Origin of the sequence: Mesorhizobium sp. WSM3864 (assembly GCF_002294955.1) — a bacterium.
Taxonomy (GTDB): domain Bacteria; phylum Pseudomonadota; class Alphaproteobacteria; order Rhizobiales; family Rhizobiaceae; genus Mesorhizobium.
The window spans coordinates 1-115343 of the sequence record NZ_NSGD01000001.1 but is presented as its reverse complement, the minus strand read 5'-3'; the positions used below and the strand labels follow the sequence as shown (position 1 = coordinate 115343).

Annotated in this window: 105 protein-coding genes, 2 tRNA genes, 1 pseudogene and 2 riboswitches; of the genes and pseudogenes, 48 read left to right on the top strand and 60 right to left on the bottom strand. The window is 64.4% G+C overall.

Annotated features, from left to right (window positions below; genetic code table 11):
- The first annotated feature begins 86 nt into the window (after window positions 1–86).
- On the top strand, window positions 87–1025 hold the full coding sequence (locus CK215_RS00540; protein ID WP_348628584.1) for a GlxA family transcriptional regulator: 939 nt from the start codon (window positions 87–89) through the stop codon (window positions 1023–1025).
- A gap of 143 nt (window positions 1026–1168) precedes the next feature.
- Here the strand turns inward: CK215_RS00540 and CK215_RS00535 are convergent, their stop codons facing one another.
- The 5 genes from CK215_RS00535 to CK215_RS00515 all read right to left on the bottom strand — a co-directional run bounded on the left by CK215_RS00535 (window position 1169) and on the right by CK215_RS00515 (window position 8375).
- The gene (locus CK215_RS00535) at window positions 1169–1510 is read right to left on the bottom strand and encodes a peptidase inhibitor family I36 protein (RefSeq protein WP_095830141.1); all 342 of its coding nucleotides are present in this window, start codon (window positions 1508–1510) and stop codon (window positions 1169–1171) included.
- 114 nt (window positions 1511–1624) lie between these two features.
- On the bottom strand, window positions 1625–2473 hold the full coding sequence (locus tag CK215_RS00530; RefSeq protein ID WP_067329284.1) for a DUF1194 domain-containing protein: 849 nt from the start codon (window positions 2471–2473) through the stop codon (window positions 1625–1627).
- 92 nt (window positions 2474–2565) lie between these two features.
- Entirely contained in the window at window positions 2566–5127 is a 2562-nt protein-coding gene (locus tag CK215_RS00525) for an FAD-dependent oxidoreductase (RefSeq protein WP_095778500.1), read from the bottom strand.
- A 352-nt stretch (window positions 5128–5479) separates the two neighbouring features.
- The gene (locus tag CK215_RS00520; protein ID WP_066999629.1) at window positions 5480–5743 is read right to left on the bottom strand and encodes a hypothetical protein; all 264 of its coding nucleotides are present in this window, start codon (window positions 5741–5743) and stop codon (window positions 5480–5482) included.
- 142 nt (window positions 5744–5885) lie between these two features.
- A complete protein-coding gene (locus tag CK215_RS00515) occupies window positions 5886–8375 on the bottom strand; it encodes a mechanosensitive ion channel family protein (protein WP_095829803.1) in 2490 nt (829 codons plus the stop codon).
- 205 nt (window positions 8376–8580) lie between these two features.
- Between CK215_RS00515 and CK215_RS00510 the strand changes: the two genes are divergently transcribed.
- The 5 genes from CK215_RS00510 to CK215_RS00490 all read left to right on the top strand — a co-directional run bounded on the left by CK215_RS00510 (window position 8581) and on the right by CK215_RS00490 (window position 15386).
- Entirely contained in the window at window positions 8581–9840 is a 1260-nt protein-coding gene (locus tag CK215_RS00510) for a sarcosine oxidase subunit beta (RefSeq protein WP_066999623.1), read from the top strand.
- A gap of 12 nt (window positions 9841–9852) precedes the next feature.
- On the top strand, window positions 9853–10146 hold the full coding sequence (locus CK215_RS00505) for a sarcosine oxidase subunit delta (protein ID WP_095829802.1): 294 nt from the start codon (window positions 9853–9855) through the stop codon (window positions 10144–10146).
- Window positions 10143–13136 carry a sarcosine oxidase subunit alpha gene (locus CK215_RS00500; RefSeq protein WP_095829801.1) on the top strand — a complete coding sequence of 998 codons (2994 nt, stop codon included), beginning with the start codon at window positions 10143–10145 and terminating at the stop codon, window positions 13134–13136. The genes CK215_RS00505 and CK215_RS00500 overlap by 4 nt, the downstream gene beginning before the upstream one ends.
- A gap of 22 nt (window positions 13137–13158) precedes the next feature.
- A complete protein-coding gene (locus CK215_RS00495) occupies window positions 13159–13746 on the top strand; it encodes a sarcosine oxidase subunit gamma (protein WP_095830140.1) in 588 nt (195 codons plus the stop codon).
- 197 nt (window positions 13747–13943) lie between these two features.
- Entirely contained in the window at window positions 13944–15386 is a 1443-nt protein-coding gene (locus CK215_RS00490) for an MFS transporter (protein ID WP_095829800.1), read from the top strand.
- Between the two features lie 27 nt (window positions 15387–15413).
- Here CK215_RS00490 and CK215_RS00485 read toward each other — a convergent pair whose 3' ends face one another.
- The gene (locus CK215_RS00485; protein ID WP_067329264.1) at window positions 15414–16118 is read right to left on the bottom strand and encodes a nitroreductase; all 705 of its coding nucleotides are present in this window, start codon (window positions 16116–16118) and stop codon (window positions 15414–15416) included.
- Between the two features lie 235 nt (window positions 16119–16353).
- On the opposite strand from CK215_RS00485, the gene CK215_RS00480 reads away from it, so the two are divergent.
- The 5 genes from CK215_RS00480 (at window position 16354) to CK215_RS00460 (ending at window position 24021) form a co-directional block, all read left to right on the top strand.
- The gene (locus tag CK215_RS00480) at window positions 16354–16941 is read left to right on the top strand and encodes an XRE family transcriptional regulator (RefSeq protein ID WP_170950187.1); all 588 of its coding nucleotides are present in this window, start codon (window positions 16354–16356) and stop codon (window positions 16939–16941) included.
- Between the two features lie 105 nt (window positions 16942–17046).
- Complete coding sequence (locus CK215_RS00475; protein ID WP_095829799.1) at window positions 17047–19500, top strand: FAD-dependent oxidoreductase; 2454 nt, start codon at window positions 17047–17049, stop codon at window positions 19498–19500.
- Entirely contained in the window at window positions 19497–20396 is a 900-nt protein-coding gene (locus tag CK215_RS00470) for a homocysteine S-methyltransferase family protein (RefSeq protein ID WP_095829798.1), read from the top strand. The genes CK215_RS00475 and CK215_RS00470 overlap by 4 nt, the downstream gene beginning before the upstream one ends.
- A complete protein-coding gene (locus tag CK215_RS00465) occupies window positions 20396–21577 on the top strand; it encodes a pyridoxal phosphate-dependent aminotransferase (protein ID WP_066999602.1) in 1182 nt (393 codons plus the stop codon). The genes CK215_RS00470 and CK215_RS00465 overlap by 1 nt, the downstream gene beginning before the upstream one ends.
- On the top strand, window positions 21574–24021 hold the full coding sequence (locus CK215_RS00460; RefSeq protein ID WP_095829797.1) for an FAD-dependent oxidoreductase: 2448 nt from the start codon (window positions 21574–21576) through the stop codon (window positions 24019–24021). The genes CK215_RS00465 and CK215_RS00460 overlap by 4 nt, the downstream gene beginning before the upstream one ends.
- Before the next feature lie 145 nt (window positions 24022–24166).
- On the opposite strand, the gene CK215_RS00455 is transcribed toward CK215_RS00460, so the two are convergent.
- The 7 genes from CK215_RS00455 to CK215_RS00425 all read right to left on the bottom strand — a co-directional run bounded on the left by CK215_RS00455 (window position 24167) and on the right by CK215_RS00425 (window position 30850).
- Window positions 24167–24754: an NAD(P)H-dependent oxidoreductase gene (locus tag CK215_RS00455; RefSeq protein WP_095778509.1), complete on the bottom strand. Its 588-nt coding sequence runs from the start codon at window positions 24752–24754 to the stop codon at window positions 24167–24169.
- The gene (locus CK215_RS00450; RefSeq protein ID WP_095829796.1) at window positions 24754–25335 is read right to left on the bottom strand and encodes an NAD(P)H-dependent oxidoreductase; all 582 of its coding nucleotides are present in this window, start codon (window positions 25333–25335) and stop codon (window positions 24754–24756) included. The genes CK215_RS00455 and CK215_RS00450 overlap by 1 nt, the downstream gene beginning before the upstream one ends.
- 127 nt (window positions 25336–25462) lie before the next feature.
- The gene (locus CK215_RS00445; RefSeq protein WP_095829795.1) at window positions 25463–26860 is read right to left on the bottom strand and encodes an FAD-binding oxidoreductase; all 1398 of its coding nucleotides are present in this window, start codon (window positions 26858–26860) and stop codon (window positions 25463–25465) included.
- 2 nt (window positions 26861–26862) lie between these two features.
- Window positions 26863–28161, bottom strand: coding sequence for a cytosine deaminase (locus CK215_RS00440; RefSeq protein WP_095830139.1), 1299 nt, complete (start codon window positions 28159–28161; stop codon window positions 26863–26865).
- A gap of 12 nt (window positions 28162–28173) precedes the next feature.
- Window positions 28174–29025 carry an ABC transporter permease gene (locus CK215_RS00435; protein ID WP_066999589.1) on the bottom strand — a complete coding sequence of 284 codons (852 nt, stop codon included), beginning with the start codon at window positions 29023–29025 and terminating at the stop codon, window positions 28174–28176.
- On the bottom strand, window positions 29012–29830 hold the full coding sequence (locus tag CK215_RS00430) for an ABC transporter ATP-binding protein (RefSeq protein ID WP_066999585.1): 819 nt from the start codon (window positions 29828–29830) through the stop codon (window positions 29012–29014). Before CK215_RS00430 ends, CK215_RS00435 begins: the two co-directional genes overlap by 14 nt.
- Before the next feature lie 15 nt (window positions 29831–29845).
- Window positions 29846–30850 (bottom strand): ABC transporter substrate-binding protein, encoded by a 1005-nt coding sequence (locus CK215_RS00425; RefSeq protein ID WP_095780826.1) that lies wholly within the window; start codon window positions 30848–30850, stop codon window positions 29846–29848.
- Window positions 30851–31104: 254 nt separating this feature from the next.
- Here CK215_RS00425 and CK215_RS00420 point away from each other — a divergent pair, with 254 nt between their 5' ends.
- Window positions 31105–31488: a RidA family protein gene (locus CK215_RS00420; RefSeq protein WP_067329236.1), complete on the top strand. Its 384-nt coding sequence runs from the start codon at window positions 31105–31107 to the stop codon at window positions 31486–31488.
- A 66-nt stretch (window positions 31489–31554) separates the two neighbouring features.
- Complete coding sequence (locus CK215_RS00415) at window positions 31555–32352, top strand: creatininase family protein (RefSeq protein WP_095829794.1); 798 nt, start codon at window positions 31555–31557, stop codon at window positions 32350–32352.
- 15 nt (window positions 32353–32367) lie between these two features.
- On the opposite strand, the gene CK215_RS00410 is transcribed toward CK215_RS00415, so the two are convergent.
- Window positions 32368–32877, bottom strand: a complete 510-nt coding sequence (locus tag CK215_RS00410) for a tyrosine phosphatase family protein (protein ID WP_095829793.1) — start codon at window positions 32875–32877, stop codon at window positions 32368–32370.
- Window positions 32878–32879: 2 nt separating this feature from the next.
- The gene (gene cobD / locus CK215_RS00405; protein WP_095829792.1) at window positions 32880–33929 is read right to left on the bottom strand and encodes a threonine-phosphate decarboxylase CobD; all 1050 of its coding nucleotides are present in this window, start codon (window positions 33927–33929) and stop codon (window positions 32880–32882) included.
- Here cobD and cbiB point away from each other — a divergent pair.
- Window positions 33928–34917, top strand: coding sequence for an adenosylcobinamide-phosphate synthase CbiB (cbiB, locus tag CK215_RS00400; protein WP_095778517.1), 990 nt, complete (start codon window positions 33928–33930; stop codon window positions 34915–34917). The genes cobD and cbiB overlap by 2 nt on opposite strands.
- 6 nt (window positions 34918–34923) lie before the next feature.
- On the opposite strand, the gene cobO is transcribed toward cbiB, so the two are convergent.
- From cobO to CK215_RS00375, 5 genes are all read right to left on the bottom strand, one after another.
- Entirely contained in the window at window positions 34924–35553 is a 630-nt protein-coding gene (gene cobO / locus CK215_RS00395; RefSeq protein ID WP_095829791.1) for a cob(I)yrinic acid a,c-diamide adenosyltransferase, read from the bottom strand.
- A 1-nt stretch (window position 35554) separates the two neighbouring features.
- Window positions 35555–36076: a bifunctional adenosylcobinamide kinase/adenosylcobinamide-phosphate guanylyltransferase gene (gene cobU, locus CK215_RS00390; protein WP_095829790.1), complete on the bottom strand. Its 522-nt coding sequence runs from the start codon at window positions 36074–36076 to the stop codon at window positions 35555–35557.
- Window positions 36069–36866, bottom strand: coding sequence for a CbtA family protein (locus tag CK215_RS00385; RefSeq protein ID WP_095829789.1), 798 nt, complete (start codon window positions 36864–36866; stop codon window positions 36069–36071). The genes cobU and CK215_RS00385 overlap by 8 nt, the downstream gene beginning before the upstream one ends.
- A 15-nt stretch (window positions 36867–36881) precedes the next feature.
- A complete protein-coding gene (locus CK215_RS00380) occupies window positions 36882–37061 on the bottom strand; it encodes a CbtB domain-containing protein (RefSeq protein ID WP_066999556.1) in 180 nt (59 codons plus the stop codon).
- 36 nt (window positions 37062–37097) lie between these two features.
- Window positions 37098–37297: riboswitch (cobalamin riboswitch) on the bottom strand.
- Between the two features lie 70 nt (window positions 37298–37367).
- Window positions 37368–38054, bottom strand: a complete 687-nt coding sequence (locus tag CK215_RS00375; protein WP_095829788.1) for a gamma-glutamylcyclotransferase — start codon at window positions 38052–38054, stop codon at window positions 37368–37370.
- 276 nt (window positions 38055–38330) lie between these two features.
- Here CK215_RS00375 and CK215_RS00370 point away from each other — a divergent pair, with 276 nt between their 5' ends.
- Window positions 38331–39395, top strand: coding sequence for an aromatic ring-hydroxylating dioxygenase subunit alpha (locus CK215_RS00370; RefSeq protein ID WP_245418574.1), 1065 nt, complete (start codon window positions 38331–38333; stop codon window positions 39393–39395).
- Here the strand turns inward: CK215_RS00370 and CK215_RS00365 are convergent.
- Window positions 39364–40563: an MFS transporter gene (locus tag CK215_RS00365; RefSeq protein ID WP_095778521.1), complete on the bottom strand. Its 1200-nt coding sequence runs from the start codon at window positions 40561–40563 to the stop codon at window positions 39364–39366. The two genes, CK215_RS00370 and CK215_RS00365, sit on opposite strands and share 32 nt — an antisense overlap.
- A gap of 226 nt (window positions 40564–40789) precedes the next feature.
- Between CK215_RS00365 and CK215_RS00360 the strand changes: the two genes are divergently transcribed.
- Entirely contained in the window at window positions 40790–41791 is a 1002-nt protein-coding gene (locus CK215_RS00360; RefSeq protein WP_095778522.1) for a DUF1624 domain-containing protein, read from the top strand.
- Window positions 41788–42267: an isoprenylcysteine carboxylmethyltransferase family protein gene (locus CK215_RS00355; RefSeq protein WP_067329213.1), complete on the top strand. Its 480-nt coding sequence runs from the start codon at window positions 41788–41790 to the stop codon at window positions 42265–42267. The genes CK215_RS00360 and CK215_RS00355 overlap by 4 nt, the downstream gene beginning before the upstream one ends.
- 143 nt (window positions 42268–42410) lie before the next feature.
- Here the strand turns inward: CK215_RS00355 and CK215_RS00350 are convergent, their stop codons facing one another.
- Window positions 42411–42797 (bottom strand): MerR family DNA-binding transcriptional regulator, encoded by a 387-nt coding sequence (locus CK215_RS00350; protein ID WP_040969921.1) that lies wholly within the window; start codon window positions 42795–42797, stop codon window positions 42411–42413.
- Window positions 42798–42941: 144 nt separating this feature from the next.
- Complete coding sequence (gene mgtE / locus CK215_RS00345; RefSeq protein WP_095829787.1) at window positions 42942–44360, bottom strand: magnesium transporter; 1419 nt, start codon at window positions 44358–44360, stop codon at window positions 42942–42944.
- Window positions 44361–44751: 391 nt separating this feature from the next.
- On the opposite strand from mgtE, the gene CK215_RS00340 reads away from it, so the two are divergent.
- From CK215_RS00340 to CK215_RS00310, 7 genes are all read left to right on the top strand, one after another.
- The gene (locus CK215_RS00340) at window positions 44752–45375 is read left to right on the top strand and encodes a response regulator transcription factor (RefSeq protein WP_095830138.1); all 624 of its coding nucleotides are present in this window, start codon (window positions 44752–44754) and stop codon (window positions 45373–45375) included.
- Window positions 45376–45496: 121 nt separating this feature from the next.
- Window positions 45497–46687 carry an aminotransferase class V-fold PLP-dependent enzyme gene (locus tag CK215_RS00335; RefSeq protein ID WP_095829786.1) on the top strand — a complete coding sequence of 397 codons (1191 nt, stop codon included), beginning with the start codon at window positions 45497–45499 and terminating at the stop codon, window positions 46685–46687.
- A 10-nt stretch (window positions 46688–46697) separates the two neighbouring features.
- A complete protein-coding gene (locus CK215_RS00330) occupies window positions 46698–47660 on the top strand; it encodes a CoA ester lyase (RefSeq protein ID WP_067001213.1) in 963 nt (320 codons plus the stop codon).
- 17 nt (window positions 47661–47677) lie between these two features.
- Complete coding sequence (locus tag CK215_RS00325; RefSeq protein ID WP_067001218.1) at window positions 47678–48865, top strand: malate--CoA ligase subunit beta; 1188 nt, start codon at window positions 47678–47680, stop codon at window positions 48863–48865.
- A 13-nt stretch (window positions 48866–48878) separates the two neighbouring features.
- The gene (gene sucD, locus CK215_RS00320) at window positions 48879–49778 is read left to right on the top strand and encodes a succinate--CoA ligase subunit alpha (protein WP_067001220.1); all 900 of its coding nucleotides are present in this window, start codon (window positions 48879–48881) and stop codon (window positions 49776–49778) included.
- Window positions 49779–49864: 86 nt separating this feature from the next.
- Window positions 49865–50833 carry a D-glycerate dehydrogenase gene (locus tag CK215_RS00315; RefSeq protein WP_095829785.1) on the top strand — a complete coding sequence of 323 codons (969 nt, stop codon included), beginning with the start codon at window positions 49865–49867 and terminating at the stop codon, window positions 50831–50833.
- A gap of 66 nt (window positions 50834–50899) precedes the next feature.
- On the top strand, window positions 50900–53584 hold the full coding sequence (locus CK215_RS00310) for a phosphoenolpyruvate carboxylase (protein ID WP_095829784.1): 2685 nt from the start codon (window positions 50900–50902) through the stop codon (window positions 53582–53584).
- A 145-nt stretch (window positions 53585–53729) separates the two neighbouring features.
- Here CK215_RS00310 and CK215_RS00305 read toward each other — a convergent pair.
- A tRNA-Leu gene (locus CK215_RS00305) sits at window positions 53730–53814 on the bottom strand.
- 240 nt (window positions 53815–54054) lie between these two features.
- Between CK215_RS00305 and lipB the strand changes: the two genes are divergently transcribed.
- Window positions 54055–54798 (top strand): lipoyl(octanoyl) transferase LipB, encoded by a 744-nt coding sequence (lipB, locus tag CK215_RS00300; RefSeq protein ID WP_095780840.1) that lies wholly within the window; start codon window positions 54055–54057, stop codon window positions 54796–54798.
- A gap of 10 nt (window positions 54799–54808) precedes the next feature.
- Here the strand turns inward: lipB and CK215_RS00295 are convergent, their stop codons facing one another.
- The 23 genes from CK215_RS00295 to CK215_RS00185 all read right to left on the bottom strand — a co-directional run bounded on the left by CK215_RS00295 (window position 54809) and on the right by CK215_RS00185 (window position 80086).
- Window positions 54809–56059: an SRPBCC family protein gene (locus CK215_RS00295; protein WP_095829783.1), complete on the bottom strand. Its 1251-nt coding sequence runs from the start codon at window positions 56057–56059 to the stop codon at window positions 54809–54811.
- A 498-nt stretch (window positions 56060–56557) separates the two neighbouring features.
- Entirely contained in the window at window positions 56558–57241 is a 684-nt protein-coding gene (locus CK215_RS00290) for an ABC transporter ATP-binding protein (protein WP_170950186.1), read from the bottom strand.
- Window positions 57238–58521 carry a lipoprotein-releasing ABC transporter permease subunit gene (locus tag CK215_RS00285; RefSeq protein WP_067001237.1) on the bottom strand — a complete coding sequence of 428 codons (1284 nt, stop codon included), beginning with the start codon at window positions 58519–58521 and terminating at the stop codon, window positions 57238–57240. The genes CK215_RS00290 and CK215_RS00285 overlap by 4 nt, the downstream gene beginning before the upstream one ends.
- Window positions 58521–59846: a proline--tRNA ligase gene (proS, locus tag CK215_RS00280; RefSeq protein ID WP_095829782.1), complete on the bottom strand. Its 1326-nt coding sequence runs from the start codon at window positions 59844–59846 to the stop codon at window positions 58521–58523. The genes CK215_RS00285 and proS overlap by 1 nt, the downstream gene beginning before the upstream one ends.
- Before the next feature lie 576 nt (window positions 59847–60422).
- Complete coding sequence (locus CK215_RS00275) at window positions 60423–60707, bottom strand: DUF1467 family protein (protein ID WP_095779752.1); 285 nt, start codon at window positions 60705–60707, stop codon at window positions 60423–60425.
- On the bottom strand, window positions 60704–61108 hold the full coding sequence (gene mce / locus CK215_RS00270; protein WP_095829781.1) for a methylmalonyl-CoA epimerase: 405 nt from the start codon (window positions 61106–61108) through the stop codon (window positions 60704–60706). The genes CK215_RS00275 and mce overlap by 4 nt, the downstream gene beginning before the upstream one ends.
- A gap of 92 nt (window positions 61109–61200) precedes the next feature.
- Window positions 61201–62871, bottom strand: a complete 1671-nt coding sequence (locus tag CK215_RS00265; protein ID WP_095829780.1) for a ribonuclease J — start codon at window positions 62869–62871, stop codon at window positions 61201–61203.
- Window positions 62872–62921: 50 nt separating this feature from the next.
- Window positions 62922–63743, bottom strand: a complete 822-nt coding sequence (locus CK215_RS00260) for a biotin--[acetyl-CoA-carboxylase] ligase (RefSeq protein WP_095829779.1) — start codon at window positions 63741–63743, stop codon at window positions 62922–62924.
- A gap of 4 nt (window positions 63744–63747) precedes the next feature.
- The gene (nuoN, locus tag CK215_RS00255) at window positions 63748–65184 is read right to left on the bottom strand and encodes an NADH-quinone oxidoreductase subunit NuoN (protein ID WP_095829778.1); all 1437 of its coding nucleotides are present in this window, start codon (window positions 65182–65184) and stop codon (window positions 63748–63750) included.
- Between the two features lie 13 nt (window positions 65185–65197).
- Window positions 65198–66703 (bottom strand): NADH-quinone oxidoreductase subunit M, encoded by a 1506-nt coding sequence (locus CK215_RS00250; RefSeq protein WP_066998796.1) that lies wholly within the window; start codon window positions 66701–66703, stop codon window positions 65198–65200.
- On the bottom strand, window positions 66703–68676 hold the full coding sequence (gene nuoL / locus CK215_RS00245) for an NADH-quinone oxidoreductase subunit L (protein WP_095780845.1): 1974 nt from the start codon (window positions 68674–68676) through the stop codon (window positions 66703–66705). The genes CK215_RS00250 and nuoL overlap by 1 nt, the downstream gene beginning before the upstream one ends.
- A gap of 11 nt (window positions 68677–68687) precedes the next feature.
- Window positions 68688–68996 carry an NADH-quinone oxidoreductase subunit NuoK gene (gene nuoK, locus CK215_RS00240; RefSeq protein WP_066998791.1) on the bottom strand — a complete coding sequence of 103 codons (309 nt, stop codon included), beginning with the start codon at window positions 68994–68996 and terminating at the stop codon, window positions 68688–68690.
- A gap of 1 nt (window position 68997) precedes the next feature.
- Window positions 68998–69618, bottom strand: a complete 621-nt coding sequence (locus CK215_RS00235) for an NADH-quinone oxidoreductase subunit J (RefSeq protein WP_066998787.1) — start codon at window positions 69616–69618, stop codon at window positions 68998–69000.
- 236 nt (window positions 69619–69854) lie between these two features.
- Window positions 69855–70346 carry an NADH-quinone oxidoreductase subunit NuoI gene (gene nuoI / locus CK215_RS00230; RefSeq protein ID WP_066998784.1) on the bottom strand — a complete coding sequence of 164 codons (492 nt, stop codon included), beginning with the start codon at window positions 70344–70346 and terminating at the stop codon, window positions 69855–69857.
- Complete coding sequence (gene nuoH / locus CK215_RS00225; protein ID WP_066998780.1) at window positions 70346–71389, bottom strand: NADH-quinone oxidoreductase subunit NuoH; 1044 nt, start codon at window positions 71387–71389, stop codon at window positions 70346–70348. The genes nuoI and nuoH overlap by 1 nt, the downstream gene beginning before the upstream one ends.
- Before the next feature lie 2 nt (window positions 71390–71391).
- The gene (gene nuoG, locus CK215_RS00220; RefSeq protein WP_066998777.1) at window positions 71392–73473 is read right to left on the bottom strand and encodes an NADH-quinone oxidoreductase subunit NuoG; all 2082 of its coding nucleotides are present in this window, start codon (window positions 73471–73473) and stop codon (window positions 71392–71394) included.
- Between the two features lie 72 nt (window positions 73474–73545).
- Complete coding sequence (locus CK215_RS00215; RefSeq protein WP_066998774.1) at window positions 73546–74226, bottom strand: NADH-ubiquinone dehydrogenase; 681 nt, start codon at window positions 74224–74226, stop codon at window positions 73546–73548.
- 73 nt (window positions 74227–74299) lie between these two features.
- Window positions 74300–75604, bottom strand: coding sequence for an NADH-quinone oxidoreductase subunit NuoF (nuoF, locus tag CK215_RS00210; RefSeq protein WP_066998771.1), 1305 nt, complete (start codon window positions 75602–75604; stop codon window positions 74300–74302).
- A gap of 10 nt (window positions 75605–75614) precedes the next feature.
- Window positions 75615–76919 (bottom strand): NADH-quinone oxidoreductase subunit E, encoded by a 1305-nt coding sequence (locus tag CK215_RS00205; protein WP_095829777.1) that lies wholly within the window; start codon window positions 76917–76919, stop codon window positions 75615–75617.
- Between the two features lie 419 nt (window positions 76920–77338).
- Window positions 77339–78529, bottom strand: a complete 1191-nt coding sequence (locus CK215_RS00200; protein WP_067329169.1) for an NADH-quinone oxidoreductase subunit D — start codon at window positions 78527–78529, stop codon at window positions 77339–77341.
- A gap of 9 nt (window positions 78530–78538) precedes the next feature.
- Window positions 78539–79144 carry an NADH-quinone oxidoreductase subunit C gene (locus tag CK215_RS00195; protein ID WP_066998762.1) on the bottom strand — a complete coding sequence of 202 codons (606 nt, stop codon included), beginning with the start codon at window positions 79142–79144 and terminating at the stop codon, window positions 78539–78541.
- Between the two features lie 4 nt (window positions 79145–79148).
- Entirely contained in the window at window positions 79149–79730 is a 582-nt protein-coding gene (locus CK215_RS00190; protein WP_013531090.1) for an NADH-quinone oxidoreductase subunit B, read from the bottom strand.
- A complete protein-coding gene (locus CK215_RS00185) occupies window positions 79721–80086 on the bottom strand; it encodes an NADH-quinone oxidoreductase subunit A (protein WP_027169002.1) in 366 nt (121 codons plus the stop codon). The genes CK215_RS00190 and CK215_RS00185 overlap by 10 nt, the downstream gene beginning before the upstream one ends.
- Window positions 80087–80413: 327 nt before the next feature.
- Between CK215_RS00185 and CK215_RS00180 the strand changes: the two genes are divergently transcribed.
- From CK215_RS00180 to CK215_RS00145, 8 genes are all read left to right on the top strand, one after another.
- The gene (locus tag CK215_RS00180) at window positions 80414–81613 is read left to right on the top strand and encodes a winged helix-turn-helix domain-containing protein (RefSeq protein ID WP_095829776.1); all 1200 of its coding nucleotides are present in this window, start codon (window positions 80414–80416) and stop codon (window positions 81611–81613) included.
- A 29-nt stretch (window positions 81614–81642) separates the two neighbouring features.
- A riboswitch (cobalamin riboswitch) is annotated at window positions 81643–81842 on the top strand.
- A 38-nt stretch (window positions 81843–81880) separates the two neighbouring features.
- Window positions 81881–82309 carry a DUF1636 family protein gene (locus tag CK215_RS00175; protein ID WP_095829775.1) on the top strand — a complete coding sequence of 143 codons (429 nt, stop codon included), beginning with the start codon at window positions 81881–81883 and terminating at the stop codon, window positions 82307–82309.
- Window position 82310: 1 nt separating this feature from the next.
- Window positions 82311–83348, top strand: a complete 1038-nt coding sequence (gene cobW / locus CK215_RS00170) for a cobalamin biosynthesis protein CobW (RefSeq protein ID WP_095780850.1) — start codon at window positions 82311–82313, stop codon at window positions 83346–83348.
- A gap of 17 nt (window positions 83349–83365) precedes the next feature.
- Window positions 83366–86962 carry a cobaltochelatase subunit CobN gene (gene cobN / locus CK215_RS00165; RefSeq protein WP_095829774.1) on the top strand — a complete coding sequence of 1199 codons (3597 nt, stop codon included), beginning with the start codon at window positions 83366–83368 and terminating at the stop codon, window positions 86960–86962.
- Window positions 86959–88320 carry a precorrin-3B synthase gene (cobG, locus tag CK215_RS00160; protein WP_095829773.1) on the top strand — a complete coding sequence of 454 codons (1362 nt, stop codon included), beginning with the start codon at window positions 86959–86961 and terminating at the stop codon, window positions 88318–88320. Before cobN ends, cobG begins: the two co-directional genes overlap by 4 nt.
- A 3-nt stretch (window positions 88321–88323) precedes the next feature.
- Window positions 88324–88956, top strand: a complete 633-nt coding sequence (locus CK215_RS00155; RefSeq protein ID WP_095829772.1) for a precorrin-8X methylmutase — start codon at window positions 88324–88326, stop codon at window positions 88954–88956.
- On the top strand, window positions 88953–89711 hold the full coding sequence (locus CK215_RS00150) for a precorrin-2 C(20)-methyltransferase (protein ID WP_095829771.1): 759 nt from the start codon (window positions 88953–88955) through the stop codon (window positions 89709–89711). Before CK215_RS00155 ends, CK215_RS00150 begins: the two co-directional genes overlap by 4 nt.
- Window positions 89708–90472, top strand: a complete 765-nt coding sequence (locus CK215_RS00145) for a precorrin-3B C(17)-methyltransferase (protein ID WP_095829770.1) — start codon at window positions 89708–89710, stop codon at window positions 90470–90472. Before CK215_RS00150 ends, CK215_RS00145 begins: the two co-directional genes overlap by 4 nt.
- Here CK215_RS00145 and CK215_RS00140 read toward each other — a convergent pair.
- Window positions 90436–91203, bottom strand: a complete 768-nt coding sequence (locus CK215_RS00140; protein ID WP_095830137.1) for a cobalt-precorrin-6A reductase — start codon at window positions 91201–91203, stop codon at window positions 90436–90438. The genes CK215_RS00145 and CK215_RS00140 overlap by 37 nt on opposite strands.
- A gap of 1 nt (window position 91204) precedes the next feature.
- On the opposite strand from CK215_RS00140, the gene cbiE reads away from it, so the two are divergent.
- From cbiE to cobT, 7 genes are read left to right on the top strand one after another with little or no spacing between them, the layout of a single operon-like run.
- Window positions 91205–92446: a precorrin-6y C5,15-methyltransferase (decarboxylating) subunit CbiE gene (gene cbiE, locus CK215_RS00135; protein ID WP_095779770.1), complete on the top strand. Its 1242-nt coding sequence runs from the start codon at window positions 91205–91207 to the stop codon at window positions 92444–92446.
- Window positions 92443–92829, top strand: coding sequence for a cobalamin biosynthesis protein (locus tag CK215_RS00130; protein ID WP_095830136.1), 387 nt, complete (start codon window positions 92443–92445; stop codon window positions 92827–92829). The genes cbiE and CK215_RS00130 overlap by 4 nt, the downstream gene beginning before the upstream one ends.
- Window positions 92826–93590, top strand: coding sequence for a precorrin-4 C(11)-methyltransferase (gene cobM / locus CK215_RS00125; protein ID WP_095829769.1), 765 nt, complete (start codon window positions 92826–92828; stop codon window positions 93588–93590). Before CK215_RS00130 ends, cobM begins: the two co-directional genes overlap by 4 nt.
- A complete protein-coding gene (gene cobA / locus CK215_RS00120) occupies window positions 93587–94402 on the top strand; it encodes a uroporphyrinogen-III C-methyltransferase (RefSeq protein ID WP_170950185.1) in 816 nt (271 codons plus the stop codon). The genes cobM and cobA overlap by 4 nt, the downstream gene beginning before the upstream one ends.
- Window positions 94399–95715: a cobyrinate a,c-diamide synthase gene (locus CK215_RS00115; RefSeq protein ID WP_066998722.1), complete on the top strand. Its 1317-nt coding sequence runs from the start codon at window positions 94399–94401 to the stop codon at window positions 95713–95715. Before cobA ends, CK215_RS00115 begins: the two co-directional genes overlap by 4 nt.
- Window positions 95712–96482 (top strand): adenosylcobinamide-GDP ribazoletransferase, encoded by a 771-nt coding sequence (gene cobS / locus CK215_RS00110; RefSeq protein ID WP_066998720.1) that lies wholly within the window; start codon window positions 95712–95714, stop codon window positions 96480–96482. The genes CK215_RS00115 and cobS overlap by 4 nt, the downstream gene beginning before the upstream one ends.
- A gap of 24 nt (window positions 96483–96506) precedes the next feature.
- Entirely contained in the window at window positions 96507–97532 is a 1026-nt protein-coding gene (cobT, locus tag CK215_RS00105) for a nicotinate-nucleotide--dimethylbenzimidazole phosphoribosyltransferase (RefSeq protein ID WP_095829768.1), read from the top strand.
- Between the two features lie 531 nt (window positions 97533–98063).
- Here cobT and CK215_RS00100 read toward each other — a convergent pair.
- Window positions 98064–98139 (bottom strand) — tRNA-Lys (locus CK215_RS00100).
- Window positions 98140–98244: 105 nt separating this feature from the next.
- The gene (locus CK215_RS00095) at window positions 98245–99147 is read right to left on the bottom strand and encodes a PhzF family phenazine biosynthesis protein (protein WP_095779777.1); all 903 of its coding nucleotides are present in this window, start codon (window positions 99145–99147) and stop codon (window positions 98245–98247) included.
- Between the two features lie 132 nt (window positions 99148–99279).
- Here CK215_RS00095 and CK215_RS00090 point away from each other — a divergent pair, with 132 nt between their 5' ends.
- From CK215_RS00090 to CK215_RS00080, 3 genes are read left to right on the top strand one after another with little or no spacing between them, the layout of a single operon-like run.
- Window positions 99280–100566: an efflux RND transporter periplasmic adaptor subunit gene (locus CK215_RS00090; protein WP_095829767.1), complete on the top strand. Its 1287-nt coding sequence runs from the start codon at window positions 99280–99282 to the stop codon at window positions 100564–100566.
- On the top strand, window positions 100563–101273 hold the full coding sequence (locus CK215_RS00085) for an ABC transporter ATP-binding protein (RefSeq protein WP_095829766.1): 711 nt from the start codon (window positions 100563–100565) through the stop codon (window positions 101271–101273). The genes CK215_RS00090 and CK215_RS00085 overlap by 4 nt, the downstream gene beginning before the upstream one ends.
- Complete coding sequence (locus CK215_RS00080) at window positions 101270–102487, top strand: ABC transporter permease (protein WP_095829765.1); 1218 nt, start codon at window positions 101270–101272, stop codon at window positions 102485–102487. Before CK215_RS00085 ends, CK215_RS00080 begins: the two co-directional genes overlap by 4 nt.
- A gap of 27 nt (window positions 102488–102514) precedes the next feature.
- Here CK215_RS00080 and CK215_RS00075 read toward each other — a convergent pair whose 3' ends face one another.
- Both CK215_RS00075 and CK215_RS00070 read right to left on the bottom strand, forming a co-directional pair.
- Entirely contained in the window at window positions 102515–103234 is a 720-nt protein-coding gene (locus CK215_RS00075; protein WP_095829764.1) for a hypothetical protein, read from the bottom strand.
- Between the two features lie 4 nt (window positions 103235–103238).
- Window positions 103239–104351 (bottom strand): endonuclease/exonuclease/phosphatase family protein, encoded by a 1113-nt coding sequence (locus tag CK215_RS00070; protein WP_095829763.1) that lies wholly within the window; start codon window positions 104349–104351, stop codon window positions 103239–103241.
- Window positions 104352–104513: 162 nt separating this feature from the next.
- Here CK215_RS00070 and CK215_RS00065 point away from each other — a divergent pair, with 162 nt between their 5' ends.
- Together CK215_RS00065 and CK215_RS00060 are read left to right on the top strand one after the other, a co-directional pair.
- The gene (locus CK215_RS00065) at window positions 104514–105110 is read left to right on the top strand and encodes a BA14K family protein (protein WP_095829762.1); all 597 of its coding nucleotides are present in this window, start codon (window positions 104514–104516) and stop codon (window positions 105108–105110) included.
- A 164-nt stretch (window positions 105111–105274) separates the two neighbouring features.
- Complete coding sequence (locus CK215_RS00060; RefSeq protein WP_067323293.1) at window positions 105275–105559, top strand: PilZ domain-containing protein; 285 nt, start codon at window positions 105275–105277, stop codon at window positions 105557–105559.
- Between the two features lie 58 nt (window positions 105560–105617).
- On the opposite strand, the gene ilvC is transcribed toward CK215_RS00060, so the two are convergent.
- From ilvC to CK215_RS00045, 3 genes are all read right to left on the bottom strand, one after another.
- The gene (ilvC, locus tag CK215_RS00055; RefSeq protein WP_067323290.1) at window positions 105618–106637 is read right to left on the bottom strand and encodes a ketol-acid reductoisomerase; all 1020 of its coding nucleotides are present in this window, start codon (window positions 106635–106637) and stop codon (window positions 105618–105620) included.
- Window positions 106638–106767: 130 nt separating this feature from the next.
- Complete coding sequence (locus CK215_RS00050; protein ID WP_170950184.1) at window positions 106768–107445, bottom strand: TetR/AcrR family transcriptional regulator; 678 nt, start codon at window positions 107443–107445, stop codon at window positions 106768–106770.
- Window positions 107446–107573: 128 nt separating this feature from the next.
- On the bottom strand, window positions 107574–108029 hold the full coding sequence (locus CK215_RS00045) for a MarR family winged helix-turn-helix transcriptional regulator (protein ID WP_067323285.1): 456 nt from the start codon (window positions 108027–108029) through the stop codon (window positions 107574–107576).
- Between the two features lie 95 nt (window positions 108030–108124).
- Here CK215_RS00045 and CK215_RS00040 point away from each other — a divergent pair, with 95 nt between their 5' ends.
- On the top strand, window positions 108125–108430 hold the full coding sequence (locus tag CK215_RS00040) for a Rieske (2Fe-2S) protein (RefSeq protein WP_067323282.1): 306 nt from the start codon (window positions 108125–108127) through the stop codon (window positions 108428–108430).
- A gap of 1 nt (window position 108431) precedes the next feature.
- A complete protein-coding gene (locus CK215_RS00035; RefSeq protein ID WP_170950183.1) occupies window positions 108432–109151 on the top strand; it encodes a glutathione S-transferase family protein in 720 nt (239 codons plus the stop codon).
- Here the strand turns inward: CK215_RS00035 and CK215_RS00030 are convergent.
- Both CK215_RS00030 and CK215_RS00025 read right to left on the bottom strand, forming a co-directional pair.
- Window positions 109039–110334, bottom strand: a complete 1296-nt coding sequence (locus tag CK215_RS00030) for an NAD(P)/FAD-dependent oxidoreductase (protein WP_095780867.1) — start codon at window positions 110332–110334, stop codon at window positions 109039–109041. The two genes, CK215_RS00035 and CK215_RS00030, sit on opposite strands and share 113 nt — an antisense overlap.
- Window positions 110335–110424: 90 nt before the next feature.
- Window positions 110425–110835, bottom strand: a complete 411-nt coding sequence (locus tag CK215_RS00025) for a helix-turn-helix domain-containing protein (RefSeq protein ID WP_066998811.1) — start codon at window positions 110833–110835, stop codon at window positions 110425–110427.
- Between the two features lie 166 nt (window positions 110836–111001).
- Between CK215_RS00025 and CK215_RS00020 the strand changes: the two genes are divergently transcribed.
- The gene (locus tag CK215_RS00020; RefSeq protein ID WP_095779786.1) at window positions 111002–111895 is read left to right on the top strand and encodes an SDR family oxidoreductase; all 894 of its coding nucleotides are present in this window, start codon (window positions 111002–111004) and stop codon (window positions 111893–111895) included.
- 34 nt (window positions 111896–111929) lie between these two features.
- Here CK215_RS00020 and CK215_RS00015 read toward each other — a convergent pair whose 3' ends face one another.
- The 3 genes and pseudogenes from CK215_RS00015 to trkD form a co-directional block, all read right to left on the bottom strand.
- The gene (locus CK215_RS00015) at window positions 111930–112970 is read right to left on the bottom strand and encodes an aldehyde reductase (RefSeq protein ID WP_095829761.1); all 1041 of its coding nucleotides are present in this window, start codon (window positions 112968–112970) and stop codon (window positions 111930–111932) included.
- Between the two features lie 35 nt (window positions 112971–113005).
- The gene (locus CK215_RS00010; protein ID WP_095829760.1) at window positions 113006–114922 is read right to left on the bottom strand and encodes a potassium transporter Kup; all 1917 of its coding nucleotides are present in this window, start codon (window positions 114920–114922) and stop codon (window positions 113006–113008) included.
- Window positions 114923–115070: 148 nt separating this feature from the next.
- A pseudogene (trkD, locus tag CK215_RS00005) lies at window positions 115071–115343 on the bottom strand (potassium transporter Kup); the annotation flags it as partial.

Here is a 115343-nt window from a genome sequence, read left to right as displayed (position 1 = left end):
GTCATGGCCGCGTGAGGTTTCCCGTGAATGCCGTCAAGCACCCGATCAAGAGATCGTTTGTGTTCTTCCTCATCCCCGACTTCACCATGATCGCCTTCGCAACGGCGCTCGACCCGCTCCGCTCGGCCAACCGGATGCTCGGCTACGAGGCCTATAGCTGGCGCCTGGCCAGTATCGACGGCAGGCCCGTGCGCGCCTCGAACGGCGTCGAATGCGCCGTCAACACCTCGCTCGAGGAAGAGCGCAGGAAGATGGCCGGGCCGGACCGCCCGAACATGGCGATCGTCTGCAGCGGCATGAATGTCGAGCGCTATCATAACAAGTCGGCCTTCGCCTGGCTGCGCGAGGAATACAACCGCGGCGTCGCCGTGGGCGGCCTGTGCACCGGCGCGCACATCCTGGCGGCCGCGGGCCTGCTCTCCAACAAGCGCTGCGCCATCCATTGGGAAAACCTGCCGGGCTTCTCGGAGGCCTTTCCCAAGGCCAACGTCTTCGCCGACCTCTTCGAGATCGACCAGAATGTCTACACCTGCGCAGGCGGCACCGCGGCGCTCGACATGATGCTAAAGCTGATCGGCGACGACTTCGACGAAAGCCTCGTCAACCGCGTCTGCGAGCAGGTGCTGACCGACCGCGTGCGCAGCCCGACGGATCGCCAGCGCCTGCCGCTGCGCGCCCGTCTCGGTGTGCAGAATTCCAAGGTGCTGACCATCATTGAATTGATGGAGGCGAACCTCTCCGAGCCGCTGTCGCTGATCGAGATCGCCGACCATGTCGATCTGTCGCGCCGGCAGATCGAGCGCCTCTTCCGCACCGAGATGGGCCGCTCGCCTGCCCGCTACTATCTCGAGATCCGGCTCGACCGCGCCAGGCATTTGCTCATCCAGTCGTCGCTGCCCGTGGTGGAAGTGGCTGTCGCCTGCGGTTTCGTCTCGGCCTCGCACTTCTCCAAATGCTACCGCGAGCTCTATGCCCGCTCGCCGCAGCAGGAGCGCGTCGACCGCAAGCAGTTGCTGGCCGCCTAAGCGACAAGGCTACGAAAACCTACGGCGGCTGTGCGGTCCGTATCGCCTCAATGCGGATGTCTTCGGTCAACTGCGCCTTCAGCGCCGAGAATTCCGGGCTGTTTTTGAGCGTTGCGTTATGACCGCTGGCAGGTTCGACCAGCTCAATATCGGTCGCAATAGCACTCCGCGGACGAGATGCGGTCGTTCCAGCCGGAACCTCCGAAATCGCGGACCCTGCGGTTGAGCTCGATCGAGCGGCCGCGCCTTCCTGCATTCTCATAGGCGACGAGCGTACAGCCCCGCCGCACCAGCACCGAGGAAACGCGGTCGTTCCAGAAGCCGCCCCGGAAATTGACGGCGTCGTCAGGACCCATTGCAAGCGAGCGTCCGCGGAAGTTCGGATTCTCGAACAGCACGCAGGCGGCCTCGCCGTAAAATTGGGCGCTGGCGCTTCCGGCAGATATTGTCGACGCAAGTGCCGCCAGGATGACCAAACGTTTCATGTAATATTTCCTCATTTCATCGCGTTGCGCGATGGCGCCGGCCCGATCACATTTTGCCATTGTGCCACACGAGGAAGCAAGTCCGAACCCCGCTCCGGCGGAGCTTGCCGACCGTCACCGGCTATCCATCATCCAGCCGCGGTTGCGCCACATCTTCTCACCGGCCAGGCAATCGGCGGCCGGCCTGTCGTCGGCAAGCACGACCGGCGGGTGAGCCGCCTCTTCTGCCGCCCATTGCCGCGAAGCCGGGCCGGCGAGCTCGAGCACCAGCTTGCGGCGGATCGCTTCCGGGAATTGCGTCCAGTCGTTGACCGGGATCATGAAGGCGCCCGGCCCGCCGATCACGCAGTCGCTGTAGTAGCGGTCGAGATTGGCGACGTCGAAGGCGCCGCCGTACCCGCCCCTTGTCATCAGCGGCAGTCCGTTGATGGTGATGCCCTGCCTCACCACCTCGTCGCGCGTGATGTCGACCGGCGCGCCCTGGTTGTTGGGTCCGTCGCCCGAAACGTCGATGACGCGCTTGGTCCCCTGAAAGCCGCTTTCGGCGAAAAGGTCGCTGCCGAAGGCCAGTGCGCCGGAGATCGAAGTACGTCGCGCGCTGTCCGGCGGACGCGCGTTCATCTGCGCAACCACCCGTTCGGCGTCGGCGCGATTGGCAATCGCTGTCCACGGTACGACGACCCGCTGCCATCTGGTGCCGGCCCACTCGACATAGGTGACCGCGATCTTGCCGTGGACGCCGTCGGCGATGGCCTTGAGCACGTTGTCATCCGTCAGTGCCGCCGCATAGCCACGGCGCTGGATCTCGAGTTCGGCCGGCGACATGGAGAGCGAAACATCGACTGCGAGCACCAGCTCGACATCGACCGGCTCTATCGCACTCGATCGCGTGGGCGGGCCGAGGAGCAGCGCCAGCGCGGCGGCGCCGGAAAGCCAATGCCTTGTTCGGCCCAAAGCGGACATGACACAACGGTAAGCGATAATCGCGCATGAACAAAGCAAAAAGGCCCGGCGTCGACCGGGCCTTCCACCAATCCGGACGAACGCGCGCTCGCTTAGCTGCGCGGCTTGAGATTCTCCGGGTCGTAAAGCGGCTTGTAGCCGACGCCGGCCACCTCGACCGGATAGGTCTCGCCGAAATACTCCACCTGCAGCTTGCGACCTTCCTGGCAGTAGGCCCAGGGCAGATAGGCGAGCGCGATGTTCTTGCCGATGGTCGGGCCGTAGGCGACCGACGTGGTGAAGGAGCGCCGGCCGAGCTCGTCGACCAGCGTCTCGCCGGTCGCGGGATCCTGCACCGGCATGATGCCGACCGGATAGCGCGCGACGCCCTTGGAATCGGTGTTCTCGGTCATCACCAGCGTGCAGAGCATAGCCGGCTGATGCTCGCGGGCGCGATATTCCAGGTGCTTGGCCTTGCCGCAGAAGTCGTTCTCCTTGACCTTCGGGCGGGCAAGATCTGCCTCGAGCAGATTGTATTCGGTCAAGAGGTCGGCGTTCTGCAGCCGCAAGCTCTTCTCCATGCGGCGCGTGTTGGCGTAGGTCTCGACGCCGAACGGCATCACACCGGTCGAGCGCAGCGCGTCCCAGACGGCGAGCCCGTCCTCGTAGCGCATATGCAGTTCCCAGCCCTGCTCGCCGACATAGGAGATGCGGAAGGCGGTGACGTCCTTGCCGCCGATCCTGATCGGCTTGATCGCCGCGAACGGGAAATTCTCCGGCGTCAGCCCGTTCGGGTCCTCGACCACCTTCTGCAGCGTCGTGCGCGCATTCGGTCCCCAGATGCCGATGGTGACGTATTTTTCGGTGACATCGGTGACAGTGACATCGAAACCTTTGTCCTGCGCGGTGCGCTGCATATAGCGGAAGTCGCGCGGCCCGGCGTCGGCGCCGTCGATGACGCGGCAGCGATCGGCCATGCGGATCACGGTGAAGTCGGCGCGCACCATGCCCTCCTCATCGAGGAAGTGAGTGTAGATGCCCTTGCCGATATTGTTGTCGCCGCCGATCTTGGCCGCGCACAGCCATTCCAGCAGCGCGACATGGTCAGGGCCTTCGACGTCGTACATCGAGAAATGCGACAGGTTGACGATGCCGCAATCCTCGCTCATCGCCAGATGCTCGGCATTGGAGACGCGCCAGAAATGGCGGTTGTCCCACTCGTTCTCGCGCACCGGCACGCGGTTGGCGTATTTTTCCAGGAGATGCTCGTTGGCGGCATAGCCGTGGGCGCGCTCCCAGCCGCCCAGTTCCATGAAGTAGCCGCCGAGTTCCTTCTCGCGCTCCCAGAACGGCGAGCGGCGGATGTTGCGGCCCTTGGAGAACGGCTCGCGCGGATGCACCGCCGGATTGTAGACCTTCATCGCCGTCTCGGTGCAGCGATCCCAGATGAACTCTTCCTTCGTCTGGTGCGGGTAGAAGCGCGCATAGTCGATGGCATGATGGTCGATCGAGGTGCGGCCGTCGGTCATCCAGTCGGCGATCAGCTTGCCCATGCCCGGGCCGTCCTTGACCCAAATGGCGACGGCGTACCAGAGGCCCCTCACCTTCTGGCTTTCGCCCATGGACGGGCCGCCGTCGGTGGTGACCTGCAGCAGGCCGTTGAAGGAATGGCCTTCATTGTAACCGAGCTCGCCGAGGATCGGCGTCAGTTCCATGGCGCGCTCCAGCGGCGCCATGATCTGCTCCATGTCGAGGTCACGCTGCGAGGGCGAGAGCCGCGCCTGGTCTTTTTCCAGCAGGTCGCGCGGATGGCAAAGGCGCGGATTGGTCTCCTCGTAATAGCCCCATTCGATCTGCCCGCCCTCCGCGGTCTTGGGATCCCCGGTGTCGCGCATATAGGCCGAGTTGCCCTGGTCGCGCAGCAGCGGCCAGCCGATCTCCTTGCCGGTGCCGGCGAACTCGTTATACGGGCCGAAGAAGGTCAGCGGGTGGTCGATCGGCATGACCGGCAGGTCTTCGCCGACCAGTGCCGCGGTCAGCCGGCCCCAAATGCCGGTGCAGACGACCACATAATCGGCTTCGATCGTGCCGCGCTCGGTCGCGACGCCCTTGATGCGGCCGTTCTCGACGATCAGGTCCTTGGCCGAGGTGTTGGCAAAAGCCTGGAGTTTGCCGGAAGCGACACCCTGGTCGACGAGCTTGCCGGCCACCGTCTGCGAGCGCGGGATGACGAGACCGGCGTCGGGGTCCCACAACCCGCCCTGCACAAGATGCTCCTCGATCAGCGGGAACTTCTGCTTGATCTCGGCCGGCTCGATCAGGCGCGCGCGGGTGCCGAATGCCTTGGCGGAAGCAATCTTGCGCTTGATCTCGTCCATGCGGCCGTCGTCGCCGACGCGCGCGACTTCGAGGCCGCCGATGCGCGCGTAATGGCCCATCTTCTCGTAGAAATCGATGGAATAGAGCGTCGTCCAGCAGGAGAGAAAATCGTGGCTGGTCGTGTAGCAGAAGTCCGAGGCATGCGCGGTCGAGCCGATATCGGTTGGGATGCCGGACTTGTCGATGCCCACGATGTCGTCCCAGCCGCGCTCGATTAGGTGATGGGCGACCGACGCGCCGACAATACCGCCAAGACCGACGATGACGACCTTCGCCTTTTTCGGAAACTCTGCCATGCCCGCGACTCCAAAGTGCTAAAGCGGGCGCGCCGGCGCCCGTACGAATTGCGCCACAATATGCAGAGGACGCGGATTGAGCTACCGCCTGTTTGCGACACGTCGCGGATGCCGCGCGACCCGGCGCGCCAGCTCGGCTCGGGATGCGATTTCGCTCGGCGAAAGCCCAGATGTCCTCGGCCTGGAGGCCGACCTGGTAGCCGACGGTCTTAAAGCTTGACCACGAGCTGGCCGATCTCGGCCGCGGGCGAGCGCTCCGACCTCGATCTTGATCATGCCGGGGCGGCAAGCGTCCGGAAACGATAAAAGGCCGGACAAACGCCCGGCCTTGTCGACCATATTCAAGGAGTTCTTACTTGATCCGCGCGACGCCGCCGGAGATCTCGACCGTTTCCGAACCGGTCAGCGCTTCGAGATCACCATTGGGCAGGGTGACGAAGCAGCCATTCGGGCAGAACTCCACCGTCTCGCCGGCGGCCAGCGCCAGCTCGGTCTTGCCGCCGCCTTCGGTCACGATCAGGGTCCGCGTCTGGGCGTCCTTGTTGACCGCGCTGGCGGCAAAAGCCGAACCGCTAAGGGCCAGGAAAGCGACGGCGGCAACGACAGACTTCCACATTGCAATTCCGGTGTTTCCACACCGCCTCTGTTCAATTTCGCAAGGCATTCTCGCCCTTTGCGTGAGAGCTTATATGAGATGTAACGTGAACCGCAACTGAATGCCGCATTCATGCCACAATCGGCTTCGGCGGCCGCCAAAGCTAGTCGGGGTCGGGCTTGCGGCCTCTTCTCTTGGTTTTAGCCAGACGCGCCTGCTCGGCCGCGGCCTCCGCTTCCAGCCGCTCGCGTTCGGCGAATTCGGCCTCGATCTTGTCGTCGTCGATCGGCCATGGCTCATGCTTCTTGCTCTCGACCACGGCGCGGGGCGCCGACGGGATCTCGATGTGCTCGTCTTCGAAGATGTCGAAGATCGCGAATCGGATGTCGTTCTGGACGATGCTGCCGTTCAACACGTCGGCGACGAACACGCGGATCTCGAATTCCAGTGCAGCCGGGCCGAAATTGGCAAACAGCACGAAGGGCTCGGGGTTCTTGAGCACCATCGGATGGGCGCGGGCTATGCCGAGCAGGACGGCGTGGACGCGCTTGACGTCGCTGCCATAGGCGACGCCCACCTTGATGTCGACGCGGCCAAGCTTGTTGCGGTGCGTCCAGTTGCCGACCGCATTGTTGATGAGGTTCGAGTTCGGCAGGATCACCGACTGGCGCTGGAACGTCTCGATCTCGGTGGCGCGCACGCTTATCTTTCTGACCGTGCCGCTGATGTCGCCGGCGACGATCCAGTCCCCGACCTTGAACGGTCGCTCGGCAAGCAGGATCAGCCCGGAGACGAAGTTCGAGACGACGTTCTGCAAGCCGAAGCCGATACCCAGCGAAAGTGCGCCGGCGACCAGCGCCAGATTGGAAAGATCGATGCCCGCCGCCGATATGCCGACCAGCGCTGCAAGCGCGACGCCGGCATAGCCAACCGCCAGCCGGATCGAATTGCGCACGCCGGTGTCAACCTTGCCGCGCGCCATGACCGAGCCGTCGAGCCAGCCCTGAAACCAGCGCGTGAGAAAATAGCCGATGGCGAAGACGACGATGCCGGTGAGGATGCCGAGCACCGAGATGGTGACCGACCCGATGGTCACGCCCGTTGCGAGCTTAAAGGCCCAGGTTTCGATATCGCCGGGCTGGAAGCCCCACATCAAGAGGATCAGCGGCAGGAACACCAGCACGATCATCAGGTTGATGGCGATGCTGACCACCAGGCCGAGCTGGTCGAGCGCGGTGTCCTCATAGCTGGAATTGGCTGACAGCCAGCGCCCGACCGAAGTGTCGGCGAAGCCGCCCTCCTCGCCGATCGCCCGCGCCGAAAGAAAGCCGATATAGGCGGTGATCAGCGTGGTGCCGGTGACGACGACCTGAATAGAGACGAAAAGCGCAAGACCGATATAGCCGAGCAGTGCCGCGGCGATTGTGGAGACGCCGAGCCCGATGGCAATGAAGCGAAGCCAGGCCGGCCACGGGCGCCACGAGCCGTCCTTCGCCCTGAAAGGCTTCAGCACACCCATCAGGATCAGGATGACGCCCACGATGACGGTGGCAACGAAGCTCCTGGCGATCGTCAGCGAAAGCGGCGAGCCCATCTTCTCGTTGACGACGGACAGGAAGTAGTTGAAGCCGAGGACCACGGCCATGGCGGTGGCCAGCCGCACCAGCCAACGCGCCGGTCCGGTTGCGACTGGAATAAGCCGCCAGTTCGGCAGCCGCGGCTCAAGGGCGGCATTGGTCAGCCGGTTGACGCAGAACGCCACCGCGACGACCGAGAGCAGCGCGTTGAGGAATTCGCCGATGTCGCCGCGCAGGACGTTGTAATAGTTGAAGAAGAACACGGTCGAGGCGAGGAACGCGCCGAGCGCCACGGTCGGCAGCAGCGTCGACCAGAACGCCACCGAAAGCCGGCTCAGGTACGACGGCTCTTCCACCGAAGCATCGGCCTCGAAGATGCGGCCGAAGAGACGCCTGCCGCCGATCAGCAGCACGGCCGCCAGCGCCAGCGCCATCAGCGTCGCCGCAAGCATCGCCTGGAACTTGAACTTCAATGCGAAGGTGAGCCAGGACGCCACCGCCTTATAGAGGCCGGTGAACTGGTCGTGCGCGTCGGAAAAGGCCTGCGGGCTCAGCGCATCGCTCAACTCGTAGCGTTTCGTCAGAACGCTGCGGAAAAGCTGACTGCGTAGCGTGGCGATCCTGTCGACCAGCCCGCTGATGCGGATGGACAGGTTCTGCGCACCGGCGACCACGGCGTTGATCTCGGCCTTCTCGGCCGTAAGCGCCGCGCGCTCGTTGGCGACGATCGCCGGCTCCGGCGGCTGCCCCTGGGCCGGCGGCGGCCCCAATACCTGGATGCGCGCATTGATGTCGTTGAGGCGTGATCGGAACGCGAGCGCGCTGTTCAGCGCCGCCCGTGAAATATCCTCGAGCTGCAAGCGGATATCGACAAGGCCGGCGTCGTCCTGGTCTGGGGCGCTTAACTTCTTCTCCAGTCCGTCGGTCTTGGACGTCAGATCCTGGATGGCCTTGGTCTGGTCGGCGATGAGCTGCGTGGAGCCCTGGCCGATCGCCTGCGCCATCGCGCCGGGCGAGGGCTGCGCCGCGACGGCGACAATGGCGATCAGGATCAGGCGGAGCAGTCGGAAAATCATGACGTGACGGGCGACTCACGGCCGAAAAATCTTCGAAAATCCTGCCCTTGATAAAGACCGGCCTATCAGGCGGCAAGACGTCTCCATCCGCGGGCCTCGGCGCGGATCGAAGTCGGCCTGTCGAAAAGCGATGGCGCAATCTTGGCTTTGCGCTTCTCGCCTGCTCTATAGTCTGCCGGCTCGCACCAAAAGGACGACAGGAAGAATGGCGGAATACTCAGCCTTTTCGCTGCTCAAGAACGCGCTCAACGGCAACCAGGACTGGAAACCGGCCTGGCGCAAGCCGGACCCCAAGGCGTCCTATGATGTGATCGTCATCGGCGGCGGCGGCCATGGGCTCTCGACCGCCTATTACCTCGCCAAGGAGCACGGCATCACCAATGTCGCTGTGCTGGAAAAAGGCTGGCTGGGCTCGGGCAATGTCGGCCGCAACACCACGGCAGTGCGCTCCAACTATCTTTTGCCGCAGAACACCCGCTTCTACGAGCATTCGATGAAGCTGTGGGAGAACCTGTCGCATGACCTCAACTACAACGTCATGTTTTCGCAGCGGGGCTGCCTGAACCTCGCGCACACACCGGCTCAGCTCGACGACTATGCAAGGCGCGGCAATGCCATGCGCCATCTCGGCGTCGACGCCGAGCTGATGAGCGTCAATGAGATCAAGCGGCTTGTTCCGGCCCTGGACGTTTCGGGCTCGGCGCGATTTCCAATCCTTGGCGGGCTGATGCAGCCGCGTGCCGGAACCGCGCGCCACGACGCCGTCGCCTGGGGCTATGCGCGCGGCGCCGACCGGCGCGGCGTCGACATCATCGAGAATTGCGAGGTCACCGGCTTCCTGCGCGACGGCGACCGCATCACCGGTGTGACGACGACACGCGGCGATATCCGCGCCAAGAAGGTGGCGCTTGCGGTGGCCGGCAGCACTGGCCAAGTCATGCAGCTTGCCGGCATTTCGCATATGCCGATCGAAAGCCACGTTCTGCAGGCCTTCGTCTCGGAATCGCTGAAGCCGATCATCGGCACCGTTCTCACCTTCGGCATGGGCCACTTCTACATCTCGCAATCCGACAAGGGCGGCCTCGTCTATGGCGGGGACCTCGACGGCTACAACAGCTATGCCCAGCGCGGCAGCCTGCCCGTCGTCGACGAGGTGATGAGCGAGATGCTGGCACTGTTCCCGGGCCTGGCGCGGGTGCGCATGCTGCGCTCCTGGGGCGGGCTTTGTGACATGACGATGGACGGTTCGCCGATCATCACCACCGGCCCGCTGCCCGGCATGTATCTCAATTGCGGCTGGTGTTATGGCGGCTTCAAGGCGACACCAGCCTCAGGCTGGTGCTTTGCCTGGACCATCGCCAAGGACGAGCCGCACGAGTTCAACGCGCCCTTCACGCTCGACCGTTTCTATCGCGGCCTCATCATCGACGACAAAGGCCAGGGCGCGACGCCGCGGCTGCATTAGGTTTCGAATCATATGCTGATCACTTGTCCCTATTGCGGCCCGCGCGATGTCATTGAGTTCACCTACCAGGGCGACGGCAACCGCGAGCGGCCGCAGCCGGCCTCGCAGGATCTCGACGCCTGGAATGCCTATGTCTACGACCGGCTGAACCCGGCCGGCGACCACAATGAGATCTGGCAGCATTCCGGCGGCTGCCGCGCGCATGTGCGGGTGGTGCGAAACACCTTAACCCATGAAATCTTGAGCACTGCCTTTGCCCGTGGCGGACACAAGTCCGCGGGCCACAAAGCGGGAGGCCACCAGTGAGCCCTCGCCGCACGGAAACCGGCGGCCGCATCGACCGGCTGCGCACCATCCGCTTCACCTTCGACGGCGCGCGCTATACCGGACACGCCGGCGACACGCTGGCTTCGGCGCTGCTCGCCAATGGCGTGACGCTGTTCGGCCGTTCGTTCAAATACCATCGCCCGCGCGGCCTGCTCGCCGCCGGCGTCGAGGAACCGAACGCTCTGGTGACGGTGCTGCGCGGCGAGGTGCGCGAGCCCAACATTCCCGCCACCATGGTCGAGATCTATGACGGGCTCGTCGCGGTCAGCCAGAACCGCTCCCCCTCGCTCGCCTGGGATATCGGCGCGCTCAACCAGCTCGGCGGCAAGCTCCTGTCGGCCGGCTTCTATTACAAGACCTTCATGGGACCGGTGATCGGCCCGTTGAAAGGCACGCGCTTCTGGATGTTCTGCGAGCATTTCATCCGCCGCGCCGCCGGCCTCGGCAGAGCCGGCACCGCGCCCGATACCTCGCGCTACGAGCGCATGAACGCCTTCTGCGACGTGCTGGTCGTCGGTTCCGGCCCGGCCGGGCTGACGGCGGCGAAGGCCGCGGCCGACCAGGGCGCCCGCGTGATCCTGGCCGAGCTCGAAGCAAAGTTCGGCGGCTCCGCCAACTGGTCGGGCGAAACCATCGACGGGGCGTCGGCAGCCGACTGGGCGGCACGCATCGTCGGCCAGCTCGAAGGCAATGACAATGTCCGCCTTCTGCCGCGCACGACGGTGTGGGGCTATTACGACGGCAACACGCTGGCCGCGCTCGAACGGGTGACGGACCACAAGGAAGTTCCGGCCAAGGGCGAGCCGCGCCAGCGCTACTGGGCGATCCGCGCCAAAACGGTGGTTCTCGCCACCGGCTCCTTCGAGCGTCCGCTGGTATTCCCCGGCAACGATCGTCCGGGCGTCATGCTGGCGCATGCGGCCGAACGTTACGCCAATGAATATGGCGTGCTGCCCGGCGAACGCATCGCACTGTTCACCAACAATGACAGCGCCTATCGCTCCGCCGTTGCACTGAAGAAGGCCGGGGCCGCCGTCGTCGCCATCGTCGATGTCCGCAGCGACGTGTCGAACGAGATGAGCAGGCTGGCGAGCCAGGCCGAAGCAGAGCTGCTTGCCGGCCATGCCGTGGTTGCAACCGAAGGCGGCAAGGCGCAGACCGGTCTCAACGTCCGGCGCTTCGAATTGACGAACGGCGCGCTGAGCGGCGACGAGCGCAGCATCCATGCGGACTGCCTGTTGATGTCGGGTGGCTGGTCGCCGACGATCCATCTCGCCAGCCAGGCTGGAGCCAGGGCCATATGGAACCCTGCCAGGCAGGCCTTCCTGCCGCCGCAGCCGACGCAGCGCTGGATCGGCGCCGGCGCCTTCACCGGCAGTTTCTCGACCGCGGAAGCGATTGCCGAAGGCCGCGCGGCTGGCATTCAGGCCGCCGGCGGAAGCGCGTCCTCCGCTCCGCTACCCGTCGTGGAGGCCGTCCCGGGCGAACCGGATCCGGCACCGGTCTTCGAGATCAAGGCCAAGGGCAAAAGCTTCGTCGATTTCCAGCACGACGTGACCGCCGAGGATGTGCGGCTCGCGCACCGCGAGGGCTTCGTCTCGGTCGAGCATCTGAAGCGCTACACCACGCTCGGCATGGCGACCGACCAGGGCAAAAACTCGAACGTGCCGGGCCTCGCCATCATGGCCGAGGCGCTGGGCAAGCCGATCCCCGAAGTCGGTACGACGCGGTTCCGGCCGCCCTACACGGCCGTGTCGATCGGCTCGCTGGCGGCCGAGCGCTTCGGCGACCTGAAGCCCGACCGGCTGACGCCGATGCACGACTGGCACATCGACAACGGCGCGACCATGTTTGCGGCCGGTCTCTGGTACCGCCCGATGATCTACGGTCTCGCCGGCGAGACGGTCGAGCAGGCCTATGTCCGCGAGGCCGCGGCAACGCGTGAGAGCGCCGGCATCGTTGATGTCTCGACGCTTGGGAAGATCGCCGTTCAGGGCCCGGATGCGGCGGAATTCCTCGACCGCGTTTACACGAACATGTTTTCCACCCTCACGGTCGGCAAGGCCCGCTACGGCCTGATGCTGCGCGAGGATGGGCTTGCCTTCGACGACGGCACCACATGGCGGCTTGGCGAACAGGATTTCCTGATGACCACCACCACCGCCAATGCCGGCAAGGTGATGCAGCATCTGGAATATTTCCTCGACGTGATCTGGCCGGAACTGAAGGTCACCGTCACCTCCGTCACCGACGAGTGGGCGGGGGCCGCGATCGGGGGACCGAAAGCCAGGGCGATCCTTGCTGCCTGCGTGAAGGGCACGGCCGTCGACAACGCCGCGCTTCCGTTCATGGGCATTGTGCACGGTGAGATCGCCGGCGTGCCGGTGATGATTTGCCGCCTCTCCTTCTCCGGCGAGATGGCCTTCGAGGTCTATTCCGGCGCCGGCTATGGAATGCGCGTTTGGGAGGCTCTCATCGAGGCCGGCAAGCCTTTCGGCCTGGTCGCCTACGGGCTCGAGGCGCTTGGCACCATGCGCATCGAGAAGGGCCACGTCACCGGCGCGGAGATCGACGGCCGCACCACGGCGCGCGACCTGCATCTCGACTGGATGCTGTCGAAGAAGAAGCCCTTCATCGGTTCCGCCATGATGGACCGCGAAGGGCTGATCGCTCCGGACCGGCTGGAACTGGTCGGCTTGATCGCTCTCGACAACCGCGCGCTCAACGGTGGCGGACATATCGTCGAGGAACTGGACGCAGAGAACCCGCACGATTCGATCGGCCATATCACCGCCTGCTGCTATTCGCCGGCGCTCGGCAAATACATAGCGCTTGCGCTGGTCAAAGGCGGCAAGGGGCGCCACGGCACGCGCGCCTTCGTCTCCGATCCGCTGCGCAACCGGTTCGGGCCGGTCGAGATCGTCTCCAACCATTTCTACGATCCGGACGGGAGCCGCATGCATGGTTGAACGACAACTTCCCGAGCGGCAATTGCCTGAGCGCCTGTCGCCGCTTGAACCGGTCTATCATCCAGGCTCGCACGGCAATTTCGAGCATGGCGTTGACGTTATCCTGTCCGAAACGCGGCCGGGCTCGATCCTGCAGCTCGCAGCATGGCCGGGCGAGGAGAAGCGGCTGATGTCCGGCATATACAAGGTGACAGGCCTTGCCCTGCCGGATGGAGCCGGCGGCGGCGTCGTCAACGGCGCGAAAGCCGCGTTCGGATTCGCGCCGGGCAAATTCACGGTGGTTGACGAGGCCGAGGGCTTGGCTTCCGCGTTCACGGGCCTCATCACGCCCTCCATCGGCACGATTACCGATCTCTCGCATGGCCGTACCGCGATTCGCATTTCTGGGCCAAAAGCGGAGTGGGTGATGGCGAAATTCTTCGCTATCGACTTCGCCTTGCCGGCCTTCCCGCTCGGAGCCGGCCGCTCGACCAACCACCACGATGTCTTTGCACAGATCCAGCGCACCGGTGGCGACCAATTCGACATCTATGTGTTCCGCTCCTTCGCGCGCTCCTTTTGGAAGGCCTTGTGCCACGCGAGCGAGGAAGTCGGCTACGAGGTGCACTGAGCGCAATTGCAGGAAACTGCGTGGCGGTTTTCCCTGCCGACTTGCCTCTGAGCAGGCCGCACTCGGGGATTGGTTGGGCCGGCGCGTGGCACTATCGACGGCCACAACTGCCGCTTGAGCCTTGGGCCAGCGAAGACGATAGATAAGGAAACGCGGGCTCTCGGAGCCTCAGGCAACCAGTTCGACAACATCCTTCCATGACCGCAGAGACTACGGCGACAGCCACGACCCGCTTTGCTCCGGCGGGCGACCCGTCGCTGCTGTTGCCGGCGACCGTCGCCTGCGGCGTGTTCATGACCAGCCTCGACCAGAATGTCATTGTGACCGCGCTGCCCGGCATCGGCGAAAGCCTGAGCCGCCCGCCGAGCCAGCTCGGGCTTTTGATCACCGTCTATGTCGCGAGCCTCATCGTCACGATGCCGCTCGGCGGCTGGCTGGCCGACCGCTTCGGCCTGCGCAACGTCTATTGCTTTGCGCTGATCGTCTTCGCCAGCGCTTCGGCGCTCTGCGGCCTGTCGGAAAACATCTGGATGCTTGTCGGCTCGCGCGCGCTGCAGGGCTTCGGCGGTGCGCTGATGGGCACTCTCGGCCAGGTCGTGATCCTGTCGAGCTTTCCGCGCGACCGCACGCTCAGGATCAACATGTATATTTCGCTCGCCGGCCAGTCCGGCCCGCTGGTCGGGCCCCTCGTCGGTGGCGCGCTGACCACTTACGTCTCGTGGCGCTGGATCTTCTACATCAACATACCGATCGCGCTGACGGCCGCGTTGCTCGCGGCCTCGCTGTTCCCCACGACCACCAAGCCGGTCCGCACGCCCTTCGATTTTCCCGGCTTCCTGCTAGTCGGCGGCGGCATGGCGCTGCTCGTCTTCGGCATGGATTCGCTTGCCGCGAAGGACGCCGCCGCCAGCATTATCGGCGTCGAGCTTGGCCTGGCAATCGCCATCCTCACCGTCGCCGCCTTCTATTGTCTGCGGACCCGAAACCCTTTGCTCGACCTCAATCTGCTGCGTATCCGCACCTTCCGCATCAGCTTTCTGACCGGCGGCGGGCTCGACACGATAGGGCTAAGCTCCGTTGTCTTCCTGCTGCCGCTGATGTTCCAGCTCGGCTTCGGTATGAGCGCGGTGCAGGCCGGATCGCTGACCTTCGTCGCGGCGATCGGCTCGCTGCTTATGCGCTTCTTCATGCCGCGCATCTTGAACCGCTTCGGCTTCAAGCGGGTTCTGATCGTCAACACGCCGATCGCCGCCCTGCTGGTCGCAGGTTTTGCCTTGATGCAGGAAAGCACGCCTACCTGGATCGTGCTTGCCTACATCTTCGCCTTCGGCCTTTTCCGTTCGGTGCAGTGGGCCTCGACCGGCAACCTCGCCTACTCGGACATCGCGCCCGAGCAGCTCTCGCGCTTCAGCGCCCTGTACTACATCCTTTGGCAGCTGGCGGTGGCGATCAGCGTCGGTCTGGCCGCTGCGATGCTCTCGCTGCTCGCCGGCGGCGGCCAGGCGAGCGTCAACGACTACCGGCTCCTGTTCGTTGTCGAAGGCTTGATCACGCTTTGCGCGCTGCTCGCCTATTTCAGGCTCACCCCGCAGGACGGTGCCCATGTCAGCGGCCATGGCGGGCATATCAGCACGGATTAGCACATCGGGCTGCGATCCGCGCCGGAGCTACTTCGCGAACGTCACCCAGTCTTCGAGCGGCGCGCGGTCGGTGCGGAATTCGTTCTCGGGCTTGGACGTGTCCTCATAGCCAAGCGCCATACCGCAGACCACGATCTCCTCGTCTGGTATGTCGAGCACCGGGCGGATCTGCCGGTGATAGGGCGCGAAAGCCGCCTGCGGGCAGGTATGCAGGCCCCTGCCCCGTGCCGCGACCATGATGTTCTGCAGAAACATGCCGTAGTCGATCCACGAGCCCTTGTTCAGCCGCCGGTCGACCGTGAAGATCAGGCCGACGGGCGCGTCGAAGAAGACGAAGTTGCGGTCGTGCTGCGCCCGCATCCTGTCGACTTCGCGCCGGCCGATGCCGATCGCGCCGTAGAGGCCGAAACCGTTGGCGCGACGCCGGCTGAGATAGGGCTCGAAGAACTGGTCGGGATAGTAACGGTACTCGTCCCATTCGGCCTTTTCGGCGCGGATGCCCGAATTGAGGATGGCGTCGCTGATGCGCTGCTTCACCTCGCCCTTGGTCACATAGACGCGCCAGGGCTGCATGTTGGTGCCCGAGGGTGCCCTTGCCGCGACCGTCAGGATGGCGCGGATTGTGCTGTCGTCGACCATGTCGGGCAAAAACGCGCGTACCGACCGGCGCGACATGATCGCCTCATCGACGATCGCTGCGTCGAGCGCGCTCCGGTTATTCTTCTCCAGCATGGGCCGTCCCTTCACGCATGGCTGGATCCGGCAACCCGATTCCCGCAACGACCATAGGCAGACACAAATAACTAACTGGTCCTCGACCGGACGCCCCACTCGCCATTCGATGGCGAGGCTTTGCATCAACCGCCAAAATGGCGCAAGCAAATCTTGCGTCGCATGAAAATTCACTTGATTTTTTCATGCACTTGCTTTCTCATGAAATTTGAGCAGATTTTTTCACGAGGGGCGGGTGACCTCGACCGCCATCAGATCGGAGCAGGACAATGGCGAGCGGCTGCTGGCCGGCGACATCCGTGCGCTGCGCAAGGCCCGCGGGTTGACGCTTGCCGAGATTGCTCTGAAGCTCGACCGCTCGGTAGGCTGGGTCAGCCAGGTCGAGCGCGGCTTGTCGATCCCTTCGCTTGGTGACCTGCGGGCCTTCGCCGAACTCTTCGGCGTGCCGCTCAGCCTGTTCTTCAGTCATGATGTGCCTGCCGAAGAGGAGCGCGGCGTGGTTGTGCGCGCCGGCAGCCGCCGCTCGCTTGGTACAAGCGAATCGGGCCTCGTGGAGGAGCTTCTGTCGCCCGATCTTGGCGGTAGCTTCGAGATGCTGCGCTCGGTCTTCGCGCCGGGCGCGGAACTGAAAACCGAAGCACGCCGTCCGACCGAGGAAGCGGGCTACGTCGCGTCGGGCACTTTCGAGCTCGAGATCGGCGGCGTCTGGCATCGGCTCAGCGAAGGCGACTCGTTCCGCTTCGAAGGCAAGCCGTTCCGCTGGCGCAATCCTGGCGCCGAGCCGGCGGTCGTCATCTGGGTGGTTTCGCCACCGGTGTACTGAACCAATGCATGCCGCCCAAAACTGTGCAGCGGTTTTTGGGACAAGGCCTGCATAAACAAAGAATCAAAAGCGCGTCCTGACGCGCTTTGGACGTTGGAGGAGAACATGGCCGGTTTGCCGACCACGGCACGCGTGGTGATCATCGGAGGCGGTGTCGTTGGCGCCTCCTCACTTTACCACCTTTGCAAGGCGGGCTGGACCGACTGCGTGCTCTTGGAAAAGAACGAGCTGACCTCCGGCTCAACTTGGCACGCGGCCGGCAACGTGCCGACCTTCTCGTCGTCCTGGTCGCTGATGAACATGCAGCGCTATTCTACCGAGCTCTACCGGGGCCTCGCCGACGCGGTCGACTATCCGATGAACTACCATGTCACCGGCTCGTTGCGGCTCGCCCACACCAAGGAGCGCATGCAGGAGTTCCAGCGCGCCAAAGGCATGGGCCGCTATCAAGGCATGGACATCGACGTCGTCGGCCTCGACGAGATCAAGCGCCGTTACCCCTTCATCGAGACGCATGAGCTGAAAGGCGCGCTCTACGACCCGAGCGACGGCGACATCGATCCCGCGCAATTGACGCAGGCGCTTGCCAAGGGTGCGCGCGACATGGGCGCGAAAATCATCCGCTTCTGCCCGGTCACCGGCGTTCGCCGCGAAAACGGCGAATGGGTGGTGGCGACGCCGCAGGGCGAGATCCGCTGCGAGATCGTGATCAATGCCGCCGGCTATCGCGCCGCCGAAGTTGGAAAAATGTTCGGCCGCGAAGTGCCGATGATGGTGATGAGCCATCAATATATCCTGTTCGAGGAAATCCCCGAGCTGGCCGCATGGACCAAGGAACAGGGCAAGAAACTGCCGCTGCTGCGCGACGTCGACACCTCCTACTACCTGCGCCAGGAAAAGACCGGCATGAATCTCGGTCCCTATGAGCGCAATTGCCGCGCGCATTGGGTCGGCCACAACGATCCGATGCCGGAGGATTTTTCCTTCCAGCTTTTCCCGGACGATCTCGACCGTCTCGAGCATTACCTTGCCGACGCCGTTGCCCGTGTGCCGATCCTCGGCACCGCAGGCCTTTCCAAGGTGATCAACGGGCCGATCCCTTATGCGCCGGACGGCAATCCACTGATCGGTCCGATGCCCGGCGTGCCGAACGCTTTCGAGGCCTGCGTCTTCACCTTCGGCATTGCGCAAGGTGGCGGCGCCGGCAAGGTGCTGGCCGAATGGGTGACCGAGGGCCAGACCGAATGGGACATGTGGTCCTGCGATCCGCGCCGCTTCACCGCCTTTGCTTCGGCACCCGACTATTGCGTTGCCAAGGGCATGGAGATCTACGGCAACGAATACGCCATCCAGTTCCCGCGCCACGCCTGGCCGGCCGGCCGCGACCGCAAGCACTCGCCGCTGCATGAGCGCGTCAAAGCGCAGGGTGGCCAGTTCGACGCTTATAATGGCTGGGAACGCGCCACTTGGTATGCGCAACCGGGCGACGACATTTCGGAAGAATCAACGCTGACTTTCCGCCGCGACGGGCCATGGCAGCAGCGCGTTCGCGAGGAATGCCTGGCTGTGCGCGACGCAGCCGGCATCCTCGACCTGCCCGGCTTCTCGCGTTTCAACCTCGAAGGTCCGGGCGCCGCCGAATGGCTGGCCCTGCAGGTCACCGGCCTCGTGCCGAAGCCCGGCCGCATCGGCCTGGTTTATTTCGCGGACGATAAGGGCCGCATCGTTACCGAAATGTCGGTCGTGCGCCATGGCGAGGACCAGATGACGCTAATCACCGCGGCCGTCGCGCAGTGGCATGACTTCGAATGGTTGAAGTCGCGCATGCCGGCCGATGCGGCCTTCAGGCTGACCGATCGCACGGAGGAATACTCAACCCAGATTCTCGCCGGCCCGAACTCGCGCGCTATCCTTGCTGACGTCTGCGACGCCGATCTCTCCCTGCCTTGGCTGACGGATCAGGAGACGACCATCGCCGGCCGCTGGGCGAAGCTAGTGCGCGTCTCCTTCGCCGGCGAGCTCGGTTGGGAGATCCACACCAAGGTCGCGGACACGGCTACCGTCTTCGACGCGGTCTGGGCCGCCGGCCAGAGGCATGGCCTAAAGCCCTTCGGCATGTACGCGCTGGATTCGCTTCGGCTGGAAAAAGGCTACCGCGCCTGGAAAGGCGACCTCTCGACCGACTATTCGATCCTGCAGGGCGGGCTCGAACGCTTCGTCAAATGGGACAAGCCCGACTTCCGCGGCAAGGCGGCGCTGCTCAACGAAAGGCAGCAGGGCGTGAAGAAGCGCTTCGTCACGCTGGTCGTAGAAAACCCCGGCGATTGCGACGCGCCCTATATGTCGACGCTCTGGCATGACGGCAAGATTGTCGGCGAGACGACGTCGGGCGGCTGGGGCCATCGCGTCGACAAGTCGATCGCGCTCGGCATGCTGCGTTCCGACCTGACCGAGCCCGGCACGGCGGTCGAGGTCGAAATCTTCGGCGACCGTTTCAAGGCGGTGGTGCAGAAGGACGAGCCGCTGTGGGATCCGAAGAACGAAAGGTTGAGAGCATGACATCCGTCATTCTTACCGATGGCGGCATGGGCCAGGAGTTGGTCCGTCGCAGTCAGTCCGAACCGACGCCTTTGTGGTCGGCCAGAGTGCTGATCGACGAACCGGAACTGGTGCGCGACCTGCATGCGGAATTCATCCGTGCCGGCGCTCGCGTCATCACCATCAACACCTATTCGGCCACGCCCGAGCGCCTGGCGCGCGAGGGCGCGGAAGAGCTGTTTAAGCCTCTGCAGAAGCGCGGCATCGAGCTCGCCCGGCAGGCGCGCGACGAAGCGGGTGAAGCCGCCATCGCCGGCTGCCTCTCGCCTCTGTTCGGCAGCTACGCGCCGGCGCTGACCATCTCCTTCGAGGAGACGCTCGGCATCTACCGCCGCATCGTCGCCGAACAGGCAGAAGGCGTCGATCTATTCCTGTGCGAGACCATGGCTTCCGCCGACGAGGCCCGCGCGGCGGTCACCGCGGCATGCGAGAGCGGCAAGCCGGTCTGGATTTCCTGGACGCTCGCCGACCACGGCACGCCCCGCCTGCGCAGCGGCGAGAGCATTGCCGCCGCGGCTAGCGCCCTCGGCGATCTGCCGGTGGCGGCACGGCTGCTCAACTGCTGCCGGCCCGAAGCCATTGCCGCCGCATTGCCGGAGCTGCTGGCCCTCGGCGGTCCGGTTGGCGCCTATGCCAATGGCTTCACCTCGGTCGAGGCGCTCAAGCATGGCGGCACGGTCAACGTGCTGCACGCGCGCCATGATCTCGATCCGCACGCCTATGCCGACCAGGCGATGGGCTGGGTCGAGGCTGGCGCCAGCATTGTAGGCGGCTGTTGTGAAGTCGGGCCGGCTCACATCGCTGCGCTACGCGACCGGCTCATCCAGGCCGGCCATCACATCTCGGGAGTAGCCTGATGCCAAAACCATCAAAGCGCATTACCGGCATCGTGCCATCGGGCAAAGACGGCTGGGAAGTCCATTTCGCCGCCTGGACCCGCAGGGCAGCCGGCGAGGACATCATCGTGCTCTCGGTCGGCGACCATGATTTCGACACGCCGTCGCAAACGATCGAGGCCTGCGTCAACGCCGTCCGCGGCAGCAACCACCACTACACGCCGCTTCCCGGCCTGCCGCGCCTGCGCAAGGCGATGGCGGCGGCCTCCTCCGCCTGCACCGGCGTCCTGACGGAGCCCGACGAGGTCATCGCCACGGCCGGCGGTCAGGGCGCGCTCTACGCCGCCGTGCAGGGCGTGCTCGACCCCGGCGATCACGCGATCGTCGTCGCGCCTTATTATGCCACCTACCCCAACACCTTCAGCGCCGCCGGCGCCAGCTTCACCGTGGTCGAGACGCCGGCCGAGGACGGCTTCCAGCCGCGCGCCGATAGGATCCGCGCGGCGCTCAGGCCCAACACGCGCGCCATCCTGATCAACACCCCGAACAACCCGACAGGCGCAGTCTATTCGCGCGAACGGCTCGAGCAATTGGCCGAAATCTGCAAGGAGCACGATCTCTGGCTGCTATCCGACGAGGTCTACTGGACGCTCGGCGGCGGCGAGCACATCTCGCCGCGCTCGCTGCCCGGCATGTCCGAGCGCACGCTGGTCATCAATTCCATGTCGAAAAGCCACGGCATGACCGGCTGGCGCATGGGCTGGCTCACCGGCCCGAAGGCGATGATCGCGCTGATGACCGATCTCAACCTGGTGACCACCTACGGCCTGCCGGCCTTCATCTCGATCGCTTGCGCCGAGGCGCTCGAAAACCACTACGGCGTGGACGAAATAGCCGAGCGTTACGCCGGGCGCCGCGCCGTGTTCCTCGACGCCATTCGCGGCGCAAATGAAGTCACCGTGCGCGGCTCCGAAGGCGGCATGTATGTCATGCTCGACATATCGGCCATCGAGCCCGACGACGAGAAATTCGCCTGGGCGCTGCTCGACAAGGAGAAGATCGGCGTCATGCCCGGCTCGAGCTTCGGCGAGGCCGCCGCCGGTCACATCCGCATCAGCCTCTGCCAGCCTGAACCTGTCCTTCAGGAAGCAGCGCTTCGCGTGCGCCGCTTCGCTTCCGACTACCGCCGCGAGGCCGCATGACCAAAACCATTCCAACCAAAGCTCGCGCGGTCATTATCGGCGGCGGCGTCTCCGGCTGCTCGGTCGCCTATCATCTGGCCAAGCTCGGCTGGACCGACATCGTGCTGCTTGAGCGCAAGCAGCTCACGTCGGGCACGACCTGGCACGCCGCCGGCCTGATCGGCCAGTTGCGCGCCTCGCAGAACATGACCCGGCTGGCGAAATACTCGGCCGACCTCTACGTCAAGCTCGAGGCGGAGACCGACGTCGGCACCGGGATGCGCCAGGTCGGCTCGATCACCGTGGCGCTGACCGAGGAACGCAAGCATGAAATTTATAGGCAGGCTTCGCTAGCCCGCGCATTCGATGTCGACGTGCGCGAGATTTCGCCAACCGAAGTCAAGGAGATGTACCCGCATCTCAACGTCTCCGATGTGGTCGGCGCGGTACATTTGCCTCTCGACGGCCAGTGCGACCCGGCCAACATCGCCATGGCGCTGGCCAAGGGCGCGCGGCAACGCGGCGCGACGGTTATCGAAAACGTGAAGGTCACCAAGGTCCACACCCGGAACGGCCGCGTCTCCGCTGTCTCCTGGGCGCAGGGCGAGGACCAGGGCACGATCGAGACCGACATCGTCGTCAACTGCGCCGGTATGTGGGCGCGCGAGCTCGGCCGGCAGAACGGCGTCACCATCCCGCTGCACGCCTGCGAGCATTTCTACCTCGTCACCGAGCCGATCCCCGGCCTCACCCGCCTGCCGGTGCTGCGCGTGCCGGACGAGTGCGCCTACTACAAGGAAGACGCCGGCAAGATGATGCTCGGCGCCTTCGAGCCGGTGGCGAAACCCTGGGGCATGGACGGCATCCGCGAGGATTTCTGCTTCGACCAGTTGCCCGAGGACATGGACCATTTCGAGCCGATCCTCGAAATGGGCGTCAACCGTATGCCGATGCTGGGCACGGCCGGCATCCACACCTTCTTCAACGGCCCCGAGAGTTTTACTCCCGACGACCGCTACTATCTCGGCGAGGCGCCGGAACTCTCCGGCTACTGGATGGCGACCGGCTACAATTCGATCGGCATCGTTTCCTCCGGCGGGGCCGGCATGGCCCTGGCGCAGTGGATCAACGACGGTGAGGCGCCCTTCGATCTCTGGGAGGTCGACATCCGCCGCGCCCAGCCCTTCCAGAAGAACCGTCGCTACCTCAAGGAACGCGTCTCCGAAACGCTCGGCCTGCTCTACGCCGATCATTTCCCCTACCGCCAGATGGCTACCTCGCGCGGCGTGCGCCGCTCGCCTCTGCACGAGCATTTGAAGGCCCGTGGCGCCGTCTTCGGCGAAGTCGCCGGATGGGAGCGCGCCAACTGGTTTGCCCGCGAAGGACAGGAGCGCGAATACCGCTATTCCTGGAAGCGGCAGAACTGGTTCGACAACCAGCGCGAGGAACACCTCGCCGTGCGCAACGGCGTCGGCCTGTTCGACATGACCTCGTTCGGCAAGATCCGCGTTGAAGGCCGCGACGCTTGGGCCTTCCTGCAGCGGCTCTGCGCCAACGACATGGACGTCGAACCGGGCAAGATCGTCTACACGCAGATGCTCAACGCCAAAGGCGGCATCGAGAGCGACCTCACCGTGACGCGGCTGTCCGAGACCGCCTATTTCCTCGTCGTGCCGGGCGCCACCTTGCAGCGTGACCTCGCCTGGCTGAGGCGGCACGTCGCCGACGAATTCGTCGTCATTACCGACGTAACCGCTGCCGAAGCCGTCATCTGCCTGATGGGCCCCGATTCGCGAAAGCTGATCCAGAAGGTGAGCCCCAACGATTTTTCCAACCAGGCCAATCCGTTCGGCACTTGCCAGGAAATCGAGATCGGCATGGGGCTGGCCCGTGCCCATCGCGTTACCTATGTCGGCGAGCTCGGCTGGGAACTCTATGTCTCGACCGATCAGGCCGCCCATGTCTTCGAGGCGATCATTGAAGCCGGCGCCGATGTCGGGCTGAAGCTCTGCGGCCTGCATACTCTGGATTCCTGCCGCATCGAAAAGGCCTTCCGCCATTTCGGCCACGACATCACCGACGAGGACCATGTGCTGGAGGCAGGCCTTGGCTTCGCGGTGAAGACGGCCAAGAGCGACTTCATCGGCCGTGACGCGGTGCTCAGGAAGAAGGAAGCAGGTCTCAACCGCAGGCTGGTGCAGTTCCGCCTCAAGGACCCGCAGCCGCTGTTATTCCACAACGAGGCGATCCTGCGCGACGGCATGATCGTCGGTCCGATCACCTCGGGCAATTACGGCCACCATCTCGGCGGCGCGATCGGGCTCGGTTATGTGCCCTGCGAGGGCGAGAGCGAGGCGGATGTGCTGGGCTCATCCTACGAGGTCGAGATCGCTGGCGAACGCTTCGCCGCGGAAGCATCGTTGAGGCCAATGTACGACCCGAAGGCTGAACGGGTGCGCATGTAGCACAGTGTTCCCTTCTCCCCGTTCAACGGGGAGAAGGTGCCCGAAGGGCGGATCAGGGGCAGAGCCACGCCTTTGCAAGTTGGCGCCGCCCCTCATCTGGCTGCCGCCATCTTCTCCCCGTTGAACGGCGAGAAGAGAGCTATCCTCAAAAGCTTTCCAGCCTCGCCCTTACTTTCGCCAGAAACGCCGTCCGGCTCTTCGGCGTTGAGGAATCCATCAGGTAGTGCGCCAGGAAGAATGTCTTGCAGCGGGGGGCGCAGATGGCGCGCATGCCGCGCAGGATCGTCTTGCGGCCGGGCTGGCCGACAACGACGCTCCACCAGGTCGGCGCGCCACAGGTGGTGATGACGCCGACCTTGGTCACATGGGTCATCAGCGATTGGATCCGGCCTCTGCCGCGCGGCAGCTTGAAGGCGATGTCGGTCGCCCACACGCGATCGAACCAGCCCTTCAGCATCGCCGGCAATCCGTACCACCAGGTGGGGTAGATGAAGAGGATCGCCTCGGCCCATTGCAGATGCTCGAAATGCGGCCTGAGCGCGGGATCCTCAGGCGCGCGCTCGTTGTAGGACCGCCGCTCTTCGCAGCTCATTACCGGATTGAACTTTTCGGCATAGAGATCGAGCAGCCTTACGTCCCAGCCTCGTCTCGTCAGCACCTCTATCGCCATGTCGCGGATCGCGGCGCAATAGCTCTCCGGCACCGGATGGCAATAGACCACCAGCACGCGCATCAGAATTGATCCATGCTGGCGGCCACCTTCGCCATGAAGGCCTTGCGCGTCTGATCCGTCGAAAGGTTCATCGAATAGTGTGCGAGGTAAGAGACGGAGGCGCCTGGCTTGATGGTGGCCCGCAGCGTGCGCTTCACCATTTTGCGCGGCGGATCGCCCATCAGCATGGCGCGAAAACGACTGCCGCCGTAGGTGGTGATGGCCGCGAGCTTGCGGACGTTGTGCAGCGTCGGCCGAACCTTGCCGTCGACCAGCTTGAACGATACGCCGGGCAGGAAGACGCGGTCGAAGAAGCCCTTCAGGATCGCCGGATAGCCGTAATTCCAGACCGGAAACGACAGCACCAACGCTTCCGCCTTCTGAAGCCTTGCGATGTAACCGGCGACCGCCTCGTTCGGCCCGCGCTGATCGTGGTAGCCGAGCCGCTCTGCGCGCGTCATCCGCGGATCGAAATCCTCGGCATAGAGGTCGCAGTCGTCGATCGTGTGGCCCGCCGCGCCGAGCCGCTCGACGATCGTCCGATGCAGTCCGGCGTTGAAGCTGGTCTCCACCGGATGTGCGTAGAGCACGAGGACGTTCACGGGAGTGGATCCCGCAGGTCAGCTCGACAAACCCCTGTTGTCCCATGCCACATCTCCTCCCTTGTGGGGGAGATGTCGCCAAAGGCGACAGGCCAGAGGAGGGTGCAGCGCCAGGCGCTCATCGCGATCACCTCGCCCTTTGCAGCCCCTTGAACAGGAACGGCTTGCCGGAGCGATAGTCATAGCCCGGATTCTCCCAGGCAATCATCTTGCCGGGGTTGAGCAGCCCTTGCGGGTCGGTCTCGCGCTTGAAGGCAAGCTGAACCTCGTCGGTCTGCTTCATGCCGCCCTCTTCCAGCGTGTAGCGATGCGGGTTGAAGATCCAGCAGCCATTGTCCTCGTGGATACGGATGATCTCGTCGAGCCTTTCTTCCGTGGTGAAACGGACCAGCGGCAGCCCGGCGGCGCCGATCGCGCCGTCGAAGCGGATGAATTCGAGATGGGCCGGCACCTCGTCGCCGAAACGGTCGACCATCGCCTTGACGTGCGCGAGATGGTCCGGCGACGGATAGCGCGCCTGCAGATAGGTGATCGTCGGATCGACCCTGATGGCGCGCAGCGTCGTGTGGTTCCAGGTCAGCTCGTAGGCCGGCGGCAATCCCTTGAGGTCGGTCTCCTGGTCGGCCCGGAAGACGATTTCGCCTTTGCTGGCCCGGACGAACGCGAGGAACCCATCCATCGCGTGCGGCGCGATCATGCACACCACGATGCTCTGCTCGCGCCGGAAGAACTTCTGGTGTCGCTTGAAATAATCGTAAGGAATGGGTGCCGCGATCGGCGTGATCAGCTTCGCCAATATGCCGTCCTGCTCGGCGAGGTCGTTGCCGAAGCCCGCTGCACCCATGAAATCGTCGAAGCCGACGATGACATCGACCCAATCGTAGGACGCCGTCAGCGGCATCTCAACCTCGGTGATGATGCCGTTGGTGCCATAGGCATGCATCACCTTGAGCACGTCCTCGCCCGAGAGGTCCATGACGCGCGGCTCCGCCTCCATCGTCACGGTCCGCAGCCGGATCACATTGCCGAGATCGCGCAATCCGCCCCAGCGGATCGAGCCGACGCCGCCAGAGCCGCCTGCGACGAAGCCGCCGATGGAGGCAGTGTTGTAGGTGGAGGGCGACATGCGCAGTTCCTGCGCGGAATGCGCCCGCGCGGCGCGATCGATGTCGGCCAGAACCGCTCCGGGCCCGGTCACCACGCGGCCCGGCGCGATCGCCTTCACTTCATTCATTTCGGCGAGGTTGAGCACCACGCCGCCCGACAGCGGCATCGCCTGTCCGTAATTCCCGGTGCCGCTGCCGCGCGGTGTGACTGGAACGTCGTGCCGGTGGCAGGCGGCCAAAACGCGGATCACCTCGTCCTCGTTCTTCGGCGTCACGATCAGGTCGCCGGTGACATGGTCGAGCTGTTGTTTGAGGACGGGGCTGTACCAGTAGAAGTCGCGGCTCTTCTGCTGGACGATGGCCGGATGGTCGTCGATCTTGAGGCCTTCGAGATCGCGCTTCAGCGCTGCGATATCCATCATCACACCATCAATTCGTCGAGTTCAGCATAGTCGGGCAGCCGGCGCTCGATCGCCCTGCCCTCGCGCACCACGATGCGATCCGATTCGGGCCGCGACAGCAATTCGGTCCAGCTGCGTCCCTTGAAGACGATGAAGTCGGCGCTGCCGCCGGCGGCGAGAGTGCCGACACCTTCCAGCCGCATCACCTCGGCCGGCGTCGCCGCTATCGCTTTCGGCCAGTCACCGACAGGGTGGTCGAGGTGCAGGATCCGTGTCGCCATGCGGTATACCTCCAGCATATCGAGGTCGCCATAGGCGTAGAACGGGTCGCGCGTGTTGTCGGAAGCAACCGCCACCTTGATGCCGCGTGCCTTCATCTCGTGCAGCAGCGTCACGCCGCGCCAGCGGGGCGTCGTGCAGTTGTTGCGCCGGTCCTGCAGATAGAGGTTGCACATCGGCAGCGACACGACCGCCAGTCCGGCCTTCGCCACCTTGTCCAGCGTGTCGAGAACTTCGAGGTCGGGCTGGCGCGCCAGCGAGCAGCAATGGCCGATCAGGATGTTGCCGTCAAAACTGTTCCACAGCGAAGCCTCGGCGATCTTCTTCAGCGAGATCGCCGTGACATCGTCGGTCTCGTCGGCATGGAAATCGAGGTCCAGCCCATGCTTGATGGCTTCAGCGAACACCTTGTCGAGCAGTTCCTCGAGGTCGGGCACCATGTAAGTGACAACGCCGAGCACGCCCTTGGCCGCGGCGACGCGTTTTGCCAGACGCTCGAACCAGGCCTTGTCGCGCACGCCTTCGATGCCAAGCAGACAGGCGGCCTGCAGCTCGATCCGGCCTCGCCATTTTTCCCGCATCGTCTCGAACACCGGCCAGGAAATTTCCTCCTGCGGCGCCACGCTGTCGAGATGCGTGCGCAAGGCCTTGGTACCGTGCGCGTAAGCTGAGCGCAGCGAGAAATCCATGCGCCTCGCCACGTCCTCCGCGGTCCAGCGAGCGGCGCGGTCGGCGCCAGTTGCGTTGAGCGCGCCCATGAATGTGCCGTCGGGATTTGGCTTGCGCGGCCAGATATGGCCCTTGTCGATATGCGTATGGCAGTCGACGAAGCAGGGCAGCACGATGCGGCCGCCAAGGTCGATTGCGTCGAATGGCGGCTCGGCTTTGCCGTGCGCAATGATGCTAGCAATCTTGCCGTCGGCGACGGCAATGTCGGCAAGCGCAAAACCATCGGCATCGAAGGCTGCGGCAAGGCCCGGCGTCAGCGATTGATGAACGCGGACGTTGGCGAGCTGGTAACGACCAGAGGCTGGGATCAACATTCAGGCACCCTAGCGCTCCTGCTTCAGCGCGCTCTCGTGCCAGCGGCGCAGGATGAGATGCGACACCAGCGACAGCACCAGGAAGATCAGGATGCCGGTGAGCGAGATCAGGATCAGCGCCGCGAACAGCCTGGGAGCATTGAGCCGGTAGCCCGCCTCGATGATGCGCGAGGCAAGCCCGGACGATTGCCCCTGCGCGCCGGCGACGAACTCGGCCACCACGGCGCCGATCAGCGACAGGCCGCCGGCGATCTTCAGCCCGCCGAGGAAATAGGGCATCGCCGCCGGCAGGCGCAGATAGCGCAATTGCTGCCAGCGGGTTGCTCCGTTGAGCTTGAACAAATCGCGCAGGTTGCGGTCGACCGAGTTCAGCCCGAGCGTGGTGTTGGAGAGGATCGGGAAGAAGGCGACGATCCAGGCACAGAGCAGGAGCTTGGTCGTCTGGTTGTTGATGTAGATGTTGATCAGCGGGAAGATCGCCACGATCGGCGTCACCTGCAGCACGATGGCGAAGGGGAAGAACGACATCTCCACCCATTTCGACTGCGCGAACAGCACCGCCAGCCCGACGCCGCCGATGACGGCAAGCAGCAGGCTGAGGAAGGTGATCCTGAGCGTCACCAGCAGCGAAGAGAACAACAGCCCGGCGTCGTCATGCAGCGTCTGCAGGACCACGCCCGGGCGCGGCAGGATGTATTGCGGGATCCCGTTCCAGATGCAGATGCGATCCCACAGCCAGATCGCAAGCACCATGATCGCCAGCGGCAGTACCCATTTGCCGATCCGCTCCAGCCGCTCCTGGCGGACGCGGCGCGCCTCTTCCGGGTCGAGCTTCAGGGCATTGTCTTCAATGGCCGTCATGATGAGGTCCGGCGGTTGAGTTGATGGCATTGACCAGCACGTCCGAGGCCTGCCGGCAGAGCGCCGCATAGTCGGGCGAGGTCCGGAATGCCTCGTCGCGAGGATAAGGCGCTTCGATTGCAAGCTCGCCGTGGACGCGGCCCGGTCGTGCCGCCATGACGACGACACGGCTGGAGAGGAACACGCTTTCGAAGACACTGTGGGTGACGAAGACGACGGTAAACCGCTCGTCCTGCCAAAGCTCGAGAAGATCGTTGTTGAGCTTGAAGCGGGTAATCTCGTCGAGCGCCGCGAAGGGCTCGTCCATCAGAAGAATGCGCGGCTTGGTCACCATAGCCCGTGCGATCGAGACACGCATCTTCATGCCGCCGGAAAGCTCGCGCGGCACGGCATTCTCGAAACCGGTGAGGTGCACGCGCGACAGCATTTCCATCACCGCGGGCTTGGCCTCCGGGCGCGATACGCCTTTCAGCCTGAGCGGCAGCCAGACATTGTCGAAGACGCTGGCCCATGGCAGCAGCGTCGGCTCCTGGAAGACGAAGCCGATATTCAAGCGGTCGATTGAGCCGCGCCAGTCGAGTTGACCGGAGGTCGGCGTCGACAGGCCGGCGATCAACCTGAGCGCCGTCGACTTGCCGCAGCCCGAGGGCCCGAGCAGGCTTAGGAAATCGCCTTCGCGGATCGCCAGGTCGACCTTGCTCAGCGCCGTGACGCCGTTGGAAAAGACCTTGCCGACATTGCGTAAGGAAAGCAGCATCGGGCTCTCACCCGATGCCGTTGCCTGCGCCACTTTCTCCTGGATCATCTCAGGCAGGCCGCCTTACTTCTTCAGCTCCCGCCCGACCCCCTTGTTGATGAAGGCGAGCGTATAGGCCTTCTTGATGTCGATGCCCGGCTGCGCGACCTTGGCCTTGACCATCTTGTCGTAGAAGCTCTGGATGCGCGCTTCCGTCATGCCGCCGATGCCGAGCTTTTCCGTATCGCCGGAATCGACAATGCCGAACTTCTTCAGCTGTTCGATCGAGAAGGCGATCTGCTCATCCGTCATGTCCGGATTGTCCTTCTTGATCATCTCGTTGGCGGCCTTGTTGTCGCCGTAGAGGTAGTTGTACCAGCCCTTGGCCGAGCCATCGACGAAGCACTGCACCACCTCCGGCCGCTTGTCGATGGTGTCCTGCATCACCTCAATGGTCGTAGCATAAGTATCCCAGCCATTGTCGGCGAGCAGGAACTGGTTCGGCACGAAGCCGCCCTGTTTCTGCACCGCGAAGGGCTCCGACGTGACATAGCCCTGCTGGATCGACTTCTTGTTGGCGATGAAGGGCGCCGGATTGAAGGTGTATGGCACGCGCTTGGCGGCATCGAAGCCGAGATCGGTCACCATCCACTGGAAGAAGGTCTGCGCGCCCTCGTCGCCGAGGATATACTGGTCGGCGTTCTTCAGGTCCTCCCACTTGTCCAGCCCTTCGCCCGGATGGGACATGATGACCTGCGGGTCCTTCTGGAAGTCGGCGGCGACGACGCGCATCGGGATGCCCTGCTGCACGGCGTCGAAAGCCGAGAGCAGGTTACCGCCCATGTAGAAATCGATCTTGCCGGCCAGCAGCATCGGCCGGCCGCTGACCTGCGGGCCGCCCTGCATGATGGTGACGTCGAGGCCGCAGGCGGCGTAGGTGCCGTCGGCGATCGCCTGGTAGTAGCCGCCATGTTCCGGCTCGGCCAGCCAGTTGGTGCCAAAGGTGACCTTCTCGTTGGCCGCAGCGCCCAGCGTGCTGGCCGCAAGCAGCGCGATCGCACCCGCCAGGATTTTTTCTTTTCCGTACATAAACATCACCCTCTCTTGGCTCCGGCGCGCTGCGCGCTGGGCTCCACTCCATTGGTTCAAGAAGCAAGACACATGCCACCGCCTTGGGCCGCCTGCTTGCGCGGCAGTCATTGCCGAGACCGGACGGGTCATGCTGTACAAATGGCATCGTGCCCATTTTTTGGACGCCTGTCCATAATCGGCCCGGCGGCATGCACCGCATCTTGAAGCTTTCATGAATCCGGCCTTAGTCTGCCTGCCGACAGGAGAATGCCATGCTCAATTATCTCGCCCCCAAGTCGATCAAGCCGCCCTTTGCCCGTTATAGCCATGGCGTTGAAATTCCAGCGGGAAAGCGCCTTGTGCTATGTTCGGGTCAGTTGGGCATCGCGCCGGATGACGCCGTCCCGGAGGATGCCGGCGCGCAAACCGAGCTTTGCTTCAAGAACATTGCCGCAATATTAAGCGAAGCCGGGCTGACGCTGAACGATGTCGTGCGCATCAACGCCTTCGTCACCGATCGCGCGCACCTGCAAGCCTATATGGACGTTCGCAATCGCCTGTTTTCCGATCCGGCGCCCGCTTCGACGCTGATGATCGTTTCAGGTTTTGCCCGCCCGGAATTCAAGGTCGAGGTGGAGGTTCTGGCAGCAGGCTAGCTGTTGCCCGGAATGGCCAGGCGCTTTAGACCTTCGGGCCGAACAGCAGACCATCGGGAGACGACAGTGACGACAAGACGTGTGTGGTGGGGCGACTATCGGACGACCGAATACGCCTCGATCGACGCGGAAGCGACGATTGCCGTTCTGCCGGTGGCGGCGATCGAGCAGCATGGCCCTCACCTTCCGGTCTCGACCGACACCTCGATCATGATGGGCATGCTGGAGACGGTGATTGCGCGCCTGCCCGACCACCTCGACATCCGCATCCTGCCGGTGCAGGCGGTGGGCAAGTCGAACGAGCATCTGCATGCGCCGGGAACGCTTACCTTGCCGGCCACCACCTTGGTCGACGCCTGGACCGAGCTTGGCCTCTCGGTCGCCCGCGCTGGGGTCAGAAAGTTGATCGTCGTCAACTCGCATGGCGGCAACGAGGAGATCATGGGCATTGTCACGCGCGAATTGCGCGTGCGCGCAAAGATGCTGGCGGTGAAGACGAGCTGGCAGCGCTTCGGCCGTCCCTCCGGCATGTATACCGAGCTCGAGGACCGTCACGGCATCCATGGCGGCGATGTCGAGACCTCGCTGATGCTGCATTTCCGGCCAGATCTCGTCGATATGGGCAAGGCCGACAACTTCGTCTCCAATGTCGGTCGCGCTGAAAAGGAATTCGCCCTGCTGCGGCACACCGGAACGCACGCCTTCGCCTGGATCGCCAGCGACCTCAATCCGAACGGCGTGGTCGGCGACGCCAGCATCGCCACCGCCGAAAAAGGCCGGCTCACCGCCGAGCATCAGGCCGATGGCTTCATCAGCCTGGCCAGGGATGTGCGTAAGGCGAGGCTTGCCGACTGGCTGGCGTAGCGGAACAGTGCGAGCTCAATCTCTAATGATGAGTTCGAACGGAATCCCTTCAAAGGCATCTGCACCGCGCCCGATTGCTTCGACCGCCGCGATCATCCGGCCTTCTCGCCCAAGCAACATATCCGCAACGGCAATCAGCCTTGGATTGGGCGTCGCTGACGGCGAGAGAAAGCGCAGCGTCTTCGCCAGCTCCGCCTCGTCGCGTTTGGGCGCCAGTGCCGCCGCGATAATATAGGCCGATGCCGTCGAGCGGCTGATACCGGCATAGCAGTGCACGACCATCGGTTTGGCCCTGTCCCAGCGATAGGCGAAGTCGAGCAGCGCGCGCACATGCTCCTCGCCCGGCATGGTCATGCCTTCCTGCGCGGCGACGATGTCGTGCATGACGAGATGCAGATGGTTTTCGGCCAGTATCGAGGCCGGACGGACCATCTCGGTACCGTCAGCGAGCAGCGACAGCAAGCGCTCCGCGCCGGTTCTCGCAACGGTCTCCTCCACCTTCGACAGCGAACAGACATGGATCATCGTCAGCACTCCTTCGGCGCATCGTCGCGCCGCGAGGCCCACGCTGCAAGCGCGCTCTCCAGCCGCTGCCACTCCTCTTCGCTGCCGGGCAGACCGACGCGCAAGACCTGCGGTCGATCGGCAAAATGACGGACCAGGATACCGCGTTCGCCAAGAGCGGAGAACAGGGAGGCAGCATCAGAGAAAGACAAATAGCGGAACAAACTGGTGCCGCCGGCGACCGCGATACCGAATCGGCTGAGCAGCGCGTCGAGGCGCTTGGCATCGGCTGCCAGGCTCTGTCGCATGTCATCCTGCCACTCGGCGTCCGCCAATGCGCGGATTCCGTATTCAAGTGCAGGACCGGCGACAGCCCATGGTCCAAGCTGCGCCTCCAGCCGCTCGGCGGTCAGTTGGTCGGCCAGCGCGAAACCAAGCCTGACGCCGGCAAGGCCGAAGAATTTGCCGAAGGAGCGCAGCACTACGATGCCGCCTTCGCCCACATCGCCGGCCAGGCTGTGTTCAATCGGGCCGACATCCATGAAGGCTTCGTCGACCACCAGCAGGCCGCCCTTCGCGCGAAGCCGCGCAGCAAGGCCGACCAGGCGGTGCCTTTCGATCACTCGCCCATCCGGATTGTTCGGGTTGACCAGCACCGCAAGGTCAGCGTCCGCCAAGGCGTCGAAGTCGCCCACCTCCACAACCGCATGGCCTGCAATCGCGGCCACCCTGGCATGCTCGGCATAAGTTGGACCCAGCACCAGTGCCTTGCCGGGCCTCACCAGCGAAGCGACCCGCGGCAACAGGATCTGCGTGCCGGGCGCGGCCACGACATGCGCCGCCGACCGCGCGCCATACGCCTTGGCCGCAATTTCGGCCAATTCGCGCAGTCGTCCTGGCTCGGGCAATCGTGACAGGGCGGTGGCGGGCAGATCGAAAAGCGGATAGGAGTGCGGATTGATACCTGTCGAGAGGTCAAGGAAAGGCTGCGGCGCATGAGGAAAGAGAGCGCTTGCCCGGCCAAGGCTGCCGCCGTGATCAACCGCTGCAACCGCTCCGCTTAGAAGCTTCATGTCGATCCTGATCGCTTTCCTGTCACTCGCCATCGAACGTGCCCTTGGCTATCCGGACTGGCTGTTCAACGCCATCGGTCATCCGGTAACCTGGATCGGCAGGCTGATATCCTTTCTCGATCGCAGGCTCAACCACGCCACCGATTCCGACGAATTGCGTCGCCGCCGCGGCGTCCAGGCGCTTCTGGTCATCCTGCTGGTGCCGGCGGCCATCGGCCTGACGCTGCATGTCCTGCTCTGGCTGATCTTTCCGTCCGGCCTGGTCATCGCGGCCATTCTCAGCTCCTCGCTTCTGTCGCAGAAGAGCCTCGCCGAGCATGTCGAGGATGTCGCCGATGCGCTGGAGACCGGTGGCCTGACGCTCGGCCGCATCGCCGTTTCGCGCATCGTCGGCCGCGATCCGGACAAGCTCGACAGGGCGGGCGTTGCCCGCGCCGCGATCGAAAGCCTGGCCGAGAATTTCTCCGATGGCATCGTCGCGCCCGCCATATGGACCGGTGTCGGTGGTTTGGCCGGGGGTGCTGCGTACAAGGCCGCCAACACTGCCGATTCGATGATCGGCCACCGCACGCCGAAATACCAGGCCTTCGGCCGGGCGGCCGCTCGCTTCGACGACCTGGTCAACCTGCCGGCATCGCGGCTCACCGGCCTGCTGATTGTGCTGGCGGCCTTCATCGTCAAGGGCGCCGACCCCCGCAACGCCTGGCAGGTCATGCGGCGTGACGCGAAGAAGCACCGTTCGCCCAATGCCGGCTGGCCGGAAGCCGCCATGGCCGGCGCGCTGGGGCTCGCCCTGGCCGGACCGCGCAGTTATGGCGGCGAGGTCGTCGAGGATGCCTTCATGGGCGAAGGCGGCAGGCGCGAGGCCGAAAGCACCGACATAAGGCAGGCGCTGGAACTCTATCGTGTCGCCGACGGGCTGCTGATCGGCCTGTTCGCGATTCTGTCGGCGACGGTGATCTACCTGACCATTTTGATCGGCGGCTAAGGCGCCTCAGAATTCAATCCCCTGCTGCGCCTTCACGCCGGCCGCAAAATGGTGCTTGGTCTGCCCCATCTCGGTGACGAGATCGGCCGCCTCGACCAGCAGCGGCTTGGCATTGCGGCCGGTGACGACGACATGCAAGCCCTCGCGACGCGCCTTCAGCGCCGCGACCACCTTTTCCAGCTCGAGATAATCGTAGCGCAGAGCGATGTTGAGCTCGTCGAGGACCACGAGGCTGATTGACGGGTCGGCAATCAGCTCGAGCGCCCTCGCCCAGGCAGCCTCGGCGGCGGCAATGTCGCGCTTCAGGTCCTGCGTCTCCCAGGTGAAGCCCTCGCCCATCGCGTGCCAGACGACGCGATCGCCAAAGGCGGCGAAGGCATCCTTCTCGCCCGTGTGCCATTTGCCTTTGATGAACTGGACGACGCCGACGCGCTTGCCGTAGCCGAGCATCCTCAGCGCCAGGCCGAACGCAGCCGTGGTCTTGCCCTTGCCCGGCCCCGTATTGACGATCAGCAGTCCCTTCTCGATCGTCTTGCCGGCCACCTCGGCATCCTGCACCGCCTTGCGCTTGGCCATCTTGGCTCGATGGCGTTCGGCATCCTTGTCGTCGATGATCGTGTCTTTGATCTCGCCCATGTCACTTCACCTTGAGCGGCAGCCCCGCCACCATCATCAGCACGCTGTCGGCGACAGCCGCGACCTGCTGGTTGAGCCGCCCGGCGGCGTCGCGGAACCGGCGCGCCAGCGCATTGTCCGGCACGATGCCGAGCCCGACTTCGTTGGACACCACAAACCACGGTCCGCGCGGCTGCGAAAGCACATCCGAGAGCCGCCGGCACTCGGCCTCGATATCGTGGTCCGCCAGCATATGATTGCTCAGCCACAATGTCAGGCAATCGATAAGCACCGGCTGGTGATCGGGCAAGGCGTCGAGCGCGCCGACCAGGTCGAGCGGCGCATCGACGGTGACCCAGCCTTTGCCGCGGCGCGAGCGATGCAGCGCGATGCGCTCGCGCATCTCCTCGTCATAGGCCTGCGCGGTGGCGATATAGGCCCAAGGCGACGGGCTTGCCGCCACCAGGCACTCGGCATGCGCGCTCTTGCCGGAGCGCGCACCGCCGATGATGAAGGTCAGATGGCCGTCCGCACGATCAGGCAAAGCTGTCGCGCAGGCTGGTCGATGTACCGGTGAAGCGCCCGCGCACCACACCGACGGCCGCACCGAGCACCAGCCAGAAGACCAGATCGGTGAGGGTCACCGCCACCACGAACTGATGGTGCAGCCCCTCGGGAATCGCCGTCTCGAAGCTGACGGGCTGCGGCGCGCCGACTACGTGCGGAGCGACGATCAGCACGACCGCCAGAATTGCCAAGGGCAGCGACTTGCGAAAGGCGATCAATCCAAGGCCGACCGCGGTTGCGGCCACCGTCGAAATCCACCAGATCTGGCGCGGCAGAAGTTCCGCCGCCGGCATGGCCGGCAGTTCCGGCGGCAGGCCGAGGCCGGGCGCGAGCGTGAAAACCGCAAAACCGGCAAGGCCCCAGAACACGCCCTGGCGCCAGCTGCCGATGCCACCGGCGAATTCCGACACCGCGACCAGGATCAGTGCGAAGCCGATGCCGGTGACGATGTTGGCGACAACGTTGAAGGCGAAGCGCTCGAAGCCGTCGGCCGGAGCCCAGCCCTCGTCCTCGGTCGGAGCCGCCGCTTCCGTCGACGCAGGAACGGCGCTGCTCATCGCATTGCCCGCCGGTTCGGCCGAGCTCATGGCAGTGCTAGTTCCAGTGTTGGCGGCATGGTCGTGGTGATGACCGCCGCCCGCCTTTTCATAGACTTCCGCTTTGAGGATCAGCGGCACGGTCGCATAGGCCTGCATGCAGGCAAGCGCGATGCCCGCCACGAGCCCTGCGATCGCCGCGACGAACACGACGTTGCGAAACAGATTCATGATATGGGGCCTTAGTCAGTGGCAGGGAAAAGCCATCGAGTGACGATAGTCGTGGGCAGCGTTGTGGACCGCATCGATGTGCGAGAAGCCGACAAAACCGACGACGAAAATGCCGAGCAGCGCGGCGAGAGCCAGCTGCATGATGCGCGACTGCGAGGAGACGGAGGCGCCGAGGGCGACGGAAGCGGTATTCATGTCTTGTCCTTTCGCCCTCCACCCGAGGGCATCGAAGTCAACTTTCCTGTCGCCGGCAGGTCTCCTGGCTCGCGGATTCGCACCCTTCCCCACCTTCCCGAGGACAAACCTCAGTGGTTCTATGGAGAGGACTACCGCACACAGTTGCGGGGGCAGCCACGGCTTAGGGCAAAGACTCCACCCTCACCGCATTCCCTCTTGGCTCCAAAAACGGAACCGACGACGCCATCGACTATAGGCAGAATCGTCGCGACCGGCAAACCAAATTCCGTCACGCCGCAGCGTGATTGCGGCACCGGTTTCGGACTAAGATCCGGCGATCCGCTCGGCAACGAGCTGCTGCAATCGCCACAAATGGCGGTCGTGAATACCGCGCTGTTCGAGGTTCTTCACGGTGTTGTAGAGATAGTCGGTGCCTGAACCCCAGTGGCCGCACGAGGTCGCCAGCCTTTCGACCACCTCGTCTTCGTTGAGTGGGCCGGCATAGGTCGTGCCTTTGCGATTGATAACGAAGGCAAGCGCTCTCAACGGTCCCTTGTCGGTTGCGAGTTGCAGCAGGCGAGGTCGGTAGCTGGTCGGCTTCAGCGTCATCTCGCGGCGAAAAAGCCTGTCCAACGCCTGCCGGCGGTCACCACCGTTCAGGCGGAAAGCAACACCCTTGCATTGGCCGCCACGATCCAGCGCCATCATCAGGCCGGGGCTTTGCTTGGTGCCGCGCCAGCGCGTCATCTTCATGCAGAAGGAGCGATGCCAGCCGCGTGCCACGGCGACGCGCTCCTCGACATGCTCAATCTCGGGCTTCCAGATCAGCGAGCCGTAGCCGAACAGCCAGAGAGGCTCGGTTGCAGGTAGCTCGGCCTCGAATGCATCCAGCATGGCTTCATAGTCGCTGTCCACGAGATGCTCGGCATCCGGGTCGGGCCCCGGGTCATCGACCGCGCGAAAACAGCGGGCGACCAGTTCCACGGTCAGCGACATCGTTCTTGCAGGCATACTTTGCAATCCTGGGCAGCCGGCGAAACCGCAGGCGATTACGAAGTGACCTTAAGGGCAGCACCCGGAAGCGACAATGGCCGCGCAATTGACAACGGTCCTGCCCGGGTGTCGGCTGTCATCAGCCAAGGGGAGCCGCTCATGCAGCCAAATCCTAGCGAACACAGCCGCTACAATGGCCTCACCAGCCTCGAGCCGACGTTGCCTGCAAGCGCCTATCGGGAAGCCGACGCTTACCGGCTCGATCTCGAAGCGATCTAGTATCGGAGCTGGCTCATGGTTTGCCGCGAAGCCGATCTCGCGGGACCTCTTGCCTTTCGAACCGCGCGTATCGGCTCGCAGGAGGTCGTCGTGCTGCGCGACGAGACCGGGAGCTTGCGCGCCTTCCACAACACCTGCCGGCATCGCGGCTCGCAGCTCTGCCAGGAAAGCGAAGGGCGGCTGAAGGCAAGGCTGCTCACCTGCCCCTACCACGCCTGGACCTATTCGCTGCGCGGCGATCTCGTCCGTATCCCATCGAAATCGCTGCCCGAAGGCTTCGACAAGGACAATTATCCGCTCTACCGGGTGGCGCTGTCAGTGTGGCGCGGCTTCGTCTTCATCAATCTCGCAGTGGAGCCCGATGGCTCGGCGGAAGCCTCCTTCGACTCCGCCTCCCGCGATCTTTCGAACTGGCCGCTGGAGACGCTCGTCCCCGGGCACCGGCTCACCAAGGTGATGAACTGCAACTGGAAAATCTTCTGGGAGAACTTCAACGAATGCCTGCATTGCCCTGGCGTGCACAAGGACCTGTCGCGGCTGGTGCCGATCTATGGGCGCGGCCTGATCGCGAGGCATGACGATCCGGAATGGGCGCGCTATGCGGATAATGATGCGCCGGAGTTTTCCGGCGGCCTGCGCGCGGGCGCCGAGACCTGGTCGCGCGACGGACGCGTCCATGGACCGGTCTTTGCCGACCTGACGCCGGCCGAGCGAGCCGCCGGCCAGACCTACGCAACCTCGCTGCCCTCGATGTTCATCGTCGGCCATGTCGACTATGTCCGCACGGTGCGGTTGACCCCGCTCGGGCCCGAGCAAACGGAGCTCACCGCCGAATGGCTGTTCGCGCCCGATGCCCTGGCACAAACCGATATCGACAACATCGTCGCCTTCGGCACCCAGGTGCTGGAGGAGGACGCCGCGATCTGCGAGGTCAACCAGAAGGGCCTGCACTCGATCCGCCACCAGGCCGGCGTGCTGATGCCCGAGGAGTACGATTTGCGCCGCTTCCACGAGTGGGTGCGTGGGCGCCATGCGGCGTTGCAGCCGGTCAAAACGACTTCGGCAGATAGCGCCAAGTGAAGAAGCCGCAGAAGGCGGCCAACAGGCCGAGCGTGGCGAACACCGAGCCGAGACCGAAGAAGGTCAGCACCACCGAATAGACCAGCGGCGGCGTCAGCTCGGAAAAATCGAGATAGGTTCGATAGACAGCTGCCATCTGCGCCCTTTCATAGGAACGCACCGACCGCATGAAGGCGGTCGAGCCCAGCGCGTCGAGCGCGATGGTGAACAAGGCGCCGCCGAGCAGGAAGGCGGCGGTGAGCAGCGGCGCGGCGGCGCCGACGCCGCCGGCCGCGAAAAGCATCGCCGCCATGGCGAAATAGGCGAAAGCCATGGTCCGACGGCCGCCGAAGCGCTTTCCCGCCCTGCCCCAGAAGATCGCCATGAACAGAAGCGCATTGCCTGCCGAAACCAGCAGCCCGCCGGCAAGCTTGCCCTCGCCCGTGATCACCATGAACAGCGGGCCATAGACGAAGAAGGTCGTCCAGAAACACGAGCGGCCGAAGGCGATCAGCCACGCGAGGCGCAACCGCGGCTGCGCGACGAAGCGGCCGATATTGGCGAGCGGGTTGATCGGACGGCTCTTGCCGGGACGGATCGAAGGGTTGTCGCCCAGCCGATAGGTCCAGAACAACGCCAGCAGCGCCAGCGCGAAGGCCACGACCGCGCCGTGCGCGGCATAAATCCCGAAGCGCGTATAGAGGAAAATGCCGAGCGTCGGCCCGCCGGTCCAGGCGAACATCGACCAAGCCATGCGCAGCGATTCCGCCTGCATGAAGTCGGTCTTGCGGATGTGGTCCATGATGTAGAGGTTAAGTGTGATGGACAGCGCGCTCGCCCCCATGACACGGCACAGCATCCCGGCGAGTTGTCCCGGCAGCGTGTGGGTAACGAAGAACACCGAGCCGATCGCCAGCATCAGGCAGCCGCCCGTGTAGATCCAGCGCCGCGCGAAGCGGCGGATCAGCATCGGCATGAACAGCGTCACCGACAGCCCGAGCAGCGACACGATGGTGTAGAGGATCGAGACGATCTGCTCATTGTGCAGGATCTCGTAGGCTTGGATCGGGATGACGCTGGAGATGGTGGCGCGAGCAAAGGATTCGACCGCATAGAGCGAAGCGAAGGTGCGCGCATCCGCGGGCCTGAGAGCCGGAAGCCAGATCGGATGGCGCACATGGGTGGACATCGGCCCTCCGAAAAGTGAATCGCTCGCCAAATCTGGCCGGACCAGTAGCGGACCGGTAGCAGGAAACCGACTCCGAGAGGCCGAAAAGCGAAGCCGGCCAAAGGCTTTCCGCCGCTGGCCTAAAGCGGCTTGCCATGCCGCCGGAATGGCAGCAGCCGATCCACCCTCTGTTGTACGCCCGAACCGTGATAGTCGTTTGGCACGACTGAATCGGATTGCGAGATCAATGAGCCTTCAGACGACCGGCGACGCTGTTCAGGATGCGCCGAAACACGGCCGCATCGTCGCCATCGACGTCCTGCGCGGCATCGCGCTGATCGCGATGGCGAGCTATCATTTCACCTGGGATCTCGAAAACTTCGGCTACACCTCGCCGGGCCTCACCGCCTTTGGTTGGTGGAAGCTCTACGCCCGCTGCATCGCCTCGACTTTTCTGTTCCTGGTCGGTGTCAGCCTGTTCCTCGCACATGGCCGCCATATCCGTTGGCCTGGCTTCTGGAAGCGCTTTGCGATGGTTGCGATTGCGGCGATCGCCATCTCGGTCGTCACCTATATCGCCACGCCGGACGGCTTCATCTTCTTCGGCATCCTGCACGAGATCGCGCTGGCAAGCCTGCTCGGCCTGGCTTTTCTCAGGCTGCCGACATTGCTGACGGCGATCGTCGCCGTGGCCGTGATTGCGGCGCCCTATTATCTGCGGTCGGAAGTCTTCGACCATCCGGCGCTGTGGTGGGTCGGGCTGTCGCCGACCAACCCGCGCTCGAACGACTATGTGCCGCTGTTTCCATGGTTCGGCGCAGTGCTTGCCGGCATTGCGGTCGTCAAGCTCGCTTCGGCATCCGGGCTTCTCGCCCGGCTGGCGACCTGGATGCCCGGCCGCTGGTCGAACCCGCTGACTTTCATCGGCCGGCACAGCCTCGCCTTCTATCTCATCCACCAGCCGCTTCTGTTCGGCTCGGTGTGGCTGTTCTCGCAGGTCATGCCGGCGGCGCCACAAGACAAGGACGCTGGTTTCCTGTCGGCTTGCCAGGCGCAGTGCGAACAGCAGCGGGACAGCAAGTTCTGTTCCAGCTATTGTGGCTGCATGCTGGACACGCTGAAGGGCGAAGGGTCTCTCGACAAGCTCTACAGCAACGACCAGTCCAGCGCCTGGAAAGCGCATCTGGCCGATCTGGCGAGCACTTGCACCGCCGCGACCGAGGACGAAATGGAGGGAGGCCAGCAATGACCGGCATCGCAAAGCCCGGACACGGGATCATCCCCTGGCCGCCTGTGATCTATGTCGTCGCGATCGCACTGAGCGTCGTGCTCGGCATGCTCTACCCGCTGCCCTGGATCGGGGACATATTCGGCGCTATCCTCGTCGGCGCCGGCTGGGTAGCGCTCTTTGGCGTGGCGGCGCTCTGGGTTACCGCGATCCGCGCCATGGTGCGCGCCAGGACAACGCTCAATCCCAATGCCGAGCCCGACCATCTGGTGACATCGGGGCCCTTCGGCATCACCCGCAACCCAATGTATCTCGCCAACACGCTGCTGTTGATCGGCGTCTCCTTCATCACCGGCATCGTCTGGTTCCTGCTGTTCGCCTTCCTCGCCGCCTTCGCCACGCAGAAAATGGCGATCGAGAAGGAGGAAAAGATACTGGCGGCAAAGTTCGGCAAGAAATACCGCGATTACGCCAAGCGGGTCCGGCGCTGGATCTGAGGCTGTATCGACAATGAAGGTTGCTGGGTGCGAGCAGGCCCCGCACCTCTTTAGCAGAAGCATCCGCGACGAAGTTCGAAAGCTCCGGCCACCTCGAACGTCTGCGACAGTTAGCCTAGCTGAATTCTTTGGCTGTCCGCGGGCTACGTGTTGACACCCAGCTCCGCCAACCGCTCCACGCAGGACTCCTCGGCCTGGTCGAGCTCGGCAAGCGTCTCCTCGAGGTCGCGCCGTTTCTGGCGCAGGTCCTCGCGCTTTTCCTCGATGCGCTTGATCATCAGCTTGAGCTGGCCGACCTCGCCGGGCGGTTCCTTGTACATCTGGATGATTTCGCGGATTTCGGCGATCGAGAAGCCGAGCCGCTTGCCGCGCATGATCTGGCGGATCAGATGCCGGTCGGACGGGCGAAACAGCCGCGTGCGCCCGCGCCGGATCGGCTGCACCAGCCCCTCGTCCTCATAGAACCGCAACGTCCGGGTCGACACGTCGAATTCGCGCGTCAGCTCGGTGATCGTGTAATATTCCCGCATTCTCGCTCCCACGCCCAAACGTCCAAGCGTCGCCACGCAGAAGCGTCGCCCTTTCTCCAATCAACCCCGTCTGTGCCGGAATCGGCATCTGACCCTAGGGCAACGTCGCACGGCATTTACGTAAAAGTCAATTATAGCACTGTCTTAAGGAACGCCAAACCACCAAGTGGCCAATCCGAGGAAGGCAAAGAAGCCGACGCAGTCGGTGACCGTCGTGACGAAGACGGCGGAGGCTACCGCCGGGTCGATCTTGAAGCGGTCGAGCAGCAGCGGGATGAGAATGCCTGCCAGGGCCGCCGCGAACATGTTGATGATCATCGCCGCCGCGATAATGCCGCCCAGGTTGGGGTCGTGGAACCACAGTCCAGCAACCATGCCGATCAGCACCGCAAAGACGATGCCGTTGATGAAGCCCACTCCCACCTCACGGCGGATGATCCGGGCGGCGTTGTAGATGTCCAGATCCCTGGTCGCCAGCGCCCGCACCGTGACGGTCATTGTCTGCGAGCCGGCATTGCCGCCCATGCCGGCAACGATCGGCATCAGCACAGCGAGCGCCACGATATGCTCGATGGTCTGGTCGAACAGGCCAATCACCGAGGCCGCGAGAAACGCCGTGACCAGATTGACGAGCAGCCACGGCACACGCGATCGCGAGGTCGCAAGCACGGTGTCGGATAGCTCTTCGTCGCCGACGCCGCCCATGCGCAGAAGGTCCTCCTCTGCCTCCTGCTGGATGACGTCGACCACGTCGTCGATGGTGAGCACGCCGACCAGACGCTCGTTCTCGTCGACCACGGCGGCCGAGAGCAGGTCGTACTGCTCGAATTCCCGCGCCGCCTCTTCCTGGTCCATGGTGGCGGGGATTGCATGGCGCGTCTCATGCATCACCTCCTCGACCTTCACCGCGCGCTTGGTGCGCAGGATCTGGTCGAGATCGATGGCACCGAGCAGTTTGAAGCTCGGATCGATGACGAAGATCTGGCTGAAGCGATCGGGAAGGTTCTTGTCCTCGCGCATGTAGTCGATCGTCTGGCCGATGGTCCAGAACGGCGGCACGGCGACGAACTCGGTCTGCATGCGCCGGCCGGCCGTCTCTTCCGGATAGTCGAGCGCGCGCCGCAGCCGGATGCGCTCGGTGAACGGCAATTGCGACAGGATCTCGTCCTGGTCCTCCTGGTCGAGGTCTTCCAGGATGTAGACGGCGTCGTCGGAATCGAGTTCCTGCACCGCCTGCGCGATCTGTTCGTTGGGCAAATTGTCGACGATGTCGAGCCGGATCGCCTCGTCGACCTCGGTCAGCGCCGAAAAGTCGAAATCCGAGCCAAGCAATTCGACCAGCGCGCGGCGCTGCTCGGGATGGAGTGCTTCCAGCAGATCGCCGAGTTCCGACTGATGCAAGTCGTCGACTTCGCGTTTTAAGGTGAGCGTGTCGCGATCGGCGATGGCCGCGCCGATCTGCGTTAGGAAGGCAGAACGGACGGCGCCGTCCTCGCCATAGATGTCGGCGCCGCCTTCCTCGACGGTCCTGGCGCCGGTCGTCTCTCTGTCCTGGCCTTCCACCAGCGCCTCCCGCCAACAGCAATCCGGAAAGGGTGTGAATCAGGTCTAGAGCATGAGCCCGAAAAGTGGAAACCGCATTTCGGGAAATCCGATGCTTATGCGGCAGATAGGGTCAAGACACGATTCGTCTTGAGAAAATATAGCCGTAGCGCGCGGAATATTCAGAGAAATGTCCCCGCGACGCCTCCCGGTAAAGGCGGGTCGCGCCGCATTTGCGGGTTCAGCCGCCGCGACAGCGCATGTCGCTGCGGAAAGAGCGCCCTTTTGCTGTTGGGGCAGAATTGCCATGATGCAGGTCCAGGTGGACCGGCAAGCGCGAGATCGACAGGACAATCGGCAGGCCTTGAACCTCAAGTCCCGGAAAACGAACGAAGCAGTTGGCGAGCAGCGCGTGCGTGTTATCGTCGCCGAGCGCAATCCGCTTGTCGTGTCTGCGCTTCGCGAGATGCTGGAATGCGACGGGCGTTTCGAGCTGTTGAGCTCCGTGCCGAGCGGCAAGCAATTCCTGGAATTGGCGGCGAACACCAGGTTCGACGTCGCCGTCATCGGCTGGAAGCTCGCCGACATGGATGGCGCCGATGTCCTGGCGGAAGTCCAGAACCGCAAGCTCGACCTGCGCATCACGGTCTTTTCCAATGATCATGACATCGGCATCCTGAAGCAGTGCGTGCGGCTCGGCGCCCAGGGCTATTGCTTTCAGTTCGACGATCCCTCGATCATATTCGAGACGATCCTGGCGGTCGCGCATGGGCGCATCTGCATCCCTTACATCGACATCAACAAGGTCAACGATACGCCGCTGTCGCAACTCACCGTGCGTGAGCGCGAATTGCTTGCGGTGCTTTCCGACGGCTGGACCAATCTCCAGATCGCGACCCGCACCGGGATCTCCGAGAACACGGTGAAGTACCATCTCAAAAATCTTTACGACAAGCTTGACGTGCGCAACCGCGCCATGGCTGTCGCGCTCTATGCCAACGAGAAGCGACGCGGCTCCAAATCGCCATTCGGGTAGGCGGATCGGGTAGGCTCGACCTACCCGCGCGTGGCGACAACTTACCCGGCAAGGTGTTGTTGCTCGGCGCCATCGACACGAAACTTCCTCCAGCATCCCAAAACGCAGGAGGAGTTTGCGCATGGCCGGGTTTACCCATCTTTTCATCCCTGGACCCACCAACATTCCTGAAGAGGTCCGGCAGGCGATGAACCTGCCGATGGAAGACATGCGCGCCGCCTCCTTCCCCAATCTGACGCTGCCGCTGTTCGAGGACATCAAGAAGGTTTTCAAGAACGAGACCGGCCGCGTCTTCATCTATCCGTCGTCCGGCACCGGCGCCTGGGAAGCGGCGATGACCAACGTGCTCAACCCGGGCGACCGGGTGCTGATGTCGCGCTTCGGCCAGTTCTCGCATCTGTGGGTCGACATGGCCGAGCGCCTCGGCTTCGACGTCGACGTCATCGATTGCGAATGGGGAACCGGCGTCCCGCTCGACCTCTATGCCGAAAGGCTGCGGGCCGACAAGGCGCACCAGGTCAAGGCGGTCTTCTGCACGCAAAACGAGACCGCGACCGGCGTTACCAGCGACGTCGCTGGCTGCCGAGCGGTGCTCGATGCGGTGAACCACCCAGCGCTCCTCTTCGTCGACGGGGTCTCCTCGATCGGCTCGATCGACTTCCGTCAGGAGGAATGGCGCGTCGACTGCGCGGTAAGCGGCTCACAGAAAGGTTTCATGCTGCCCGCCGGCCTCGGCTTCCTGTCGGTCAGCAAGAAGGCGCTGGCGGCGTCGCGAGTCGCGACCCACCGGCGCTGCTACTTCTCCTTCGATGACATGATCCGCGCCAACGACGCCGGCTATTTCCCCTACACGCCCGCCACGCAGCTGCTGCGCGGCCTGCGCGCCTCGCTCGACCTGATCGCCGAGGAAGGGCTGGACAACATCTTCGCCCGCCACCATCGCCTCGCCGAAGGCGTGCGCAAGGCGGTCGACGCTTGGGGGTTGAAGCTGTGCTCCAAGGCGCCGCAATGGCACTCCGATACGGTGAGCGCGATCCTGGTGCCGGAAGGCATCGATAGTGGCGACGTGGTCAAGCGCGCCTACCGCACCTATCAGACATCGCTTGGTGGCGGCCTCAACAAGGTCTTCGGCAAGGTCTTCCGAATCGGCCATCTCGGCTGGCTGAACGAGGTGATGATCTGCGCTTCGCTGTCGGCGGCCGAAATGGCGCTGCTTGATTGCGGCGTGCGCCTAGCGCCGGGCTCGGGCGTGGCGGCTGCGATCGAGCATTTCCGGCGCACGGCCGCAATGCCGGTCGCCGAGGCGGCGTGAGGAACGGACGATGAGCCACACCATCAACCACCTCAAGAAGCTCAGGCTCCAGCGCAGCGAGCTGGCGGTTCCCGGCTCCAGCCCGGAAATGATCGACAAGGCGGCGAACAGCGCCGCCGACTTCGTCTTCCTCGATATCGAGGACGCGGTGGCGCCGCCCGACAAGGAGCGCGCGCGCAAGAACATCATCCAGGCGCTGAACGACATCGATTGGCGCGCCAAGGGCAAGACCGTATCGGTGCGCATCAACGGCCTCGACACCCACTACATGTACCGCGACGTGGTCGACGTCATGGAACAGGCCGGCGACCGGCTGGACACGATCCTGGTGCCGAAGGTCGGCGTGCCGGCGGACCTCTATATGGTCGAGGCCATGGTCAACCAGATCGAGATGGCCAAGGGTTTCAAGACCCGGGTCGGCCTCGAAGCGCTGATCGAAACCGCGCTCGGCATGGCCAATGTCGAGGCGATCGCCGCCACGCCCGGCCGGCTCGAAGCGATGCATTTCGGTGTCGCCGATTACGCCGCCAGCAACAAGGCGCGCACCGTCAACATCGGCGGCCTCAACCCTGACTATCCCGGCGATCAGTGGCATTTCGCCCTGTCGCGCATGACTGTCGCCTGCCGCGCCTATGGCTTGCGCGCCGTCGACGGACCGTTCGGCGATTTCTCCGACCCCGAAGGTTACACAGCAGCCGCCAGGCGCGCCGCCGCACTCGGCATCGAAGGCAAATGGGCGATCCATCCCTCGCAGATCGCTCTGGCCAACGACGTCTTCTCGCCGCCGGAAAAGGAGGTCACGCGCGCCCGCCGCATCCTTGAGGTGCTCAAGGAAGCGGAGGCGCTCGGCAAGGGCGCGGCGGCGCTCGACGGCAAGATGATCGACGCTGCCTCGGAACGCATGGCACGCAATGTTCTGGTGGTGAGCGAGGCGATCGAGCGCGCCAGCCAGACGCATAGCGCAGCGCATTAGATTACCGGGAGGACAAGATGGACATTCACGAATACCAGGCCAAGGAACTGCTCGCCCGCCACGGCGTGCATGTCCCGCGCGGCGGCCTTGCCTACAGCCCCGAGCAGGCGACCTACCGGGCGCGCGAGATCGGCGGCTCGAAATGGGTGCTGAAGGCGCAGGTCCATTCCGGCGCACGCGGCAAAGCCGGCGGCATCAAGCTCTGCTCCAACGACGAGGAGATCTCCAACGCCGCTGAGGGCATGCTCGGCCGCAAGCTGGTCACCCAGCAGACCGGCCCGCGCGGCAAGCTGATCTCGCGCCTCTATCTCGAGGAAGCCGTCGACATCGCGCAGGAGCTCTATCTCGGCTTCGTGCTCGACCGCAAGGAAGAGCGCGTCATGATCGTGGCATCGGCCGCCGGCGGCATGGAGATCGAGGACATCTCCGAAAAGAAGCCCGATTCCATCATCCGCGCCACCGTCGATCCGGGCGTCGGCATGCAGGGCTTCCAGGCGCGCGAGATCGCCTTCGGCCTCGGACTAGAAAGCAACCTGATCGGCAAGGCGACCGAGACCATCCTCGGCTGCTACCAGGTGTTCCGCGACTACGACGCTTCGATGCTGGAGATCAATCCGCTGGTGGTGACCCGCGACGGCAGTCTCGTCGCGCTCGACGCCAAGATGTCGTTCGACGAGAACGCGCTGTTCCGCCGCCCGGAAATCTCGGAACTGCGCGACAAGAGCCAGGAAGACCCGCGCGAGACTTTTGCGAGCGATCGCGGTCTCTCCTATGTCGGGCTGGACGGCAATATCGGCTGCATCATCAACGGCGCAGGCCTCGCCATGGCGACGATGGACATGATCAAGATCGCCGGCGGCGAGCCCGCCAATTTCCTCGACATCGGCGGCGGCGCCTCGCCCGAGCGGGTGGCGAAATCCTTCCGCGCCGTGCTCGGCGACAAGAATGTCGAGACCATCCTGGTCAACATCTTTGCCGGCATCAACCGCTGCGACTGGGTCGCCGAGGGCGTCATCAAGGCGATCCGCGAGGTCGGCGTCGACGTGCCGCTGGTGGTGCGCCTCTCCGGCACCAAGGTCGAGGAAGGACGCAAGATCCTGGCCGACTCCGGCGAGGCGGTGATCGTCGCCGATACGCTGGCCGAAGCCGCCGAAAAGGCCGTCGCCGCCTGGCGCGAAGCCACCAAGAACAAGAAAGCAGCCTGAGGGAGGTCGAGAAATGGCAATCCTGCTCAACCGCAGCACGCGCGTCATCGTCCAGGGTTTCACCGGCAAGATCGGCAGCTTCCACGCCGACGACATGAAGCGCTACGGCACAAAGCTGGTCGGCGGCGTCACCCCTGGCAAAGGCGGCCAGACGCATCTCGGCCTGCCCGTCTTCAACACCGTCAAGGGTGCCGTGCGCGAGACCCGCGCCGAGGCGAGCATCGTCTTCGTGCCGCCGCCCTTCGCCGCCGATTCGATCATGGAGGCGGCGGACGCCGGCATTAAGCTTTGCGTCTGCATCACCGACGGCATCCCCTCCCAGGACATGATGCAGGTGAAGCGCTACATGCGCCGATACCGCTTCGAAGACCGCATGCGGCTCGTCGGCCCGAACTGCGCCGGCGTCATCACGCCCGGACAGGCGCTGATGGGCATCATGCCCGGCAGCATCTATCTCCCCGGACGCGTCGGCATCGTCGGGCGCTCGGGCACGCTGGGCTACGAGGCCGCCTCGCAGATGAAGGCGTTGGGGATCGGTGTCTCGACCAGCGTCGGTATCGGCGGCGATCCGATCAATGGTTCGTCCTTCAAGGATATCCTTCAGCTCTTCGAGCGCGACGAGGACACTGACGCCGTGGTGATGATCGGCGAGATCGGCGGACCACAGGAAGCCGAAGCCGCGATCTGGGCGCGCGACAACATGCGAAAGCCGCTGATCGCCTACATCGCCGGGCTCTCGGCGCCGAAGGGCCGCCGCATGGGCCATGCCGGCGCCATCATCTCCGCCTTCGGCGAGTCGGCGCAGGAAAAGGTCGAGATCCTGAAAGACGCCGGCGTCGTCATCGTGCCGACGCCTGCCTCCTTCGGCGAGGTCGTGGCCGATACGCTGGCGCGGACCAAGAAGGCGGCGTGACGGCCCCCACGGCCGCACATTCCACAAAAAGGTGAAGTCTGGGCCGGCGCAAACGTCGCGGCGGCCATCGACCAGCAGGAAACTCGATGAAACCGCGTTTGATTGTCACCCGCAGATGGCCGGCCGCCGTCGAAGCGATCCTCGCCGAACGCTTCGACACGACGTTCAACGACAGCGACGAGCCGCTGAGCCCTGCCGCGATGACGTCCGCCTTCGCGCATTTCGACGCGATCCTGGCGACGGTCAGCGACCGCTTGCCGGTTGCGGTGTTCCCCGAGACCGCCGCCCGCACCCGCATCATCGCCAATTTCGGCGTCGGCTTCAGCCATATCGATGTCGCGGCGGCCCGCGACCGCGACATCGTGGTGACCAACACGCCTGGCGTGCTGACCGATTGCACCGCCGACCTTGCGCTTAGCCTGATGCTGGCCGTCGCGCGCCGGACCGGCGAGGGCGAGCGGCAGTTGCGCGCCGGCGAGTGGCGAGGCTGGTCGCCGACCCACATGGCCGGGGCAAAAGTGTCGGGCAAGACCTTGGGTATTGTCGGCATGGGGCGCATCGGCAAAGCGACGGCCAGGCGCGCGCATTTCGGCTTCGGCATGAAGATCGTATTCTTCAACCGGTCACCGGTCGATGATGACGAGACGCGCACTATGGGCGCGGAGCAGTTGCCGACTTTGGACGATGTGCTTACGGCATCCGATTTCGTCTCGCTGCACTGTCCGGGCGGCGCGGAAAACCGCCATCTCATCGATGCTCGAAGCCTGGGGTTGATGAAACGCGGCGCCTTCCTGATCAACACCGCGCGCGGCGACGTCGTCGACCAGGATGCCCTGATCGGTGCACTGCAACGGCGCGAGATCGCAGGTGCAGGTCTCGACGTCTTTGCCGACGAGCCCGCCGTTCCGGAAGCGCTGAAGCAGTTGGAGAACGTCGTGCTGTTGCCGCATCTCGGCAGCGCGACCGAGGAAACGCGGGTGGCGATGGGCATGAAGGTGGTGGAGAACCTGACCGCCTTCTTCGAAGGCCGCCCCGTCCCCGATCGGGTCGCCTGACAGCCGGCGCCGCCCTCCATTCAAGGCGCTGCTGCAGTTGCAATCGGTGCAGCCGAGGAAAGCGGTTTGGAACAGAGCAGACGCATCAAATTTCGCGAGGACGAGCGCAGCCTCCTGTTGCGCCTGCTGCTTCAGGTCGCAAGCGCTCGTGAGCCCGAGGTCGCCGCCGTACTGAGCGGGCGTCGGTCGCTTGTCTCGCTTGCCGCGGAACAACGCATCCCGGCGCTTCAGGCGAGCGGCGTGTGGTTCCAGTTGTTGACGATTGCCGACGAGTTGCTTGCCATGCGGGCGCGGCGCGAACTCGAACAAGGCGCGGGCGCCGACGAGGTGACCGGGTCCTTCGCCAGCGTGGTCGCGCAGATGGCGGCGAACGGCCGCTCGGCGGGGGAAGTCCAGGCCACGCTCGATGAGCTATGTGTCGGGCCGACCATGACCGCGCACCCCACGGAGGCCAAGCGCGTCACGGTGCTGGAGATCCATCGCCGCATCTATCGCAAGTTGACCGAGCTCGACCAGCCGCGCTGGGCGCCGCGCGAACGCGACCTGTTGGTCGCCGATCTGGAAAGCGAGATCGAGCTTCTGTGGATGACGGGCGAGCTGCGACTTGAGCGCCCGACGGTCGAGGGCGAAATCGCCTGGGGCCTGCACTTCTTTCGCGAAGTCATCTTCGAGGCAACGCCGCAGCTCTACGGCAAGCTTCAAGGCGCGTTCGAGCGTCACTATCCGGGAGAGCCGATCAGAATCCCCTCCTTCATGCGCTATGCCTCGTGGATCGGCGGCGACCGCGACGGCAATCCAAATGTGACGGCCGCAGTCACCGCTCATGCCCTGGCCGAATACCGCAATACCGCCATAAGCTGGTATCTGACGCAGGTGCAGCGGCTGGTGACGGTGCTCAGCGCCAGCTCCAACGTCATCGACCTGCCGCCGAGCTTCAAGCCGGTGCTGCAAGCCGCGCTTGACAAAAGCGGGCAGGCGCAAGCGATTGCCGCCCGCAACCCCGATGAACCGCTTCGCCAATTCGCTTCGGCCATGCTTGCCCGGCTGGCGGCGACGCGCGACGGCGGCACGGCGGCATATCTCTCGGCGGAAGCGTTTCGTGCCGATCTCAACGCACTGTCTTCCGTTCTCGAATCGATCGGTGGGCGCGCGGTCGCCAGGCGCTTCGTCCAGCCTCTCATCTGGCAAGCCGGAAGCTTCGGCTTCCGTACGGTCTCGCTCGACATCCGGCAGAACTCCGCGGTCGTCAACCGGGTGCTGGCCGAGCTGTTTGCGCTGACAGATCCGGCCGACCCGGTCTCACCCGGCACGCCGCGATGGTCGGCGCACCTCCGCTCAAGCCTCAGCCAGGGCGAGCAACCGGAGATCGACGCAGGCCGGCTCTCGCCTGAGGCGGCCGAACTGCTTTCGACATTCTCTGTCATCGCCAGGCACAATTCGGGCGCGGATGCCGACGCCGTTGGCTCGTTCGTGCTCAGCATGACCCGCTCGGCCGACGACCTGCTCGCGGTCTATCTGCTGGCGCAATATTGCGGACTTTCGACCGCCCCTGGTAGTAGCGGCACGATCAGGCTGCGCATCGTGCCATTGTTCGAGACCATCGCCGATCTGCAGGCCGCTCCTGCCGTCCTGAATGATTTGCTCGGTGTTTCGCTGGTGCGGCGGACTGTGCGCGATTTTGGCGCGCGCCAGGAAATCATGCTTGGCTATTCGGATTCCAACAAGGACGGCGGCTTCCTCGCCTCCAATTGGGAACTGGCGAAAGCACAAAAGCGCCTTGCCGCAATCGGGCGCAAGCACAAGGTCAGGATCAGTTTCTTTCACGGTCGCGGCGGCTCCGTCAGCCGTGGCGGCGCGCCGACCGGCCGGGCGATCGCGGCGCAGCCGGCGGGCACTGTCGCCGGCAGGATGCGGGTAACCGAGCAGGGCGAGGTCGTTTCTTCGAAATTCGCCAATCGCGGCACCGGCCTCAACCAGCTCGAGGTTCTCGCCGCCGGCGTTCTGGCCCACAGTGTCGGATCGCCCGCTGATGTCGGGCCGAAGGAAACGCCGGAGTTCGACGAAGCGCTCGAGGCTCTGGCGGGCATGTCGCAGGCATCCTATGCCCGGTTGATGGCCGAGCCCGGCTTCCTCGATTATTTCAACCAGGCGAGCCCCGTTGCGGAACTGGCGCTGCTGAAGATGGGCTCACGGCCGGATCGCCGTTTCGGCGCCAGCGGCATTGCCGACCTGCGCGCCATTCCATGGGTGTTCGCCTGGAGCCAGAACCGTCATCTGTTGACCGGCTGGTATGGCATCGGCAGCGCGCTGAACGCCTTTGTCACGGTGCGCGGCGAGGCCGGGCGCGAGCTTCTGGCCCGCATGTTCGAGCGCTCGCGCTTCTTCCGTCTGATCGTCGACGAGGCCGAGAAGACGCTCTACCAGTCCGACATGGAGATCGCGCAGCTCTACGCCGGCCTGGTAGCCGACGCCGATGCAGCTTGGCGAATCTACGGCCGCATCGGAGCCGAATACGAGCTGACGCGACGCCTGATCGGTGACCTCACCGGCGGCGATCTTTCCGCGCGCTTTCCGATGTTCAAGCGGCGTTTCGACAATCTGCGGCGACAGATGGACGACATCCACCGCCTGCAGGTCGATCTGCTGCGCGAGGTTCGGACCAGTCCCGGCACGGCGGATCGAAGGCGGACGACCGACGCCCTGCTCGTCTCGATCAATTGCATCTCGGCCGGCCTTGGCTGGACGGGATAGGCCCGGTTTTTTTCAGAACGGAAGGGCTTGAAACCCAAAGCGGCGGCGCGGTCCGCAGGATCTGGCGCCGCTTTTGTTTTGGCCCGCAGAACGTCGGACGCGCCGCCTCACGGGCTCATCCAAGCAGTGCCTTTTTGGGGGAGAATGGTGCGGTCGAGAAGACTCGAACTTCCACGGGTTGCCCCACAGCGACCTCAACGCTGCGCGTCTACCAATTCCGCCACGACCGCACGTGGTAGGAGCCGGAACCGTCCGGCCCGGGGCCTGTAGCAAATCGTTTCCGGCGAAACAAGGGTGCCGTGCGGAATATTCGCTAATGCATGTCGCCCAAAAGTGCGTGGCGGTTTTTGGGAGAACGACATGCTCAGACAAAGCTCCTGGCGCAATGCTCCACAGCCTCGACACGGGCCGGGCGAAACTGGACGTTTCAGCCAATTGCCGCCATATGAGGGGAGCATCGAGAAAGTTCCATGACAGAACGCAGCCAGATCGCCACGTCGTTCCTGCCCCTTCCCGGTTCGGCGCCGGTCGAGTGGGTCATCGAGCCCGGCCTGACGTCTTATCCCGACGCGCTCGCCTTCATGGAATCGCGCGCCGAGGCCATCCGCAATGGCGCTGCCGGCGAGATGGTCTGGCTGGTCGAGCATCCGCCGCTCTACACCGCCGGCACCAGCGCCCGTATCGAGGACCTCATCGACCCTGACCGCTTTCCGGTCTTTGCCGCGGGACGCGGCGGCGAATACACCTATCACGGCCCCGGCCAGCGCGTCGCCTATGTCATGCTCGACTTGAAGCGCCGGCGCGAGGATGTTCGCGCCTTCGTTGCCGCGCTCGAAGAGTGGATCATCGGCACGCTTGCCGCCTTCAACGTGCGTGGCGAGCGCCGCGAGGATCGCGTCGGCGTCTGGGTGGTGCGGCCGGATCGGCCTGCCCTGCCTGACGGCACGCCCGCCGAGGACAAGATCGCCGCAATCGGCATCAGGCTCAGGCGCTGGGTGAGCTTTCACGGCATTGCCATCAATGTCGAGCCGGAGCTTTCCCACTTCGGCGGCATCGTGCCCTGCGGCGTTTCGGACCATGGCGTGACCAGCCTCGTCGATCTCGGCCTTCCGGTCACCATGGCCGATCTCGATCTCGCGCTGAAATCCGCCTTCGAGGACGTGTTCGGGCCTGCCGCGGCCCCGGTCGCCGAGCCGGCCCGAAAGGCAGGGTAATCCGGCGCGGCTACATCAGTTGCGCGGAGGCCCAGAGCACGCCATAGCCGTGAATGGAAAAGACCGCCAGCAGCGCGCCGGCCATGGCCAGGCGATCGAAGGCGTGGATCGGCTTCAGCTCGTGACGCGGTTTCACGCCGCTGCCGACCGTGAGCAGGCTGAGGACCGAGAACACCGCGCCGGCGACGAGCAGGAAGCTGGGCGAGAAGCCGGCGCGCCAGCCGAGCGCCAGCAAGGCGAACAGCAGCAGGAAGGAGGCAAGCGCCAGCGCGATCGGGCCCGGGCAGATTTGGCGCAGCACCTGGCCGCCGTCGAACTTCCACACCGGCACCAGATTGGCGATGTTGAACAGCGACGTGCAGCCGGCAAGCGTCGCCAGCAGCACTGCCGCCGGGTGGTGTCCTTCGCTGCCGGCAAGGCCGCTGGCGGCGATCAGCAGAGGCACAAGGAAAGCGGAGAAGCCCGCACCCATCAGCGCCACGAAGGCGACCTCGAAGCGGCTGTCATAGGGCCTGCCGCCCATGGCGATACCGCCGAGCAACGGAATGAAGATCATGCGCACCCGGCGATGCCCCGTCAGGCGGAATGCCGCCATGTGGCCAAGCTCGTGCAGCGCCACCACCGAAGTTAGGATGACAGCCAGCGCCAGTCCCCCGAGGTTGAGGCCGAAGAACGGCCACAGGATGAAGGCCGAAAGCACGGCAAAGCCTATCTGGCTCACCGGATGCTCGAACCAGCCGCCCCTGCGATACGTTCCGGTTCTCGCCCAGACCTGCAACTTGGCGAGCTCGCGGCGCATGGCGAAGTAGCGGAAGATCAGGAAGGCGACGCCGCGATAGCGGTCGGTTTGCGTGAGCGTAACGCGCGTCGCATCGCCTTCGGGCGCGAGCGCGGTGGTTTCGCGATAGTCGGCCCAGAACGAGGGATCGAGAGCCGTGTCCTCAACGACGCGCATCGAGAAACGGCTGCCTTCCACCACATCGTCGAACCGCGCCTTGCGTTCGATCGGCCGCCCGTCGCGCCCTTCCCATGACAGCTTGATCGACGTCGTCCCCTCGCCGTCCATGGGTTCGGCAGAGAGGATTTCACCGGACCAGCCGGCGTCGCTGCCGAACGGCCACAGCGCCTGCCAGAGGCGATTCCGGTCAGCCTCGATCACGCGGCTGACCGTAACCGTGCGCAGCCCGAGCGGCACCGTCATCAAGAGAAAGATCAGTCCGAGATTTCCGGCCACGAGTGTGACCGTGGCGATGACCGACACTGCCCTTGCTCCCTGTCTTTGCGAGCCAAGCTAGCGGGGGTGCGGCCAAGAAAAGCTTAACAACGGGCGGGCTCCTGCCCGTCCCAAACAGAGAGCGGACCCTTCGTTCGCCCAGGGAGGCGGCCGCCAGCCGCCTGCTCACATGGCGCCAATCCAGATCGCCATGGAAATGAGAAAGGTGCTCATGCAGACCAGCGAGACGACATCCTGAACCAGATCGGCCATAACTCTCTCCTGTTGTTAATATGTTCGCAATTTGTTCTAATTTTGTTCGAATGTCAACGATCAGCCGAGAGGCATGCTGGCGAATTCAGGCGATCCGTTTGCGCACGGTTAAGGAAAGGTTGACGAGACGATAGGCTCTTTTTGAGCGCGCGGAGGGCAAGTCGAGATCAGGCCGAGCCGAGGATAGTAAGTTCCGAGAACCGGAGACGGCGGTACTGTACGCGCAAGAAACTGCGGTCGACAGGCCGGGCCCCAGCCTAATATCGGCTTGCCTTAAAGCGGCACCACTTTGCCCTCTGCCAGCGTCACCCGCCGGTCCATGCGCCCGGCGAGCTCGTGATTGTGAGTGGCGATCAGCGCCGCCAGCCCCGACTGCCTGACCAGCGCCTCCAGCGCATCGAACACGTAAGAGGCGGTGGCCGGGTCGAGATTGCCGGTAGGTTCGTCGGCCAGCAGCACCAGCGGCGCGTTGGCGACCGCGCGCGCGATCGCCACGCGCTGCTGCTCGCCGCCGGATAGCTCGGCCGGCCGGTGCTGCGCCCGCTTGCCGATCTGCATGTAGTCGAGAAGCTGCGCCGCCCGCTCGGATGCCTCCTTGCGGCCGAGCCCCTTGATCAGCTGCGGCATCATGATGTTTTCGAGCGCGGAGAACTCCGGCAGCAGATGATGAAACTGGTAGACGAAGCCGACATCGTTGCGGCGGATAGCCGTGCGCTCGTCATCCGACAGCCGGCCGCAGGCGCGGCCGCTGAGGATCACGTCGCCGGCGTCCGGCCGCTCGAGCAGCCCCGCCGTATGCAGCAGCGTCGACTTGCCGGTGCCCGACGGCGCCACCAGCGCCACCATCTCGCCACGCCTGAGCGAGAAGTCAGCGCCGTTCAGAATGGTCAGCTTGCGCGGCCCCTGGACATAGTGCCGCTCGACGCCCTTCAGCTCGATAATGGCTTCGGCCATCACTCGTACCTCAAGGCTTCGACCGGATCGAGCCGGGCTGCCCGCCAGGCCGGAAACACCGTGGCCAGGAAAGACAGGGTGAGCGCCATGATGACGACATAGGTGGTCTCGCGCGGGTCCATTTTCGCAGGCAACTGGCTGAGGAAATAGAGCTCGGGATTGAACAGGATCCTGCCGGTCATCCAGGAGAAGAACTGGCGGATCGATTCGATGTTGAGGCAGATGACGACGCCGAGCAGCACGCCGGCGATGGTGCCGGTGACCCCGATCGCAGCCCCGGTCATCAGGAAAATGCGCAGGATCGCGCCGCGCGACGCGCCCATGGTGCGCAGGATCGCGATGTCGTGGCCCTTGTCCTTCACCAGCATGATGAGGCCGGAGATGATGTTGAGTGCCGCCACCAGCACGATCAGCGTGAGAATCATGAACATGACGTTGCGCTCGACCTGCAGCGCCGAGAAGAAGGTCTCGTTGCGCTGGCGCCAGTCGACGAGGTCGACCGGCCGCTGCGCCGCCTGCTCGACCAACGGCTTCAGCGCATCCACATTGTCCGGATTGTCGACATAGATCTCGATGGTCTGCGCCCGTCCGTCCATGTTGAAATAGAGCTGCGCTTCCGAAAACGGCATGTAGACGATCGAGCTGTCATATTCCGACATGCCGACCTCGAAGATCGCCGCCACCTTGTAGCCCTTCATGCGCGGCGTGGTGCCAAGCGGGGTAACGTCGCCTTCGGGTGAGATCAGCGTGATGGTGTCGCCGAGCACCAGCCCGAGATTCTCGGCCATGCGCTTGCCGATCGCCACGCCATCGCCGGTGTCGAAACCGTCGAGCGTGCCCTGCTTGATGTTGCTGGACACAATCGAGATCTTGTTGAGATCCTCGGCGCGAATGCCGCGCACCAGCGCGCCGGTGCCGCCGCCGACATTGCCTTGCGCCAGCACCTGCCCGTCGATCAGCGGGATGGCGTATTTGACGCCGGCAACGCCGTTGATGCGGCTCGCCACCTGCGCATAGTCCTCCAGCGGCGAATCGAGCGGCTGCACGATCAGATGGCCGTTGACGCCGAGGATGCGGGTGAGCAGCTCGGCGCGAAAACCGTTCATCACCGCCATGACGACGATCAGCGTGGCGACGCCCAGCATGATGCCGAGGAACGAGATCGAGGCGATGACCGAGATCACCGTCTCCTTGCGCCGCGAACGCAGGTAGCGCCACGCCACCATGCGCTCGAAGCCTGAAAAGGCGCCTGCCGGCGATCGAGCTGCAGCCGCCTCGCCCATCAGGCGATACCCAGGCGTTTCTGGGCCTCCGCAATCGGCAGCGTCTCGCGCTCGCCGCTCCGGCGGTTCTTGATCTCGACCTCGCCGCTAGCCACCCCGCGCGGTCCGACGATCACCTGCCAGGGCAGACCGATCAGGTCGGCGGTTGCGAACTTGCCGCCCGGCCGCTGGTCGGTGTCGTCATAAAGCACGTCCTTGCCGGCCGAGGTCAGCGCTGCGTAGAACCCGTCGCAGACGCGGTCGCATTCGGCGTCGCCGACCTTCATGTTGATCAGACCGATATCGAACGGCGCGACCGCTTCCGGCCAAATGATGCCGTTCTCGTCATGGCTCGCCTCGATGATCGCCGCGACCAGCCGCGACGGGCCGATGCCGTAGGAACCGCCCGAAGCATAATGGTCCTTGCCATCGGGACCGGTGACCTTCGCGTTCATCGGCTTCGAATACTTCTCGCCGAAATGGAAGATATGGCCGACCTCGATGCCGCGCGCTGAGAGCCTCTCGCCTTCGGGCACCTTCTCCCATGCCGCTTCGTCATGCATCTCGTCGGTGGCGGCGTAAGGAGTCGTCCATTTCGTAACGATGCCGGCGATCTCGGCATCGTTGGAGAAGTTCGTGTCCGCGCCGGGCACGTCGAGCGACAGATAGGCGCGATCGCAGAACACCTGGCTCTCGCCGGTCTCGGCTAGGATGATGAACTCGTGGCTGAGGTCGCCGCCGATCGGGCCGGTGTCGGCGCGCATCGGAATGGCCTGCAGGCCCATGCGCGTGAACGTCCTCAAGTATGAGACGAACATGCGGTTATAGGCGGCTCTGGCGCCTTCAAAATCGAGATCGAAGGAGTAAGCGTCCTTCATCAGGAACTCGCGCGAGCGCATCACGCCGAAGCGGGGCCGCACCTCGTCGCGGAACTTCCACTGGATGTGATAGAGGTTGAGCGGCAGGTCCTTGTAGGACTTGACGTAGGCGCGGAAGATCTCGGTGACCATTTCCTCATTGGTCGGACCATAGAGCATGTCGCGGTCCTGCCGGTCCTTGATGCGCAGCATCTCCTTGCCGTAGTCATTGTAACGGCCGCTCTCGCGCCACAGATCCGCCGACTGGATGGTCGGCATCAGGATTTCCAGCGCGCCGGCTCGATTCTGCTCCTCGCGGATGATCTGGCAGACCTTGTCCAGCACGCGCTTGCCGAGCGGCAGCCAGGAGAAGCTGCCCTGCCCCTGCTGGCGGATCATGCCGGCGCGCAGCATCAGCCGATGCGAGACGATTTCGGCCTCACGGGGGTTTTCTTTCAGAATGGGCAGGAAGTAGCGCGACAAACGCATGGAGTGGTCCGTTGAATGAAAAAATGGCGGCGCGGGAATCGGCGCAACCGAGGCTGCTTGCCCGGGCTTCATAGCCATTTCATGACCGAATGGAAACCCGAGCGCTCCAAAGTGTTGCGGCGTTCTGCGCATGATCAAAAGGCCCGTTTTGGCCACCCAAGTGCCGCATCTGGCCTTTTGATCGATTCACAAGCAAGCCCTGCCCCACTATTGTGCAGTGCAGCACGATATTGCCTATTTGGGGGCAAAATTCTTCGTGACATTTTCACCTGCCTTGGTCTAGTGTGCGCCGATAACCGAGAGGGCGGAGAAAAATCTGCTCTCCTACGCGGTCAAAGTCTTGGGAGGATGCGATCTAGGCGCGGTTACTCGCTGCCGCCGGACACCGGAAACAGATCGGACGCGTTTAAATTGCAAGGCCTCGTGCCTTGCATTTTTTTTGTGCAATCATCTGCTTAGCACCACGACCTGCCAAACAGCATTATGCTGCGTCAGCCCTTGAAATCGGAAGCCGGCTTCCGATTTCAACCAGCACGGGCGCGGGCTGATCAATACTTGCGGAAACTGGGCAGAGCGCTAACGGCCGGCAGTATGAGTAAAGTCCGGCACGATGTGCGGAATGTCGTCGAAACCGAAGCCGAGCCCCCTTGTCAGGCCGTAGAAAATGCCGATCACGATCGCGGTGACGATCGTCGTGCGGATCGCCGCGCGCAGCATATGCGGTCCCTTCGGCGCGCTCGAGACCGTGCCGAGCGTCACGTCCTTGTCCTCATCCTGGGTGCGCAGGCTGAAGGGCAGCACCGCAAACAGCACCAGCCACCAGGTGACGAAGAACAGTGCGACGAAGGAAACCCAGTTCATGCCTGCTCCAATTCGACCAGCGTGCCGAAGAAATCCTTGGGATGCAGGAACAGCACCGGCTTGCCATGCGCGCCGATCTTCGGATTGCCGTCGCCGAGCACGCGCGCGCCGCTCGCCTTGAGCTGGTCGCGCGCGACGAGGATATCGTCGACCTCGTAGCAGACATGATGCATGCCGCCCGACGGGTTCTTCGCGAGGAAAGCCGCGATCGGTGAAGCGACGCCCAGCGGCTCCAGCAGCTCGATCTTGGTGTTGCCGACATCGACGAACACAACCGTGACGCCATGTTCCGGCAGCGCCTGCGGCTCGCTCAGCCGAGCGCCCAGCGTATCGCGATACGCAGCTGTCGCCGCAGCCAGGTTCGGCACGGCAAGCGCGACATGATTTAGGCGTCCGAGCATAAGCGCTCCGAAAGTTAGGGGAGTAGGGGGTAGGAAAAACTCCGAGCTATTTGCTCTTCCCTACTCCCTTATTCCCGTACTCCCCTACTCCCTTATCTAGTGACAAACACCGTCACCAGCGGCTTCTTGCCCCAGGCTTCGTTGGCGGCGCCGCGGACGGCGCGGCGCACGGCCTCCTGCACAAGGTCGAGGTCTTTTCTGCGCTGGCGGGGGATCGAGTCCACCGCGCCGATTGCCGCATCGAGCATCAAGTCCTCTAGCGCCTCGCCGCTGGCATCGGCCTCGGCGACGCCGATCGCCACCAGATCCGGATCGCCGGCTAGCTCGTATTTCTCGTCGAGCACGACGTTGACCGCGACATGTCCGGCATAGGACAGCTTGCGCCGGTCGCGTATGCCCATCGCCTGATCGGTGCCGATCAAGTATCCATCCTTGTAGAGGCGGCCGAACGGCACCTGGTCGATGATCGTGGCCGGACCGGGCCAGAGCCTCAACATATCGCCGTCGCGCACCTGCGCCACCTGGCCGATGCCCGACATCGACATCAGCGAGCCCTGCGCCACCAGATGCGCCGCCTCGCCGTGCACCGGCACGCCGATCTGCGGCCGCACCCATTCATACATCTTGCGCAACTCGCTGCGGCGCGGATGGCCGGAGACATGCACCAGCGCGTCGCCGTCCTCGATGATCTTCATGCCGAGGTCGATCAGCCGGTTCTTGATTTCCAGGATCGCCTTCTCGTTGCCGGGAATGGTGCGCGACGAAAACACCACCGTGTCGCCGGCCGTCAGCGCCACCGACTTCATCTCGTCGCGCGAAAGCTTCGCAAGTGCGGCCAGCGGCTCGCCCTGGCTGCCGGTGCAGATGACCACCAGATTCTCGCGCGGGATATAGCCGTAATCCTCCTCGGCAATGAATTCCGGCAGGCCGTCCATGTAGCCGAGTTCGGTCGCGACATCGATCACGCGCTTCAGCGAGCGGCCGAGCACAAGGCACTGCCGGCCTGCATCCCGCGCAGCCTTGGCGATCGAAATGATGCGCCCGACATTGGAGGAAAAGGTGGTGACCGCGACGCGGCCCTTGGCGTTTTCGATGACGCCTTTCAGGCCCTCGCCGACCGCCACTTCCGACGGCGACTCCCCTTCCCGCAGCGCATTGGTGGAATCGCAGATCAGCGCCAGCACGCCCTTGTCGCCATAAGCGCGGAAGCGCGCCTCATCCGTCTTGGGGCCGATCGTCGGCGCCGGATCGATCTTCCAGTCGCCGGTGTGGATTACCGTGCCGGCGGGCGTAGCGATCGCCAGCGACATCGGCTCGGGAATGGAATGCGCAACCGGGATGGCTTCGATCTCGAACGGCCCGATGGTGAACGTCTCGCCGGCCCTGTAGATCATTGCCGGGATTTTTGGCGCGTTCTGCTCGCCCTGCCGTTTGGCCTCCAGCAGGCCGGCGGTGAACGGCGTCATCCAGACCGGCACTTTGAGCTTCGGCCAGATATCGAGCAGCGCGCCGTAATGGTCCTCATGCGCATGGGTTATGATCACGCCGCGCAAGCCGTCGAGGTTCTCCTCGATGAAGCGTGTGTCGGGCAGGATCAGATCGACGCCCGGATGTGCGCTGTCCGGAAATGTGACTCCGACATCGACTACGATCCATTCGCGCGCGTCCGCGGGCCCGTAGCCATAGAGGGCGAAGTTCATGCCGATCTCGCCGACGCCGCCGAGCGGCGCGAAGACGAGTTCGGCGTTCTCAGTATTCGCCATTAAATCCTTTCCTTCCTGGCCAGTCAGGCCAAGCCAATCAAATCAAGTCGTCAAAGACGGGCCGACGCGACCGCGCCGAAATGCACGTCGCCGGCCGCGATCGTCAAAACAGTTCCGTCATCGTCGCGGATCACGAAACGGCAGTCCTCGTCAATGGTTTCGAAGACGCCGCGCACCACATTGCCGTCAATTCTGACAGCAACCTCACCGCCGAGCCCCGCGGCGCGAGCCAACCAGCGTTTCCTGATCGCGCTAAGTCCCCGCCCGTCGTCCCACAATCTGAAATTCTCGCTCCAGGCATCCGAGAGCGCCAGGAACAGCATCTCGGCATCGCAATTGGCGCCAAGTGCCTGCAGCGACGTCGCCGGATAAGGCAGATCCTCGGGGTATGCCACGACGTTGACGCCGATGCCGACGGCAACCGCGAAACGGCCGCCTTCGAGCAGAGCCGATTCCAGCAGGATGCCGGCAAGCTTGGCGCCGGTGGCGAGCACGTCGTTCGGCCATTTCAGCTCGAAGCGGTTGCGTCCTTCGCTGGCTCCGTCCAGGCCAACGGCGATCCGCTCTTGCGGAACGACGGCATCGAGCGCGTCGGCCAATGCAAGCCCAGCGACGAAGCCAAGCGTCGCGGCGAGCCGCAACTCGCCATTCGGAACCAGAAGCAGCGTCGCCGCCAGATTGCCTTCAGGCGTCGCCCAGGCGCGGCCGCGCCGACCGCGTCCGCTTTCCTGCCTCTTCGAGACGACCCAGAGTTTTCCCGGATCGCCCGCGCGTGCATGCTCAAGCGCCAGCGCGTTGGTCGAGCCGACGCTGTCATGGGCCTCGAGCCGGAACCCCTCCGACGCCGCGGTTGGAGCCAGCCGAAATGCCATCCCGTCAGAAGAAGGTCTTGGCGGCGGCTTCGGCATAGCTGCCGATCGGCCCGCCGATCAGCACATAGAACAGCACGAAGGCGCCGCTGACGCCGAGCACGAGGCGCAATTCGCTGGCCATCGGCACAAAGCCGCCGACAGGCTCGTCGAACCACATGATCTTGATGATGCGCAGGTAATAGTAGGCACCCACCACCGAAGCCAGCACGCCGATGATCGCCAGGGCATAGAGATGCGCGTTGATGGCGGCGAGGAACACGTACCATTTCCCCCAGAAGCCGGCGAGCGGCGGAATGCCGGCCAGCGAGAACATCAGGATGGTGAGGATGGTGGCCATGATGGGATTGGTCGAGGCGAGGCCCGCCAGATCGCCGATCTGCTCGACATTGCCCTCCTTGCGCCGCATGGCGAGGATGAAGGCGAAGGTGCCGAGCGTCATCACCAGATAGATCAGCATGTATATCGCCACGCCGCGCACGCCGGCCTGGCTGTTCGCGGCAAGGCCGACCAGCGCGTAGCCCATATGGCCGATCGAGGAATAGGCCATCAGCCGCTTGATGTTGGTCTGGCCGATCGCGGCGAAGGCGCCGAGCGCCATCGAGGCGATCGAGATGAAGACGACGATCTGCTGCCAGTCGGCGGCGATCGGCTTGAAGGCGCCCATGGTGACGCGCACGATCAGCGCCATCGCCGCCATCTTCGGGGCGGCGGCCAGGAAGGCGGTGATCGGCGTCGGTGCGCCCTCATAGACGTCCGGCGTCCACATGTGGAACGGCACCGCCGAGATCTTGAAGGCGAGGCCGGCGAGCACGAAGACAAGGCCGAAGACAAGGCCGAGCTGACGTTCGCCGCTGCCCAGCGCCGTCGCGATCTCGTGAAAGCCGGTGTTGCCGGTATAGCCGTAGACCAGCGAGATGCCGTAGAGCAGCATGCCCGACGACAGCGCGCCGAGAACGAAATATTTGAGGCCGGCCTCGGTCGAGCGGACATTGTCACGGTTGATCGCCGCCAGCACATAGATCGCCAGCGACTGCAGCTCGAGCCCGAGATAAAGGCCGATCATGCCGTTGGCCGAGATCATCAGCATCATGCCGAGCGTGCACAGCACGATCAGCACCGGATATTCGAACTTGTCGAAATGCTCCTGCCTGGCAAACCGCATCGACATGACGAGCGTGACGGCCGAGCCGATCAGCGCCAGCATCTTCATGAAGCGGCCGAAGGAGTCCTGGACGAAAGCGCTGCCATAGGCAGACCCCTCGCCGCCGGAGAAAGCCAGCCACAGGCCGGCGATCACAAGCACCGCGACCGCGAGCCCGGTCACCGTCGTGGTGTTGTTGGAGCGCGAATAGGCACCCACCATCAGAAGCGCCAGCGCGCCGATGGCGAGGATCAGTTCCGGCGTTGAGAGCGAAAGGCTGGAGAGAAGGTCCGGCGTCATGGTATTTCCCCGGTCAGTTCGCCGCCGCGGTTTGCGCGGAATTGATGGATGCGGTGACGTTGGTGACGAGCGCCTTGACCGACTGCGTGGTGGCATCGAAGACAGGCGCCGGATAGACGCCGAAGAAGATCACCAGCACCACCAGCGGGTAGATGATCGCCTTCTCGCGCGTCGACAGATCGAGCAGGTTCTTCAGGCTCTCCTTGGTCAGTGCGCCGAAGATCACGCGGCGGTAGAGCCAGAGCGCATAGGCTGCCGACAGGATCACGCCGGTAGCGGCGAAGAACGCCACCCAGGTGTTGACCCGAAATACGCCGAGCATGGTCAGGAACTCGCCGACGAAGCCGCTGGTGCCCGGCAGGCCGACATTGGCCATGGTGAAGATCATGAACGCGGTCGCGTATTTCGGCATGTTGTTGACCAGCCCGCCATAGGCGTCGATCTCGCGCGTATGCATGCGGTCGTAGATGACGCCGACGCACAGGAACAGCGCGCCGGAGACGAGGCCGTGGCTGAGCATCTGGAACATCGCGCCCTGCACGCCCTCCTGGTTCATCGCGAAGATGCCCATGGTGACGAAACCCATATGGGCGACCGACGAATAGGCGATGAGCTTCTTCATGTCCTCCTGCATCAGCGCCACCAGCGAGGTGTAGATGATGGCGACGACCGAGAGCGTGAAGATCAGCGGCGCGAACATCTCCGACGCCAGCGGGAACATCGGCAGCGAGAAGCGCAGGAAGCCGTATCCGCCCATCTTCAACAGGATGCCGGCCAGGATGACCGAACCCGCCGTCGGCGCCTCGACATGCGCGTCGGGCAGCCAGGTGTGCACCGGCCACATCGGCATCTTCACCGCGAAGGAGGCAAAGAAGGCGAGCCACAGCCAGGTCTGCATGTTGGCCGGGAAGCTATGCGTCAGCAGCGTGGTGATGTCGGTCGTGCCGGACTGGAAGAACATCGCCATGATGGCGAGCAGCATCAGCACCGAGCCGGCAAGCGTATAAAGGAAGAACTTGAACGAGGCATAGACGCGCCGCTTGCCGCCCCAGACACCGATTATGATGAACATCGGGATCAGGCCGCCCTCGAAGAAAACGTAGAAGAGTACGATGTCGAGCGCGCAGAACACGCCGATCATCAGCGTCTCGAGGATCAGGAAGGCGATCATGTAGGCCTTGACCCGCTTCTCGATCGCATCCCACGAAGCCAGGATGCAGAGCGGCATCAGGAAGGTGGTCAGGATGACGAACAGCATCGAGATGCCGTCGACGCCCATATGATAGGAGATGCCCGAATCCAGCCAGGCGTGCTTCTCGACGAACTGGAAGCCGGCCTGCGAATTGTCGAAACCCTTCCAGATGAACAGCGACACCACGAAGGTGAACGCCGTCGTGATGAAGGCGATCGAGCGGATGTTACGGCGCGCGTTTTCGCTGTCGTCGCTGATCGGCAGAATGAGCAGAACACCAACCAGCGGCAGGAAGGTGACCAGCGAGAGGATTGGCCAGTCGGTCATCAGAGCATCATCCAGGTGACGAGAGCGGCCACGCCGATCAGCATGGCGAAGGCATAGTGGTAGAGGTAGCCGGTCTGCAATTTGACGACGCGGTTGGTGACGTCGACGACGCGCGCCGAGATGCCGTCCGGGCCGAGCCCGTCGATGATGGCGCCGTCACCGGTCTTCCATAGGAACCGGCCGAGGCGCTTCGCCGGCCGCACGAAAAGGAAGTCGTAGAGCTCGTCGAAATACCATTTGTTGAGCAGGAAGCCGTAGAGCAGGCGATGGTTGGCGGCGACGCTCCGGGGCAGTTCCGGCGAGCGGATGTAGAACTTCCACGCGACCGCAAAGCCGATGACCATGGCGATGAACGGAGCCAGTTCCACCCACAACGGCAATTCGTGGATCTCGTGCAGGATGTGGTTGTCCGGCAGCGTGAACAGCGAGGCCTTCCAGAACTCGGCATAGCCCTCGCCGATGAAGGCGCCGTGGAAAATGACACCGGCAAACAGCGCGCCGGCAGCCAGCACGTAGAGCGGCACCAGCATCACCGGCGGCGATTCATGCACGTGATGCATGACCTCGTGGCTGGCGCGCGGCTCGCCGTGGAAGGTCATGAAGATCAGTCGCCAGGAATAGAAGCTTGTGAAGGCGGCGGCGATCACGAGCAGCACGAAGGCAAAGCCCGCGACCGCGTTGTGGCTGGCAAAGGACGCTTCGATGATGGCGTCCTTGGAGAAGAAGCCGGCGGTGCCGATCACCGTCGCCGGGATGCCGACGCCGGTCAGCGCCAGGGTGCCGATCACCATCATCCAGTAGGTCTTGGGGATGAGCGTCCTCAACCCGCCCATCAGGCGCATGTCCTGCTCGTCGGAGACGGCGTGGATGACCGAGCCCGAGCCGAGGAAGAGCAGCGCCTTGAAGAAGGCATGCGTGAACAGATGGAAGATCGCCGCGCCATAGGCGCCGACGCCAAGCGCCACGAACATGTAGCCGAGCTGCGAGCAGGTCGAATAGGCGATGACGCGCTTGATGTCGTTCTGGACAAGGCCGACGGTGGCCGCGAAGAAGGCGGTGAAGGCGCCGATGAAGGTGACGACGGTCAGCGCCGAATGCGACAACTCGAACAGCGGCGAGAGTCTCGCCAGCATGAACACGCCGGCCGTCACCATGGTCGCGGCATGGATCAGCGCCGAGACGGGCGTCGGGCCTTCCATGGCATCGGGCAGCCAGGTGTGCAGCGGCACCTGCGCCGACTTGCCCATGGCGCCCATGAAGAGCAGCAGGCAGACCACCGTCAGCGCCGTGTGCTTGTCGAGCGCATGGCCTAAGAAGGTGAGCACCGCGGCTCCCTCCGGCGCGCCTTCGGCCGGAAGGAAGGAAGCTGCGTTGGCAAAGACTGTGCCGAGATTGACCGAGCCGAACAGCACGAAGACGCCGAAGATGCCGAGCGCGAAGCCGAAGTCGCCGACGCGGTTGACGACGAAGGCCTTGATCGCCGCGGCGTTGGCGGAGGGCTTCTTGTACCAGAAGCCGATCAGCAAATAGGAGGCGAGGCCGACGCCTTCCCAGCCGAAGAACATCTGCACCAGATTGTCAGCCGTCACCAGCATCAGCATCGCGAAGGTGAACAGCGACAGATAGGCGAAGAAGCGCGGCCGGTTCGGATCGTGGTGCATGTAGCCGATCGAATAGATATGGACCAGCGCCGACACGGTGTTGACGACGACCAGCATCACCACCGTCAGTGTGTCGATCCTGAGCGCCCAGGCGACGTCGAGCCCGCCCGCCTGGATCCAGCGCAGCACCGGCACGGTGAACACTTCGCCATGGCCGAAGCCGACGGTGAAGAAGGCGATCCACGACAGCACCGCCGCGATCACCAGGAAGCCGGAAGTGATGTATTCGGATGCCTTGGCGCCGAGCGAATTGCCGAACAGGCCGACAATCAGGAAGCCGAGCAGCGGAAGGAAGACGATGGCCTGGTACATGGTTGTTCCCGTCAACCCTTCATCTGGTTCACGTCTTCGACCGCTATCGAGCCGCGGTTGCGGAAGAAGACGACAAGAATGGCAAGTCCGATCGCGGCCTCCGCCGCGGCGACCGTCAGCACGAACAGGGCGAATACCTGCCCTACGAGGTCATGCAGCGCCGCCGAGAAGGCGACGAAGTTGATGTTGACCGCGAGCAGGATCAGCTCGATCGACATCAGGATGACGATGATGTTGCGGCGGTTCAAAAAGATGCCGAACACGCCGAGCGTGAACAGGATCGCCGATACGGTCAGATAATGCGCGATGCCGACGACCATCTCAGATACCCTCGCCCGACTTGACCTTGCGGATTTCCATGCCCGTTGCCGGCGTGCGGCCGACCTGGGCGGCGATCGACTGCCGCTTGACGCCTTCCTTGTGGCGCAGCGTCAGCACGATGGCACCGATCATGGCGACCAGAAGCACGAGGCCGGCGATCTGGAAATAATAGAGATAGTCCGTGTAGAGGATGTCGCCGAGCGCCGCCGTGTTGGAGCGCGCGGCGAGGTCCGGCGTTGCCTTCGCCACCGTCGAGGCAAGCTGCGGCGCGAAGCTGTAGCCGCCGAGCACGACGATCAGTTCCGCCGCCAGGATCAGTCCGACCAGCGCGCCGATCGGCGCATATTGCAGCGCGCCCTGCTTCATCTCCGCGAAGTCGACGTCGAGCATCATGACGACGAAAAGGAACAGCACCATCACAGCGCCGACATAGACGACGAGCAGGATCATCGCCAGGAACTCGGCGCCGGTCAGCATGAACAGGCCAGCGGCATTGAAGAAGGTGAGGATCAGGAACAGCACCGAATGCACGGGGTTGCGCGACGAAATGACCATGAAGGCCGACGCCACGGCGATAAAGGCGAAGAGGTAGAAAAAGACCGCCTCTAGTCCACTCAGCATGGGGTTCCCTCGGGTTCCTGTCCGAACACTGGCTCAGCGCCCCTGCTCGATGTCGCCGCCGCCTCCGGCTGGCAAAGTTGCGTGTTCCTATCGCATGTTCCGATCGGGTTGAAAGACCCGATCGAAAGAAACATGCGACACTCTTTTCATTCCGGAGGATGATCTGGTCCGAAAGTCTGCAACTTTTCGGGGACCATCCTTTGGACGAGGCCCTCGCCCCGTCCATGCGTCAAATGTCAGCGATAGGGCGCGTCCAACGCGATGTTGCGCGCCAGCTCACGCTCCCAGCGATCGCCGTTCGCGAGCAGCTTTTCCTTGTTGTAGTAAAGCTCCTCGCGCGTCTCGGTCGCGAATTCGAAATTCGGCCCCTCGACGATGGCGTCGACCGGGCAGGCTTCCTGGCAGAAGCCGCAATAGATGCACTTCACCATGTCGATATCGTAGCGCACGGTGCGCCGCGTACCGTCGTTGCGGCGCGGGCCGGCTTCGATGGTGATCGCCTGTGCCGGACAGATCGCCTCGCAAAGCTTGCAGGCGATGCAGCGCTCCTCCCCATTGGGGTAGCGGCGCAGCGCGTGCTCGCCGCGGAAGCGCGGGCTGGTCGGTCCCTTCTCGTGCGGATAGTTGATCGTCTCCTTCGGCGCAACGAACTGGCGCATCGACAGGAAGAAGGCGCTGACGAAATCCTTCAGCAACAGGGCCTTTGCGGCTTGGGCAAGAGCGGACATCACGCAAACCCCGTGATCTTGAGGAAGGCCGCGGTGGCGACGACCATGAACAGCGAGATCGGCAGGAAGACCTTCCAGCCTAGCCGCATCAGCTGATCATAGCGGTAGCGCGGCACAAACGCCTTCACCATCGAGAACATGAAGAACACCAGGCAGACCTTGAGCACGAACCAGATCAGGCCGGGCACCCAGGTGAAGGGCGCGAAGTCGAACGGTGGCAGCCAGCCGCCGAGGAACAGGATGGTGGCCAGCGCGCACATCAGGACGACGGCGACGTACTCGCCCAGGAAGAAGAGCAGGAACGGCGTCGACGAATATTCGACCATGTGTCCGGCGACGAGTTCCGATTCCGCTTCCACCAGATCGAAGGGCGGACGGTTCGTCTCGGCCAGCGCCGAGATGAAGAACACGATGAACATCGGGAATAGCGACAGCCAGTGCCAGTCGAGGAAGGTGTTGGGCAGGCCAAGCTTGGTGCCGAGGCCATCCTGCTGCGAGAGCACGATGTCGGAGAGGTTGAGCGAGCCGACGCAAAGCAGCACGGTGACGATGACGAAGCCGATCGACACCTCGTAGGACACCATCTGCGCGGCTGAGCGCAGCGCGCCCAGGAACGGATATTTCGAGTTCGACGCCCAGCCGCCCATGATCACGCCGTAGACCTCGAGCGAGGAGATGGCGAAAACATAAAGGATGCCGACATTGATGTTAGCGATAGCCCAGCCTTGATTGACCGGAATGACCGCCCAGGCCGAGATCGCGAGCACGGCTGAGACCAGTGGCGCCAGCAGGAAGACGCCCTTGTTGGCGCCCGACGGGATCACCGGCTCCTTGAAGACGAATTTCAAAAGGTCGGCGAAGGCCTGCAGCGTGCCCCAGGGACCGACCACGTTCGGGCCGCGGCGCAGCTGCACCGCCGCCCAGATCTTGCGGTCGGCATAAAGCACGTAAGCCACGAAGATCAAAAGAACGACGATCAGCACGACCGACTTCAACAGGATCAGCAGCGCCGGCAGCACGTAGAAGGAAAAGAAGGTGTCCATGCTTATTCCGCCGCCTGCTTGAAGCCGCTCTTGGCCAGCGCCGAGCACTCAGCCATCACGGCCGAGGCCCGCGCGATCGGGTTGGTGAGATAGAAGTCCTTCACCGGCGAGGTGAAGGTGCCCTTGTTCAAGCGCCCGCCGAGCTTCGCCGCCCTGGCAACGCCGTCGGCGCTGCCCGCCGCGACATGATCGACGCGGGCAAGATGCGGGTATTCGCCATAGAGCTTGGCGCGCAGCTGCGCGAGCGAATCGAACGGCAGCTTCTTGCCGAGCACATCCGACAGCGCCCGCAGGATCGCCCAGTCCTCGCGCGCTTCGCCCGGGGCGAAACCGGCGCGGTTGGTCTGCTGCACGCGCCCTTCCGTGTTGACATAGGTGCCGGATTTTTCGGTGTAGGCAGCAGCCGGCAGGATGACATTGGCGCGGTGCGCGCCCGCATCGCCATGCGTGCCGATATAGACGACGAAGGCGCCGCCGGTCTTGGCCATGTCGATCTCGTCGGCGCCAAGCAGGAACAGGAGATCCGTCGCGCCCAGCATGCCCGCGACATTCTTGCCGCCCTCGCCCGGCACGAAGCCGACGTCGAGCCCGCCGACTCTGGCCGCCGCGTTGTGCAGCATCGCGAAGCCGTTCCAGTCGGCCGTGACGGCATTGACGGCCGTCGCCAGCCTTGCCGCCTGGCCGAGCACTGCCGCGCCGTCCGAGCGCGCCAGGGCGCCCTGGCCGACGATGATCAGCGGATGCGCTGCATTCTTCAGCACCTCGAAGAACTTGCCGTTGCCGTCGGCCAAGTCCTTCAAGGACTCTGGGCCGGCGCCGATGAGCTCGTAGTCATAACGCGTGTCGCCGATCTCGCCGATGACGCCGATCGGCAGGTTGCCGACGCGCCAGCGCTTGCGGATGCGGGCGTTGAGCACCGAGGCCTCGAAGCGCGGATTGGCGCCGACGATCAGCACCGCGTCGGCCTGCTCGATGCCTTCGATGGTCGGATTGAAGATGTAGCTCGCGCGGCCGAGCGACGGATCGAGCGCAGCGCCGTCCTGGCGGCAGTCGATGTTCTTGGAGCCGAGCGCTGCCATCAAAAGCTTGAGCGCATAGATTTCCTCGACTGCGGCGAGGTCGCCGGCGATGGCGCCGATGCGCTCGGGCGCGGTCTTCGACACCTCGTTCTTGATCGCCGTGAAGGCTTCCGCCCAGCTTGCCGGAGCAAGCTTGCCGTTCTTGCGAACGTAGGGACGATCGAGGCGCTGGGTGCGCAGGCCATCCCAGATGAAGCGCGTCTTGTCCGAGATCCACTCCTCGTTCACGGCCTCGTTGACGCGCGGCAGGATGCGCATCACCTCGCGGCCGCGGCTATCGACGCGGATCGCCGAGCCGACGGCGTCCATGACGTCGATCGACTCCGTCTTGGTCAGCTCCCACGGCCGCGCCTGGAAGGCGAACGGCTTGGAGGTCAGCGCGCCGACCGGGCAAAGGTCGATGACGTTGCCCTGGAGCTCCGAGGTCATCGCCTGTTCGAGATAGGTGGTGATCTCGGCATCCTCGCCGCGGCCGATCAGGCCGAGTTCGGAGATGCCGGCGACCTCGGTCGTGAAGCGGACGCAGCGCGTGCAGTGGATGCAGCGGTTCATCACCGTCTTGACCAGCGGACCGATATACTTGTCTTCGACCGCCCGCTTGTTCTCATGGTAGCGCGAGGAGTCGACGCCGAAGGCCATCGCCTGGTCCTGCAAGTCGCACTCGCCGCCCTGGTCGCAGATCGGGCAATCCAGCGGATGGTTGATCAGCAGGAACTCCATCACGCCTTCGCGGGCCTTCTTGACCATCGGCGTGTTGGTGAAGATTTCCGGCGCTTCGCCATTCGGGCCGGGGCGCAGGTCGCGCACGCCCATGGCGCAGGAGGCCTGCGGCTTGGGCGGGCCACCCTTCACCTCGATCAGGCACATGCGGCAATTGCCGGCGATGGACAACCGCTCATGGAAGCAGAAGCGCGGCACTTCCGCGCCGGCGTCCTCGGCCGCCTGCAGCAGCGTGTAATGGTCGGGTACCGTGATCTCTTTCCCGTCGACCTTGAGCTTTGCCATTCGCCTCAAACCCTCGCGGATTTCCCGCAATCTTTCGTTCCGGGGCGCGACTGCGCCCGGCATTTCATCTCACTATTTGGCGGCCAGCGCCGCCGCTTGGCCAGTCCAGTCGTCGCGGCCGACGCGGCCGGCGAGCGACAGGTAATCCTCGACCCAGGCGATCTCTTCCAAGGTCCAGGCAGCGATCTGGTCGTAGGACCAGATGCCAAGACCATTCAGCACCTTCTCCAGCTTCGGCCCGATGCCCGATATCGCCTTCAGGTCGGACGGCTTTGCCGGCTTGTCGATCGCCTTGGGCTGCCTGAAATCTTCCGGCATCAGACCGGTCGCGGCCGTTCCGGCTACCGTGTCGCCTCTCGCGTCGAGCGCCTTCTCAGCGCTGGCGTTCGCCGCGATGTCGGTCACATCCCTGGCGAAGGTCTGCGCCTCGGCGATCAGCGTCTCGGTCGCTTTGCGCGCTTTGGACGAATTGTTGGCGGCCTCGGTCCGCGCCTCGAGATCGTCGAGGAACGGCTGGAGCATTCGCTGCGAGGCTTCGACGGCGCCGGAGAGCGCGCCCATCCAGACACCCAGGGCATGGTTGGCGAAACCGATGCCTACCGCAGATAGCGCAGCCACGCCCGCGACAGGATGCGCCATCAGGTTGACGGCGCTGGCCATCTCCCGCGGCATCATCTTGGTCAGGTCCGGGTTCATCTTCTCGAGTTCGTCCAAATAAGGCATCAGCGGGTAGGCTATCGAATACGGCGCCATAGACATCTCCTGGTCGTTTCTTCGTACGCCCCGCCCCTGCTTTCCGTCCCGGGCAATGCCCGTCTTTACAAATCTATTCCGCCGCCGCCATCACCGGCTCGACCCGGTGCGCGTTGCGCGAAAACTCGTCGATGCGGCGCTCCACCTCGCCACGGAAATGCCGCATCAGGCCCTGGATCGGCCAGGCCGCGGCATCGCCCAGCGCGCAGATCGTGTGACCTTCCACCTGCTTGGTGACATCGAGCAGCATGTCGATCTCGCGCTTCTGCGCTTCGCCGCGCACCAGCCGTTCCATCACCCGCCACATCCAGCCGGTGCCTTCGCGGCACGGCGTGCACTGGCCGCAGCTCTCATGCTTGTAGAAGTAGGAAAGCCTGGCGATCGCCTTCACGATATCGGTCGACTTGTCCATGACGATGACAGCCGCAGTGCCGAGGCCGGATTTGAGGTCGCGCAATGCATCGAAATCCATCGGCGCGTCGATGATCTGCTCGGCCGGCACCAGCGGCACCGAAGCGCCGCCCGGGATGACCGCGAGCAGATTGTCCCAGCCGCCGCGAATGCCGCCGCAATGCGTCTCGATCAGTTCGCGGAACGGGATCGACATCGCCTCTTCGAAGGTGCACGGATTGTTGACATGCCCGGACACGCAGAAGAGCTTGGTGCCGGCATTGTTCGGCCGGCCGAAGGACGAGAACCAGGCAGCACCCCGGCGCAGGATCGTCGGCGCCACGGCGATGGATTCGACGTTGTTGACCGTGGTCGGGCAGCCATAAAGGCCGACATTGGCCGGGAATGGCGGCTTCAGTCGCGGCTGGCCCTTCTTGCCCTCGAGGCTTTCGAGCAGCGCCGTCTCCTCGCCGCAAATATAGGCGCCGGCGCCGTGGTGCATATAGACGTCGAAGTCGTAGCCGGAGGTGTTGTTCTTGCCGATGAGCTTGGCCGCATAAGCCTCGTCGATGGCGCGCTGCAGCGCCTCGCGCTCGCGGATGAACTCGCCGCGCACATAGATGTAAGCAGCGACCGCGCCCATCGCGAAACCGGCGACCAGCGCGCCCTCGACCAGCGTATGCGGATCGTTGCGCAGAATGTCACGGTCCTTGCAGGTGCCGGGCTCGGATTCGTCGGCATTGATGACGAGATAGCTCGGCCGGCCATCGCTCTGCTTGGGCATGAACGACCATTTCAGGCCGGTCGGGAAGCCGGCGCCGCCACGGCCGCGCAGGCCGCTTGCCTTCATTTCGTTGATGATCCAGTCGCGTCCCTTGGCGATCAGGCCGGGTGTATCGTCCCACATGCCGCGCGCCTGCGCTCCGGCCAGCGACTTGTCGAAGAGGCCGTAGATGTTGGTGAAGATGCGGTCTTTGTCCTGAAGCATTGTTCGTCCCTCAGACCGGCTTCTTGCCGAAGACGCGGATGTACTCGGCGACGCCGCCCTTGGCCAGCGCCTTGGCCTGCTTCGCCCAGTCGTCGCGCTCGATACGGCCGCGGAAATTGAGATAGCCGTCGACCCATTCGCGCTCGGCCTTCCTCCACGCAGAGACCTGCGCGAAAGTATAAATGCCAAGCGAATGCAGGACGCCTTCGATCTTCGGACCGACACCGGAGATCAGCTTCAGATCGTCGACCGTTGCCGGACGCGCGATCCCGGCCGGGCGGTTCTTGTCCTCGAGCGAAGGCTTGGCCGTCTTGGTCGCAGGCTGCTTCGCTTCCGGCGACTTGAAGGCGGACGCCGGCTCGGCCTTGGCCTTCGGCCCGCTGCGCGGCTTCGAAACCGCCTCGACTTCCGGAGAAGCCTGGTTGGCATTGGCTGCGGAGTGGCGCGGCGCCCTGACGCTGGCCGCCTTCTCGGTGGCGGGCGAAACCTTGACCGGCGACGGTGTCCTTAGTGCCGGACTGGTTTCGGGCGCGTCGGTTTTCGGCTTGCCGGATTTCGATGGCCCGACAGGGGCCAAGGGCGGCGCGGCAGGCGCCTGCGAGACGACGGCGGCGGATGCAGCAGCGGGCGCTGCGGCAGCGGCTTGTCTGGCTGCCTTCGCGGCGGCCTTGGCTTCCTTGTCGCGGGTGGATTTCAGGATTGCCTTCTCGCTCTTCAGCGTGGTCAGGCCCGTGGCCGGCTCCGAACCGATGCGGCCGTTCTGCGGACCGGGCTTCACCTCGGCGCCTTTGCCGGCTTCATAGAGATCGATGATCTCGGCAAGGCGCTCCGGCGTCAGGTCTTCGAACGTGTCCTTGAAGATCATGACCATCGGCGCGTTGACGCAGGCGCCGAGGCATTCGACTTCCTCCCACGACAGCGTGCCCTTGTCGTTGGTATGGAACTGGTCGTGATGGATCTTCGAGCGGCACACATCCATCAGCGCTTCCGAGCCGCGCAGCATGCAGGGCGTGGTGCCGCAGACCTGGATATGGGCGCGGGTCCCGACCGGATTGAGCTGGTATTGCGTGTAGAAGGTGGCCACCTCGAGGCCGCGGATGCGCGGCATGCCGAGCATATCCGAGATCGTCTCGATCGCCGCTTTCGTCACCCAGCCTTCCTGTTCCTGAGCGATCATGAGCAACGGGATGATGGCCGACTGCTCGCGTCCCTTCGGGTATTTGGCGATCCACTGCTGCGCCGCCGCGGCGTTCGCCTCGTTGAAGGCGAAGGAGGCTGGCTGGACGCTGGCATCTGCGAGACGGCGGACTGACATTCTTGCTGACCCGATTTAGTTATAGGTGCGATAGCAATTTTCGGTGGACCCGACCACACACACGAATTCCTCAGGCCCGCGTTTCAAACGCAAGAACTCGTCGTAGCGGTCGTTCCACCAAGTGACTCGCCCGCAATCGCGAGGTTTAGCAAGGCTCGGCATCTCGGCTACAAACGTCCTCTCGCCCTCACAAGGCGGCCCCGGAGGACGTCCGAGAACAAAAATTCCTGAATCCAAAAGGACGTGACCACCGAGTTCACGTACCGTCAGGAGATCGCCCTCTGCCACAAGCTTAAATCCGTCGTGAAGAAGATCGGTCGACGTAAGACCGTCTTGGGGCCCAGCTAGGGATGCCTCTACGGAAGCGGCAACACAAGCCGCCGCCAGCAGTGCTTTGGATCGCTGAGTTGCTCCCAATCTCACCGATCGACCTCACCAAACACGATGTCGAGGGAGCCAAGCACGGCGGTGACGTCGGCCAGCATGTGGCCGCGGCACAGGAAATCCATGGCCTGCAGATGCGCAAAACCCGGCGCGCGCAGCTTGCAGCGATAGGGCTTGTTGGTGCCGTCGGAGACGAGATAGACGCCGAACTCGCCCTTCGGCGCCTCGACAGCCGCATAGACCTCGCCGGCCGGCACGCGATAGCCCTCGGTATAGAGCTTGAAATGATGGATGAGCGCTTCCATCGAGCGCTTCATCGCCGCGCGCTTCGGCGGCACCACCTTGCCGTCGAGGTTCGACACCGGTCCGGCGCTCTCCTTGCCGAGCAGAAGATCGACGCACTGGCGCATGATCTTGGCCGATTGGCGCATCTCTTCCATGCGCACGAGATAACGGTCGTAGCAGTCGCCGTTCTTGCCGATCGGGATGTCGAAATCCATCTCGGAATAGCATTCATAGGGCTGCGCCTTGCGCAGGTCCCAGGCGGCACCCGAGCCGCGCACCATCACGCCCGAAAAACCCCAGGCCCAGGCGTCGGCGAGCGACACCGTGCCGATGTCGACATTGCGCTGCTTGAAGATGCGGTTGCCGGTGAGCAAGGCGTCAAGGTCGTCGACCGACTTCAGGAACGGATCGATCCACTTGCCGATATCCTCGATCAGCTTCTGCGGCAGGTCCTGATGCACGCCGCCTGGCCGGAAGTAGGCCGCATGCATGCGCGAGCCGGAGGCGCGCTCATAAAACACCATCAGCTTCTCGCGCTCGACAAAGCCCCACAGCGGCGGCGTCAGCGCGCCGACGTCCATCGCCTGCGTCGTCACATTGAGGATGTGCGACATGATGCGGCCCATTTCGGAATAGAGCACGCGGATCAGCTGGCCGCGCTTCGGCACCTCGATGCCGAGCAGGCGCTCGGCCGCGAGCGCGAAAGCATGCTCCTGGTTCATCGGCGCGCAATAGTCGAGCCGATCGAGATAGGGCACCGCCTGCAGATAGGTCTTGGCCTCGATCAGCTTCTCGGTACCGCGATGCAGCAGGCCGATATGCGGATCGACGCGATCGACCACCTCGCCGTCCAGCTCCAGCACGAGACGCAAAACCCCGTGCGCAGCAGGGTGTTGAGGCCCAAAGTTAATGTTAAAATTGCGGACGGAGGTTTCAGCCATTGTGGCGCCTCAATTTGGCTTCGCCTTTTCATCGCCCGGAAGGACGTAATCCGTTCCCTCCCACGGGCTCAAAAAGTCAAAGTTTCTAAATTCCTGCTTCAATTCCACCGGCTCATAGATGACTCGCTTGGCCTCGTCGTCGTAGCGAACCTCGACGAAGCCGGTCAGCGGGAAGTCCTTGCGCAGCGGATGCCCTTCAAAGCCGTAGTCGGTGAGGATGCGGCGCAGGTCCGGATGGCCGGAGAAGAGCACGCCGTAGAGATCATAGGTCTCGCGCTCGAACCAGTCGGCGCCGGGATAGACGCCGGTCAGCGACGGCACCAGCGTCTCCTCGTCGGCCTGGACCTTGAGGCGGATGCGGACGTTCTGCTTCGGCGACAACAGGTGGTAGACGACGTCGAAGCGCTTGGCACGCGACGGATAGTCGGCGCCGCAAATGTCGATGATCGAGACGAACTGGCAGCGCGGGTCGTCGCGCAGGAAGGTCGCGACCTCGGTCAAGTTGCCCGGCTCGACGCAAACCGTCAGTTCGCCATAAGCAAGCACCGTTTCGCCGATGCGGCCGGAGAGCTTCTCGCCGAGATAGGTGGAGAGTTCGTGCAACGCCAAGGCCATTGGTTCACCGTTCGATCGTGCCGGTGCGGCGGATCTTCTTCTGCAACAGGAGAATGCCGTAGAGCAGCGCTTCGGCGCTCGGCGGGCAGCCGGGGACATAGATGTCGACCGGCACGATGCGGTCGCAGCCGCGCACCACCGAATAGGAATAGTGATAATAGCCGCCGCCATTGGCGCACGAACCCATCGAGATGACGTAGCGCGGCTCCGGCATCTGGTCGTAGACCTTGCGCAGCGCCGGCGCCATCTTGTTGGTCAGTGTGCCCGCGACGATCATGATATCGGACTGGCGCGGAGACGCGCGCGGCGCGACGCCGAACCTCTCTGAGTCATAGCGCGGCATCGAGGTGTGGATCATCTCGACCGCGCAGCAGGCGAGACCGAAGGTCATGAACATCAGCGAGCCGCTGCGCGCCCAAGTGATCAGCGCCTCGGTCGAGGTGACAAGGAAGCCCTTGTCGGCCAGCTCATTATTGATCTCGAGGAAGAAGGGATCGTCCTCCCCCACCGGCCTGCCGGTGTTGGGATCGATGATGCCCTTGGGCTTCGGCGCGACGAGGGTGCCTGAACTGTCGTTCAATCCCATTCCAGCGCTCCTTTTTTCCATTCATAGGCAAAGCCGATGGTCAGCACCGCCAGGAACACCATCATCGACCAGAAGCCGAGCATGCCGAGCTTGGAGAAGGACACCGCCCACGGGAACAGGAAGGCGACCTCGAGATCGAAGATGATGAACAGGATCGACACCAGGTAGAAGCGGATGTCGAACTTCATGCGGGCGTCGTCGAATGAGTTGAACCCGCATTCATAGGCGGAAAGCTTTTCCGGATCGGGATTGCGGTAGGCAACCAGGAACGGCGCAACGATCAGCGCCAGGCCGACGACCATCGCCACTGCGATGAAGAGCACGATAGGCAGATACGAACTTAGGAGTGCGCTCATGCGGCGACTTTCCTTCGGCGGCCAGTTCACTTTGATTACAGCAACGGACTCTAAGGCGGAAGCGTGACAGTTTAACCCGCTGAACCGTTTTAGGTGGCCTATGCTGCGACGCGGCGAGGGTTAGCGCAGCGGTTTCGGCGACGCAAGTCAAACCTTGTTCAAAATCCGGCGCTGGACGCCATATCGGAAGAAACTGGTCCGATCCGCTCCTGTTTGATTTCCTTCATGTTTTACTCCACTTTTCTATCCTGACATATCTCCCGCCATTTGCCTGCTAGCATGGCCGGAATCACCGACTGGAAACCCCGGCAAAGGATCGGTAGCTGGATGAAGGAAAAGATCTCGCTCGCCGCAGCAAGGCGCATTGCGCTCGGTGCGCAGGGTTTTACCGATGCGCGGCCTGCCGGCACGCCCGATCGTCGCCATCTCGCCCGCGTGCTTTCCCGAACTGGCCTGCTGCAGATCGATTCCGTCAGCGCCGTGGTGCGCGCCCACTATATGCCGCTCTATTCGCGCCTCGGGCCCTACCCGCTTGCGCTGCTCGACAACGCGGCCGTCACCCGCAAGCGAACCGTCTTCGAATACTGGGCCCATGAGGCTTCCTTCCTGCCCGTCGAGACCTATCCGTTGATGCGCTGGCGCATGCAGCGCGCCGAGCAAGGCGAGGAAATGTATCTCGGCCTCGCCAAATGGGGCCGCGAGCGCAAGGCGATGATCGAGGAGATCTACGGGCAAGTCGCGCAACGCGGGCCGATCGCCGCCTCCGACATCGAAGGCCACAAGGGCAATGGCGGCTGGTGGGGCTGGAGCGAGGCCAAGCACGCTTTCGAATGGCTGTTCTGGGCCGGGCGCATCACCACCGCCTACCGGCGCGGATTCGAGCGCTATTACGACCTGCCCGAGCGGGTTCTGCCGCAGGCCGTGCTCGACCTGCCGGTGCCCTCGGTCGAGGACGCGCATCGCGAATTGCTGCGCATTTCCGCCCGCGCCCATGGCATCGCCACCTATGGCGATCTGCGCGACTATTTCCGCCTGGCGCCTGGCGATACGAAGGCCAGGATCGAGGAACTGGTCGAGGTGGGCGAACTGCTGCCGGTGAAGGTCGAAGGCTGGGACAAGCCCGCCTATCTCCACAAGGACGCCCGTTTTCCGCGCCGCATCGACGCGCGCGCCCTGCTCGCGCCGTTCGATCCGGTGGTTTTCGAACGCACTCGGACGGAAAAACTCTTCGGCTTCCGCTACCGCATCGAGATCTACACGCCGGCCGAGAAGCGCCAGTACGGCTACTACGTGCTGCCTTTCCTGCTCGGCGACCGGATCGTTGCCCGGGTCGATCTGAGAGCCGACCGCCCGGCCGGCGTGCTGCGCGTTCATGCGGCTTTTGCCGAAGCCGGCGCTCCCGCCGAAACGGCCGCACAGCTCTTCGATGAGTTGAAACAGGTGCAGGCATGGCTCGGCTTGGAAACCATCGAGGTGACGCCGGGCGGCGACCTTGGGCCGGCGTTGACCGACATTTCGGTGTCGTAGCCGCGCGTTGACATGCCAGCACCTCTAAGCCTAAATCCGCCGCAGACGGTCTCCTCCCGGCAAGGGGAGGAGCCAAGAGGGAATGCGGTGCGGGAAAACCCAAATCCGCGGCTGTCCCCGCAACTGTGAGCGACGAGCCTCAGCCGAAAACCACTGGGATGTTCCCGGGAAGGCGGCGCAAGGCGACGACCCGCGAGCCAGGAGACCTGCCGTCTGAGACATGAGAATCCGATCGCTCGGCGGGTTTTCCGGGCAAGGAGCCTGGTTTTGGATCGCAACGTCAGTTTTCCGGCTAATACCGCGGACATTTCGTCCGAACCCCGCGACGCGCTATCGGAAGTGACCGTCATCGTCTGCTCCTCCTGCCGAGATGAGACCGGTTCGGACGCGCATCCGCGTGCCGGCGCCCTCCTTGCCAAAGACGCGCGCCGCGCCGCGCCGGACGAGAAAATCCGCATCCGCACCGTCGAGTGTCTCGGCAATTGCAAACGCCGCCTGAGCGCGGCGCTGCTGCGCGACGGCTGCTGGAGCTATGTCTTCGGTGACCTGGAAACGACCAGCGGCGCCGACCTCGTCACCGGCGCAAAGCTCTTTGCCACCTCGACCGACGGCCTCATCCCCTGGCGAGGCCGGCCCGATTCCCTCAAGCGCGGCCTGGTTGCCCGCATCCCTCCCCTCGACCTGCTGAAGGACTGACATGACCGCATCCCTCTCCCGTGTTCCCTGCACTGTCGTCACCGGCTTTCTCGGCGCCGGCAAGACCACGCTGATCCGCAACCTGCTCGAAAACGCCAAGGGCAAGCGGCTGGCGATCATCGTCAACGAATTCGGCGATGTCGGCATCGACGGCGAGATCCTGAAAGGCTGCGGCGTCGACACCTGTCCGGAGGAAAACATCGTCGAACTGGCCAATGGCTGCATCTGCTGCACCGTCGCCGACGACTTCGTGCCGGCGCTCGACCAGATCCTGTCGCGCACGCCGAAAGTCGACCACATCCTGATCGAAACCTCCGGCCTCGCTTTGCCGAAGCCGCTCGTCCAGGCCTTCCAGTGGCCGACGGTGAAGAGCCGCGTGACGGTCGATGGCGTCATCGCCGTGGTCGACGGTCCGGCGCTGGCCGACGGCCGCGTCGCCGCCGATATGGACGCCCTGCAGGCGCAGCGCGCCGCCGACGATTCCCTCGACCACGATGATCCGGTCGAAGAGGTGTTCGAGGACCAGATCGCTTGCGCCGACCTGATCATCCTGTCGAAGAGCGATCTGATGGACGCGGCCGGCTCGGAGCGCGCCAACGCCGTCATCGGCGAGCACGTGGCGCGCGCGGTCAAGGTCGTACCGACCGCACAGGGCAAGGTCGACCCGTCGGTGCTGCTCGGTCTTGGCCTCGCCGTCGAAGACGACATCGAGAACCGCAAGACCCATCACGATGACGAGCTCGACCATGAGCATGACGATTTCGACTCCTTCGTCCTCGATATCCCGTCCATCGCCAGTCCGGATGAGCTGGCAAAGCGCGTCGCTCTCGCCGCCGAGCAGGAAAACGTTCTGCGCGTCAAAGGCTTTGTCGAGGTGGGTGGCAAGCCGATGCGGCTGCTGCTCCAGGCCGTCGGCCCGCGCGTCAACCACTATTACGACCGCGCCTGGACGTCGAACGACGACCGCCGATCGCGGCTCGTCGTCATCGGCCTCAAAGGGCTGAACCGCCCGGCGATCGAGCGTATCCTCGCCGGCTGAGGCAAGACCGAACCGCGATGCACATCCTCACCACGACATCCGCCTCGCTCGACGATCTCGCCGAGCCGATCGACCTCAGGCAGACGCCTGCGGATGTCGTGGCCCTGTCCTTCACCGACAGCGATCTCGCCGGCCTCGCCGCTGCGTGGAAGGCCGACGCCGCGCGGCTGCCGTCGATGCGGCTGGCAGCACTTCGCGATCTCCGCCATCCGATGTCGGTCGATCTCTGGATCGACAGCGTCGCGCGCCATGCCAGGGTCGTCCTGGTCCGCATTCTCGGCGGCTACGACTGGTGGCGCTACGGCTGCGACCAGCTCGCAGCGGTTGCGCGCGAGCGAAATATCAAACTGGCGCTGCTGCCGGGCGAAAGCCACGACGAGGATCTGCGGCTGATCGAAGGCTCGACCCTGCCGCGCGCCGAACTCGACGCCCTGCTCGGCTATTTCCGCGAAGGCGGCCCAGCGAACATGAGCGCGCTGGTGCAAAGACTGGCAAGACTCGCCGGGTCGGATACGGCCGTGGCCGAGCCGGTGAGCGTGCCGAAGGCGGGGTATTACCAGGCTGGATTGGGGGTTGTAGAGGAGCCTGAGATCATCGATGTCGGCGGTCCTTCACACCCCCCTCTGTCCTGCCGGACAGAGGGGGGTGTGACAGAGCTCAACATCGACAGCGTCGGTGCCCCCGTCATCCCCATCCTCTTCTACCGTTCGATGCTGCTCGCCGCGGACGTCGCGCCAATCGATGCACTCGCAGATGCCTTTCGCTCGCAGGGCATGACGCCAATGCCGATCTTCGTTTCGAGCCTCAAGGACCCGGTATCGCTGGCTTTCGTCGAAACCGCCATCGCCTCGTTGAACCCGTCCGCCATCGTCACTGCAACCGCCTTCGCTTCCGGTGCCGAGCCTGGTGCCGAAACGCTCTTCGACCGTGCCGGCGTGCCGGTGTTCCAGGTCATCGTCGCCACGACGCGGCGCGAAGTCTGGGAGAAAAACCAGCGCGGCCTGGCGCCCGCCGACCTTGCCATGCATGTCGTGCTGCCCGAGCTCGATGGCCGTATCCTCGCCGGCGCGATCTCCTTCAAGGGCGAGATTGACGCCGATCCGGCGCTGGCCTTCCGCGCCTTCGCCAACCGTCCCGAGGCGGATCGCGTCGCGCAGGTCGCCGCCCGCATCGCCGCCTTCCTCCGCCTTCAACGGACGCAGCGGGCGGAACGCAAGCTGGCGATCCTGATTCCGGATTATCCAAGCGCGCCCGGACGCACGGGCTATGCTGTCGGCCTGGATGTGCCGTCGAGTGTGCTCGCCATGCTGCACGACCTCAAGGAACAGGGCTATGCGGTTGATGGGATTCCGCAATCGCCGCGCGGATTGCTGGATGTGTTGGAGGTGGGTGGACTTGGTCTCACCTTACAGGAATATCTCGCCTTTTCGGCAGCGCTTCCCGAAGGTGCACGCGACACGGTTGAGGCAGCATGGGGAAGAGCCAACGGCAAAGCTCACGTCAATGCGCCCCCCTCTGTCCTGCCGGACATCTCCCCCTCTAGGGGGGAGATTGCGCCTGCATCGATGCTTTCGCCAATCATCAACGCTGGAGGAGAAGCGCCGTCAGCGAAACTGCCAATCTCCCCCCTTGAGGGGGAGATGTCCGGCAGGACAGAGGGGGGTGTTCAAGCGCCTCCTTCCGCAAGCTTCCCCTTCCGCGCCGCCACCTTCGGCAACGTTACCGTGGCGCTGGCCCCCGACCGTGGTCGCTCCGCAGACCGCCGCGCCGACTACCACGACCCGACCCTTCCCCCGCGCCACGAACTGATCGCCTTCGGCCTGTGGCTGCAAAAGTCGCTCGGCATCCACGCCATCGTCCATGTCGGCGCGCATGGCACGCTGGAATGGCTGCCGGGCAAGACGGTCGCGCTCTCCGACAACTGCTTCCCTGAGATCGTCACCGGCTCTCTGCCCGTCATCTATCCTTTCATCGTCTCCAATCCCGGCGAGGCGGCGCAGGCCAAGCGCCGCATCTCGGCCGTCACGCTCGGTCACCTGCCGCCGCCGCTGACCGGCGCCGGGCTCGACGAGGCGCAACAGAGGCTTGAGCGGCTGGTCGACGAATACGCACAAGCCGACGGGCTCGACCGCCGCCGCCGTGACCGACTTGCAAGGCTGATCGTCGAAACGGCGCAGAAGACAGGCCTTGCTTCTGAAGCCGGAGTTGCCGGAACCGATGCGCCGGACGAGGCGCTGCGCCGCATCGACGCGTGGCTGTGCGACCTCAAGGATTTTGCCGTCAAGGACGGGCTGCATGTCTATGGCCGCGCGCCCGATGACGAAGCCGATCCGCTGCGCCGCCAAAGCGTCGAGACCGAAAAAAACGCCCTGCTCGCTGCGCTCGACGGCCGTCACATCAAGGCCGGACCGGCAGGCGCGCCGGCGCGCGGTCGTTCCGATGTCCTGCCCACCGGCCGCAACCTTTTCACCTCCGATCCGCGCACCATGCCGACGTCGACGGCCTATGATCTCGGGCAGGCGGCGGCGGAAGAAGTCGTGCGCAGCTACATGCAGAGCCATGGCGACTGGCCGCGCTCGTTGGTCATCGACCTCTGGGGCTCCGCCTCGTTGCGCACCGGCGGCGAGGAGATCGCGCAAGGCCTGGCGCTGATGGGCTGCCGGCCGCAATGGGATGCCGCAACGGGTCGCGTCACCGGCATCGAGGTGCTGCCGCCGGCTTCGCTCGGCCGCCCGCGCGTCGACGTCACCTGGCGCATCTCCGGCCTGTTTCGCGATATGTTCCCGATCCAGATCGCGCTGATCGACGCCGCCGCCAGCGCCGTCGCCGGCCGCGACGAGGACGATTCGGAAAATCCGCTTGCCGCCGCGGCCCGTGCCCAAGGCAAGATCGGTCCGCGCATTTTCGGTACCTCGCCCGGCACTTACGGCGCCGGGATCGAGGAATTGCTGTCGCGCGGCGAATGGAGCGCGCGCGAAGAGATCGGCCGCGCCTATCTCGAAGCAACCTCGCATGCCTATGGCGGCGCCGACGGTGAGGCCATCTCCGCGCCCGGCGTGTTCGAGGGCCGCATCGCCGAGGCGGACCTGCTTGTCCACACCGGCGACGACCCGGGCCGCGACATCCTCGAAGGTTCGGCCGATGTCGCCTTCATCGGCGGGTTTTCGGCCGCACTGGCCGCGCTTGGCAGGAATGCCGATGTCATCGTGCTCGACACGACTGACCCTAAGAAGCCGAGGCCGCGATCGGTCGGCGAAGCCGTGTCGCGCGTGGTGCGGGCCCGCGCCGTCAATCCGCGCTTCATTGCCGGGCAGATGCGCCACGGCCCCCGCGGCGCCTCGGAATTCGCCGAGACGGTCGACCGCCTGGTTGGCTTCGCCGAGACCACGCATGCCATATCGGGCGCGCTGATCGAGGCGGTGCACGACGCCTATATCGGCGATGCGGAAGTCCGAGCCTTCCTGCTGCGCGAAAATCCCGCCGCCGCGAAGGTCATCGCTGAGCGATTCCTGGCTGCGCGACGGCGCGGTCTCTGGCATCCGCTCAGGAATTCCATCGACGACGATCTCACGGCCTTGATCGCCGAGGCGCAGGCAAGCGAGGTGGCGGCATGAACGCCTTCTCGCGCCGTGGCGCCTGCCCCGCGTTGAGCGCGCCGATGCAGACCGGCGATGGCCTGCTGGTGCGGCTCAATCCGGTTGCTGGAGGGCTTGCACCCAAGTCGCTGATCGGTCTTTGCGAATCCGCCTTGCGCCACGGCAACGGCATCATGGAAGTGACCGCTCGCGGTAGCCTGCAGATCCGGGGCCTGACCGCAGACAGCGCTGGGCTGCTGGCGGCGGAAGTGGATGCGCTGGGCATTGCGGTGCGGACGGGCGTGCCGGTGGAGACCGGGCCGCTCGCGGGTATCGACCCGCAGGAGATTGCAGATCCGCGCCCGCTGGCGGAACGGATCAGGGCGGCGGTTGAAGAGGCCGGGCTGACTCGACGGTTGGGGCCGAAGGTGTCCGTGGTCGTCGACGGCGGCGGGCAGTTGACGTTGGACGCAGCGACAGCTGATGTGCGGTTGAAGGCAGTGCACACTGCTGCTGGCGTGAAATGGGGCATGTCCGTTGCGTGCGACGCGCACGATGCAAGACCGCTCGCGACAGTCGATGCGGATGCCGCACGCGACATCGCCCTCGCAGCGCTCAGGATGGTCGCCGAGAAAGGTCGCGAGGCGCACACACGGGATTTGTCGGAGCGGCAATTGGCTTCTCTCGCAGGCTGGCATTCCTTCGCGCCCCCCTCTGTCCTGCCGGACATGTCCGGCAGGACAGAGGGGGGCGCCTTAGAGCGCCATCGCTCACCGATCGGCCTCTTTGACCTACGCGAAGGTCAAGCCCTCGGCATCGGCCTGCCCTTCGGAAGCATGCCGGCCCAGAACCTCATCGACCTCGCCGCCCGGGCCTCAGATCTGGACTCGACCGAAATCCGCCTGGCCCCAGGCCGCACCCTGCTTTTCCTCGGCCTCACCGCATCCGCCTGCCCTCCCCTCCAAGCCTCCGCCGCCGCCCTCGGCTTCGTCACCAAGGCCGCCGATCCGCGCACCCGCATTGCCGCCTGCCCCGGAGCGCCCGCCTGCGCTTCCGGCCGCATCGCCACCCGCGCCATCGCCGAAAAAATGGCAACGGAAAGCCCCGACCTCCTCGATGCCTCCCTCACCCTCCACATTTCCGGCTGCGCCAAGGGCTGCGCCCATCCCGGCCCAGCGGGGCTCACCCTGGTCGGCGACGAAAACGGAGCCGGACTTGTCGTGGACGGGACGGCAAAGACCCTTCCTGCCGGATACAGGCCGGGCTATGACGCCGCGCGCGGGGTCGCCGGCATTGCGGCGGCGATCCGCAACGCACGGCGTCCCGGCGAGACTGCCGCCGCTTGCCTCACAAGGCTCGGCGCGACTGAGATCGCCGAACTCTATCGACGGAACTGAAGAATGGCCGCCTACGACTATATCCATGACGGGATGGCGATCTACGAGCGCTCTTTCGCCATCATCCGCGCCGAGGCGGACTTGTCGCGCTTTTCCGAGACAGAGGCCGATGTCGCGATCCGCATGATCCACGCCTGCGGCCAGGTCGAGGCAGCCAGCCAATTCGTGTTCTCCAGCGGTTTCGTTGAAGCGGCCCGTGCCGCCCTTGCCGCCGGGGCGCCGATCTTCTGCGATGCCGAGATGGTCGCCCACGGCGTCACCCGTGCCCGCCTGCCGGCCGGCAACGAAGTGATCTGCAGGCTGCGCGACCCGCGCACGGCCGAAATCGCCAAGGAAATCGGCAACACGCGCTCGGCCGCCGCTATCGACCTTTGGGGCGAACGCATGGCAGGTTCGATGGTCGCCATCGGCAACGCACCGACCGCGCTGTTCTATCTGCTCGAAAAATTGCGCGACGGCGCGCCGAAGCCGGCCGCCATCATCGGCATGCCGGTTGGTTTCGTCGGTGCTGCCGAATCCAAGGATGCACTGGCCGAGAATTCCTACGGTGTGCCTTACGCCATCGTGCGCGGCAGGCTGGGCGGCAGCGCGATGACGGCCGCTGCACTCAACGCATTGGCGAGGCCAGGCCTGTGAACGCTTTTCCCAAAGGCCGGCTCGTCGGCGTCGGCACCGGTCCCGGCGATCCGGAGCTATTGACGCTGAAGGCGGCGCGCGTGCTGGCCGAGGCTGACGTTGTCGCCTATTTCGCCAAGCGCGGCAACAACAGCAACGCGCGCGCCATCGTCGAGGCGCGCTTTCGCCCGGATATGGTCGAGCTGCCTCTGCTCTATCCGGTGACGACCGAGATCGACAAGGATCACGACGACTATCGCTCGCAGATCACCGATTTCTACGAGCAGTCCGCCGAACAGGTCGCCGGGCATCTCGGCGCCGGCAAGATGGTGGCCGTGCTGTCGGAGGGCGATCCGCTTTTCTACGGCTCCTACATGCATCTCCATGTGCGCCTCTCGCACCGATTCCGGACCGAGGTCATTCCCGGTATCACCGCCATGTCCGGCTGTTGGTCGGCGACCGGCCTGCCGATCGTCCAGGGCGACGATGTGCTGACCGTGCTTCCCGGCACGATGAGCGAGTTCGAGCTGACGCGACGGCTGGCCGATACCGACGCCGCCGTCATCATGAAGGTCGGCCGCAATCTGCCGAAGATCCGCCGCGCGCTGGAAGCGACCGGCAAGCTGACGAAGGCCGTCTATGTCGAGCGCGGCACCATGCTGGGCAGCGTGTCGATGCGGCTCGCGGAAAAGCAAGACGACAAGGCGCCCTATTTCGCCATCGTGCTGGTTGCCGGCTGGTCGGCGCGTCCCGGAGCTCCCGGAGCAAAGCCATGAGCGGCCGCGTCACCGTGATCGGCCTCGGTCCCGGCAATGCCGATCAGGTCACGCCGGAGGCGATCCGCGCCGTGACGGAGGCTTCCTTCTTCTATGGCTACAAGCCCTATCTCGACCGGCTCGAGCTGCGACACGATCAGACCCGCATCGCCTCCGACAATCGCGAAGAGCTAGCCCGGTCGAACGAGGCGCTGGCCAAGGCAGCCGAAGGTCACAGCGTCGCTGTCGTGTCCGGCGGCGATCCCGGCGTATTCGCCATGGCGGCCGCCGTCTGCGAGGCGATCGAAGCCGGCCCGCCAGAATGGAGGTCAATCGAGCTCGCGGTCGTCCCCGGCGTCACCGCCATGCTCGCGGTCGCCGCCCGCATCGGCGCGCCGCTCGGCCATGATTTCTGCGCCATCTCGCTCTCCGACAATCTAAAACCCTGGGAGCTGATCGAGCTGCGTCTGCTGGCGGCGGCCGGCGCCGGCTTCGTCATTGCGCTCTACAATCCGATCAGCAAGGCCCGCCCCTGGCAGCTCGGCCGCGCCTTCGAATGCCTGAAGGCCATTCTGCCGGGCACCACCCCCGTGATCTTCGGCCGCGCCGCCGGCCGGCCCGATGAGCGCATCGAGGTGTTTCTGCTCGCCGACGCCGATGCGGCAAAGGCCGACATGTCGACCTGCGTCATCATCGGCTCGCCCGAGACCCGCATCATCAAGCGCGGCGACAAGCCCGCGCTGGTCTACACGCCGCGTTCGGCAACTGGGTCGAGAAAATGATCGACCATCGCAGCCAGCTGATCGACGGTCTCGGCCGACGCAATGTCAGGCAGCGGTGGCCTGCGCACCATGATCACCTCCATGCCGAGCGCGCGCGCCGCGGCGATCTTGCCGTAGGTCGCCTCGCCGCCGCTGTTCTTCGAAACGACGGTATCGATGGCGTATTTTTCAAGCAGCGCGCGCTCGTCCGCTTCGGGGAACGGCGCGCGCGCCAGAAGGTAAACTGCGTCAGGCACAGCCAGCTTCGGCTCGATCGGGTCGACGCTGCGAATGAGATAGCGATGCTGCGGAGCGGCCTCGAACGCGCCGGCTTCCTGCCGGCCGATCGCCAGCAAGACTCGTCGCGGCGCCGTGCCAAGCGCCTTGGCCGCTTCAGCGACGCTCTCCACGAAAGTCCAGCGATCACCCGCGACAGGCTCCCAGCCGGCACGCCGCAGCGCAACGATCGGCACGCGGGTTTGCCTGGCCGCCTCAGCGGCATTGGCCGACATACGGGCCGCGTAAGGATGCGTGGCGTCGACCACCAGATCGACCTGTTCCCGATGGAGATAGGCGGCCAATCCCTGCATGCCGCCAAAGCCGCCGCTACGCATGGGCACGCCTTGCGCCATGGGGCTTTCGGTGCGGCCGGCGAGCGACAGCGTGATCGAGAAATCCTCCCGGCGAGCCAGCTTGCCCGCCAGCTGCCGGGCCTCCGTGGTTCCGCCGAGAATCAGAATACGGTGCGTCATCATGCCTGCTGAGGGTTCGCGCGCTGCCAAGCCGGTCGCAAGATGGCTGACCATCGTCGGCATCGGCGAGGACGGTGTAGCGGGTCTGGGCGACGAGGCCAAGCGCAGGATCGCCGAGGCCGAAGTAATCTTTGGCGGCAAGCGGCACCTCGCGCTCGTCTCAGACTTGGTCAAGGGCAGGGCGCGACCGTGGCCGACGCCGTTCGATTCCGAGATGCATGACGTGCTGGCGCTCGAAGGCAGAAGCGTCTGCGTGCTGGCTTCCGGCGACCCGTTCTTCCACGGCGTCGGCGTCACGCTGGCGCGCAAAGTGAAACCGGATGAGATGCTCGTCCTGCCGGCGCCGTCATCGCTGTCGCTGGCCGCCTCCCGCCTCGGCTGGGCGCTGCAGGATGTCGAGACCATCTCGTTGCATGGCCACCCGATCGACATCCTCCGCCCCCTGCTCCACCCCGGCGCACGTATCCTTGCGCTCACATCCGACAGCGACGCGCCGGCCGCCATCGCCGCGCTGCTTGACGAACTCGGCTTCGGTCCGTCGCGGTTGACGGTTCTCGAAGCGCTTGGCGGCCAGGACGAAACGCGCCGCGCTGTCCGAGCCGACGCCTTCGATCTCAAGAACATCAATCCGCTCAACGTGCTGGCGCTCGAAATAGAATCGACTCCGGATGCGCGCATCCTGCCTTTGACCGTCGGCCTTGCCGATCATCTGTTCGAGCATGACGGCCAGATCACCAAGCGCGAAATCCGCGCCATGACGCTGTCGGCGCTGGCGCCGCGGCGCGGCGAATTGCTCTGGGATATCGGTGCCGGCTCCGGCTCGATCGGCATCGAATGGATGCTGGCCCACCCTTCGATGCGGGCGATTGCCATCGAAGCCGACAGCGAGCGCGCCGCCCGCATCCATCGCAACGCCGCGCATTGCGGCGTGCCCGGTCTCGTCGTCATCGAAGGCTCGGCACCGAAAGAGCTGGCAACACTGGAGACACCAGACGCCATCTTCATCGGAGGCGGCGGCAGCGATGCCGGCGTGCTGGAGACGGCGATCAAGTCGCTGCGCGCCGGCGGCCGGTTGGTCGCCAATGCTGTGACGCTGGAAATGGAGGCGCTCCTGCTTGACCAGCATACCAGGCGCGGCGGCGACCTACTGCGCATCGCCCTCTCGCGTGCGGCGCCGGTAGGATCCATGCAAGCCTGGCGTCCGGCCATGCCGGTCATGCAATGGAGCTGGGTAAAGCCATGATGGTCGCGGGTATCGGCTGCCGGAAGGGTGTGATGGCGCGCGACGTGCGGGCCGCGATCGAGACCGCGCTCGAAGCGCATGGGTTGGCAGTAACCGCGCTTTCAGCGCTGGCAACGGGCGAAATGAAACGCGACGAGCAAGCGATCTTTCTTGCCGGTCGCGACCTCGACCTGCCCGTGCTCGTCGTCTCCGACGACGCCTTGCAAACCGTCTCGTCCGGCACGATCAGCCAATCCGAATGGTCGCGGGCTCATGCCGGCACGCCGTCGGTTTCGGAAGCGTCGGCCCTGGCCGCGGCCGGCAAAGAGGCGAAACTGCTTGGGCCGCGCACGGTACTTGGTCCTGTTACCTGCGCCATCGCCCTTGGTGGAGGCCGAAAATGACCGTCCATTTCATCGGCGCCGGCCCTGGTGCTGCCGACCTCATCACCTTGCGCGGCAGCCGCCTGCTGGCGTCCTGCCCGGTCTGCCTCTATGCCGGCTCGATCGTCGCGCCGGAACTGCTCGAACACTGCGCGCCCGGAACCAGGCTGATCGACACCGCGCCGATGTCGCTCGACGAGATCGAGGCCGAATATCTTGCCGCCCACGAAGCCGGCCAGGACGTCGCGCGCCTGCATTCCGGCGACCTTTCGGTGTGGAGCGCAGTGGCCGAGCAGATCCGGCGGCTCGAGAAGCGCGATATCCCCTACACGCTGACGCCGGGCGTGCCTTCCTTCGCGGCGGCAGCGGCGGCGCTTCGGCGCGAGCTTACCATTCCCGAGCTCGCGCAGAGCCTCGTGCTGACCCGCGTGTCTGGCCGCGCCTCGAAAATGCCGCCCGGCGAGACGCTTGCCGGCTTCGGCCGCACCGGCGCAACTCTAGCCATCCATCTCGCCATCCATGCCATCGACCGCATCGTTGCCGAACTCACGCCGCTCTACGGCGCAGAATGCCCAGTGGCGGTCGTCTTCCGCGCTTCCTGGCCGGACGAGCGCATTCTGACCGGCACGCTGGGCACGATCGAGGCGCAGCTTGCGCAAAATCCGATGGAGCGCACGGCGATCATCTTCGTCGGCAGCGCATTGGCCGCGCAGGATTTCGGCGAGAGCTCACTTTACGACGCCCACTACCAGCGGCGTTTTCGCGGACGGGACGGATTGTGAACGCCAGCACCAACAGAAACGGACGGGCAACGGTGGAGCAGGCGCTGGCGCGGCTGAACTTCAAGCCGCGCGCGCTGGAGCCCGGCCATGTCTGGCTGGCCGGCGCCGGCCCCGGCGATCCCGGCTGCCTGACGCTAGAAGTGCTGGCGGCACTCGGGCAATGCGATGCGCTGGTCTATGACGCGCTGGTCTCGCTCGACGTCGTCGCGGTTGCTGCAGGCGCGGAGCTCTTCTACGCCGGTAAACGCGGCGGCCAGCCCTCGATGAAGCAGGACGACATCAACGCCCTGCTCGGTCGGCTGGCGCGCGAGGGCCGCCGCGTCGTGCGGCTCAAGGGCGGCGATCCCTATATTTTCGGCCGCGGCGGCGAAGAGGCGTTGTCGCTGGCACGGGAAAACATACCATTTCGGGTGCTCTCCGGCCTCACCTCCGGTCTCAGCGCATTGGCCGCCACCGCCATCCCTGCCACCATGCGCGGCATCAACAAGGCGGTCATCCTTGCCACGGGCCATGCCGCCGGCACCGATGACGACATCGACTGGGCCGCAATCGCGCGCACCGGCCAGCCGGTCGTCATCTATATGGGCATGGCCAATCTGCCGGTGATAGCGGCAAAGCTGCTCAGCGGTGGCCTCGCGCCGTCGACGCCTGCCGCCGTGATCGTCGCAGCGACCACGCCGCAGGAGCGCATCGTTGTCGCCACGCTCGCCACAATCGCCGAGGAGGCCGCTGCCGCCGGGCTCGCCTCCCCGGCGCTGATCGTCGTCGGCGGTATCGTCGCCATGCGCGCGGCACTGGCGGGCGGGGCATGACGGCGCGCGCGATCATCATCGGCGCGCCGCGCTCCGGCTCGGGCAAGACCAGCGTCACCATAGGCCTGTTGCGCGCGCTTGCCCGGCGCGGGCTGAAGGTGCGCGGCGCGAAGTCCGGACCGGACTATATCGATCCCGGCTTCCATACCGCCGCCACCGGCCTCTCCGGCGTCAATCTCGACAGCTGGGCGATGCCGCCTTCCCTGCTCAACGCGCTGGCGAACCAGGCAGCGTGTGGTGCCGAGTACGTCATTCTCGAAAGCGCGATGGGCCTTTTCGACGGCATTCCCGCCCCGGAAGGCCGTTCGGGTTCGGCGGCCGATCTCGCCAGGCTCTATGGCCTGCCGGTGCTTCTGGTGCTCGACGTTTCCGGCCAGTCGACCACGGCCGCCGCCGTCGCCAAGGGCTTTGCCACCTACGATCCGGATGTGCGCATGGCCGGCGTCGTGCTCAACCGCCTTGGCAGCGAGCGCCATCGCCGGCTGGCGGGCGACGCGATCGAGGCGATCGGCCTGCCGGTGGTCGGCGCCATCATGCGCGATCCGACGCTCAACCTGCCGGAGCGGCATCTCGGCCTCGTCCAAGCAGGGGAGCACGAGAACCTCATGGCGCATCTCGACCGGCTTGCCGACATGGTCGAGAAGTCGCTCGATATCGACGCCATTCTCGCGCTGGCGTCTCCTCTTGAACCCGCGGCCGGCGACTTCGGCGAGGCATTGCAGCCGCCAGGCCAGCGCATTGCGCTGGCCGAGGACGCCGCCTTCACCTTCCTCTACCCGCACGTCGCCTCATACTGGCGAAACGCTGGCGCCGAGATCGTGCCCTTCTCACCGCTTGCCGACGAAGCGCCGAGCCAAGATTGCGATGTCTGCTGGCTGCCAGGCGGTTATCCAGAACTGCATGCCGGCAAGCTTGCGGCCGCTGGCAACTTCCGTGCGGGAATGGCGCGTTTCGCCGCGACCAAGCCAGTGCATGGCGAGTGCGGCGGCTTCATGGTGCTGGGCGAGGTGCTGGAGGATGCGGACGGCGAGAGCCATAAAATGCTTGGCCTGCTTGGCCATTCGACCAGCTTCGCCAGGCGCAAGATGAACCTCGGCTATCGCGAGGCGCGGCTGCGCGCCGGGTGTCCGCTTGGCAGCGAAGGCATGCTCATCCGCGGCCATGAGTTCCACTATGCGCAGATCGCCGCCACAGGCAATGACGAGCCGCTGGCGGACCTCGCCGACGGCCAGGGCAATCCGCTGGGCGCGTCGGGTTACCGGCGCGGCCATGTCAGCGGCACTTTCTTCCATGCCATTGCGAGGGGCGCATGAGCGGCGGCCTTTACGAGCCTCGGCGATTGCTCGACGACATAGGCCTCAGCCTTGTCTTCTTGACGCGGCTGAGGCTGCCGTCGAGCGATTTCGGCGGCCGCAGCCTAGCCGAAGCGATCTGGGCGGCACCCTTTGCCGGTCTCGCCGTCGCCGTCATCGGCGCGCTTGTCTACGCCATCGTTGGCGCCCTGGGCCTTGCCGCCGGTCCGGCTGCGGCGCTCGCGCTTGCAGCGACGATGCTTGTCACCGGCTGCCTGCACGAGGACGGGCTCTCCGATATCGCCGATGGATTCGGCGGCGGCAGGACGCGCGAGAAGAAGCTGGAGATCATGCGCGACAGCCGCATCGGCGCCTATGGCGCCGTGGCGCTCGGCATCTCGCTGCTCATCCGCTGGAGCGCGCTTTCGGAACTGGCCGGCCCTGGCCACATCTTCCTGGCGCTTTTGGCAGCGCACGCCGCCTCGCGCGGCCTGTTCGGCGCCTTCATGCATCTTCTGCCGCCGGCGCGCCCCGATGGGCTGTCGGCCGACGCGGGCTCGGTCACTGCCGAAACCGCCGTCGTTGGCGCCGCGCTCGGAGCCGTGGCGCTGTTGGCGCTCGGCCTCGGCGGCGCAATTGCCGCGGTCGTCCTGCTTGGCCTGGTGTTTGCCGCCTTTCGTGCGCTCTGCCTCAGCCAGATCGGCGGCCAGACCGGCGACACGATCGGCGCGCTGCAGCAGCTCGGCGAGATCGCCGTGCTGCTTGTCGCTTCCGTTTGCCTTTCCTGATTCTCTTTCGGAGACCTTGCCCTCATGTCCCCCCAAACAACTTCGTTCAAATCGCTCGAAGACCTTCGCGCCGCCTGCCTCGATCTGTCCGGCGGCAGCGATCCGGCCGCCGCCGCCGTTGCCCGTCGCCAGGACACGTTGACCAAGCCGCAGGGCAGTCTCGGCCGTCTGGAAACGATCGCCGCGTGGTTGGCCCGCTGGCAGGGCCGCGACATGCCGAAGCTCGATGCGGTCAAGGTCTTCGTGTTTGCCGGCAATCACGGCGTCACCGCGCAGGGCGTGTCGGCCTATCCTTCGGAAGTCACTGTGCAGATGGTGGCGAACTTCGCCGGCGGCGGCGCTGCGATCAACCAGCTCGCCCGCGTCGCCGGCGCCGGGCTCGACGTCATCCCGCTCGATCTCGACCACCCGACCGGCGATTTCACGCAAGCGCCGGCCATGGACGAGCAGACCTTCCTCGCCGCGGTCTCGGCCGGCTACGACGCCGTGACCAACGATCTCGACCTCGTCTGTTTCGGCGAGATGGGCATCGGCAACACCACGCCGGCAGCAGCGATCTCGGCCGCTCTTTTCGGCGGCGGCGCGGAAAAATGGACCGGCCGCGGCACCGGCGTCGATGATGCCGGATTGATCCGCAAGATCACCGCCATAGAGGCGGGCCTGAAGCGCCATGCCGATTCGCTTTCCGACCCGCTGAAGATCGCCGGAGCGCTTGGCGGACGCGAGCTTGCGGCGATCTTCGGCGCCACGCTCGCCGCGCGCAAGAACAACGTGCCGGTGCTGCTTGACGGCTTCGTCTGCACCGCCGCCGTGGCGCCGCTGGCAAGGCTGCACCCGACCGGGCTGGCGCACACCGTCGCCGCCCATGTCTCGGCCGAAGCCGGTCATCGCCGCCTGCTCGAAGCGCTGGGCCTGCCGCCGCTGCTCGACCTCGGCATGCGGCTCGGCGAAGGCTCCGGCGCCTGCCTTGCCGTCAACATCGTCCGCTCGGCGCTGGAGTGTCATACGAGAATGGCGAGTTTCGCGGAAGCCGGCGTTTCGGAAAAATAATCTTCCTTCAAAATTTCAACGCTGTTGAAATGACGAAATAACGTCGTCTTGATTGTTTCGTGCGACAGAGATGTTTCACGGGAGATCGAAACGATGTATTTGAAGGGCCTAATATTTGTTACGTTTCTTGCTGGGATGGCACTGCCGGTCCTTGCCCAAGATCAATATGTTCGCCCGCTTCGCCCCGGCGAAGACGGATCTGCCAGAATCCAATCGTCGATTTCGATGACCCTTCCGGTCAAGGACGACGAGGACGCAGCCGCCCAGCAGCAGGCCGCACTTCGCTCTTTCTACAAGGTCGCGGCCGTCAGTTGCGCCATGGTGGCCGAGACTGTCGCCGACACCTGCGAAATCACCGGCATGACAACTAACGTCAATGCCCGGGACCGCAATGTCGGCGGTTATGGCGGGCCGCAGGTTACGGTGACCGGCCAGATCACGATGAAGGTCAAGTTCAAGGCCAGCTTGAGCAAGACAGCGCAGAAGGACTGGTGCCCGTCTCGCTTGTTTGCCGGTTTTATGAGAAGAATTTGGTGGGTGTGCACAGGATCGAACTGTGGACCCGCTGATTAAGAGTCAGCTGCTCTACCAACTGAGCTACACACCCACACCGCCGGGAAATCCAGCGTCGGCGGCGCATATAGCCGCCGGTTTGAGCGATGTCCAGCCCTGCCGGATCATTTCCCGACAAATCGCCGAATTGCCGCAGGTGTCACACAAAAAGCTGGCCTTCTGCCACTTTGATCGCATGGCCTCCGATGCGCGCGGAGGCCAGTTTTCCGCCGTCGACATTGAGTTCGAGCCGGATGCGCGAGGGCCTCCCCATTTCCAGCCCCTGCTCGATCCAAAGCTGCGAGATCCCGTCCGTTGGACCATCGAAATGCATGATGGCGCCGGCAAAGGCCGCCGCCGCGGAGCCGGTCGCCGGATCTTCGTAGGAAGGATTGCCAGGCACGATCATGCGCACATGGAAGGCGCTGTCGTGATGCACCGTCTCGCGGCAATAGACGTACGGGCTGGCGAAGGCCCATTCACTCTTGCGCGGCGCGAGTTCGGACCATGCCTGGTTGTCCAGCCTGACTTTTGCGGCCGCTTCGAGGCCGGCAACCGGAATGGTGACGTAGGGCACGCCGGCCGACCAGAAGGAGACGCGGTGATTCTCGAAGCCGAGCTCATGCGGGCCAAGGCCAAGCGCGGCGCCGATCATTTCCGGTTCGGCGGCGAGTTCCAGCCGCTCAGGCAGTTTCGCCAAGTCGAATTCGGCGAAGGTAGCGCCATCATGCCTGCTGACCGCGCAACGCACGGGGCCGATGTTCTCCTCCAGCACAAAGATGCCAGTCGCTTCGCCAGCCTGCTCCGCAAGCGCGATAGCCGACCCAACCGTCGGATGGCCCGCGAACGGCATCTCATAATCGGGCGTGAAGATGCGTATACGGTTGCGATGCTTGGGATTTTCGGGCGACAGCACGAACACCGTCTCGGACAGGTTGAATTCGCGCGCGATCGCTTGCATGGCGGCCGTATCCAGCCCCTCGCTGTCGAGCACCACCGCCAGCGGATTCCCGGCCAGCCGCTCGGTCGTAAACACGTCGTAAAGCAAGTAGTCGCGCATCATTTGGAAAACCTTCCGCCTCGTCCCGAATTTCTGCTCGATCCCAACATGAGGGAAATTTAATTTGAAATTCGAACCTCAAGGCATGATTTGTTCACGGATAGGGACATCAATTTGTCGTTATAGGGGTCCGTGGTGGACCAGCTTGTCAATCCGCCAAACGCAGAAACCGACACTTCCATCGAAACGGCCCTCGGGCTCGATCGCAAAGGCGTGAGCCGCAAGCTCCGCCGCTTCTGGCTCTACGCGCTGCTGGCGCTGGCTGTCGTGGCGGCCGCGATCGCCGGCTACCGCTGGAACGCCGTCTCGCCGCCCCGGATCGAATACACGACCGCGCCGGCGACGACTGCCGACCTGACCGTCAAGGTGTCGGCGACCGGCACGCTGCAGCCGCTGACACAGGTCGACATCTCCAGCGAGCTTTCCGGTATCGTGCGCGCCGTCGCCGTCAACGAGAACCAGCAGGTCAAGAAGGGCGACGTTCTGGCGACGCTCGACACCGCCAAGCTCGAAGTCCAGATCGAGCGCGCCACCGCCTCGGCAAAGGCGGCGGCGGCCGCCGTCGAGGATGCCAAGGTCACGCTGCAGGAAAACCAGAATGCGGTGGTCCGCGCGAGCGCCCTCACCAAGCGCGGCATGGCGACGGACCAGTCGCTTGAGGCAGCGACAGCGACGCGCGATCGCTCCAAGGCAGCGCTCGACAGCGCCGAGGCCAATCTCGCCATCGCCGAAGCCGATCTGAAGGCCCAGCAGACCGACCTTGCCAAGAGCACCATCTACGCGCCGATCGACGGCATCGTGCTCACGCGCTCCGTCGATCCGGGGCAGACGGTCGCTTCTTCGCTGCAGGCGCCGGTGCTGTTCGTCATCGCTGCCGACTTGCGGAACATGGAGCTGCAGGCGGCGGTGGACGAGGCCGATATCGGTCAGGTCAAGCCCGGCCAGCATGCCCGCTTCACCGTCGATGCTTTCCCGGACCGTCCCTTCGACGCCGAGATCCGCGACATCTCCTATGCCTCCGTCACCACCGACGGCGTCGTCACTTACAATGCACGGCTGGAAGTCGACAACGGCGAACTTCTGCTCAGGCCAGGCATGACCGCCACGGTCGCGGTGGTGACCCGGCAGGCCAAGGGCGTGCTCACCGTGCCGGCCACAGCCTTCCGTTACCGCCCGGCGCAACAGGCGGCCCGCGGCTGGAGCCTGCGCGACCTCTTTACCGGCCGCATGGGGCGCCCCAACCGGCAGCGCGAGGCGACGAAAGCGCCGATCGACGGCTCACGCACGCTCTATGTGTTGGACAACGGACGGCCGCATGCCCTCAACGTCAGGATCGGCTCGACCGACGGTGAACTGACCGAGATCACGTCCGGCCTCGAGGAAGGCGCAGAGGTCATCACCGGCTCGCAGCAACGGAGCTGACCGTGTCCGCTCCCCTGCTCATCACCTTCGACAGTGTATGGAAGAGCTATGGCGAGGGCGAAGCGTGCGTGCACGCACTTGCCGGCGTCGATCTTGCCATCCGCAGAAGTGAGTTCGTCGCCATCATGGGACCGTCCGGCTCGGGCAAGTCGACGGCGATGAACATCATCGGCTGTCTCGACACGCCGACGGCCGGAACCTACCGCTTCATGGGTGTCGATGCCGGCCGGCTCGACCGCAACCGCCGCGCCCTGTTGCGCAACCTTTATGTCGGCTTCGTCTTCCAGGGCTACAATCTCCTGCCCCGCACCACGGCGGCGGAAAATGTCGAGCTGCCTCTGATCTATCGCGGCGTTTCCGCCCGCGAGCGCCGGGAGCTGGCCATGCAGGCGCTCGCCCAAGTCGGACTTGTCGGGCGCGAACATCACACGCCGACCGAGCTCTCGGGCGGCCAGCAACAGCGCGTGGCGATCGCGCGTGCCATCGTCACCAAACCGACTCTGCTCGTCGCCGACGAGCCCACCGGAAATCTCGACACCGCGCGCACGCACGAAATCATGGAATTGCTGACCAGGCTGAACGCCGAACTCGGCCTCACCATCGTCATGGTCACGCACGAAGCCGACGTCGCGGCATATGCCGGGCGCACGGTGCGCTTCCTCGACGGCCACGTCGCTTCAGATACAGCGAAAGCCGAGGCAGCATGATCTGGGAAACCGTCCGCCTTTCGCTGATTTCCATCCGCCGGAACGTGCTGCGCTCGTTCCTGACCCTGCTCGGCATCGTCATCGGCGTCGCCGCAGTCATCGCCATGCTCACCATCGGCTCCGGCACCACCGAGAAGGTCAAGACCGACATCTCGAAACTCGGCAGCAACCTGCTCGTCGTCCGCTCGGGCCGTCCGGCAGGGCCTGGCGGCCCGGGCGGGCTCGACCAGGTCACCCGACCGCTGGCCGCCAAGGACCTCGAAGCACTGGCTGCCCATCTCAGCAGCGCACGCGCCATCGCACCGGCGTCGCAAAAACAGGTGCGGGTCATCTTCGGGACGGAGAGCCTGACGTCGGGCGTTACCGGCACCGACAGCGCCTATCTCGACGCGCGCGACTGGAAGCTGGTGTCGGGCCGTCCCTTCAGCGATTCCGAGACGCGCGCCGGCGCCGGCGTCTGCCTGATCGGCGAGACGGTGCGGCAGCAGTTCTTCGGCGCCGGCGATCCGGAGGGCGAGACGATCCGCGTCAACCGCACCTCCTGCCGGATCATCGGCTTGCTCGAGCCCAAGGGTTACACCGGCTTCGGCCAGGATCAGGACAATGTCGTGCTGATGCCGCTGGCCGCCTACCAGCGGCGCATCGCCGGCAACCGCGACATCGACTCGATCTACATCGCCGCCGACGACAGGACGCCGACCACCGAACTGCAGCCGCGCGTCGAGGACATCCTGCGCGACACGCGCCGCATCACGCCGGACCGCGATGCCGATTTCTCGATCCGCGACATGACCCAGATCGCCGACGCCATGGCTAGCGCCACCACCACCATGACCGGCATGCTGGGTGCCGTCGCCGGCGTCAGCCTTCTGGTCGGCGGCATCGGCATCATGAATATCATGCTGGTATCGGTCACTGAGCGCACGCGCGAGATCGGCATCAGGCTGGCGATCGGCGCGCACGAAAAACACATCCTGATCCAGTTCCTGGTCGAGGCGACGGTGCTGTCGCTGGTCGGCGGCATCATCGGCATCCTGATCGGACTGGCGCTCGCAGGCCTGGCCTCGGTGACGCTGACGATACCCTTCGCGCCGAGCCCGGCGGTCATCCTGCTCGCCGTCGGTTTTTCGGCGCTGATCGGCATGGTGTTCGGCTTCTTCCCGGCATTGCGCGGCGCGAGGCTCGATCCGATCGAGGCGCTCAGGCACGAGTAACCGCCGCGTCGTCGGCCCGTGACCGAGTCAAACCAGCTCGTTGGCGAAATGCCACTCGATCAGCGGCTTCATGTGCCCCATCAGCCCGACCGGCAGGTCGGTTGCGTTGCGGATGATGACCGGACCTTCGATCTCCGGGTCCGCCTCGGCCGCGACGAACGCCTTTATGCGCTGCGCGATCTCGTCGGCAGGCTCGGCCACCCGAAAGCGACGGAAGATCACCGTGCCGCTCGATGTCGACAGCGCGTAGTAGCGCTGTCCGCGTGCGGCGCCCGACAGATCGATCCCGGTTTCCTCGCCCACCTCGCGGATCATGTTGAAATCGATATCGACGAGGCCGTCGCGGAAATCGATCGGCTCGAAGGAGCCGGCGGCGAAATAGACGCGGCCGGCGTTCACCGTGTGCGAGCCCATCCGGATCGCCACCAGCGCATTGTCGCCGGCAACCAGCACGGCGTGCGCATAGGCATGTTCGGCGCCGCTGAGCTCCCGGTTTTTGCGCCACAGCATGAAAGTCGAGTACTTCACCGCATGGCAGCGGCCGATGAGCCGGCTGTCACGATAGCTCAGCGCCGAAAGCAGCACCACGGTGCCGTCATATAGCGCCGGCTTCATCTCCATTTCGCGGCACCAGTTTTCCGCGATCGCTGTCTGATTGTCGCGCTCGAACGGATGCGGGCTGGCAACGAGCCGTACGTCGACCGCGTCGACCGGCAAAATGACATTGCGCGGCAGGTCGAAGCTCACGGGCTCAGGCCATGTCCAGGTTGATCACCACCGGGCAATGGTCGGAGGCCTTCGGCCTGTCCCACCCGGCACGCGGAAAACGCTCTACTTCCTGGCCAGGCGGAAAGATGGTGCGCCAAGGCTGACCGTTGCGGATGATCTCCGGAACCGCGGTGGCGTTCTTCGCCGCCAAGGCCTTCGACAGCAGGATATAGTCCAATTGGCACAAATGCCGCTCTTGCGGGCCGCGCGTGTGATAAAAACTCCAGCGGTCCATCTCGGGCCGCCGCTCGACGACATTTTCGCAAAAGCCGCCGGCGGTCAGAACGTTGATCGAGGACTGGGCTTCGTCGACGACGTGGAAGCGATAGCCGTCGAAGCTGTCGCCTTCGATCTTCACGCGCTGCCGGTAATCGTTCATGTCGCCGCAGATTGCCCAGCGCTTGTCGGCCGCATGGTCCTTGCCGAAGCGGTCCTCGATGATGCGGCGCACGGCCTGCGCCTCGGCGATGCGCAGTGGCATCGTCGCCTCGCGGCCATCGAGACCGTTGCGCGGCGAGCCCATTGATTTGAAATGCACGAGATACAGCGTAAGCGGCATGCCGCCGACCGTTATGTCGATTTCCAGGCAGTCGCGCCGGAAGACGCGTTCGGTGGCCAGGTGCCCGAACGCCGCCAGCTCCGGCGTGAACAGTCCGAACTGCTCGAACGTGACATAGGCATGGCTGGTCATGCGCACGAATTCGATCGGCTGCCCCTGCGCGGTCTCGTTGCGCATCATCACGGCGACGTCGATGCCGCGGGAGTCGTTGCCGGCGGTGGTGTATTTCTGACGATAGCCCTGCCCGATCATCTTGAAGAGATAGCCATATTCGAAGGCCTTCAGCCCCTCGATGTTATCCACCTCCTGCATGCAGATGACGTCGGCGCGTGTCGCGGCTATGGCGAGCGCGGTAAGCTGGCGGGTGTCGTCGGACTGGGCGATCGTGCGCGCCTGTTCGAGCAGCCTGTATTCTGCTTCGCTCTGGATGTCGAACAGCGCCAGCGTTCGGTCCTCGTTGAGCTGGTTGCGATAGCCGGAGAAGTCGAACCTGTTCATCAGGTTCTCGACATTGAAGGTGGCGAGGCGCAGCGACATGGCCGAGACCTTTGCCCGCAAGCAATGGCGAACACAAGAGCATACGCAGGCCCGTTATGGTTGACGGAACCTTTCTGTTCATCTTCCGTTCAGATGGAAAGTTCCATCAATAGGCCTATTCCCGAGCGTTTTGGGCGTGGGGCCTTACTCGTGGAGAGTGAAATGAAACCGCTCTTGTCTTCCCTTGGATCCGGGCTTCTGGCCTTGGGTCTCTCCGCTGGGCTGACGGTGCCGTCGATTGCCGGCCCGGTCCTGCAGCCCGATATGTCGACCGTGACCAGCACGGCCGCATCCACCATCATTCCCGTTCGCGACAGCTGGGCCGGCGGCAACGACCGGCGTCAGATGTATGACTGGCGCTGGCGGCGCGGCGGTGACTGGCGCGGCCGCGATTTTAGATGGCGTAGCGGCGACTTCCGCGCACGTCATTTCTCCCGCAACTGGGATGGAGATCGCAATTGGCGCTGGCGGCATCATCGCCATCATCGCCATCGCCACTTCGACAGCGGGGGCGCGGCCATCCTTGGGCTCGGCCTAGGCCTCGGCCTCGGCAGCCTCGCCTACAACAATTTCTACAATCCCTATTATTACGATCCCTATCCGCGCTACTATCAGCCGCGGCGCATTTACCGGACCGAGCGGCTTTCCAGGGCCCATGTCCAATGGTGCCACGACCGCTACCGGTCCTATCGGGCCTGGGACAACACGTTCCAGCCCTATAACGGCCCGCGCCGGCAGTGCATTTCGCCCTATATCTGAGCCCCTCGGCACGAAGCTCAACGGCGCCCGGCGGGCGCCGTTTCTTTTTGTCAGGGCGCGCCCGACGGCGACGCGATAACCTTAAATTTAGCAGATGCGTCTATCCGTGATGCGGTGCCCCATATGACGATCGCCAAGCTGCGATCCGCTAGGACGACTCCGCCATGACCGAGAACGAGTTGAGAGGCAAGCGCCGGCAACGCGTGCTGAAGGGCGCGGCGATCCTGACCGGCATCAACAATTCCGGGGTCATGTGCACGGTGCGCAACATGCATCCTGGCGGCGCCGAACTGAAGCTGCCTATCGAGGCGCATGTGCCCGACGAATTCCTGCTTTACGTGACGAAGGACCGGATCGGCTACAAGGCGATCGTCCGCTGGCGCCGCGACGACCGCATCGGCGTGGAATTCGCGGGCACCGAGCCGAAGCCGCATTGGCATTACGGCTGAGCGTGAGAGAAGCCGGCGGATCGCTCCGCCGGCTTTCACGAAGCACGAATAGACCGAATTAATTCTTCGCCTTGTCGACCAGCTTGTTCTTGGCGATCCACGGCATCATCGCGCGCAGCTTCGCGCCAACCTCTTCGATCTGATGACTGTCGTTGTTGCGGCGGATGCCCTTGAAGCGCGACAGGCCGGCGCGATATTCCTGCATCCATTCCGAGGTGAATTTGCCGGTCTGGATATCCTTCAGGATGCGCTTCATCTCAGCCTTGGTGTCGGCCGTGATGATACGCGGACCGGAGACATATTCGCCCCATTCGGCGGTATTCGAGATCGAGTAGTTCATGTTGGCGATGCCGCCCTCATAGATGAGGTCGACGATCAGCTTCACCTCGTGCAGACACTCGAAGTAGGCCATCTCCGGCGCGTAGCCGGCTTCCACCAGCGTCTCGAAACCGGCGCGGATCAGCTCGACCAAACCGCCGCACAGCACCACCTGCTCGCCGAACAGATCGGTCTCGCATTCCTCGCGGAAATTGGTCTCGATGATGCCGGAGCGGCCGCCGCCGACGCCGCAGGCATAGGAGAGCGCGAGGTCGAGCGCATTGCCCGAAGCGTCCTGGTTGACGGCAACCAGGCACGGCACGCCGCCGCCCTTCTGATATTCGCCGCGCACGGTATGGCCGGGGCCCTTCGGCGCGATCATGACCACATCGACCGAAGCCTTCGGCTCGATCAGGCCGAAATGCACATTGAGGCCGTGCGCGAAGGCGATGGCGGCGCCGTCGCGGATGTTCGGCGCGATCTCTGATCTGTAGATGTCGGCCTGCAATTCATCGGGCGTTGCCATCATCATCAGGTCTGCCCATTTGGCGGCATCCGCCACGCTCATCACTTTGAGCCCGTCGGCCTCGACCTTGTTGGCGGTCGCCGAGCCGGCCTTCAGGCCGATGGCGATCTCCTTGACGCCGGAATCCTTGAGGTTGAGCGCATGCGCCCGGCCCTGGCTGCCATAGCCGATGATGGCGACCTTCTTGCCCTTGATCAGATTGAGATCGGCGTCACGATCGTAATAGACACGCATTTCGTCTTCCTTCCCGTTTTTGAAGATCAGAGCATGATGCCGAAAAGTGTGAAGCGGTTTTCGGACGACATCATGCTCTATCTCTTGGATTTGGAGCCGGATTCAGATTTCAGGTCGACTTGACCTGAAATCATCCGGCTCCGGGGCCTTGCGGCCGGTTGTTTGCTCTCCCGGTCCTTGAGCCGTAGAGAGCGAGAAACTGCTGCGTCGCGCGGGCGGCATCGCCGCCGATCGTCGCCTCGGTCAATTGCAGCCGGTCGCCGAGCAGAAGCCGCATCTGCACGTCGCGGCCGACCAGACCGAAAAACGTCCGGAACGCTGTCTCGGCGTCGTCTAAGTCGAGCAGCCCGGCCTCGCGTCCCGCTTCGAGCACGGGCTTCAGACGCCTGGCCAGCGCGAAACGCCCATTCTGCAGCACGATCGCGCCAAGGTCATCCTTCCCGGAGCCGGCATGGCCGACCGCGACACGGTTGAGCGCGATCGACGTATCGCTGGAGATGACCCTCAGCCAGTCGGCAGCGAAGCGTTCGAGGCTTGCGGTCAGCCAAGCGAGGTCGAGGCCTTTGCGGTCGACCGGCGCCACGCGCACTTTCGAGGCCTGCCATTGCACTGTCGCCGTCAGCAGCCCGTCGCGGTCGCCGAACCATTTGTAGAGTGTTTCCTTGGAGCAGCTTGCCCGCCGCGCCACCGCGGTCATGGTCAGGTTGTCGCCCTCTTCGACCAGTAGGCGAAGTGCTGCGTCCAGAACGGCCTGCTGCCGCTCGGTGAGCGTTTCGCTGCTGTCGGTGTCGGCGGCGGCTTGCAACACGTTTTCACCCGTTCCCGGTCGCTCAATAATGCGTACCGTACGTTACGGTTCGGCTTATTGCGCATTCGGGTTTCCAACGCAAGGGGCTGCGGCGAAAAAATCTGACGGTACCCACAAACACTCGTGAGCTAATCGCCGGCCGGTGGCTCGCGCAACCGCCCGAGCAGTGCAGCCAGCGTTTCCAGCTCCTTGGCGGAAAGCTTGTCGCCCATCAGTTCGGCTATGGACGCGCCATAGACCGCCCAGATGCGGCGGCGCATCTCCCTGCCGCTTGGCGTGATGCGCACTGTCTGGCCACGGCCGTCATCCGAGACAGGCAGCTTTTCCAGCAGGCCATCCGCTTCCAGCCGGGCCAGCAGTCGCGACACGCTGTACTGCGCCAACAGAACGCGATCGATCAGCTCGAACGGCCGCAAGCCGCCCTCGCCCGCCTCGGCAAGCTCATGCAGCACGTCGTACCAGGCGAGCGGCGGCAAGCCGCCGGCTTTCAGGGCATACTCGGTCTTTTCGACCAGCTGGCGCGAAACGCGCATCAGGCGGCCCCAGGCTTTGACGGCCTCGGGCGGAAGAGATTTTCTCGTCATCGAGGAACTTTATTCGATAGATGCAATTGCATCAAGCTTGACGGTCGATGCAAATGCATTCACATAGATGCAATTGCATCGATAAGGAGTTCCCGATGAAACATGAGATCTGTAAAGTGGCCGACATCCCGCAGACGGGCAGCCTGATCGCGCCTTTCTTCGGCCGCGAGGTCCACGTCTGGCGCAGCGGCGAGCGTGTCCGTGCCGCAGCCAATGCCTGCCTGCATTTCGGCGGGCCACTCGACTGCAAGGACGGCGCCTTCATCTGCCAGTGGCACGGCGCCCGCTTCGACATGCAAAGCGGCGAGCGCCTCGTAGGCCCGGCGCCGAAGGGCTCGCGGCTGATGTTCCTGTCGACCCGCGTCGAGGACGGCGCGCTGAACTATGTCTGGGGAGAATAAGATGACGGCCAAACTCACCCTCGTCAGTCATCACCTTTGCCCCTACGTCCAGCGTGCGGCAATCGCCCTCGCCGAGAAAGGCGTGCCGTTCGAGCGCGTCAATGTCGACCTTGCCAGCAAGCCCGACTGGTTCAAGGCTATCTCGCCGCTCGGCAAGGTACCGCTGCTCTGCGTTCGAAACGGCAGCAAGGAGGAGATCATTTTCGAATCCGTCGTCATTCTCGAATTCCTCGAGGAGACGCAGGCCAATCCGTTGCACCCGGCCGATCCGCTCATGCGGGCCAGGCACCGCTCCTGGGTCGAATTCGGTTCGGCCATCCTCAACGCCATCGGGCGCTTCTATTCCGCCGCCGATGAGGCCGGCTTCCTCAAGGAAAGCAGCGGCTTGTCGGAACTGTTTGAGCGTGTCGAGGCAGAACTGTCGGCAAGGCGGAGCGGTCCGTGGTTTGCCGGGAAGCGCTTCTCGCTGGTCGACGCCGTCTACGGGCCGATCTTCCGCTACTTCGACACGTTCGACGAGATCGGCGCTTGCGGCATCCTGGACGGTAAGCCTCTCGTCCAGGCCTGGCGCAAGGCGTTGAGCGACCGGCAATCGGTGAAGGAGGCTGTCAGTCCGGACTATCCGCTGCGGCTGCACGCCTTCCTTCGGGCAAAGGCATCCTATCTTTCGCGAATGATCCGGCTGCAGGCCATTGCGATTCCGCAAGCCCGATCGGCCTGAACGGGTCGATCACCGTTCCCGCGACCATGGCGGCGAGCAACTGCGGCACCGGCGGGATCTTCGCCAGCGCCGCCACCAGCCGGTCGCGCACGAACGGCAACACGACGGAGTCCGACTGGTAGAACGGCGTCAACGACAACGACAGCGCCTGGAATACCCGCACGTGCCAGCGGCGTGCCCTTGCATAGGTCATCAGCGCTTCGTCGATGTCGCTCGTTCGCGCCAGGGCATGGCTGAGTGCTGCCGCGTCAAGCAGCGCCATGTTCGCGCCTTGCCCGAGCTGCGGACTGGTCGAATGCGCGGCGTCGCCGATAACCGCCAGACGTCGGCCGGCCGGCAGCCTCATCGTGTGGTGGCCGTAGCGGGCCAGCGAGAGCTGCTCGAAACTGTCGATCTGGCTGGTGAAGGCCTCGCATTCTGGCCAGACCGAAACAACCTTCGCCTTCCAGGCGCCCAGACCTTCGGCTCTCACCTGTTCCGCTCCGGCCGGCTTGAGGCTCCAGAAGAAGGCAGCCATGGCTCCGGCGCCAGTATCCGGCCGGCCGATCGGCAGCACGCCGACCATGATGCTTGCCTTGTCGTAGCGCTGCAGCAGCGCCTTTTCGTCAAAACCGTCGCGCCATCCGAGTGAGGCCCAGAACGCGCCATAGGTGAGCGGACGCGGCACAGCCGTGTCGCCAAGGCATTGCCGCAGCCTGGAGCGCCCGCCGCTGGCGTCGACGACCAGATCGAAAGACCCCAGCCGCTTTCCGTTGGCGCAGACCGGCCGCGCACGTTCACCCGTCTCCAGCGTCTCGATCTCGACATTGGTTTCGATGGGAATTTCCGCGCGCCGGGCAGCGCGATAGAGTACGCCGAAGAGCGCTGCCCGGTGCACCGCGAGACCGAAGCGGCGACCGCGGCGCGCGTCATAGCGGACATCGAGCACTGTTCGCCCGCTTTTGGCATCGGTCCCGTGTAGCCGCTCGATACGGCTCCCTAGCGAAAGAATCTCGTCAAGCAGCCCGAGATCGGCGAGCGCCGTCAGCCCGGTCGGCTGCAGCATCAGCCCCGAACCGACGGGCTTCGGCTCGTCGAAGCGCTCGAAGACGGTGACCTTATGCCCTGCCCGCCTGAGATAGAGCGCCGCAGCCAGTCCGGCCGGCCCCGCGCCGGCGATCGCTATCTCGTAAGGCTTGTCCATTGCGCCCAAACCCGAACCGGCGAGGAACAATCCCGCAGCGAAAGCGCGAGATCAAGAGGCGCTTTGACGCTTGTATCGGGGAGGAAAGGCTCAGGCCTGCGCGGCATCGAAGGCGACGCGCGCCTCACGAACGGCATCGTGGTTGAGCTCGGCCCATTGGATCAGCATCTGCAATGGCGCAAACATCGAGCGGCCGAGATCGGTGAGGCTGTATTCGACGCTCGGCGGCTTGGTCGGAAAGACTTCGCGATGCACATAGCCGTCGCGCTGCAGATCGTAGAGCGTCTGCGTCAGCATACGCTGCGAAATGTCGGGCACCAGGCGGCGCAACTCCCCGAACCGGTACGGCTTCTCGGCCAAAGCCATGACCAGCAGCGAGCTCCATTTGCCGCTGATGCCCTGGATCACGTCGCGGACCGGGCAGTCGGCGAAATTGCCGCCGCCGGTCATGGCTTTGTAGACCTCGAGCTTCGATTTCAGACTGAAGATCTTGCTGTCCATCGCGACATCCATTGATCGAAACGGCCACCCGCCGGTGGTTTCCCGGCTGTGCCTACCTCCCGGAAAACTGCCTTCTTTACGGCCCCTGGTCAATTCTTATTTTAGTGCTGGTCTCTTTTTGAGACCATCGTTCAAATCCCTTCGACGCAATTTTCAGGAACCTCCCATGACCGAAACTCTCCTCGTCACCGGCGCTTCCGGCCATCTCGGCCGCGCCGTGATCAACCATCTGCTCGATGCGCAGAAAGTCGCGCCGGCAAATATCATCGCAACCACGCGCAATCCCGAAAATCTCGGCGACCTGGCAGCCCTCGGCATTGTCGTCAGGCCGGCCGATTTCGACGATCCGGCCTCGCTGGAGCGCGCGTTCAAAGGCGCCGACCGAGTGCTGATCGTCTCGACCAGTGAGCTCGACCTGAAGAGCGACCGGCGCCTCAAGCAGCATCAGGCCGCGGTGGCCGCAGCCAAGGCGGCAAGCGTCTCGCACCTCCTCTACACCTCGATGCCTAATCCCGAGCCGGTCTCGCCGGTGCTGTTTGCCGCCGACCACTACGGCACCGAGCAGGCCATCAAGGCGAGCGGCATTCCCTACACCATCTTCCGCAACGGCTGGTACCAGGAGAACCTTTTCATGGCGCTGCCGCACGCCATTTCGTCGGGCAAGTGGTACACGTCGGCCGGCGACGGGCGGATCGCGCACGCCGCGCGCGACGACATGGCCGCCGCGATCGCCGCGAGCCTCGCTTCCGGCTCGACGGAGAGCCGCGTCTACACGCTGACCGGCCCGCATGCCTACACGACGAACGAAATTGCCGCTCTGGTGAGCGAAGTCACCGGCAAGCCGCTGGAGGTTATCCAATTGCCTGACGAGGCTTTGACCGAGGGCGTCAAGGCGGCCGGCCTTCCCGAGGACTTTGCGCGCATTGTCGTTTCCTTCGACGCCAACACACGCTCCGGCCGTATCGGCATGGTGACCGACGCTATCGAGACGTTGTCGGGCCGCAAGCCGAAGACGCTGAAGCAGTTCCTGGAAGGGAACAAGGCCGCACTGCTTGGCTGAACCGTTGCGCCTGGGAGGTACCCTCCCGGGCGCGTCACCTCGACTTTTTGAGCAATCCGAGCCGGACCAAGCTTTCGCCGGTGGCGACGAGCGCTTCTTCGCGCGATCGCGGCGCCCAGCCAAGCATGCGCATGGCCTTGGCCCCGGTTGCGTTCCTGGCCTTGCCCAATTCCGTCACGATCTGAGCCGCTTGCCCGTCGAACAGTCCGACGGTCCGGACCAGCCAGTCCGGCAGCATTCTCGTCGTAACGCGCGACGCAACGCTGCCCAGCCGCGATTTCAACGTTTGTGCGATCGCCAGCGTCGTCATGAAATCGCCGCTGATGGCGAGGAACCGCTCCCCCTTGGCGGCGGGACTGGTCATGGCGCGCAGATGCAGATCCGCCACGTCCCGCACATCGACCACACCGAACACCATGCGCGGCAGACCCGGCATCTCGCCGTCCAGCAAGCGCTTGATGAAGTCCGTCGAGGTCGAATGATCCGGCCCCAGAACCGGTCCAAATATCCCGACCGGATTGACGACCGTCAGTTCCAGCGCTCCGCCCTGGCTGGCAAGGAAATCCCAGGCCGCACGTTCCGCCAGCGTTTTCGACTTCACATAGGCGCTCACCTTGGCCGCCAGGTTGGTCCAGTTCTCTTCCGTGAACGGACTGCCCGGAATTGGCGTCTGGCCATAGCCGATGGCCGCAAAGGACGAAGTGAGCACCACTCGTTTGACGCCGGCATCGCGCGCGGCCCGCAGCACACGCAACGCACCCTCGCGCGCAGGAACGATCAGATCGTCCTCGTGTTTCGGCACGCCCGGCGGGAACGGCGAGGCGACATGAAGAACGTACTGGCATCCCGCGACCGCTTCCGGCCAGCCGGCGTCTGTCGTCAAATCGGCGTAGGCGAAGGAAAGCGCATCGCCCGGCTCGGCACCGCCGACCCTCAGCATGGCGAGAACATCGGCTTCGCGCTTGTCGGATCGCACTGTTGTGCGGACGCGGTAGCCTGCCTGCAACAGGGCTAGAACGCAGTGCGCGCCGAGGAACCCGGAGCCGCCGGTAACGAGCACCAACTCACCGCCCATTCCCACCTCCCCACCCCTTTAGGCGTTGCAGTCCCTCAAATGGCGACCTGAGTGCCGATCTCGACCACGCGCCCGGTGGGGATCTGGAAATACTCTGTCGCATCGGCCGCCGTCTTCGCAAGGCCGATGAACAGCCTGTCCTGCCAGATCGGCATGCCGGAATTGGGCGAGGCCTTCAGCGAGCGCCGCGACAGGAAGAAGGACGTCGTCATGATGTCGAACTTCCATCCCTGCTTGCGGCAGATCGCCAGCGCGCGCGGAATATTCGGCTGCTCCATGTAGCCGAAGGTCAGCGTGACCCGCATGAAGAGCTCGTTGACCGCCTCCATCTTCACTCGCTCGCTATCCGGCACCACCGGCTGCGGTGCGGTCACCACGGAAAGAATGACATTCTTCTCATGCAGCACCTTATAGTGCTTCAGGCTGTGCATGAGCGCGGTCGGCGCGCTCAGCGGATCGCTGGTCAGGAACACGGCGGTGCCGGACACCAGCTGCGGCTTTTTCTTCAAAAGGTTCGCCGCCAGGAAGTCGAGCGGGATCTCGTTGCGTCGCGTCTTGTCGAACAGGTAGCGGCTGCCGCGCACCCAGGTCCACATGCCGAGGATGATGGCGAAAGCCACGGCGAGCGACGCCCAGCCGCCTTCGAAGACCTTGACGATGTTGGAGGCAAAGAAGCCGACATCGATGAAGGCAAACAGAGCCGTTAACGACACCGCGACCCAGAGCTGCCACTTCCAGATACGGGTCATGACGACGAAGAGGAGCACCGTCGTCACCAGCATATTGCCGGTCACCGAGATCCCGTAGGCCGAGGCAAGTCTGCTGGACGCGCCGAAACCGACCACCAGAAGCATCACCACCAGCGCCAGCAGCATGTTGACGCGCGGCATGTAGATCTGGCCCGACTGTTTTTCGGACGTATGCAGGATCTCCAGCCGCGGCAGCATGTTGAGCTGCACCGCCTGCCTGGTCAGCGAAAAGGCACCGGAGATCACCGCCTGGCTGGCGATAACGGTCGCTGCCGTCGCCAGAATCACCATCGGGATCAGCGCCCAGCCTTCATTCATCTCGAAAAACGGATGGCCGACGACACCGTTCTTGGCGAGCACGAAAGCGCCCTGCCCGGCATAGTTCAACAGCAGGCAGGGAAATACGATCGCCAGCCATGCCAGCACGATCGGCTTGCGCCCGAAATGGCCGAGGTCGGCGTAGAGTGCCTCCGCGCCGGTGACGGCCAGGAAAATGGCGCCGATCGTGACAAAGGCCACGTCCGGCGAATGGATCAGGAAGGCGACGATGTAGTGCGGGCTGATCGCCCAGAGGATTTCAGGATCGGCAATGATGTGGTTCAGCCCGGACAGGCCGATGGCGAGGAACCACACGGCGGTGATCGGCCCGAAGATCAAGGCAACACCACCTGTGCCGAACCGCTGCACCGCAAACAGAATGGCCAAGATGAGCAGCGTCAGCGGCACCACATAAGGCTGAAAGGCGGGTGTCACGACATTCATGCCTTCGACGGCCGAAAGCACGGAGATGGCCGGGGTGATCACGGCGTCGCCAAAGAAAAGCGAGGCGCCGGCGATGCCGATGGCCAGGATGATCGCCGAACGCGTCGCGAAAGTGCTGCGCGCCAGCGCCATCAGCGAGAGCACGCCGCCTTCGCCACGGTTGTCGGCGCGCAGCACGAACATGATGTATTTGATCGTGACGATGATCGTCAGCGACCAGATGATCAGCGACAGCACGCCAAGAATATCGCCGCGATCGGCGACCTCACCGCGCGAGGAAGCAACGAGCGCCTCGCGGAACGCGTAGATCGGGCTGGTGCCGATATCACCATAGACGACACCCAGCGCGCCCAGCATCAGCACCTTGGTGCTGTGCTGCTCTATCTCCGGATGCCCCGTTTGCTCGACGGGTTCTGCCTCAGCACCATTGGCAAGGGCCATGACGACACTCCGATAAAATGCGCGGTGCTCTACGCTTGCTGCAGTGCAATATCAAGTGCCCTGGCGTTAGGGCTCCCATACCGCCAGTGCAAGGCTCGACCTGCAGAGGTGCATTCAAATCTATGGCACAATGTGGATGCTTGAAGCGTCAGATCGCGACCTGCGTACCGATCTCGACCACGCGCCCGGTGGGGATCTGGAAATACTCCGTCGCATCCGCCGCCGTCTTCGCAAGGCCGATGAACAGCCTGTCCTGCCAGATCGGCATGCCGGAATTGGGCGAGGCCTTCAGCGAGCGCCGCGACAGGAAGAAGGACGTCGTCATGATGTCGAATTTCCATCCTTGCTTGCGGCAGATTGCCAGCGCGCGCGGAATGTTCGGCTGCTCCATGTAGCCGAAGGTCAGCGTGACCCGCATGAA

Coding starts and splice junctions, on each gene's coding strand:
- cobG (WP_095829773.1), top strand. CDS start 86,959: ATGAACGCCTTCTCGCGCCGTGGCGCCTGCCCCGCGTTGAGCGCGCCG.
- CK215_RS00380 (WP_066999556.1), bottom strand. CDS start 37,061: ATGAATACCGCTTCCGTCGCCCTCGGCGCCTCCGTCTCCTCGCAGTCG.
- CK215_RS00335 (WP_095829786.1), top strand. CDS start 45,497: ATGGCCGGGTTTACCCATCTTTTCATCCCTGGACCCACCAACATTCCT.
- nuoI (WP_066998784.1), bottom strand. CDS start 70,346: ATGTCCGCTCTTGCCCAAGCCGCAAAGGCCCTGTTGCTGAAGGATTTC.
- CK215_RS00375 (WP_095829788.1), bottom strand. CDS start 38,054: ATGCCTGCAAGAACGATGTCGCTGACCGTGGAACTGGTCGCCCGCTGT.
- CK215_RS00095 (WP_095779777.1), bottom strand. CDS start 99,147: ATGATGCGCGACTACTTGCTTTACGACGTGTTTACGACCGAGCGGCTG.
- CK215_RS00325 (WP_067001218.1), top strand. CDS start 47,678: ATGGACATTCACGAATACCAGGCCAAGGAACTGCTCGCCCGCCACGGC.
- CK215_RS00385 (WP_095829789.1), bottom strand. CDS start 36,866: ATGAATCTGTTTCGCAACGTCGTGTTCGTCGCGGCGATCGCAGGGCTC.
- CK215_RS00350 (WP_040969921.1), bottom strand. CDS start 42,797: ATGCGGGAATATTACACGATCACCGAGCTGACGCGCGAATTCGACGTG.
- nuoH (WP_066998780.1), bottom strand. CDS start 71,389: ATGGACACCTTCTTTTCCTTCTACGTGCTGCCGGCGCTGCTGATCCTG.
- CK215_RS00200 (WP_067329169.1), bottom strand. CDS start 78,529: ATGGCTGAAACCTCCGTCCGCAATTTTAACATTAACTTTGGGCCTCAA.
- CK215_RS00180 (WP_095829776.1), top strand. CDS start 80,414: ATGAAGGAAAAGATCTCGCTCGCCGCAGCAAGGCGCATTGCGCTCGGT.
- CK215_RS00060 (WP_067323293.1), top strand. CDS start 105,275: ATGACCGAGAACGAGTTGAGAGGCAAGCGCCGGCAACGCGTGCTGAAG.
- CK215_RS00515 (WP_095829803.1), bottom strand. CDS start 8,375: ATGATTTTCCGACTGCTCCGCCTGATCCTGATCGCCATTGTCGCCGTC.
- CK215_RS00040 (WP_067323282.1), top strand. CDS start 108,125: ATGAAACATGAGATCTGTAAAGTGGCCGACATCCCGCAGACGGGCAGC.
- nuoN (WP_095829778.1), bottom strand. CDS start 65,184: ATGACGCCGGACCTTCTCTCCAGCCTTTCGCTCTCAACGCCGGAACTG.
- CK215_RS00355 (WP_067329213.1), top strand. CDS start 41,788: ATGACCGGCATCGCAAAGCCCGGACACGGGATCATCCCCTGGCCGCCT.
- proS (WP_095829782.1), bottom strand. CDS start 59,846: ATGCGTTTGTCGCGCTACTTCCTGCCCATTCTGAAAGAAAACCCCCGT.
- mce (WP_095829781.1), bottom strand. CDS start 61,108: ATGCTCGGACGCCTAAATCATGTCGCGCTTGCCGTGCCGAACCTGGCT.
- CK215_RS00425 (WP_095780826.1), bottom strand. CDS start 30,850: ATGTACGGAAAAGAAAAAATCCTGGCGGGTGCGATCGCGCTGCTTGCG.
- CK215_RS00235 (WP_066998787.1), bottom strand. CDS start 69,618: ATGCTGAGTGGACTAGAGGCGGTCTTTTTCTACCTCTTCGCCTTTATC.
- CK215_RS00010 (WP_095829760.1), bottom strand. CDS start 114,922: ATGGCCCTTGCCAATGGTGCTGAGGCAGAACCCGTCGAGCAAACGGGG.
- CK215_RS00315 (WP_095829785.1), top strand. CDS start 49,865: ATGAAACCGCGTTTGATTGTCACCCGCAGATGGCCGGCCGCCGTCGAA.
- cbiE (WP_095779770.1), top strand. CDS start 91,205: ATGCCTGCTGAGGGTTCGCGCGCTGCCAAGCCGGTCGCAAGATGGCTG.
- CK215_RS00540 (WP_348628584.1), top strand. CDS start 87: ATGATCGCCTTCGCAACGGCGCTCGACCCGCTCCGCTCGGCCAACCGG.
- CK215_RS00115 (WP_066998722.1), top strand. CDS start 94,399: ATGACGGCGCGCGCGATCATCATCGGCGCGCCGCGCTCCGGCTCGGGC.
- nuoG (WP_066998777.1), bottom strand. CDS start 73,473: ATGGCAAAGCTCAAGGTCGACGGGAAAGAGATCACGGTACCCGACCAT.
- CK215_RS00525 (WP_095778500.1), bottom strand. CDS start 5,127: ATGGCAGAGTTTCCGAAAAAGGCGAAGGTCGTCATCGTCGGTCTTGGC.
- CK215_RS00445 (WP_095829795.1), bottom strand. CDS start 26,860: ATGGATATCGCAGCGCTGAAGCGCGATCTCGAAGGCCTCAAGATCGAC.
- CK215_RS00485 (WP_067329264.1), bottom strand. CDS start 16,118: ATGCTGGAGAAGAATAACCGGAGCGCGCTCGACGCAGCGATCGTCGAT.
- nuoF (WP_066998771.1), bottom strand. CDS start 75,604: ATGCTTCAGGACAAAGACCGCATCTTCACCAACATCTACGGCCTCTTC.
- lipB (WP_095780840.1), top strand. CDS start 54,055: ATGACAGAACGCAGCCAGATCGCCACGTCGTTCCTGCCCCTTCCCGGT.
- CK215_RS00025 (WP_066998811.1), bottom strand. CDS start 110,835: ATGGACAGCAAGATCTTCAGTCTGAAATCGAAGCTCGAGGTCTACAAA.
- CK215_RS00250 (WP_066998796.1), bottom strand. CDS start 66,703: ATGACCGACTGGCCAATCCTCTCGCTGGTCACCTTCCTGCCGCTGGTT.
- cobS (WP_066998720.1), top strand. CDS start 95,712: ATGAGCGGCGGCCTTTACGAGCCTCGGCGATTGCTCGACGACATAGGC.
- CK215_RS00015 (WP_095829761.1), bottom strand. CDS start 112,970: ATGGGCGGTGAGTTGGTGCTCGTTACCGGCGGCTCCGGGTTCCTCGGC.
- CK215_RS00065 (WP_095829762.1), top strand. CDS start 104,514: ATGAAACCGCTCTTGTCTTCCCTTGGATCCGGGCTTCTGGCCTTGGGT.
- CK215_RS00140 (WP_095830137.1), bottom strand. CDS start 91,203: ATGACGCACCGTATTCTGATTCTCGGCGGAACCACGGAGGCCCGGCAG.
- CK215_RS00185 (WP_027169002.1), bottom strand. CDS start 80,086: ATGAGCGCACTCCTAAGTTCGTATCTGCCTATCGTGCTCTTCATCGCA.
- CK215_RS00360 (WP_095778522.1), top strand. CDS start 40,790: ATGAGCCTTCAGACGACCGGCGACGCTGTTCAGGATGCGCCGAAACAC.
- CK215_RS00195 (WP_066998762.1), bottom strand. CDS start 79,144: ATGGCCTTGGCGTTGCACGAACTCTCCACCTATCTCGGCGAGAAGCTC.
- CK215_RS00285 (WP_067001237.1), bottom strand. CDS start 58,521: ATGGGCGAGGCGGCTGCAGCTCGATCGCCGGCAGGCGCCTTTTCAGGC.
- nuoL (WP_095780845.1), bottom strand. CDS start 68,676: ATGTACCAGGCCATCGTCTTCCTTCCGCTGCTCGGCTTCCTGATTGTC.
- CK215_RS00275 (WP_095779752.1), bottom strand. CDS start 60,707: ATGAACTGGGTTTCCTTCGTCGCACTGTTCTTCGTCACCTGGTGGCTG.
- CK215_RS00070 (WP_095829763.1), bottom strand. CDS start 104,351: ATGTCGCTGCGCCTCGCCACCTTCAATGTCGAGAACCTGATGAACAGG.
- CK215_RS00130 (WP_095830136.1), top strand. CDS start 92,443: ATGATGGTCGCGGGTATCGGCTGCCGGAAGGGTGTGATGGCGCGCGAC.
- cobM (WP_095829769.1), top strand. CDS start 92,826: ATGACCGTCCATTTCATCGGCGCCGGCCCTGGTGCTGCCGACCTCATC.
- CK215_RS00435 (WP_066999589.1), bottom strand. CDS start 29,025: ATGACGGCCATTGAAGACAATGCCCTGAAGCTCGACCCGGAAGAGGCG.
- CK215_RS00520 (WP_066999629.1), bottom strand. CDS start 5,743: ATGTGGAAGTCTGTCGTTGCCGCCGTCGCTTTCCTGGCCCTTAGCGGT.
- CK215_RS00490 (WP_095829800.1), top strand. CDS start 13,944: ATGACCGCAGAGACTACGGCGACAGCCACGACCCGCTTTGCTCCGGCG.
- CK215_RS00030 (WP_095780867.1), bottom strand. CDS start 110,334: ATGGACAAGCCTTACGAGATAGCGATCGCCGGCGCGGGGCCGGCCGGA.
- cobO (WP_095829791.1), bottom strand. CDS start 35,553: ATGGGCGAGATCAAAGACACGATCATCGACGACAAGGATGCCGAACGC.
- CK215_RS00205 (WP_095829777.1), bottom strand. CDS start 76,919: ATGTCAGTCCGCCGTCTCGCAGATGCCAGCGTCCAGCCAGCCTCCTTC.
- CK215_RS00080 (WP_095829765.1), top strand. CDS start 101,270: ATGATCTGGGAAACCGTCCGCCTTTCGCTGATTTCCATCCGCCGGAAC.
- CK215_RS00020 (WP_095779786.1), top strand. CDS start 111,002: ATGACCGAAACTCTCCTCGTCACCGGCGCTTCCGGCCATCTCGGCCGC.
- CK215_RS00505 (WP_095829802.1), top strand. CDS start 9,853: ATGCTGATCACTTGTCCCTATTGCGGCCCGCGCGATGTCATTGAGTTC.
- CK215_RS00260 (WP_095829779.1), bottom strand. CDS start 63,743: ATGGCATTTCGGCTGGCTCCAACCGCGGCGTCGGAGGGGTTCCGGCTC.
- CK215_RS00530 (WP_067329284.1), bottom strand. CDS start 2,473: ATGTCCGCTTTGGGCCGAACAAGGCATTGGCTTTCCGGCGCCGCCGCG.
- cobN (WP_095829774.1), top strand. CDS start 83,366: ATGCACATCCTCACCACGACATCCGCCTCGCTCGACGATCTCGCCGAG.
- CK215_RS00460 (WP_095829797.1), top strand. CDS start 21,574: ATGACCAAAACCATTCCAACCAAAGCTCGCGCGGTCATTATCGGCGGC.
- CK215_RS00535 (WP_095830141.1), bottom strand. CDS start 1,510: ATGAAACGTTTGGTCATCCTGGCGGCACTTGCGTCGACAATATCTGCC.
- cbiB (WP_095778517.1), top strand. CDS start 33,928: ATGTCGATCCTGATCGCTTTCCTGTCACTCGCCATCGAACGTGCCCTT.
- CK215_RS00410 (WP_095829793.1), bottom strand. CDS start 32,877: ATGATCCATGTCTGTTCGCTGTCGAAGGTGGAGGAGACCGTTGCGAGA.
- cobT (WP_095829768.1), top strand. CDS start 96,507: ATGTCCCCCCAAACAACTTCGTTCAAATCGCTCGAAGACCTTCGCGCC.
- CK215_RS00510 (WP_066999623.1), top strand. CDS start 8,581: ATGGCGGAATACTCAGCCTTTTCGCTGCTCAAGAACGCGCTCAACGGC.
- cobD (WP_095829792.1), bottom strand. CDS start 33,929: ATGAAGCTTCTAAGCGGAGCGGTTGCAGCGGTTGATCACGGCGGCAGC.
- CK215_RS00430 (WP_066999585.1), bottom strand. CDS start 29,830: ATGATCCAGGAGAAAGTGGCGCAGGCAACGGCATCGGGTGAGAGCCCG.
- CK215_RS00475 (WP_095829799.1), top strand. CDS start 17,047: ATGGCCGGTTTGCCGACCACGGCACGCGTGGTGATCATCGGAGGCGGT.
- nuoK (WP_066998791.1), bottom strand. CDS start 68,996: ATGGTCGTCGGCATCGCGCATTATCTGACCGTATCGGCGATCCTGTTC.
- CK215_RS00420 (WP_067329236.1), top strand. CDS start 31,105: ATGCTCAATTATCTCGCCCCCAAGTCGATCAAGCCGCCCTTTGCCCGT.
- ilvC (WP_067323290.1), bottom strand. CDS start 106,637: ATGCGTGTCTATTACGATCGTGACGCCGATCTCAATCTGATCAAGGGC.
- CK215_RS00470 (WP_095829798.1), top strand. CDS start 19,497: ATGACATCCGTCATTCTTACCGATGGCGGCATGGGCCAGGAGTTGGTC.
- CK215_RS00370 (WP_245418574.1), top strand. CDS start 38,331: ATGGTTTGCCGCGAAGCCGATCTCGCGGGACCTCTTGCCTTTCGAACC.
- CK215_RS00330 (WP_067001213.1), top strand. CDS start 46,698: ATGAGCCACACCATCAACCACCTCAAGAAGCTCAGGCTCCAGCGCAGC.
- CK215_RS00045 (WP_067323285.1), bottom strand. CDS start 108,029: ATGACGAGAAAATCTCTTCCGCCCGAGGCCGTCAAAGCCTGGGGCCGC.
- CK215_RS00155 (WP_095829772.1), top strand. CDS start 88,324: ATGGCCGCCTACGACTATATCCATGACGGGATGGCGATCTACGAGCGC.
- CK215_RS00465 (WP_066999602.1), top strand. CDS start 20,396: ATGCCAAAACCATCAAAGCGCATTACCGGCATCGTGCCATCGGGCAAA.
- CK215_RS00365 (WP_095778521.1), bottom strand. CDS start 40,563: ATGTCCACCCATGTGCGCCATCCGATCTGGCTTCCGGCTCTCAGGCCC.
- sucD (WP_067001220.1), top strand. CDS start 48,879: ATGGCAATCCTGCTCAACCGCAGCACGCGCGTCATCGTCCAGGGTTTC.
- CK215_RS00145 (WP_095829770.1), top strand. CDS start 89,708: ATGAGCGGCCGCGTCACCGTGATCGGCCTCGGTCCCGGCAATGCCGAT.
- cobW (WP_095780850.1), top strand. CDS start 82,311: ATGACCGCATCCCTCTCCCGTGTTCCCTGCACTGTCGTCACCGGCTTT.
- CK215_RS00190 (WP_013531090.1), bottom strand. CDS start 79,730: ATGGGATTGAACGACAGTTCAGGCACCCTCGTCGCGCCGAAGCCCAAG.
- CK215_RS00265 (WP_095829780.1), bottom strand. CDS start 62,871: ATGGCGAATACTGAGAACGCCGAACTCGTCTTCGCGCCGCTCGGCGGC.
- CK215_RS00215 (WP_066998774.1), bottom strand. CDS start 74,226: ATGGCGCCGTATTCGATAGCCTACCCGCTGATGCCTTATTTGGACGAA.
- CK215_RS00035 (WP_170950183.1), top strand. CDS start 108,432: ATGACGGCCAAACTCACCCTCGTCAGTCATCACCTTTGCCCCTACGTC.
- CK215_RS00455 (WP_095778509.1), bottom strand. CDS start 24,754: ATGCGCGTGCTGGTGGTCTATTGCCATCCGGTGCCGGAGAGCTATTGC.